Source organism: Saprospiraceae bacterium, assembly GCA_016715965.1.
In the GTDB taxonomy this organism is placed as follows: domain Bacteria; phylum Bacteroidota; class Bacteroidia; order Chitinophagales; family Saprospiraceae; genus Vicinibacter.
Map to the genome: position 1 here is coordinate 685514 of JADJXG010000001.1, position 115343 is coordinate 800856.

The 115343-nt window shown below is 40.7% G+C and carries 74 protein-coding genes and 3 CRISPR repeat arrays (1 of these 77 cut by a window edge); of the genes, 32 read left to right on the forward strand and 42 right to left on the reverse strand.

The features are described 5' to 3' along the window. Positions 1–161: 161 nt before the first annotated feature. The 7 genes from IPM48_02555 to IPM48_02585 form a co-directional block, all read right to left on the reverse strand. Positions 162–1418 (reverse strand): insulinase family protein, encoded by a 1257-nt coding sequence (locus IPM48_02555; GenBank protein ID MBK9270452.1) that lies wholly within the window; start codon positions 1416–1418, stop codon positions 162–164. Positions 1419–1422: 4 nt separating this feature from the next. Next, positions 1423–2829 (reverse strand): class II fumarate hydratase, encoded by a 1407-nt coding sequence (gene fumC, locus IPM48_02560; GenBank protein ID MBK9270453.1) that lies wholly within the window; start codon positions 2827–2829, stop codon positions 1423–1425. 294 nt (positions 2830–3123) lie between these two features. Then, positions 3124–3450, reverse strand: coding sequence for a hypothetical protein (locus tag IPM48_02565; protein MBK9270454.1), 327 nt, complete (start codon positions 3448–3450; stop codon positions 3124–3126). Positions 3451–3895: 445 nt separating this feature from the next. Further along, positions 3896–4522, reverse strand: coding sequence for a hypothetical protein (locus IPM48_02570; protein ID MBK9270455.1), 627 nt, complete (start codon positions 4520–4522; stop codon positions 3896–3898). A gap of 286 nt (positions 4523–4808) precedes the next feature. Beyond that, positions 4809–5699, reverse strand: coding sequence for an IS3 family transposase (locus IPM48_02575; GenBank protein ID MBK9270456.1), 891 nt, complete (start codon positions 5697–5699; stop codon positions 4809–4811). Beyond that, on the reverse strand, positions 5696–5995 hold the full coding sequence (locus IPM48_02580; GenBank protein ID MBK9270457.1) for a transposase: 300 nt from the start codon (positions 5993–5995) through the stop codon (positions 5696–5698). Before IPM48_02580 ends, IPM48_02575 begins: the two co-directional genes overlap by 4 nt. Positions 5996–6040: 45 nt before the next feature. Further along, complete coding sequence (locus tag IPM48_02585; protein MBK9270458.1) at positions 6041–7783, reverse strand: hypothetical protein; 1743 nt, start codon at positions 7781–7783, stop codon at positions 6041–6043. Between the two features lie 1144 nt (positions 7784–8927). On the opposite strand from IPM48_02585, the gene IPM48_02590 reads away from it, so the two are divergent. The 5 genes from IPM48_02590 to IPM48_02610 all read left to right on the forward strand — a co-directional run bounded on the left by IPM48_02590 (position 8928) and on the right by IPM48_02610 (position 15825). Then, positions 8928–11459, forward strand: a complete 2532-nt coding sequence (locus IPM48_02590; protein MBK9270459.1) for a hypothetical protein — start codon at positions 8928–8930, stop codon at positions 11457–11459. Positions 11460–11525: 66 nt separating this feature from the next. Next, the gene (locus tag IPM48_02595) at positions 11526–13280 is read left to right on the forward strand and encodes a PKD domain-containing protein (GenBank protein ID MBK9270460.1); all 1755 of its coding nucleotides are present in this window, start codon (positions 11526–11528) and stop codon (positions 13278–13280) included. A 133-nt stretch (positions 13281–13413) separates the two neighbouring features. After that, positions 13414–14655: a T9SS type A sorting domain-containing protein gene (locus IPM48_02600; GenBank protein MBK9270461.1), complete on the forward strand. Its 1242-nt coding sequence runs from the start codon at positions 13414–13416 to the stop codon at positions 14653–14655. A gap of 68 nt (positions 14656–14723) precedes the next feature. Then, positions 14724–15644 carry a T9SS type A sorting domain-containing protein gene (locus tag IPM48_02605; protein ID MBK9270462.1) on the forward strand — a complete coding sequence of 307 codons (921 nt, stop codon included), beginning with the start codon at positions 14724–14726 and terminating at the stop codon, positions 15642–15644. Positions 15645–15687: 43 nt separating this feature from the next. Then, entirely contained in the window at positions 15688–15825 is a 138-nt protein-coding gene (locus IPM48_02610) for a hypothetical protein (protein ID MBK9270463.1), read from the forward strand. Positions 15826–16072: 247 nt separating this feature from the next. Here the strand turns inward: IPM48_02610 and IPM48_02615 are convergent, their stop codons facing one another. Together IPM48_02615 and kynU are read right to left on the reverse strand one after the other, a co-directional pair. Next, positions 16073–17419, reverse strand: coding sequence for an FAD-dependent monooxygenase (locus IPM48_02615; protein ID MBK9270464.1), 1347 nt, complete (start codon positions 17417–17419; stop codon positions 16073–16075). 26 nt (positions 17420–17445) lie between these two features. Further along, positions 17446–18723, reverse strand: coding sequence for a kynureninase (kynU, locus tag IPM48_02620; protein ID MBK9270465.1), 1278 nt, complete (start codon positions 18721–18723; stop codon positions 17446–17448). 212 nt (positions 18724–18935) lie between these two features. On the opposite strand from kynU, the gene IPM48_02625 reads away from it, so the two are divergent. Beyond that, on the forward strand, positions 18936–19439 hold the full coding sequence (locus IPM48_02625) for a hypothetical protein (GenBank protein ID MBK9270466.1): 504 nt from the start codon (positions 18936–18938) through the stop codon (positions 19437–19439). Between the two features lie 77 nt (positions 19440–19516). On the opposite strand, the gene IPM48_02630 is transcribed toward IPM48_02625, so the two are convergent. Both IPM48_02630 and IPM48_02635 read right to left on the reverse strand, forming a co-directional pair. After that, positions 19517–20509: an ABC transporter permease gene (locus IPM48_02630; GenBank protein ID MBK9270467.1), complete on the reverse strand. Its 993-nt coding sequence runs from the start codon at positions 20507–20509 to the stop codon at positions 19517–19519. Between the two features lie 25 nt (positions 20510–20534). Then, positions 20535–22262 (reverse strand): hypothetical protein, encoded by a 1728-nt coding sequence (locus IPM48_02635; GenBank protein MBK9270468.1) that lies wholly within the window; start codon positions 22260–22262, stop codon positions 20535–20537. Between the two features lie 27 nt (positions 22263–22289). On the opposite strand from IPM48_02635, the gene IPM48_02640 reads away from it, so the two are divergent. The 8 genes from IPM48_02640 (at position 22290) to IPM48_02675 (ending at position 33256) form a co-directional block, all read left to right on the forward strand. Further along, positions 22290–23210: a TIGR01777 family protein gene (locus IPM48_02640; GenBank protein MBK9270469.1), complete on the forward strand. Its 921-nt coding sequence runs from the start codon at positions 22290–22292 to the stop codon at positions 23208–23210. Between the two features lie 213 nt (positions 23211–23423). Next, positions 23424–23741: a DUF3467 domain-containing protein gene (locus IPM48_02645; GenBank protein ID MBK9270470.1), complete on the forward strand. Its 318-nt coding sequence runs from the start codon at positions 23424–23426 to the stop codon at positions 23739–23741. Between the two features lie 34 nt (positions 23742–23775). After that, complete coding sequence (locus IPM48_02650; GenBank protein ID MBK9270471.1) at positions 23776–25785, forward strand: S9 family peptidase; 2010 nt, start codon at positions 23776–23778, stop codon at positions 25783–25785. A 46-nt stretch (positions 25786–25831) separates the two neighbouring features. Next, on the forward strand, positions 25832–26239 hold the full coding sequence (locus IPM48_02655) for a phosphoheptose isomerase (protein MBK9270472.1): 408 nt from the start codon (positions 25832–25834) through the stop codon (positions 26237–26239). Positions 26240–26253: 14 nt separating this feature from the next. Then, positions 26254–26886 carry a ribonuclease H family protein gene (locus tag IPM48_02660; protein ID MBK9270473.1) on the forward strand — a complete coding sequence of 211 codons (633 nt, stop codon included), beginning with the start codon at positions 26254–26256 and terminating at the stop codon, positions 26884–26886. Between the two features lie 14 nt (positions 26887–26900). Then, entirely contained in the window at positions 26901–29588 is a 2688-nt protein-coding gene (locus IPM48_02665; GenBank protein MBK9270474.1) for a HAMP domain-containing protein, read from the forward strand. Positions 29589–29768: 180 nt separating this feature from the next. Then, the gene (locus IPM48_02670; protein ID MBK9270475.1) at positions 29769–31994 is read left to right on the forward strand and encodes a TonB-dependent receptor; all 2226 of its coding nucleotides are present in this window, start codon (positions 29769–29771) and stop codon (positions 31992–31994) included. A 194-nt stretch (positions 31995–32188) separates the two neighbouring features. Further along, entirely contained in the window at positions 32189–33256 is a 1068-nt protein-coding gene (locus tag IPM48_02675) for a hypothetical protein (GenBank protein MBK9270476.1), read from the forward strand. A gap of 25 nt (positions 33257–33281) precedes the next feature. On the opposite strand, the gene IPM48_02680 is transcribed toward IPM48_02675, so the two are convergent. The 3 genes from IPM48_02680 to IPM48_02690 form a co-directional block, all read right to left on the reverse strand. Beyond that, positions 33282–34049 carry a TerC family protein gene (locus IPM48_02680; protein MBK9270477.1) on the reverse strand — a complete coding sequence of 256 codons (768 nt, stop codon included), beginning with the start codon at positions 34047–34049 and terminating at the stop codon, positions 33282–33284. Positions 34050–34105: 56 nt separating this feature from the next. After that, complete coding sequence (locus IPM48_02685) at positions 34106–34783, reverse strand: DUF1684 domain-containing protein (GenBank protein MBK9270478.1); 678 nt, start codon at positions 34781–34783, stop codon at positions 34106–34108. Positions 34784–34849: 66 nt separating this feature from the next. Beyond that, entirely contained in the window at positions 34850–35008 is a 159-nt protein-coding gene (locus IPM48_02690; GenBank protein MBK9270479.1) for a hypothetical protein, read from the reverse strand. A gap of 272 nt (positions 35009–35280) precedes the next feature. Here IPM48_02690 and hemW point away from each other — a divergent pair, with 272 nt between their 5' ends. Next, positions 35281–36411 carry a radical SAM family heme chaperone HemW gene (hemW, locus tag IPM48_02695; protein MBK9270480.1) on the forward strand — a complete coding sequence of 377 codons (1131 nt, stop codon included), beginning with the start codon at positions 35281–35283 and terminating at the stop codon, positions 36409–36411. Between the two features lie 146 nt (positions 36412–36557). Here hemW and IPM48_02700 read toward each other — a convergent pair whose 3' ends face one another. The 3 genes from IPM48_02700 to IPM48_02710 form a co-directional block, all read right to left on the reverse strand. Then, positions 36558–37010: a methylated DNA-protein cysteine methyltransferase gene (locus IPM48_02700; GenBank protein MBK9270481.1), complete on the reverse strand. Its 453-nt coding sequence runs from the start codon at positions 37008–37010 to the stop codon at positions 36558–36560. Positions 37011–37243: 233 nt separating this feature from the next. Further along, the gene (locus IPM48_02705) at positions 37244–38359 is read right to left on the reverse strand and encodes a glycosyltransferase family 4 protein (protein ID MBK9270482.1); all 1116 of its coding nucleotides are present in this window, start codon (positions 38357–38359) and stop codon (positions 37244–37246) included. A gap of 27 nt (positions 38360–38386) precedes the next feature. After that, positions 38387–40516, reverse strand: a complete 2130-nt coding sequence (locus IPM48_02710; GenBank protein ID MBK9270483.1) for an elongation factor G — start codon at positions 40514–40516, stop codon at positions 38387–38389. Positions 40517–40775: 259 nt separating this feature from the next. On the opposite strand from IPM48_02710, the gene IPM48_02715 reads away from it, so the two are divergent. From IPM48_02715 to IPM48_02725, 3 genes are all read left to right on the forward strand, one after another. Further along, positions 40776–42035 carry an O-antigen ligase family protein gene (locus tag IPM48_02715; protein ID MBK9270484.1) on the forward strand — a complete coding sequence of 420 codons (1260 nt, stop codon included), beginning with the start codon at positions 40776–40778 and terminating at the stop codon, positions 42033–42035. 2 nt (positions 42036–42037) lie between these two features. Then, positions 42038–42940 (forward strand): DMT family transporter, encoded by a 903-nt coding sequence (locus IPM48_02720; protein ID MBK9270485.1) that lies wholly within the window; start codon positions 42038–42040, stop codon positions 42938–42940. Positions 42941–43166: 226 nt separating this feature from the next. After that, complete coding sequence (locus tag IPM48_02725) at positions 43167–44576, forward strand: tetratricopeptide repeat protein (GenBank protein MBK9270486.1); 1410 nt, start codon at positions 43167–43169, stop codon at positions 44574–44576. Positions 44577–44905: 329 nt separating this feature from the next. Here the strand turns inward: IPM48_02725 and IPM48_02730 are convergent, their stop codons facing one another. From IPM48_02730 to IPM48_02780, 11 genes are all read right to left on the reverse strand, one after another. Next, positions 44906–45793 carry a peptidylprolyl isomerase gene (locus IPM48_02730; protein MBK9270487.1) on the reverse strand — a complete coding sequence of 296 codons (888 nt, stop codon included), beginning with the start codon at positions 45791–45793 and terminating at the stop codon, positions 44906–44908. Between the two features lie 37 nt (positions 45794–45830). Continuing rightward, positions 45831–46475 carry a peptidylprolyl isomerase gene (locus tag IPM48_02735; protein ID MBK9270488.1) on the reverse strand — a complete coding sequence of 215 codons (645 nt, stop codon included), beginning with the start codon at positions 46473–46475 and terminating at the stop codon, positions 45831–45833. Between the two features lie 17 nt (positions 46476–46492). Continuing rightward, positions 46493–46852: a hypothetical protein gene (locus IPM48_02740; protein ID MBK9270489.1), complete on the reverse strand. Its 360-nt coding sequence runs from the start codon at positions 46850–46852 to the stop codon at positions 46493–46495. Positions 46853–46908: 56 nt separating this feature from the next. Continuing rightward, on the reverse strand, positions 46909–48135 hold the full coding sequence (locus IPM48_02745; protein MBK9270490.1) for an ABC transporter permease: 1227 nt from the start codon (positions 48133–48135) through the stop codon (positions 46909–46911). Next, positions 48132–51065: a serine hydrolase gene (locus tag IPM48_02750; GenBank protein MBK9270491.1), complete on the reverse strand. Its 2934-nt coding sequence runs from the start codon at positions 51063–51065 to the stop codon at positions 48132–48134. The genes IPM48_02745 and IPM48_02750 overlap by 4 nt, the downstream gene beginning before the upstream one ends. Then, entirely contained in the window at positions 51052–52998 is a 1947-nt protein-coding gene (locus tag IPM48_02755; protein ID MBK9270492.1) for a tetratricopeptide repeat protein, read from the reverse strand. Before IPM48_02755 ends, IPM48_02750 begins: the two co-directional genes overlap by 14 nt. A 31-nt stretch (positions 52999–53029) precedes the next feature. Beyond that, on the reverse strand, positions 53030–53740 hold the full coding sequence (locus IPM48_02760; protein MBK9270493.1) for a YebC/PmpR family DNA-binding transcriptional regulator: 711 nt from the start codon (positions 53738–53740) through the stop codon (positions 53030–53032). A 104-nt stretch (positions 53741–53844) separates the two neighbouring features. After that, the gene (locus IPM48_02765; protein MBK9270494.1) at positions 53845–55812 is read right to left on the reverse strand and encodes a KUP/HAK/KT family potassium transporter; all 1968 of its coding nucleotides are present in this window, start codon (positions 55810–55812) and stop codon (positions 53845–53847) included. Between the two features lie 134 nt (positions 55813–55946). Further along, positions 55947–56852 (reverse strand): tyrosine recombinase, encoded by a 906-nt coding sequence (locus IPM48_02770; protein ID MBK9270495.1) that lies wholly within the window; start codon positions 56850–56852, stop codon positions 55947–55949. A 269-nt stretch (positions 56853–57121) separates the two neighbouring features. Beyond that, positions 57122–58240 (reverse strand): hypothetical protein, encoded by a 1119-nt coding sequence (locus IPM48_02775; GenBank protein ID MBK9270496.1) that lies wholly within the window; start codon positions 58238–58240, stop codon positions 57122–57124. A 77-nt stretch (positions 58241–58317) separates the two neighbouring features. Further along, the gene (locus IPM48_02780) at positions 58318–60237 is read right to left on the reverse strand and encodes an amino acid permease (protein MBK9270497.1); all 1920 of its coding nucleotides are present in this window, start codon (positions 60235–60237) and stop codon (positions 58318–58320) included. Positions 60238–60343: 106 nt separating this feature from the next. Here IPM48_02780 and IPM48_02785 point away from each other — a divergent pair, with 106 nt between their 5' ends. The 4 genes from IPM48_02785 (at position 60344) to IPM48_02800 (ending at position 64133) form a co-directional block, all read left to right on the forward strand. Continuing rightward, the gene (locus IPM48_02785) at positions 60344–60712 is read left to right on the forward strand and encodes a hypothetical protein (GenBank protein ID MBK9270498.1); all 369 of its coding nucleotides are present in this window, start codon (positions 60344–60346) and stop codon (positions 60710–60712) included. Between the two features lie 132 nt (positions 60713–60844). Further along, positions 60845–62245 carry an arginine decarboxylase gene (locus IPM48_02790; protein ID MBK9270499.1) on the forward strand — a complete coding sequence of 467 codons (1401 nt, stop codon included), beginning with the start codon at positions 60845–60847 and terminating at the stop codon, positions 62243–62245. Between the two features lie 32 nt (positions 62246–62277). Further along, positions 62278–63162 carry an agmatinase gene (speB, locus tag IPM48_02795; GenBank protein ID MBK9270500.1) on the forward strand — a complete coding sequence of 295 codons (885 nt, stop codon included), beginning with the start codon at positions 62278–62280 and terminating at the stop codon, positions 63160–63162. Beyond that, positions 63159–64133 (forward strand): deoxyhypusine synthase family protein, encoded by a 975-nt coding sequence (locus IPM48_02800; GenBank protein ID MBK9270501.1) that lies wholly within the window; start codon positions 63159–63161, stop codon positions 64131–64133. Before speB ends, IPM48_02800 begins: the two co-directional genes overlap by 4 nt. Positions 64134–64189: 56 nt before the next feature. Here IPM48_02800 and IPM48_02805 read toward each other — a convergent pair whose 3' ends face one another. The 7 genes from IPM48_02805 to IPM48_02835 all read right to left on the reverse strand — a co-directional run bounded on the left by IPM48_02805 (position 64190) and on the right by IPM48_02835 (position 84905). Beyond that, positions 64190–65137: a hypothetical protein gene (locus tag IPM48_02805; GenBank protein MBK9270502.1), complete on the reverse strand. Its 948-nt coding sequence runs from the start codon at positions 65135–65137 to the stop codon at positions 64190–64192. A gap of 393 nt (positions 65138–65530) precedes the next feature. Further along, entirely contained in the window at positions 65531–71854 is a 6324-nt protein-coding gene (locus tag IPM48_02810) for a T9SS type A sorting domain-containing protein (protein ID MBK9270503.1), read from the reverse strand. Positions 71855–71896: 42 nt separating this feature from the next. Continuing rightward, positions 71897–72337 carry a hypothetical protein gene (locus IPM48_02815; GenBank protein ID MBK9270504.1) on the reverse strand — a complete coding sequence of 147 codons (441 nt, stop codon included), beginning with the start codon at positions 72335–72337 and terminating at the stop codon, positions 71897–71899. A gap of 406 nt (positions 72338–72743) precedes the next feature. Continuing rightward, on the reverse strand, positions 72744–74942 hold the full coding sequence (locus tag IPM48_02820; protein ID MBK9270505.1) for a CRTAC1 family protein: 2199 nt from the start codon (positions 74940–74942) through the stop codon (positions 72744–72746). A gap of 7 nt (positions 74943–74949) precedes the next feature. Then, positions 74950–78273, reverse strand: coding sequence for a VCBS repeat-containing protein (locus tag IPM48_02825; GenBank protein MBK9270506.1), 3324 nt, complete (start codon positions 78271–78273; stop codon positions 74950–74952). A gap of 38 nt (positions 78274–78311) precedes the next feature. Continuing rightward, on the reverse strand, positions 78312–81605 hold the full coding sequence (locus tag IPM48_02830; protein MBK9270507.1) for a VCBS repeat-containing protein: 3294 nt from the start codon (positions 81603–81605) through the stop codon (positions 78312–78314). Further along, positions 81606–84905: a VCBS repeat-containing protein gene (locus IPM48_02835; protein ID MBK9270508.1), complete on the reverse strand. Its 3300-nt coding sequence runs from the start codon at positions 84903–84905 to the stop codon at positions 81606–81608. A gap of 237 nt (positions 84906–85142) precedes the next feature. On the opposite strand from IPM48_02835, the gene IPM48_02840 reads away from it, so the two are divergent. Beyond that, positions 85143–90110, forward strand: coding sequence for a T9SS type A sorting domain-containing protein (locus tag IPM48_02840; protein ID MBK9270509.1), 4968 nt, complete (start codon positions 85143–85145; stop codon positions 90108–90110). 151 nt (positions 90111–90261) lie between these two features. Here IPM48_02840 and IPM48_02845 read toward each other — a convergent pair whose 3' ends face one another. The 3 genes from IPM48_02845 to IPM48_02855 form a co-directional block, all read right to left on the reverse strand. Continuing rightward, positions 90262–90867 carry a hypothetical protein gene (locus tag IPM48_02845; protein ID MBK9270510.1) on the reverse strand — a complete coding sequence of 202 codons (606 nt, stop codon included), beginning with the start codon at positions 90865–90867 and terminating at the stop codon, positions 90262–90264. Positions 90868–90940: 73 nt separating this feature from the next. Further along, a complete protein-coding gene (locus IPM48_02850) occupies positions 90941–92344 on the reverse strand; it encodes a hypothetical protein (GenBank protein ID MBK9270511.1) in 1404 nt (467 codons plus the stop codon). Positions 92345–92371: 27 nt separating this feature from the next. Further along, the gene (locus tag IPM48_02855; protein MBK9270512.1) at positions 92372–95164 is read right to left on the reverse strand and encodes a carboxypeptidase-like regulatory domain-containing protein; all 2793 of its coding nucleotides are present in this window, start codon (positions 95162–95164) and stop codon (positions 92372–92374) included. A gap of 1175 nt (positions 95165–96339) precedes the next feature. Between IPM48_02855 and IPM48_02860 the strand changes: the two genes are divergently transcribed. Then, a complete protein-coding gene (locus IPM48_02860; protein MBK9270513.1) occupies positions 96340–98847 on the forward strand; it encodes a T9SS type A sorting domain-containing protein in 2508 nt (835 codons plus the stop codon). Between the two features lie 10 nt (positions 98848–98857). After that, positions 98858–100639 carry a T9SS type A sorting domain-containing protein gene (locus IPM48_02865; protein MBK9270514.1) on the forward strand — a complete coding sequence of 594 codons (1782 nt, stop codon included), beginning with the start codon at positions 98858–98860 and terminating at the stop codon, positions 100637–100639. 339 nt (positions 100640–100978) lie between these two features. Here the strand turns inward: IPM48_02865 and IPM48_02870 are convergent, their stop codons facing one another. From IPM48_02870 to pyk, 4 genes are all read right to left on the reverse strand, one after another. After that, entirely contained in the window at positions 100979–102109 is a 1131-nt protein-coding gene (locus IPM48_02870; protein ID MBK9270515.1) for a M23 family metallopeptidase, read from the reverse strand. A 15-nt stretch (positions 102110–102124) separates the two neighbouring features. Continuing rightward, complete coding sequence (locus IPM48_02875) at positions 102125–102910, reverse strand: DUF4292 domain-containing protein (GenBank protein ID MBK9270516.1); 786 nt, start codon at positions 102908–102910, stop codon at positions 102125–102127. Then, positions 102889–104580 (reverse strand): tetratricopeptide repeat protein, encoded by a 1692-nt coding sequence (locus IPM48_02880; protein ID MBK9270517.1) that lies wholly within the window; start codon positions 104578–104580, stop codon positions 102889–102891. Before IPM48_02880 ends, IPM48_02875 begins: the two co-directional genes overlap by 22 nt. Positions 104581–104647: 67 nt before the next feature. After that, positions 104648–106072 (reverse strand): pyruvate kinase, encoded by a 1425-nt coding sequence (gene pyk, locus IPM48_02885; GenBank protein ID MBK9270518.1) that lies wholly within the window; start codon positions 106070–106072, stop codon positions 104648–104650. A gap of 153 nt (positions 106073–106225) precedes the next feature. On the opposite strand from pyk, the gene IPM48_02890 reads away from it, so the two are divergent. From IPM48_02890 to IPM48_02920, 7 genes are all read left to right on the forward strand, one after another. Further along, entirely contained in the window at positions 106226–106462 is a 237-nt protein-coding gene (locus tag IPM48_02890) for an acyl carrier protein (GenBank protein ID MBK9270519.1), read from the forward strand. 85 nt (positions 106463–106547) lie between these two features. Beyond that, on the forward strand, positions 106548–107795 hold the full coding sequence (fabF, locus tag IPM48_02895) for a beta-ketoacyl-ACP synthase II (GenBank protein ID MBK9270520.1): 1248 nt from the start codon (positions 106548–106550) through the stop codon (positions 107793–107795). Then, a complete protein-coding gene (rnc, locus tag IPM48_02900; GenBank protein MBK9270521.1) occupies positions 107789–108532 on the forward strand; it encodes a ribonuclease III in 744 nt (247 codons plus the stop codon). Before fabF ends, rnc begins: the two co-directional genes overlap by 7 nt. A 64-nt stretch (positions 108533–108596) precedes the next feature. Beyond that, positions 108597–109532, forward strand: a complete 936-nt coding sequence (locus tag IPM48_02905) for a hypothetical protein (protein MBK9270522.1) — start codon at positions 108597–108599, stop codon at positions 109530–109532. 3 nt (positions 109533–109535) lie between these two features. Then, positions 109536–110759: a metal-dependent hydrolase gene (locus tag IPM48_02910; GenBank protein ID MBK9270523.1), complete on the forward strand. Its 1224-nt coding sequence runs from the start codon at positions 109536–109538 to the stop codon at positions 110757–110759. Between the two features lie 177 nt (positions 110760–110936). Beyond that, positions 110937–111445: a CRISPR direct-repeat array (repeat unit 47 nt; unit sequence GTTTTGATTTGCTTTCACTTTTAAGAAATGTTTTACCTTTGGAAATC). A 107-nt stretch (positions 111446–111552) separates the two neighbouring features. Next, positions 111553–112675: a CRISPR direct-repeat array (repeat unit 47 nt; unit sequence GTTTTGATTTGCTTTCACTTTTAAGAAATGTTTTACCTTTGGAAATC). An 88-nt stretch (positions 112676–112763) separates the two neighbouring features. Continuing rightward, positions 112764–113063: a transposase gene (locus tag IPM48_02915; GenBank protein ID MBK9270524.1), complete on the forward strand. Its 300-nt coding sequence runs from the start codon at positions 112764–112766 to the stop codon at positions 113061–113063. Further along, complete coding sequence (locus IPM48_02920; GenBank protein MBK9270525.1) at positions 113060–113950, forward strand: IS3 family transposase; 891 nt, start codon at positions 113060–113062, stop codon at positions 113948–113950. Before IPM48_02915 ends, IPM48_02920 begins: the two co-directional genes overlap by 4 nt. A 1144-nt stretch (positions 113951–115094) precedes the next feature. Continuing rightward, a CRISPR array of direct repeats spans positions 115095–115343; the repeat unit is 47 nt; unit sequence GTTTTGATTTGCTTTCACTTTTAAGAAATGTTTTACCTTTGGAAATC; it runs 641 nt beyond the window's last position.

A 115343-nucleotide genomic window follows, 5' to 3' on the forward strand; every position in this document is an offset into this window, starting at 1 on the left:
TACGTCCGATCATGTTGCAAATATGAGCACAGTTGGCATGGCATAGAAAATCTGCTTAGTGGTTGACCGAAAATCTGAGCGGTTGGCTGGCTTACTGATTGAGGCATAGCAATGATGGAATATTGAGGTGCAAGGCAGTAAAGAGATCATAGACCATCTGTCTAGGCAAGCTTGTTTTCCAGAAAAAGGAAACTGGCTTTCTCATCAGAAAAATTCTCCCTGATCGCCTGAATGACCTGTGCTTTGTCCAATGCACGGTATCTTTCAAATTCATGCATGACCAAATCAGGATCTCCCAGCCATTCTGAATAGGAATAATTGAGTGCCTGGTTGATGACTCCCTGCTGGGAAAAGTAATAGGCGCTTTCGTTTTTGTTGAGGTATTTCTCCCAGGTGTGGTCGCTGATGCCTTCCTCGACCAACTGGTCCAACAAGATCCTTATTTCCTGAAGTGCTGTTGCTCTGCTCACTCCTTCTGTCCGCTTTCCCTCCAAAATAATAAGACCGGGATCTGTCGTCGCTGTCAAATAACAATCGATGTTGGAAAACAACATTTTTTCTTTTTTCAATCGACTGTACAGCAAGGACGACCTTCCATCGCTAAGGATATCTGTCGCCATGTCCAGTGCATAAAATTCATTGGACATCCTTCCTGGAGAAGGCCATGCGATGTAAAGAGCGTCTTCCGGAAAAATGCCCAGGACTGTTTTTTCTTTTTTGTGCATGGGCACGGGTTCCTGAGGATAAATTTTATTGTTCTTTTGACCTTCGTGGATATTCCCAAAATATTTTTCAGCAAATCGCAGTAAATTTTTCTCTTCGAAATGCCCACTAACCACCAGAATGGCATTGGATGGGTGATAGTACTGGTGGTAAAACTCAGAAGCATCCTCGAATCTTAATCCGGCGATCTGTTCGATGCTTTTTCCAATGACCGGCCATTTATAAGGATGCTGTGTGTATGCCAAATCCATCAACCAGTGCGAAAATAGTCCATAAGGATTGTTGAGGTAATTTTCAGAAAACTCTTCAATAACCACTTTCTGCTGGGTGAGAAAATCTTTCTTACTCACTTTAAAACCCTCCATACGGATGGCTTCCATTTGTATAAGCAGTTCGAGACAAGCATCGGGTGCAATGTTGTAGTATTGAGTCGTATCGGGTGTTGTGAACGCATTGCTCTCCGCACCTGCCATCTGCAGGATGTTGTCAAAATCAATCCCTTTGCCACTGTTGGAAAACATGAGATGTTCAAATAAGTGTGCAATGCCTGTTTTATTGGGGTCTTCATCCCTGCTACCGACTTTGTACAATACGCAGACACCGATCAGTCGGGTATTTTGGTCCGGTACACCAATGACTGTCAAGCCATTGTTTAGTACAAACCGATGGTATGGTTTAGTGTTTGCCTTCTCCAAAGGATTATTTTATATCGATTTTGCCGACCATTTCTTCCGGTTTGACCCATTGATCAAATTCTTCAGCCGTCAGGTAACCCAGATCGACGGCCGTCTGTTTGAGTGTTTTGCCCAGTTTGTGGGCGGTTTGAGCGATTTCGGCTGCTTTGTAATAACCGATGTGATTATTAAGTGCGGTGACCAGCATCAGAGAATTTTCCAGATTGGATTTAATATTTTCTTCGATGGGTTTAATTCCGACGGCACATTTTTCATTGAATGATTGACACACTTCTCCGATGAGTCTTGCGCTGTGCAAAAAATTGTAGATCATCATGGGTTTAAATACATTGAGCTCAAAATGTCCTGAAGCGCCTCCGACGTTGATGGCTACGTCATTGCCCAAAACCTGAGCAGCCACCATGGTCATGGCTTCGCACTGTGTGGGGTTGACCTTGCCCGGCATGATGGACGATCCGGGCTCGTTGTCTGGGATAAAAATCTCTCCGATTCCGCATCGTGGTCCTGATGCAAGCAAGCGAATGTCATTGGCGATTTTCATCATGCTGCATGCGACCGTCTTAAGTGCGCCATGGGATTCCACGATGGCATCGTGGGCAGCGAGGGCTTCAAATTTATTTGGAGCTGTTACAAAAGGTAGATCGGTTAGTTTGGCGATTTCTGCAGCCACTTTTTCAGAATACCCTTCCGGAGTATTGATTCCTGTCCCAACCGCTGTTCCTCCCAATGCCAGTTCAGACAAATGGGAAAGGCTGTTTTCAATGGTTCGGATGCCGTGGTTTAGCTGTGCCACATAACCGGACAACTCTTGTCCAAGGGTCAATGGCGTCGCATCCATGAGATGGGTTCTGCCAATTTTGACGATGTGGCTGAATTCTTTGGCTTTGGAATGTAAGGTGTCTCTCAATGCCTTCAATCCCGGCAAGGTGCAATCAGACAGGATCTGATAGGCTGCGATGTGCATGGCCGTTGGGAAAGTATCGTTGGAGGATTGGCTTTTGTTGACATCGTCGTTGGGATGGACCGCCTTTTTTTCATCCATCAGCGAACCACCTTGAATCACATGCGCTCTATAGGCGATGACCTCGTTGACATTCATATTGGATTGGGTACCGGATCCAGTCTGCCACACGACGAGTGGAAACTGATCGTCGAGCTTTCCTTCCAGTATTTCATCACAAACCCTGCTAATTAGATCTTTCTTTTCAGCGCTTATGATTCCTTCTTCGTGGTTGACGACCACAGCCGCTTTCTTCAATATTGCAAAAGCCCTGATGATTTCGATGGGCATCTTATTAATCTCAGTGGCTATCTTAAAATTACCGATGGAACGTTGGGTTTGTGCTCCCCAATACACCTCTGCGGGCACTTCCACGATCCCCATGGTGTCTTTTTCTTGTCTAAAACTCATATTTCTGCCTTCATTGACCCGCAAAGTTAAGAATTTGGAGGAGAAGTCAATGAGTCGATGAGTTAATTAGTCAATGAGTCAATTTGAAAATACAGAGGTACGCCATTGGCATGATAAACTCCGCGACGGTACGCAGAAAGCATACTAAATTCTGCTTCGGCGTTATTGGTCAATTTGGAAATTATATGGAAAAATGGAGTTTATCATATTCTATAAATGGTATAATTTATAACAAATCTGTCAATGGAATTCATGAAATCACAACTTAAAATTCAACACTTAAAACTATCACCTCTACTGATACTTCCCTTTAAAATATCCATTAAAAAATCGCATGTTATCCAGATTTTTTGAATCCCATTTTGGTCTGTCATTGGCAAAAACGAAAGAACAAGCGAATCTACCCTCCATGATCTTCTGAACAGTATCAATAAATACTATTTCAATTTTATTGTCAGTGCGGCTAGTGTCGATGAGGTAAGAATCGATGACTGTATCATAATTCCAATTGTCAAATATAACACAAACATTATTGAAGTTAATAATTCTTGAACATTGCTCGACTATATTATAACATCCTACTTTTAAGGGAATTCCAACAAATAAAACTACATCTGCCAAAATGCTATCTTTGTCGAATGAAAGTAATTGTAAAGAAAAATCATTTTAATTAGACCGTCTAAAACTTCTGGGTACAAAATAATTAACTGAATTTACTTTAGTACAAAAAGAAACGCCCCATTCGTTTTGCCAATTAGGGTATAAATTTACCAATGAACTGTCATCGAATATAGATTCAAAAACCACACAACTATCTTTGGGTATTGGTGGATTGGGATCATCGGGACCGGAGTCACGGCAAGAGAAATTAAAAAAGTACATCAAAATTGTTATTATGAATATTTTAGTTTTCATGGTAGTACTTTAAGGTGGTGAACAATCCATTGCGGTTAATCATTCGATTAAATTACTAGATGTCTATGTTGGTTTCAAAAAATGTTCTATTGACCACAAACCCTATTTTAGTATTTAAATTAACCCTTTGTCCACTCTCAAATTATCAATTTCACCTATCCTTATACTTCCCCTTAAAATATCCATTAAAAAACCGCATGGTATCCAAATTTAAAGGATCTCTTTTTGGCCGGTCATTGGCAAATACAAAAGAACAAGCAAAACGTCCTTCTATTGTCTTATTTAATGTGTCTATTGATAATATTTCAATTTTATTATTTATCACATTGCTATCGAGTAAATATGAATCTATTAAAACATCCCTTTCATTACTATCAAAGGATACACATACATTTTCAAATTGCCCTTCACCATTTGCATAACAATTATTTTTAATTTCAAAACATCCGTGTTTTGAATGAGGAATGTAAAATATTATAAGATCAGTTAAACCTCCATCTTGATCATGGGAGAATAAATGAATCCGAATTCTTTCCTCATTTAAACTTACACCCAAATTAAAAAAACTAATCGAATTAACTTTGTTAGCATATCCAAAATCTGCAATGGTGTCCTTAACAGTGTACACCCTTACTTTAGAAATTGAATCCAGAATAGGTTCATAAACTATGCAACTGTCTTTGGGTATTGGTGGATTAGGATCATCTGGACCAGAGTCCGTGCAAGAGAAATTGTAAAAGTAAAGTATGGCTGATATAATCAAGATATTAGTTTTCATGAAAGTACTTTAAGGTAGTGAACAATCCATTTCGGTTAAGCAATTGAATAAAATATGACATGGTACCAATAAATGGGACACTGATCTAATTTAGTTAAAAAATAAAATTAGTACACATTTTACCCCTGCGACAAAGATAAGCATTGCTCCCAAAATGTCAAGAGCAAGTCGAGTTCCGCCGGAAGAATACAGAATAAAGAGGTCGGCGGAACTCTTGACATTTTGTCCGCAATAAGCTTGGTCCTCGTCTAAGGGTAAAAATGCAAAGTCATGTTTTGTTTCCATATTAGTTGCAATGAGTGAATTGATTTTTCGAATAATAAATATTTTCAAATTCTAAGGGTGTATAGTATTGAATGGATGAATGCCTTCTGATTGTGTTGTAATAGCCATCTATGTATTCAAACAGAGTGAATCTTAATTGATCCAAATCATCAAATACAGTACCTCTAATGCATTCGCATTTGAGCCTTGAGAAAAATGATTCGGCAATTGCGTTGTCATAAACTTCGTTTTTGCGAGTCATACTTTGTCTATTTCCTTTAATGGCATTTTTGAAATCTTTACTAGAGTACTGCGTTCCTCGGTCAGAATGGACAATCACACTTAATTTATTTTGGATGCATTTCAGTTTTGCTTTATTGAAGGCTGAAATAACCAGTTCGCTTCTCATATGAGTCTGAACATCCCAGCCCACTACTTTATGCAAATAAGTATCAATCCAAGTTGAAAGATAGGCCCATTGGCCATTCTTTAAAGGAATGTAGGTAATGTCACCAACCCATACTTCATTTGGTTTTTGCGCCTTTCCAAAATCAAGAAGTAAATTGGGTGCAGGAAATTTGGTCCCGGTGGAATCAGTTGTTTTTGGAACAAAACTCTTTGGCTGGATTGCTTTCAAATTTTGTTCCTTCATACATTTGCGAATCAAATGGCGGCTAACATTTTTTGAATATTTTACGGCTAATTCCATTTTAATTCTACGACTTCCATACCTATTCATATGAGAGTCAAATACGGATTTTATTCGGTCTCTTAATCCCAAATGTTTAGTGGGAGAATCCCTCCTGTGGATAAAATGATACAAAGTATTCCTTGGAATATTCATCATCTTGCAAAGCTTGTTAGTAGGATACACACCGCTTAGACTCTGGATAAATTCAGCTTTTGGTTTCATGTCTGCCGGCTGAAAATGTTCAAGGCTTTTTTTAAAATATCCCTTTCCATTTCAACATCCCTTAATTTCTTACGGAGCTGTTCAAGTTCAGTATAAGGATTATTTGTTCCTGGCTGGACGGAAGCATTCCTGGTAATCCTGATTTGACTACGCCAATTGTAAAGCATTTGCTTACTAACGCCAAGAGAATCAGCTAATTCGCTAGCGTTCCTCCCGGATTCGAGCAAATGAATGGCATTAAGCTTAAACTCGGTATCGTACCTCCTCCTCCGATTGTTTGTCTTTGATTGATCCATAACACAAATTTAAGTTAGATTTGTGTACCATTTTCTTGGACCACTTCAATATAAACCGTTTATGTCCAGATTTAAATTTATTGTGTTATCAATTATATAGCCGGATGATACTGTCCTACCAGACAAATCAAATAGTATAAATTGATCAAAAGGAAAATTTTCAACCTGGCTTATTGGATAAAATTGAGAATCGTCCGTATTGGTTAAAATCTGGATTCCTCCCGCCGTCAAAATAGCCCTAGTCCTATGATTAGGATTAATTGGGCTCCCTTGCTGGCATTGGCATTTGACCTTTCGAGTAAGCATACTGACCTCATTATCGTCAGATGTGACCTTCACTTTCACAAAGAAGGGTCTTGTTGTACTAATACTGCAAGAATTAATATAAATTGAACTAGTATTTCCTAGGTAAACTTCATCTGAAAAATCGCCTTTAAAACTACGGTTCCATTCGTAGGTATAAGGAGGCTGACCGGGAAAGCCACTATCCGGTTCTCGGATAATGGCTTCAATAGTTAGGTAAGGTGGTGTGCATTTTAATTGGCCGGAACTTCTAAAAGTAAGCTGGAAGTTTTTCTCAGACCTATGATTGGCTACAACACAACCTTGCTTTCTTATTTTTCCAGCATTATTGTTTACTTCGTCTCCGGTAGCATTTGTCAGATATTTGGCTTGAGGATCTGAATAATGTAATACCACAGGTACTGATCCCATAATAGTAAATTCAGTTCCTGTTACCTTATATGCAAATGAACAGTCCGTTGGAAAATAGGTAGGAAATGGTCTTTGATTTCTCTGATGGTGGGCTGAAAAAAGATGACCCATTTCATGAGCCAATGTGAAAGTTGGAGCGTCAATATAAGGCACTTCAACGATTGCATGGGCTTTATCGGAATCTACAACTTCATCGTAAGCACTGCCAAGTGCAAAATCATCGTATTCTACATTCGTTATTAGGATTACCAAATCAGCTTTGTGATTATTTCTTAGGGTCAATACGTTATTATCTGACCTTAAATTAAGTACATCTTGTCTTATTTTTCCTCCCGGATCATAATTTGTAAAATTATGGTAAACAATTACTCCCTCTACTAAATGAGGAATATAACTATTTTGGAAAGCGCGATTGATGTTGGTGAGCCAAATCTTGGACATAGCATCGATGGTTCCTCTGGTCCCTAGATAATCTTCAGCCTGAGGAGTGATTAAGATAAGTATTTTGATCACAGTGGCACAAGTTTCATCTCTGCACAAGGATGTATCTATCGGATCACTGGATTCTATTAAACTGTCCGTTGAAACTTCGCACAAGGTGGAATCATACCGGATATTGTCATATCTTAAACAAAGGTTGGTGTTTCTTAAAAAAGGAATATACTCCATATACTCACTTTCGTAATAGATCAAAGCAGTTTTCAAGGAGTCCTTGGAAACAAAACTAACCCAGCCTTCTACCCCCACCATCTGCCCTGTATAGCTGTAAGTTGAGTCATTGGTGTATTGATAATCAGTGGGCTCAATTAAAATGGAATCTACAAATCCATCTATATAAAGGTAAAAATGAGCAGAATCATCAAGATAATCTGGCAGGTTTTCTATTTTGGAAATACACCAAGATTGAATTGTTGTATCTTCTGTCCTTAACTCAAGCCAATCATACATTGCCTCGGTCATTTTGTTTGAATCGAGGACTGTTTCTTCAAACAATGGATCTGTCTGTGATTTTACAATCAGAGGTCCAAGCAGGAGGGAGAGAAGGAGAAGGAAAGAAGGAGAGATGAATTTCATGATGGGTTCTATATAGACCAAAAATACATGAATTATAAATACAAATATCTTCCAATTTTATAATTAACAAAATGTTAACAAAAGTGTTTCATAAACTTGGATTATTTTTTTAACATTGATTTTCAATTTCAATCATATCTTGAAAATTGTTCATAAAATAGAGAATGTCTAGACTAGAGAATTGAACAGTTATTAAATGTAATTAGAAAATTAAAGAATTTGTAAATTGCGAAATTCAAAACGTTGCGGTAAGACGGTTAGTAAAATCACATAGGCTTCATAGAATTTAGAAAATGTTACAACAGTGTCATTAATTTATAATATAATGAATTATATCATCAAAAAATCTATCATATATCTATTAAATTAGAAAAGTCTTTAAAAATAATATAAGGGTTTTCACTGAATTAATTTTCTAGGGGTTTTCACTGAATTTTTAAATTTTTATAAAATTTTTCAAATTATTTGGAACTTATTTAAACTTATGATTGTATTTTTGTCATCTATTTATTCTCTGGTTCTTTAACTTTGGGACACAGAAGTATCAGGAGAATCTCGGAAATCACCATGGACAAATCAAAAGCTGAAGCAATCAGCAAGAAATGTTTTTGGATAGAAAATAGAGGGAGGGAAATTAAAAAAATTAAGAGATTGCATCAGCTGTTTTAGGTTGGTAATTTATTTTTTTAATTTTCAAAATCAATAAAAATGAAAACTTTAGATTTCTCCTCAAGTCTGGGTAGCTATACCCCGCCAAAAAAAATTCTTCAACCCTCAACACTTAGCGCGCAGCGCTTCAAGATTCTTCCTCATCTTAGCCCATGTTATGGCTAGCGGGGTGTTTAATCAAACTTTTGCCAAAATTACACTACCTTTTTCTCCCTTAATTGAATCGAAAACTAACCATTTACAATTGTTCAAAAGCTCATTTGAAAACCCAATTAAAGATGATTGCTTAGAAGAGAGTCACATGAATGGTCCAACTTGCAATTGTACAGCTGGTCCAAATGTTTGGATATTTGGTCAAGTAGTAACTTATATAAGTAGCACTACTATTAACTCGTACCAAAATGGCGGGACAATCTGTGTTGCGGGAACATTAATCATTGACCGTGTGCAAGTTTTTAGGGGCACTACTTTTAAAATGGGACCAGGAGCTATTATACAAGTATTAAGCAATGCTCATTTGGGTGCTTATCAGTTTACCAACTTTGATGCTTGTGGATCTGAAATGTGGCAAGGGATTTTGGTTGAAGGTTCTATCTTATTGCATAAGTCTTCAATTTCAAATGCCTTTTATGCTGTCGAAGCTACACCGAACGCATGGGTTCGCACTGTATTTGATTGCACATTTGATAGAAATTATTGCAGTATATATGCACCAAACGGGACTAACTTTTGGGGACAAATTTCGAGTTGTGAATTCACGTGTTCTTCAAACCTAAAACCAGCAGGTCCAAATGCGCCTGTGGTTGAGGGGTTTGGCTCAAAAAGTTGGGCAGGAATTTATATAAGTGAATGTGTGCTCCACATCTCAACAAGAAATGACTTTACTAGATTGCACAATGGAATTCTTGCCGACAATGGCTCTATTTTAAGCGTGAGCAATAACCATTTTTATAATCTGGATGGGGCTGATTACTATGGCGGCTTTAACGGAAATGAAAAATTTAGATTAATCAAAGGGAATGGAATTGTGATTAACACTTCTGTTGGGACATTTATTAAAAATTCCTTTGATTCTCCATTGAGCTCAGGAATTACAGTATCCAGATCTGATCTCACAGCTTTAGGAAATACCTTAAATATAAATTTCGGAATCTCTTTTGTTAATTCTTCTGCAAAAAGTACTTTAATCCAAAGCAATACAATTAATTATATAAATGGTGGAATTTTTGGTTATAAGGTTGAGTCTCCCAGACTCTTACAGATCAGTGCCAATCCTCTTTATGGAGAACAGACCGACAATCAATTTCCCGGTACATTGATTAATTCAAATTTTGGAATTGAGATTTTCAATATCAAGCCTTCTGGAGGAGGAATCATTACTGGACATACCAATTTTTCAATTGACAAAAACAGTTATGGTATTAAATTAACCAGATATGGAGATATGGAAATATCCAATAACAACATTAATGTCAGAAGCAATTTTTACAATTCCAATAGTATCAACAAGTCGGCCATCAACCTGATAGAAAGTCATGGCGATTTTGTAATCGGAAACAGCATATTTACCACTTCCGATCTAGGAGGTGTAATACATCATGGCATTATTAATTCTTGGTCAAAAAACAATGTCTTTTGCTGCAATTCCACACTTAGATCCTCTTACGGAGCTTACTTTACCGGGGATGCGGACGAAACTCACCTGTTAGGTACCGATTTTCATCAAAATCCCATCGCCTCTCTCTACATGGATGGCTATTGCTCCGAGCAGCCCCATTATGCCAACTTTTGGCCGGGACTTACAGCACCCATTGAAGCAACTCATGTTGGCACCGAATTCGATTTAAGAAGATCCAAATTTTATGTAAGGAATGACGATCCCAATTTTCTGCCCAATCCCATACTGACGCCCCAGACCAATGAACCCTGGTTTGAGCCAAGAGACGGAAACGAATCAAAGTGCATCGTGGTCTGTGACTCCTTTATCAGAGCAAGAAATATGCTGGTCCCTCCGGCTGGCCCTCGCATCACCGGTACCGACCTGGATATTGCCCATCCCGATGCCGACTTTGGTGATTATCAGGACGGAAGGTCATGGAACTCCCGGATCTGGCTTTTTCAAAAGCTCTCAAGTTGGCCTGAATTGCTGGGACAGGATCCTTTGATCGATTCTTTCTATTATGCAACTGTTGGCTCTCCAATGGAAACTTACTATCAAATGCGCAGATCCATGAGAACTTTGTCCGATCCCCCGGTTCAGCATAAATCATTATTAAACTCATACAATGATGATTTAGCCAATATCGTGTTACAACTTAATGAGCTTGATTCCTTACTACAGCTGGATGGTGCAGATACCCTGACTCTGGAGAACATGATTCTGGAAAGATTACAAGCTGCTGACTCCATTAGGCTCTTGTATGTGTCCGTCACAGCAGATCTGGATTCCATCTATAGGTCCGCGGCGCAAAGCTTAAAGGATGAATGGCTCATCATCTCAGCAAACATCTATGAACAGCAAATAGAAAAAAATATCTCCTTGCTTTATCTGAAGTACGTAATAGAGGGAATTGACAGCTTAAGCCAGTCAGACTGGCAGACCATAAATACCATCGCCAACCAATGCCCTAAGACACAAGATTATACGGTCTTTAACGCCCGGGGCTTGTACCAGCTCCATGATCCCCAGATGGAATATGAAGATGCCTTTTTATGCTCAAGTCCGCTGCCATTGATAAGCTCTTCCGCAACAGAACAACAAAAATTAATGGTAGTCCATCCCAATCCTGCAGATCAATCCATTGTTGCATCCACTTCTTATGATTTAATCGGTAAACGCTTGCGCTTAATATCTTTTGATGGCAAAGTGTTATATACTCAAATGATTCTGAAGCCTGCGTTCGCCCTAGAAATCAGTACTGGTCATCTTAATCCGGGTCTTTACTTGATCCAGATTCAGGACGATCGATCAATAATTTCCTCCGTTAAAACCATAATTGTTCATTAATTTATTCTCCAACAATCCACGGGATGGTAAATCATCCATCCCGTGGATTATTTTACCCTTAATACAATGAAATACTTGCTGAATTTAATGATCTGCCTTCTTAGTACGATATGCCTACAGGCTCAAAAACACGACTTTATATGGCTGTCGGGCTATGGGGGCGGAATGGGCAGTGGAAATTTTGGTTTAATTAAAATTGATTTTCACGAAGGTAATCCAATAATGAGTTATCGGACAGATAAAGCTATTGATCTCCAAACTACCAATACAGGAATATCTAACTTTGATGGCAAACTGCGCTATTACTCCAATGGAGATATCCTCATTGATTATAATCTTGAGTTGGTACCCAACGCACAAAATCTTTCCAGAGTAGATAAAGAGAGGGGAATCCCTATTGACCAGTGCGCTTTATTTTTGCCTTACCCTGACAAGCCGGAACATTACGTACTGCTCTACCCCAACGACACTGTTTACAGGATAGACACTTTTGGAGGTGCGGTAGCATTTAATGGAATGAAGGTTTTGACCATTAAGTTTGACTCCACCCATGAATCCCATCAAATCCTCAGCAGAGATTCTCTATTGACCAGAGAATATATACTAGAGGGGGGGTTTACAGCTGTACGGCATGCCAATGGCAGGGACTGGTGGATCATGGTCTTTGAGCGCAGCCCTTCTACCTTTGTGCAGCGTTATATTTTGGATCCTTCTGGATTCAAGTATGCAGGAACACAAAATTTGATAGATTACATCAGGAACGGAGTGTCAAATGCTGCCTTTTCTCCCAATGGCAGATATCTGTCAATCATTTCAGGCATAGGACAGAAGATTGGAACTTTTTTATACTTACTTACCTTTGACCGATGTAAAGGTGATCTAAACTTAATCTTAAAGGAAAATTTAATCACTCGCGGTCTTTTCTATGGAGTTGGATTTTCTCCCGACAGCAGGTATCTATACTGGGGCCACTCCTATAAGATATACCAGATGGATCTTGCTGATCCTGATATCCTGGGCTCAGCCATATTATTGGACACCATTGATCCCATCCCAAATTTTGGAATGAGTTGGGCATTTTTTAGGAATGGCCCTGATGGCAGACTATACTCAGGTACAGGCTATGGGCAGCCTTACCTGCACGTCGTGGAAAAGCCCAATCTCAGAGGTAAAGCAAGCATACCCAGAAGAATGGGGATCCCCCTGAAAGTTAAAAACAACTCCACCCCTAACTTCCCCAATTACCGCGTAGGGCCCATAGAAGGAAGTGTCTGCGATACTCTCGGCATAGACAATGTCCCTTGGGCTTGGTGGCGATACGATCAGGATACTGCTAAATATCGATGCTTTGAGTTTGTGGATCTAAGCGGATATTTAACGGAAGAATCAGAGCCAGAATGGTATTGGGATCTGGGTGATGGGACTCAAAGTCGGGATACTTCTCCAATCCACTGTTATGAGAAAGATGGAATCTATGAGGTCTGTCTGATTGTTAAAAACAAATATGGTGCGGATACCCTATGTAGGACCCTGCATGTCGGAACTTCTGGTACTAATGATGAAGGAAAAATTGGGATTAAAACAGATTTATTGCCTAATCCTGCATCTGACCATTTTGTGCTCAATGTCCACGACTACCTCCCCGAGCGCATGTACCTGCATCTGGTGAATGCACAGAGACAGACGGTTTATACTCAGCGCCTTTATCAAGGCAGCAATGTCATCGATACCCATGCTCTGCCCCCGGGCCTGTATTCGGCCCTGATTTATGAACGGGGCATCCTGGTCAAAGCAGAAAAGCTGGTGTTGATGGGGGAGTAATTATGGATTTAGTATATTTGAATTGGAAATCCAAATCGATTGATACAATCGTTTATGCAGGATAAAAACATAAGCGACATCCTAGGTGATGGCAAATAAAATAAATATCATTAGAATTCAATCGATGAGAGCAATGATTCTCATTGCTTTCCTTCTCTTCTTATTCCATATCAGTTCTGCTCAAAAACAAGACTACACCTGGATCCTGGGCTACAGCAGCTCAAGACTTTACTCAGATACTACCATTGGCACCACCATCGTACGCTTTGCTGATGAGCAACTGCGCATGACCCGCGATACCATCGAAGCCAATCATAATGCAACCAGTTCATTGATCTCCGACCCCAAGACCGGTGAGCTGATCCTGTACTCCGATGGTTGCAGGGTATGGGACCATCGCCATAATAGGGTCAAGGGCTTGGAGGAAATCAATCGCGACAGCTATTTTTGGGGATCCTATTATGGGACGAATATTTCTCAGAATATTCTCATTCTGCCTGATCCTTCTGCAGACCACACCTATCGCTTGATTTATTTGTGGTTTGATAAACCTAAGTACGACACCGTATTTAGAGCCAATAAATTGAGATCGACCTTGGTCAACGTGAAGGACCCTGATCAGTCTGTAGTCCTACACAAGGATTTGGATATTTATTTTGAATCCTTTTCAGTAATTGGCATTACTGCTTGCAGACATGCCAATGGCAGAGATTGGTGGATTGTCGTACCGACAAGACATTCTCATGATAAAGTGGTGTTCTTACTCGATCCAGAGGGATTAAAATTTTCAAATAAATATGTCTCCGGATTGAAAAGTCGGACCATGGGATATGGTAATGCCGCATTTAGCCCAGATGGAAAAACATATGGATGGTTGTCCGAGGATGATCGGGCACTGGATGGGGGCTTTATCGAGTTGTTTGATTTTGATCGCTGCGAAGGCAAGTTGAGTAATCATAGACTAAAACAACAAACGGGGTATCAGTTTCAATCGGGTGTGTATCGCATTGAGCTTACAGCCAAACATTCTGATTGTACAAACGAAAATGCTCTTGTTAAATGGGTTACAGTAGAATTATGCCCGGATGAAGGTATTCCAGCCAATTGTTGTGTTTCAGCTGCATTTATCTATCCAAATCCATCTGGCGATAATGCTATTCTGCATTATACACTTGAGGAAGAAACTAATTTGCAAATTGACATTACTGGAATAAATTTACCAACTCCCGTAACCTTGCAAAACACCAACTGGAGTGCAATTGGAAATTATGATTTACCTCTGGATTTAAGCCCATTTCCGGATGGTGCTTATCAAGTACGTCTCTTTCTAAATCAACAAGAAATAATCCCAATTAATCTTATCAAACAACAATAACAAAGTAATCCATTTACTGGAGGGGAACTATTGGAGTCCCTCTCCAGTATTTTAAAAAATATCCAAATATGAAAAATTCAATTTTCTTCTTGTTTTCTTTCTTAACAATGGCAATTTATGGCCAGATAGAGGTTCCGGATTTTGAATTTAAAATTTATATCACCAATCCTGACGGAGACAAAGATTCACTTTGTTTAGGAGATGTGTTAAGGGATAAACATGAATATGCAGACACAGCGTATGGAGAATACGATGTCTCACATATCCCCTACCGATCTAGTCTTGACATACGAATGACGTTTTTACCAAATTCAAATCCTGAACAAAAAAAATTTATTACCAGATATAATTGCGACACTATGGGACCATTTTTACCACCAAGAGGTGATCCCTCACAAATTCCAATAGGCTTTTACAGTCGCAGTTATCCGGTTACTTTGAGCTGGGACAAAGAAAAATTCCACCGAGACACCTGCCGCGACAGCAGTTTTATAACAAGGATAGATTATAGTACATTTGATTTCTTTGATGAACGCAACCTACCCAAAGTAGAGGCGCGACTTAGCACGATGAATCAACTTATATTAGATAAAGACTATTTGGAACAAACCAATTATGCTGCTTGGGCCAGGAGAAATTATTATGAAACCAAATTAAACAACGGTGACTCTGGTGTCATCTATATGATCCACATAGGCATTACCAATCAACCACTCAGGATTCTAATCGATACTAAAAATCCTCAGAAGCAATCATCCATCAGTCTGTATCCCAACCCTGCACTTGATAATATCCATATTCTCAATTCTGACGGATTTTTTAATTCCCGGCAGTTTGATGTTTTTGATTTCAGCGGAAAGAAGGTGCGTACAGTAGTTTCAAATACAAGTATTGACAATCTCAACATTTCAGTCCATGACCTCCCTCCGGGCATCTATTTGATAATGCCTTTAGACCGGACATGGCTGAAGACATTTGTAAAAGAATAAGGAAATCTTGTATAAGATAAAACGCGCTAAATAATTTGGTTTGATGTGGTTGGTGAACTCGTATCGAAGCAGTAATTTGATCGACACCGAAAAGCTGCCTGCAGGCTTGTACCATGCCGTGATTTACGAGTGCGGAGTAGTGGTGAGGTCGGAGAAAATCGTCATCCTGAAGGAGTTTTGAGTTTTGAATTCTTAGTTTTGAGTTTTGAATTCTTAGTTTTGAGTTTTGAATTCTTAGTTTTGAATTCTTAGTTTTGAGTGCTTAGTTTTGAGTGCTTAGTTTTGAATTCTTAGTTTTGAATTTTGAGTTTTGAATTCTTAGTTTTGAATTTTGAGTTTTGAGTTTTGAGTTTTGAATTTTGAGTTTTGAATTTTGAATTCTTAGTTTTGAGTTCTTACACTCCTCATTTAAAACTTAAAACTATATCTTAAAGCTTCATTAATCGATCTAAAATACGAGGAAGATCTAAATCATCTATTATTTCCTTTTGGGTACAAATATCCATTAAAAGTTCGTCCTGCTTTCTGCCCAAGCACATCGCCTGATGGTAGCTGATGTCCGGTCGAAAGGTAACCAAAGCGTATTTGGAATAATAGGATGGATCGAATTTTTCAAGTCGATTTTCCAGCGCGCGTTTTCTTTGGAAAACAGGATCTCCGACTTTGTCTCTCATTTCGATAAAATTATCTTCCGCCAAATCAGCGATCGCATCTGCATTGATTTTTCTGCTGTCCGTAAATTTTTGAAACAATTCCTCAGCCTTTAAATTTTGATCCATCAGTTGATCCAAGACAAAAACATCTTCAAATCCACAATTCATACCCTGACCATAAAATGGAATAATGGCGTGAGCTGCATCTCCCAACAATTGCAACTGATCCTGATAATACCAGGGATGACATTTGACGGTGTATAAATGTCCTGTAGGGTGTTCGAAAAATTCTTTGGTGAGTGCCGGAATATGCGGAATGGAATCAGCAAAATATTTGGCATAAAATTCAAATACATCTTCTTCCGTTTGCAATGCCGCAAAACTTTCTTTTCCTTCATAAGGCAAAAACAAGGTCGCCGTAAATGTAGCGTCGGGATTTGGCAATGCAATCATCATAAAATGTCCGCGGGGCCAAATGTGCAAAGAATGATCGTGAATTCTAAACGAACCATCTTCCGCAGGTGGAATGGTCAACTCTTTGTAACCGTAATTTTGAAAATTTTGAGCGTAGTTAAAACGGATCAAAGGACTAATTCTCATCAATTCTTTTCTGGCCACAGAGTTTGCACCGTCGGTGGCCAAAAGTGGTATATTCTGATGCATAAAACGCTCTCCATTTCTGCTTTGAAACACGGACTGAAAATTCTGAAAATCCAGACTGCTCAATTCGGTGTTGAAAATGATGGCATCTGGCTGAATTTTTTCAAGCGCATCCATTAAGATGACATTCAAAGTGCGGCGACTAATGGAGTTGATGTGTTCACCGGGACGCTCACTATAAGGTTGAAATTGGAGATTTCCTGCCAGATCGTGTACCATTCGACCTTGCATGGGCACAACATGTTGGAGCATCTCTTGTTTTAAACCAAGCAACTCCAGGGTTTGGATTCCACGATCGGATAAAGCCAGATTGATTGATCTTCCTGCAGAAATACCGGACAGGCGCATATCCGAACGAGATTCATAAAGTTTAACTCTAAAGCCTCTTTGGGCCAATCGGAGACCTAACAAACTGCCTACCAGTCCTGCTCCTGCGATGATGTAATCCGGCTTTTGCTGCATGTTGATCTTGATGTGTTATAGAATGTTTATTGGATTTTTAGCACTTTCTTACATGCGGAATAAAGTTGATGCACATCTTCAAAACTATTGTACAGTGGGACCGGCGCTACCCTGATCACATCGGGTTCACGCCAATCAGCGATGATGTGCAATGCTGACAATTGATGGTATATTTCTTTGTTTGCATTTTTGATTTGAATCGAAACTTGAGATCCGTGTTCTTCTTCCACTTCGGGTGTCAGTAAGCGAATTTCCGGATGGTCCAGACTGTTCATTAAATCTCTAAGGTATTTGTGAAGTTTGAGAGACTTGGTCCTGAGTGCCGGCATTCCTGCTTCTTTAAAAAGGTCCAGTGATGCCCTGATGCAGGCCATTGGGAGAATGGGAGGATTGGACAATTGCCAGCCTTCTGCCCCGGGAAGAAGATCGAGCTTAGGCTCCATTAGAAATCTTCTCTGCTTATTGTGTCCCCACCAGCCCGCAAACCTCGGTAAATCATAGGCTTTGGAATGTCTTTCGTGAACAAAACAGCCCGCCAGACTTCCAGGTCCGCTGTTGAGGTATTTATAGCTGCACCATACTGCAAAGTCAGGACCATCTTCGTGGAGATTGAGCAATAAATTGCCTGCACCATGCGCCAAATCAAAACCAACCACACAACCTTGCGCATGTCCCCATTCTGTAATCTTTCGGATGGGATAGGCCTGACCGGTGTAATAATTCACCGAACCGATCAAAATCAAAGCAATGCTTTCACCATGTTGCTTGATGACTTGTTGAATGTAAGCTGGATTGACATATTCGTCTTCGTTTTCCGGTTGGAGGATGATTAAATCGATTTCCGGATCATATCCATGAAATCGGATTTGAGATTCCACTGCATATCGGTCAGAGGGAAAGGCGCTGTATTCTATCAGTATTTTGCTTCTGCCGGGTTTGGGCCGGTAAAAAGATACCATCATCAGATGCAGATTGACAGATAGCGTATTCATCACTACGACTTCAGAAGGTTTTGCTCCAACCACTGCTGCCATGTCTTCGGTCAATATCTCGTGGTAGCTTACCCAGGGCCTCATCGCCTGGAGATGTCCTTCTACTCCGAAACGGGCCCAATCATCCAGCTCCTGGCGGATATAATCTCGGGTTGATACCGGTTGCAAGCCAAGCGAATTACCACAGAAATATAGCATTTTATGGGTTCCACCGATGGTGGAATTCGAAACAGGAATCAAGAATTTTTCACGGAATCCAGCCAGTGGATCCTGGGCGTCAAGTTCTGCAAATTGCGGAATGGAATCATTCATCCTACAAAAATAGCAATTCGACCAGCCTCGGGACTTCAAATTAAAATCAACCGGGAAATCTACAATAGATGGCATTTATGCACAGCAAGGCCAAACATCAATATAATATATTCATTTGCAGTATTTTACGATTTAAGAAAAAAAATATTTAACTATTAAAAGGATGTTCTTACCTTTGCCAAAACAAAATTATTCAACTTAAAAATACGTTTATGAAAATCAAATTTAGTTTTCTCCTCGGACTTTTCCTACTCATTTGCGCAAGCAACTTGAAAGCACAAGACTATAAATCTGCGATTGGTCTAAGATTAGGATTTCCTCTCAGCCTTTCCTACAAAACCTTTATCAGTGAAAAAGGCGCCATCGAAGGGGTATTGGGTTACAGAGGATATTCTTTCTATAGCTGGTTAAATCTTTCTGCTTTTTATCAGCATCACATGGCCATTCCTTCTGTAGAAAGATTAAAATGGTATGTTGGTGGTGGAGCATCTGTATACTATTGGAACTATGACGACGCACATTGGGGACCTGCGGCTGATGATTATTCTTCTTTATCTTTTGGACTTCATGGAATAATTGGTTTGGACTATAGTTTTGACAATATTCCATTAAATCTAAGTGTAGATTGGATTCCTACCGTAGTGATTGGTGGAGAATTTTTAAGCGGATTTGGAGGAAGTTATGGTGCATTGAGCGTCAGATATATTTTGAAATAAATCCATTCTAATTTAAAACATAAGTGCCGGTTCATTTTTTGACCGGCTTTTTTTTTGGGTAATGATTGAAGTCTGCATTATCCTTTTCTCGTCCTTGGATCCAAATACCATTGAATGAGATCAGCGATCAGCATACCCGCTAATGTAAAAATGGCCGATACCATAAATATCCAATAGGCTACGGTCCAATCTCTCCCAGCCACCGATTGGTACATTAACCTACCCACACCCGGAATGCTGAAAATGGACTCTACCACCAAAGATCCTGCCATTAAAAAAGGAATCGCTGCAGCGATCCAGCCAAGAATTGGTATGAGCGCATGTGGGTAAATTTCATGTTTTAAACCTTCTTTAAATGGAATGCCAAACGAGTAGGCCCTCATCCAAAATCTTTGCTGCAATGCAGCATTTAATCCTCCGTGACTCAATAAAAATAAAATGGCCAATGAAGGCAATACCAAAGTGATTAAAGGTAAAATAAAACAAGATGGCTGCTGCATCCACGCAGAAAATCCTCCCATACTGGCGTCACCCAAATACATCGATGGAAACCAATTTAGAAAATCTGGATTTGCAAAAAACAAAATCAACAAACTTCCAAACCAAAAAACAGGCACCGCATGCAGTAAAGTGAGTATTCCTATTACTGACTTCGTCCATTTTTCTGAATGGCGTTGGATCACCCACACTGCCAAAAACCAGGACAATAAAAAAATCAAAATGACCGCCGGCACCTGCAATGCAAAAGTCCAGGACAGGGCTTGCATCATTTTTTTAGAAACAGGAATCCCATCTTTTTGTGAATAAGATGGTTTGGTTAAGATCTGGTGGTATTGATTGTTGCCGGCATTCCATGAAAATTGTGGAACAAAATCGATCCAATCCAAGCTTTTTCCCACTTCTCTTTCTTTTAAAACACTAAAATAAAAAAGCGGGAATTGATTTTCTTTTTTGACCATGAGTTCCGGATTTTCTTCTATTCCCAAATCTTCAGCAGTCCCGGGAATTTGATCAATGACCCACAATCCCAAAAAAGATAAAACCACCAAGGTCATGATAGATTTTGTCAAACTTTGTAAAAAAACTTTTAACATTCTACTCTTTATTCCTGATCATGTTTTCCACATAGCCCGGTCGCCGCATGGTTGGAATCAGTTCTAAGCCTTTCCTGTATACTATTTTCTCCAGGGGCGAAAATAAAAAGATATGTGCCTGGTCATCGTATAGAATTTGCTGAAAATCCATATACGCTTTTTTCCTTTGGATATCATCCTTTGCATTTCGGATGGCCATAATTAAACTATCGGTCACCGTGTTACCATAACCGGAGACATTAAATCCTCCCGGATTGGATTGTTGTGTATGCCAGGATTGAAATGGATCCCACAATGAAGGGGATTGTCTGGATGCCATGGTGGCCAGCTCAAATTGGAAATTTTTTCGATCCTTCATAAAAACAGCAGATTCCTTGCTGATGACTTCAATCTTAATTCCAATTTTTTTTGCTTCTTCCTGAAGAAGAATGCCCAGATTTTTTCCAATCTCATTGCCTGTGACAGAAAGTTGCAGGATTAATTCCTTCCTCTGCCCATTGATCTCCAGATCCAGCGTGCCGTCTTGATTGCTATCGCTCCAGCCTGCTTCTGTCAGGATATTTTTCGCTTCCTGAGGGCTATACGCTACCGGGCTCAATTCTTTGTGATAATAACTTTTTCCGGGCAATACCGGACCAATAATTCTGCTGGCAAGGCCATTCATCTGGGTGGAAATAAACTGATCCAAATCGAGCAATCTGGCCAGGGCCTTCCTTACCTCCAATCTGCTGAGAAAAATATTCCGGTGATTGATCTCAAGATAATAGTACTGCATCACGGCCGGAGTAGCCACTTCAAATGCAGGATTGGATTTGAGTTCATCAAATTGTCTTGCGCTGACATCGGATACAAGATCAATCTGTCCATTTTTCAACGCAATGACAGCACTTGCCTCTTCCGGGATGACAATGTATTCTATTTGATGTGCTTCGGCACTCAACAATGGAAAATCCTTGACCAATGATTCTCCCCACCAATTGGATTTTTTCTCCAACACAATTCTCTTACCAGTTTCCCAGCTCTTTAGACGATAGGGTCCGCAGCCTGTTATGATTTTCTTACAGTAAGCCTCACTTTCAAAATCTCTGGCATAATTTTGAAGCAATACCCAACGATCCTTTCCCATTGAGCTGGAGTCTCCAATGACCAATTCAGGGATGGAAAATGCTTCCAACACCTTCCCAGTATCATACACATGCGCCGGATATATACAAAAATTGCCGGTCATTTCCCGACTGAGCATATAGGAGCTTTTAACCATTGCTCTGAATTTCTTCGGATTTTGCAAATCAATGTCAACGTCGTAGATATTTTGGAAAAAACCACGCCAACTGCCATTTCTCAAATGAGGGTTTAATGCTGATTTGATGGTAAACGCCACATCCTTGGCAATAACGGGTTGCCCATCGTCCCATGTTGCGTTCTCAAATATTTCATAATCATACGCGAGCACCGAGTCATTGATTTGGACGGGAGCTTTGAGTTCTTTGACCAACATGGGAGAGAGTTCAAGCTGGTCGGGACTGTATTCAAAAAGCGGGGGCATGATCAGAATCTCGATTTGAGTGGCCAACGAAGATTGTGAAACAATCGGCTGCAGACAATCGGGTTCTTCTTTTACCCTAATTTTAAGATGGAAGAATTGATTGCTACTCTCAGGTTTGCAAGCCAGGTGGAGGAAATACAAAAACACGAGAATGTAATGGCTCAGACTAATCTTTAAGTTCATTTTGTTGTTTTAACTCACATTCTGAAAATGATGGAAGTACAAAGATCTAAAATTCTGATCACAGGAGGCACTGGTCTTATTGGCCAATCCTTAAAAAACAGCTTGATTGAACAAAAAAATGAAGTGAACATCCTCAGCCGCCAATCTGCTGATGCTCTTAAATCAAGATATGCATGGGATCCAAAAAACCACCGCATGGATGCTGCTGCCTTACTTGATACGGATGTCATTGTCAATTTGGCTGGATCATCGATTGCAGGTGGCTTGTGGACCCGTCCTAAGAAAAAACAAATCTTGCAATCAAGATTAGATGCGATCAGAACCTTATCCGAAGGGCTCAGACAATCCAACCACCGCCCGCGTCTGATCATCCAGGCAAGTGCCATTGGTATTTATGGACACCGACCCGGTGAATACTTGGATGAAAATTCAAGCCTTGGCATTCATGGATTTCTCACAGAGACTGTAAAAATCTGGGAAAAAGAATCTGAAGTACTTAGCTCACTGACTGAGCATTTGGTTCATATCCGCATTGGTCTGGTCTTTGGTAAATCCGGAGGAATCTGGCCTTTGATGACCATGAGTTCCAAAATGGGTTTTCTATCCTGGTTTGGCAGCGGCGAACAGTTTTATTCCTGGATTCACTTGGATGATGTGGTCAAATCGATCAGTTTCATCATTCAGCAAAAAACACCAGCGGTTGTGTACAACTTGACTGCTCCCAATGCAGTCTCTCAAAAAACAATTCTACAAATAGCCGCTAAAAAATTTCCGAACGTATTTTTATCCTTCGGAATACCGGATTTTTTAATGCGGCTTGTGCCCTTTGGTATGTCAGAACTTGTAATGACTGATGCCAAAATTTATCCAGGCAATCTGCTACTTCAAAATTATCCATTTGTACATTCGGAGATCAATGATTGTATTCAATGTCTTCTTCAAAAATAAATAAATTTTGGTAAAAAAAATAACTTCAGAATTGCCATCATTTAAAATTTTATAAAGATCAAAAATAGATTTAATGAATCGACGGTCGATTGAACCACAAACATTGATCTCAATTTCCAAATATATATAAAAATAGTATGTACCATTGTTTAAGGAATATTTAAACCTAATCTATCCGAAATTGGTTAATTTTGTTCACTAAAAGTAAAAATCATGGCAGAACCAGCTAAGAATCCCAATGAAATCAACATCGAATTAAATGAAGAAACCGCCGAAGGGGTGTATTCCAATCTGGCTATCATATCTCACTCTCATTCAGAATTTGTTTTGGATTTTATCAGACTCATGCCCAACGTGCCAAAGGCCAAAGTCAAGTCAAGAATTATTCTCACTCCTCAACACGCCAGAAGGTTGATGAAAGCATTGGGAGATAATGTCCACAAATACGAACAACAATTTGGTCCAATCCAAGATCCGGAGCCGCCACAAATGCCTCCAATGTCTTTTAATACTCCTACCGCTCAGGCTTGATTATTTAAATGCATTTTTATCCCACTTTTTTATTATGAAATCCATATTACATTTTATTTTATTGCTCAGCCTTGGCTTTCAAATTTCCGCACAGCCATCTATGCTCACCGCTGAAACTCTTTGGAAACTCGGAAGAGTAAATTTGGAAGATGTCTCAGAAGATGGGTCGATGACTGTTTTTTCGATAACAAATTTTGATCTTCAATCCAACAAATCCAATACGAACCTTTATACCATGAGGACGGATGGAAGTGCTCCACCGGTTAAAATCACCAATCTGGAAGGTCATGAAAATAACGCCAGATTTTTTGATGGAGGTAAAAAAATCATGTTCTTATACAATGGAGTACCTTATACCTGCAATGCGGATGGATCGGATCAAAACAAATGGGCCGATTTTGAAATGAATGGTTTTCTGATATCACCCAAAAGTGATGTCTTGGTCTTTATTCAGGACGTCAAATACAGAACATCTACGAAAGAAATCCATCCTGATCTTCCTTTGGCCAATGCAAGAATATATGATGACCTTATGTACCGGCATTGGAAATCATGGGATGATCTGCACGACAACAATGTATTTTACGTAAAAATGCAGGATGGAAAAATGGATGGCAAGCCCCTCAACATTGTCAATGAAGCTTTTCAGGCACCAGTAGATCCAATGGATGGAATTGAACAAGTAAGCATTAGTCCTGATAGCAGATACATTGCCTACAGTTGTAAGAAACTGAAAGGTGTTGAATACGCCGTTAGCACAAATACGGATATTTTTGTGTACGATGTCCAAACACGTTCCACCAAAAATGTAAGTCTGAACAACAAGGGATATGACAAAACTCCTGTCTTCTCTCCTGATGGTAAATATCTGATGTGGAACTCAATGTTGACTCCTGGATACGAAGCAGACAAAAACCAGCTCGTGTTGTACGATTTATCCAATTCGACTGCAAAAATGCTGGGAACCCAATATGACAATGATGCGGAACACGCTTCATTTGCCCCGGATGGTAAAAGTGTATTTTTCATATCTGCCAAAGATGGCTGTCAGCAAATTTTTATTCAGGATCTTTCGACCTTACAAATACGACAAATTACAACAGGTATTCACGATTATACTTCTTTGGTTCCCACATCCAAAGGAATTGTAAGCACAAGAGTCTCTATGACACAGCCTGCTGAATTGTATTTTGTGAATGTCAACGGCGCAACGCGTCAAATGACCCATGTGAATTCCGAACTGTGGTCGTCTGTTAAAAAACCAGAAGTTCGACAAAAATGGGTGAATACCACCGATGGTAAAAAAATGCTGGTATGGACCATTTTGCCACCTGATTTTGACCCCTCCAAAAAATACCCCACCTTGCTTTATTGTCAGGGCGGCCCCCAATCAACCGTCAGTCAGTTTTTCAGTTATCGCTGGAATTTTTCGCTGATGGCCAACCAGGGATACATCATTGTTGCACCCTGCAGAAGAGGAATGCCTGGTTTTGGACAAGAATGGAATCTTGCCATTTCCAAAGACTGGGGAGGACAATGCATGAAAGATTATCTGAGTGCCATCGATGATGCATCAAAAGAGCGTTTTGTGGACAAAGAAAAGCTAGGTGCCATTGGTGCAAGTTTTGGGGGATATTCGGTATTCTATCTGGCGGGTATTCACCAAAAAAGATTCAAATGCTTTTTGTCACATTGCGGCGTGTTTAATCTTGAATCCATGTATGGTACCACGGAAGAAATGTGGTTTGTCAATTTCGATTTAGGTGGACCTTATTGGGATAAGACCCATAAAAAGCAATACGAAAAATTTTCACCCCACAAATTTGTGGAAAACTGGGATACACCCATGATGGTGATCCACGGAGAAAAAGATTTCAGGGTGCCGATGAGCGAAGGCATGCAGGCATTTCAAGTGGCCAGGTTGAAGGGCCTACCTGCCAGATTGCTTTTGTTTCCTGAAGAGGGTCATTGGATTCAGTCACCGCAAAACGGGGTGCTTTGGCAGAGGGAATTTTTTAGCTGGTTGGACAAATGGCTTAAGTAAACATACCTGAACCAATTGATTTTGATTGGAAAAACAAACAAAGACAATGGCAGATGATTTCGTTTATACTTTAGATGCACAGGGTCATCCGCGAAGTCCGGAACTGGCTAAAGGAAAAAGAAATTATCTGATCGACATCGATGGCACCATTTGCGAGGACATTCCGAATGAAGAACCTGAAAGAATGAAAGACGCAAAGATTTATAAAGGTGCACTGGAATTTGTCAACCGATTGTACGAGGAGGGCCATCAGGTTTATTTTTTCACCAGTCGAACGGAAGACCTGCGAAAAATTACCGAGGAGTGGTTGAATCAGCACGGCTTCTTATACCATGGTATGGTCATGGGAAAGCCAAGGGGTGGAAATTATCACTGGTTGGACAATCACATGGTTACCTTTCATCATTACAACGGTTCTTTTCCAGAGATCGAATCGCATGACAAGAAAATCTGAATTGGTGATCTGTAATGAAAAAGGACAAAGCCAAATTTTATGTGGTGTGGGAAGGTGAACAACCGGGTATATATACAAGTTGGTCTGAATGTCAGCGGCAAATCAAAGGATATCCCGGAGCGAAATACAAATCATTTGAATCGTTGAAAGATGCTCAGGAAGCCTATCTAAATGGGCCTTCCACATCCAATGTTTCTTCCAAAAAAACCAAAACAGTATCAGAAAAATGGCAAGATCACGTACCCGTTGGCAGCATCGCAGTAGATGCAGCCTGCGAAGGCAATCCCGGTCCGGTGGAATATCGGGGTGTGGATCCCTATTCTGGTAAAGTACTCTTCCATCAGGGGCCATTTAACAATGGTACCAACAACATTGGCGAATTTTTAGCGCTGGTGCATGCCCTGGCATTGCTACATCAAAAAAAAGACAATACCACAAAAATATACAGCGACAGTGCAACTGCCATCAGTTGGCTAAAACAAAAAAAAGCAAAGACCCAGCTAGATTTTAATTCTTCCAATCAAGTCTTGTATGAACTGGTAAAAAGAGCGACCCTGTGGCTTCATCAAAACAGTTATCAGAATCAGGTCATCAAATGGGAAACACAAAAATGGGGAGAAATTCCTGCTGACTTTGGCAGAAAATAACTTTTGATGCGATCATGACAAATAAAGTAAAACATGGGTTCGTTTCTCTGGCAGTAAAAAACGCCACGTTTTACATTTTTCTGATCCTGATCAGCTCGACGCTGATTGGCTATTTATTGTATCGCATTACTTCAGACATCGTACTTTCGAGTTCACAGCAACAGCTGAAGCACAATATAGAAATCCTTGATCTGAAAATTAGTTCGTATATAGACCATATCAGAAAAGACATTTTGTATTTATCCAGGAGTCCTTACTTAAAAGATTACATTAGGGATCAATCGAAAAATGCCGAGGAAAAACAGAACAAACTGGCGAAGGATTATATTTCATTTATGTCCACCAAACCAGACTATGCCCAACTGAGGGTTATCGGCAAAACAAACAATGGTCAGGAGATTCTGCGCACAGACAGAAAAGGAGATACGCTTCACCTCATTCAAAAAAATCAATTGCAAAGCAAAGGAGAATACTCCTATTTTAAAGAACCACTGGAATATCCGGAAGATTCGGTTTACTTTTCAGTGATCGATTTAAACAAAGAATTTGGAAAGATCTCAAAACCAGAAATGAGCACCTTAAGAGCTGCTTGTCCCATTTATTTGGAGGATACGGTATTTGGAATCATCATCATCAACGCCAATCTAAATGCATTTATTCGCGAGCTAAAAACCTTCGTCCCAAAAGAATTCAAACTGTATCTGATCAATCAAGATGGCTACTACCTTTTGCATCCAGATCCTGAAAAAGAATTTGGATTCGAAAAATCACAAAAAGCCACGGCATTGGATGATCTGGGTATTGAAATTAAGAACAACAAACCGACTTCCGAAATTTATACGAGCGAACTCGATGACAAACATCTTTTCATCTATAAAAAAATCTCCTACCCTCGAAAATCATATTCACTCATTCTCGGCCTTCAATCTGACCGCGAAACCATTCTTAGTTATTTTTACCGGTGGCAGGGATTGATCATTCTGGTGACCCTTGGAATTATCCTGATGACCATTCTTGCAGCACTTTGGTGGATGAGAAAACAAACCCAAAGTCTGAAATCGATTACTAGTGCAGTGACAAGTTTTAAACAAGATTTGCGCACAGAGAATTTGCCATTGCAACTCAATGATGAAATCGGATTACTCGCCAATAGTTTTAAGGAAATGGCTGATACCATCAAACAAAATATCACCAATCTAGCAATCGCCAAAGAGGATGCCGAAAATGCCAATCAGCTGAAGGAAGAATTCCTGCAAAACATGAGTCATGAAATTCGAAATCCACTGCAAACCATCATTGGAATGTGCAGGATTCTAAATGACAATACACCCAGACCTGACCAGATTCCTTTGATTGAAAGTTTGCAGTACAGCTCAGATCACCTTTTGACCCTGGTCAACGATGTTTTGGATTTTTCCAAACTAAGAGAAGGGAGAATTCACTTGATACAGGATCGATTGTATCTTTCGGATTTTCTCAAACAAATTCAAAAATCCTATATCTACGAATCCAGATCCAAAAAAATTGAATTTGAGCTGCAGGTGGAAAATCATCTGAAAGAACTAACACTAATCACAGATCCTGTCAGATTGAAGCAAATTTTACACAACCTGATTTCAAATGCATTTAAATTTACAAGGGAAAATGGAAAAATTGAATTATCGGTAAAACATCTCTACTCGGATTCAGAAATGGTAAAGCTGCAATTTGAAATAAAGGACAATGGGATTGGAATCAAACCCTCTCAACTCGAACGCATCAGACAAAGATTTATCCAAATCAAAGACCAGAGGGATCCAACCATCAATCTGGATGGAGCAGGACTGGGCTTACCCATTGTGATTCAGCTTCTAAAATTATTTGACACCGAACTAGAAATTGAGTCAACTCCAGAAGTGGGTTCTGTTTTTTCATTCCAATTGAAAATGAAAAAGGCTGAAACCCTAGATAAAAGTGCTTCCTTCTCAATCACCACCCAAGCAGAATTTCATTTTGGCAATGTCTTGCTGATGGATGACGATCCTTTGGTTTTGCATTTATATGAACACGTCCTGGGATCTTATTCTGAATCCCTCCGTGCTTTGACCCAACCAGAGCAATTGTCCGATTTAGATCAAATGGACAAATTTGATTTGATCATCACCGATTTTCATTTTGAAAGTACATCTGCAGAGAAAATTGCGGCATTGATCAGGCAGAAATTGAATAAGGCTGGAAAACTTGTTTGCATCTCTGGTGCCCAGTTTGATTATCCATTTGCACAATCGCAAAAATGGTTTGATGCCATCTGGTTAAAGCCCATCAAACCAGAAAAATTGCTTGAAAATCTAAATTCTCTATACAGGAAAAGACCACACGCTTCATTTCAACAAATCCATTCTGATTATGATGATGATTCACTGAAAGTAAGCAAGGTGCTGGAAATAATGAAAAATGAATGGACAAAAGCCATCGAACATCTGGAAAATGCCATTGTGGCAAATAATCGGGATGAAATTCAACGCGTCATTCACAAAATGGCCAATGTATTCAGGACACTCAATCTTCCTGATCTTGAACGAGAAATTAAAGATCAATTAATTCCCTCGGATTCCGATGCCCCATCAATAAATCCACAACAAAACTGGGTGGAATTGAAAAAAATTCTTTTGGGTTACAGAAACCAGATCCACCTTCACTTGGCAGAAATTCAAAAGGTATAATCTGGAATAAATAGGTAATAAAATGGCATGATTGAAGAAAATAAGGCTTATTAAAAAAATTAAATTTGCCATTTCGAATCAACTTTTTTTACACAAACTTATTTTAGGTTTGAACATTATACCGATCAAAAAATAAAAAAAAAATCAGGAAAACAGGTGCTTGAGCATAATAAAAATACAATGGTTTGCAGATTCAATTTTTCAAAATACATCCTTTGCATTTTTGCTTGTTTTGCAGTATTTCCTTTGATTCACCAACGGATATATGCTCAGCAATCAAATCCTTCAGATACCATTGGTCATCAAATTTTGGATGAAGTCATCATTCGCTCTTACAGGCAGCAACTTAAAGTATTGGAGCTACCAGATGTGCACAACCAGTATTTGGTGGCCGGCAAAAAGAATGAGGTCATTCAGGTCAAAGACCTCCCTTTTAATCAGGCAGAAAAAACGGGCAGGCAACTTTTTGCGAAAATACCAGGTGCTTTTATATACGACATGGACGGAAGTGGCAACCAGGTCAATGTAGCGACCAGGGGATTGGATCCACATCGGGGATGGGAGTTTAACATTCGCCAGAATGGCATCATCACCAATTCTGATATGTATGGTTATCCAGCAAGTCATTACAACGTACCCATGGAGGCCATTGACAAAATCGAAATTATCAGAGGCACTGGCGCACTCCAATACGGAGCACAGTTTGGAGGAATGATTAATTACATCACCAAAAAGCCAGATCCTTCTAAAAAATTGTCTTTTGAATCAATCAACACGGTCGGATCTTTTGGTTTATTCAGTTCCTACAATGCGGTGGGCGGAAAAATCAGAAAATTGAATTATTACGGCTATTACCATACCCGGAATTCTGACGGATACCGACAATATGCAGAATCCAAATCCGATGCGCAACATTTGCATCTCAGCTACCAATTTTCAGAACAATTTTCTGCCATCGCAGAAATATCCCGCAGTTATTATCGATTTCGATTGCCGGGGCCTCTTACCGATGCCATGTTTGAAGCAGACCCAAAGCAATTCACCCGTCACCGCAGCTACTATGCACCGGAAATTTATGTCCCCTCTTTATCCTTTCAGTGGAAACCAAATCCAAATTCACAGATCAACGCAGTTGTTTCCGGGATTTTTGGAAACAGGAGCAGTGTGTTGTTTGAAGGACTAGCTACCATCAGAGATACCATCCTCGAATCCACCAGACAATATGCACCCAGGTTTGTAGATGTTGACCAATTTAATTCTAAAACATACGAACTGAGTTTTCTTCATACGCAATTCATACGGGGTCATAAAAATACATTTGTGGTAGGAATACGTGGATTTCACAATGACATGAACAGAAAGCAGCAAGCACCCGGAACGACGGGCACAGATTATGATCTTAGTACCACAGGACCCTTTAGAAGAGATCTCCATTACCGAAGCAATACTGCTGCGTTTTTTATGGAGAACACATTTTACATTACTGACCATTTAACCATTTCTCCCGGATTCCGATATGAAACAGGTCGGTCAGACCTTTCCGGCAAAATTCAATATTTGCAAGACACAAATATCCCCAATCGGATTATTCACAACATTCCTTCCTTGGGCATGGGTTTGAAATATGAGATGACCCCTCAATTAAAACTGTACGGTGGTATTTCACAAGCCCACAGACCGGTCATTCTGAAAGACATTATTCCCGCCTCTGTTCTGGAAAGAGCCGATCAAAATTTACAGAATGCCAGAGGCTTTGTTTCTGAATTGGGCTTAAAGTCCAATATAGAAGACTGGTTCAGATTGGATGTTTCTGCTTTTGCCATCCAATACAACAATCGTCTTGGTAATCTTTTTATCCGGGAAAACGATTCCGTCGCCTATACTCTTAAAACCAATATTGGTGACAGCAGAATCATCGGTCTTGAATGCTATTTGGAAATTACACCCCTTCACAATGGAAAAAGTCTTTTATCCCTGTTTACAGCAAGTTCTTATATGCATTCCCAATACATCAATGCTATCATCCGTACAGGACCGGATGCCAATACTTCCATCCATGGAAATGCATTGGAGTCTGTACCCCGTTGGATCAGCAGAAACGGCATCCAATATGCTTACAAGTCTCTGAATCTTACCCTGCAATACAGTTATACCTCTGAGACGTATGCAGATGCCCTGAATACCATCACTCCAAGCGCAGATGGTGCCATTGGACTTGTACCAGCTTATGGCATTTTGGATTTGTATGGTTCTTATAAATTTGGCCAGCAATTTATTATTAGAGCAGGGCTCAACAACATTGCAGACAAACAGTATTTTACCAAAAGACCTCTGTTTTATCCCGGACCCGGAATCTGGCCATCGGATGGCAGAGGATTTTATGTTTCATTTGGCATTAAACTTTGACATTGATCGGAACTCAATGGTTTTTTATGATTTCAAAGGAGAAAATAGGTTTATGTTTTCCTGAACCTAGACCTGTCTTTCATGTTAGAATAGGATGAAGATGATCTAGTTTTAAGATTATCAGTTTCAAGACAATTTTTATTATTGGGTTTATCGAATTCCCAAAAAACAGTATTTTAAAAAACTATGCAATCATGAAAGAATTTATCGCCAATCTCAAAAAAAAAGAAACCAAAGTAAATATTAGTATTGTTCTCAATACGCACAGGACCAAACCAGATAATCTTCAGGACCGGATATTGTTAAAAAATTTGATAAAAGAAGCTGAAGAAAGATTGCACCGGGATTATGACAAAGCACTTGCATCGCGTTTGTCAGATCAGCTACACAAATGTGCTGAAAGCATAGACCACGACTACAATAAAGAAGGCCTTATATTGCATGTCAATGAAAATATTGCCGAGTACCATAGAATAGGAATCCCGGTACAGAATAGAGTCATCATCGATCCTAGTTTTTCTTCAAGAGATTTAATTCGCGCCAAACAACTGGCACTCGATTACTTCGTTCTGGTACTCAGCAAACAAACTGCAAAATTGTATTTCGTACATTCTGAAGATGGGATACAGGAATTAACCGGAGATTTTCCAATTGTCAACCATCATGTACCTGCAGATCCACTGATTCAATCCACCAACAAAGGTCAGGACAATCTTGTCGAAGAGTTTTTTAACCAGGTGGATAAGAAACTGCACAAATACTTCACAGAAAGTAAACATTCTGTTTTGTTGTTGACCGAATCGAGAAATTATGATCATTATCTTAAAATAGCGGATCATAAGAACCGACTGGCTGGATATGTGCACGGCAATTTTGAAAATACCAGCGCACATCAGATTCTGAACGCTTCTCAAGAATATATGACACAAAAAACCCTGGATGCCTTTGAAGAAAAAATGAATGATCTCGCTAAAGCCCAGAAAGCTGGCAAAGTTGTTAGCGATACAGCAGAGATCTGGCGAGCCATCAAGGAAGGCAAAGGACAAACTTTGTTTGTCCAATCAGATTTAATCCTACCTGCTGTGGTGATGGATCATCAGATCGTTTTGGTGCAAAAGGCCCATTCCACGGAAAAGTTTTCAACGGATGACCTGATCGACGAGATGATTGAGCACAATATATTGCAAGGTGGGGAGGTGGTTTTTGCAAACAATGGAAGCCTTGATGCTTATCAAGGTTTGGCGCTTAGCGTAAGATATTGATTGAATCCTGATCCTTCTGTCCTGACTAAAGTCCCATGTCAAGGTCGTCGGGCAATTTTTCAGTGTCCTTTTTGTAATGCTCATGCAAGACAACAGGTTTTGTCTTTTTAGCCAGTCGCATTTGTAAAATATTCACTGCAAAAGAGAAGGCCATCGAGAAGTAAATATAACCTTTTGGAATTTCAACATCAAAGCCTTCTGCCACCAATGTAAATCCAATGAGCAAAAGAAAACTCAGTGCGAGAATTTTAAAGGCAGGATGCTTGTCCACAAATTCTGCAACAGGCTCTGCAGCCACCAACATAATAATGACAGACAGGATGACTGCTACATACATGACCCAAAGTTCGCGGGCCAGTCCAACTGCGGTAATAATGCTGTCCAAAGAAAATACAAGATCCATGATCACAATTTGTGCAAGCACTGCTGTAAAACTCAGCTTGACAAGTTCCAAAGTTTTATCAGCTTCCTCCCCTTCTGTCTTATGGTATATTTCTGTGGAAGATTTGTACAATAAAAAGATTCCTCCCAGAATCAGAATCAAATCCTTTCCAGAAAATCCTTCTCCCCAAATATGAAATAAATCAGCTTTTAATCCAATGACCCAACTGATGGCTGCCAGCAGCGCCAACCTCATAAACATGGCTAAAAAAATACCCAGCCTTCTCGCTTTGCGCTGTTGTTCTTTGGGCAACTTAGACGATAAAATAGAAAGGAAAATGATATTGTCAATACCCAAAACGATTTCGAGCAAAATCAGGGTAATGAGCGAAATAATAATTTCAGTTGGCATAATTTAATTTTTTGTTGATTGAAGTTGAGTGTATCATTACAAGGTCCCTATCGGGGTTATTTTTTCCTGGCATTTGAAGACTTTGGTCCTAAGCGATGTTTGCCTTTGTACAATTTTTCTCCCGCATACAATGGAAAAGACAATCTGTTTTCTTCTGGTGGAATCGGACAGTTAAAACCATCACTGTACGCACACCATGGATTGTAAGCTTTGTTAAAATCCACCAATAGTCCATTGTCATTTGTCAATGGCGCTTCAAGGTCCAAATAACGTCCTCCTGCATAAGTTTCCTCCCCATTGCTCTGATCGTAAAACAGCAAAAACAAATGTTGGAAACTGTCCGGAGCAGATGCGGGTCTGTACAAAAAAAGTGTATGGATGCTTTCATTCCATTGAAAACTGATTTTTGCACTCCTAACAAAATATTTAAGCCTGCCGCTGGTGGTTGGCATGATGACACTATCGGCATCTGTTATCTTTTGATAGTTGCAAAACAAGCTGAACTGTTCATCTGCCGGAAAGTATCTCAATTTTTTGAGGTCCCCTTTTCTTAATGGAGAACGTTGATCTTTTAAATGTTCCTCTGCGATCTTAGTTCTGTGTTGTTGAATGGAAAGGGCATAATCATTTTGAGCAGATAAGATACTGGATACCAAACAAAGCAACCAAATTCTGATAAACTTGTAGATAAGCGGATGAAGGAATTGTTCTGTTGTACAGTTGGTCCAATTCATCCTGCAAATCTAATACAGCCTATTGTACCCATCAAAAAAGATTCATATTTAAAATGCAAATAGGCTTCAGCCCAAACCGGCCCTGAAGGAAGTCCTCATTTCTGTATCCAATGCCGGGGTAATACGACCAGCCATTCCGCACAAGCACATTCCGGTTGATCCCAGGGTGACTTTACCCACTCGGCGGTACAGTCCGGCAAGGTCAGGGCTAGCCCGGTCGCCCATTTGACAAAGAAATGCCCCGGTAGAATGCTATGCTGTCCAGATCAGTTGAATTCTGACAGGAAAGTTCCCTTTATTTCCATTATGACCCATGTCTATCTGCAAACCTTAGAATGAACCGCCGGTCTTAGCACCCTAGCTTGTACTTGTACAGAATGATTTTAGAAACTGACAAAAACCCAATCTTCCGGACACTTTAAAGAGAAAATGGAAAAAGGTACCATAAAAAAGCCTCTAAGAGATAAACCAAAGATGAATTTTGAGGTCTTCTGTACATGCTTGTTGCAGGAATATACTTACACATACCTTTTTGTAAACGAAAATGCAGCTATTGTAATTTTCATTTCTCCACCCGAATGGAAACGAAAGATGCCGTTCTAAAGGCCATCCAAAAAGAGATCATTCAAAGAAAAGAAGAAGCTTTGGCTCATCGCATAGATTCCATCTATTTGGGTGGAGGTACCCCAAGTATTCTGAATGCGTCTGAACTGGATGCCATCCTCGGTCTGATGCACAAGAATTATTGCTTGTCTGATGATGCAGAAATCACCCTGGAAGCCAATCCGGACGATGTAAGCCGTATCCGGCTCGATGAGTGGCAAAAACTTGGCATCAACCGTCTTAGCCTTGGCATTCAATCCCTGGATGATGGTCTGCTCAAATGGATGAACAGGCCTCACAATGCAAAAGATGCCCATCAATCCCTCGAATTAATCGCAGCTTCCAATATTCGCAATTTTTCCTGCGATCTCATCTATGGCTTACCTCAAAGAAGCGATGAAGAATGGATTCACGATCTGGATACACTCATTGGTTATCACGTACCTCATTTGTCCTGCTATGCGTTGACGGTTGAGCCAAAAACCATTTTACACCATCAGGTTCACCATACAAAATCAGTGGTCGTTTCAGAAGAAGACAGCTCACGACAGATGTTGCTTATGTTGGAGCATCTGGCAGTTCATCACTATGAGGATTATGAAATTTCCAATTTTGCTTTGCCAGGTCATCGCTCCCGACACAACAGCAGCTATTGGAAGGGGCAAAGTTATTTTGGATTCGGACCTGCCGCACATTCATTTGATGGTCAAAAGAGAAGATGGAATGTTGCCAACAATACCCTGTATGCAAAATCCGTACAAGAGAATCTACCCTGCTACGAAGAAGAGAGCCTTAGCCCAAAGGACCATTACAACGAATACATCATGCTCCAACTGCGCAGGAAAGAAGGAATTTCTACCAGGGAATTGCAAACAAGATTTCCTGAATACTTTCCTATTGCCGAAAAAATAATGGAAGAATATTTTACCTCGGGCCATGTATTAAAAAATCAGGATGGCTATTTTCTCAGTCCTTCTGGAAAGTTGCTCTGTGACCGGATTAGCATGGAAGCATTTGCAGAATAGGTCCAATAATTTATAATCCAAGATTTTGCATCCACTGGTTTAGAGCTTATATGATAGCTGGCATTTGGTGTGGATCTCTTCGTTTGACATTGGAACCTTTAAGATCGCTTGGCGCTATTGGCAGTATATTTATGATAAAGACCTCATTAAAGTTCCAATGCCCAACGCTTTCTAATTTTACCTATCCTTGCGATTCTGTGTCCTTCTGATTGAAGTTTTTTCATTTGTTGCTCTTCCCCTCCGGGGAATTTTTCAAAAAAGCTTCCATCATCTCTCACCACTCTCCAGTAAGGAGGAATTTTCTTTTGGCCTCCTGTGATCAACTCCTCCGCGTATTCTGCACAAATTCTTAGAAATATTCCAGTCGTGAGTGGACAGGCATAATCCGCGCCGCATTCTTCCGCCAATTCTTCCCGCAAAGCGCTGAGCGTTTTAATTTTTCCTTTTGGGATTTGGTATAATAAGGATTCAATCAATCTGGGTGTTGGGATGAGCATCTTTGTGCCGCCGTATTTATGATTCCAGGCTTCAGGTCCTTCTTTGATTTCAGGAGCCAAGGGTTTATCCATTTTTATTTTCCAACTGGTTTTACTTTTCATGCCGGGATGAATTAAGAATGGCAGGTGTGAATTTTTACTTAGAATGCTTATAAAATAAAAACGGCGTTAAATACTTTCATTTAACGCCGGAGAATGAATGAGAATGAAACCTAAAATTAAGGTTGTAATACGCTTAGGTATATGTAAAAACCATACCAATTCGAAAAAAATTGTATTTTTTTTATTTGTATACAAATTTTTCATTGTATATTAAATTGTAAATCAATTCAAACTTAAGAGTTTTGTTCAATTATTTTGTAAACATTTTTTTGCAAAATCATATTTTTTTTCTCATCCAATGTCTTAATATGATCCCATCCTTTTGCAATCAGAGCATCGCGCAAGTTATTTGATTCCTGAATCCTCATCATGGCATCTGCCAACTGCAGGTCTATCAGGGTATTCACATACAAACCTCCATCTCCGGCAGCCTCTGCCACCGCTGTGCCCTCATGGGCAATCACCGGAATTCCGGAAGCAATCGCCTCCACTGCCGGAATACCAAAACCTTCATACAAGGAGGGATAAATAAGACCCATGGATTTCCTGTAGAGAAATGCCAATTGTATATTGGATATTTCATCCGGAAAAAAAAACCACTTACTTAATCTACTTTGTTGTACTTTTTTTCTAAATGCACTTCTGGCCCTGCCTCCTCCAATCATCCATATCGGAATTCTAAGATCCTCAGGTATGCATCTATAAGCAGCCAAAATACTGTCCTGATTCTTTCTGGGATTAAAACTGCCCACACAAATCCAAAACACAGACGGCAAATGATCCAACAATGGAAATGATGCTACCTCCATGGTTTCCGCACTTTGGTAAAATAAAGAATCACAGTTTTGATAAATGACATTGATCTTTTCCTCCGGCACTTGATAATACTCGATCAGATCTTGTCTGGTTTTTTGACTTATCGCCACCACTTGCGAAATTCTCTCCAAAGCAAACTTTAATTTTAGATCATACATCGTCCGATCGTGCCAGCGATAATCTTGCGGCCGGACTTTGAAAATAACATCGTGGACGGTGATCAGTGCATTTCTGGATTTGCGTCCAATGTTCAAAGGAATCTCCGCACTGAGACCATGAAAAATGGCTTTATCTGGAATCCATTTTGCCGAAGTCAAAGATCGCGCCAATCCAGCCATCGACGGATAGCTCAATGTTCCAATGGATGTTTCTTTCAAGAAGGCATCATATTCGCTCTGTTTCTTTCCCGGTTTTAGAATCACCAGTCGATCTTCCGGAAATTGTTGATGATAGGATTGCACCAACCAGCGGCTGTAGTTACCGAGTCCGGTGTGGTTGTAAAAAAATCGCTTACCGTCTAAAAAAATCTCCAAAGTTTCGATTACTCAATCAACTGCTCATTATTCTTCAGATTCTTTGTGCTGAGCCTGATATTCCTGAATCAATTTGGACTGTATATCAGGAGTCACGGGTGCATACTCCGCCATCTTCATGGAAAATTTTGCCTTGCCCTGGGACAAGGATCTCAAAGATGAAGAATAATTGTGCATCTCAGCCAATGGAACCCGGGCTTTTATTTTTTGATAATGTCCGTCTGAATCCATTCCCATGATTATGGCTCTTCTTGTTTGCAAATCTCCCATGATGTCTCCCATGAATTCATCCGAGCACAATATTTCAAGATCATAGACAGGCTCCATCAATTGCGAGGCAGCATTTTGGAATGCTTCTTTGAAAGCCATGGTGCCAGCGATCTGAAACGCCATATCGTTGCTGTCCACCGGATGCATTTTGCCGTCATACACGGAAACCCTGATATTGGTACAATACGAACCCGTAAGAGGACCTTCGATCATTTTGTTCATCACTCCTTTTTTGATGGCGCTCGAAAATTTTGAATCGATGGACCCTCCGACAATGCACCAATAAAAGGCAAGTTTGCCTCCCCATTCCAATTCTTCGCTGTCCCTGTTTCTCACTGTGAGACCGGCAGGGTCTGGCATTTCATCATAGAAGGGTTCGATCCGCATGTGCACTTCAGCAAATTGACCAGAACCACCCGTCTGTTTTTTGTGGCGGTAAGAGGTGTCGGATGCTTTGGTAATGGTCTCCAGATAAGGAATTCTGGGTTTGATATAATCCAAATGAAGTCCGTGCAATTTTTCAATCCTGTATTTCACCAGATCCAGATGCAACTGTCCTTGACCGTGAAGGATATTTTGTTTGAGCCTTTGTGATTGTTCCAGGATTAATGTAGGATCTTCCTCTTGCAGATCGTGGATGCTTTTGATCAGTTTCTCCAGATCGTTTTTGTTTTCTGTATGAATGGCAGCACGGATGCGAGGTTCCGGAAATGGAATTTTCTCAATTTCAATATCGTTGCCTTTGACCGCAAGTGTATTGTTGGTATGGCTGTCTCGCAATTTAACGACCACACCCAAATCTCCTGCACACAATTCATCGACGGCTTCGCGACTCTTGCCATTGGAAACAAAGATCTGATTAAAGCGCTCATGGCCGCGATTGGCATTGTTGATAAATTCATCGCCCGCTTTGACTTTGCCGGAGTACACCTTGAAATAGGAGACCCTGCCCACTTTGGGTTCGCTGAATGTTTTGTAAATAAATAAAATGGCAGGTCCTGCAGCAGAAATTTTCAAATCGCCCTTGTTGGTTTTGGCGGCTGGTCGGTCAGCCGGGGATGGACAAACGTCATTGATGAATCCCATGATACGACCGGTACCTTTATTGGTGGTGGCAGATGCGCAAAAAACAGGAAACAATTGTTGATTGGCGATTCCCTTTCGCAGTCCATCGGCCAATTCGGATTCGTCCAGCGTACCTGTCTCAAAAAAGCGCTCCATCAGGCTGTCGTCATTTTCCGCTGCAGCTTCTACAATGGCGTTGTGCATTTTTTTAGCGCGATCCATTTCAGATGCTGGAATCTCTTTCTTCACTGGCTTGCCTCCTTCCGCAGGAAATTCGTACATGACCATTCTCAAAGCATCGATGATGGCATTAAAACCCTTGCCTTGATTGACTGGGAACTGAAAAGGTATCAATCGCGGTCCAAATCTAGAAATGGCCTGATCCAGTGTGGAATCAAAATCAGATTTTTCATGGTCCATCTGATTGATAACAAACATACCGGGCAACTGAAATTTTTCCTTATACTCCCAAATAAGCTCTGTTCCAACTTCAACACCGTGTGCAGCATTCAAAACCATGATTCCCAAATCTGCCACTTTCATGGAGGCTAGTATTTCCCCCACAAAATCATCAGATCCCGGAGTGTCGATGAGGTTTATTTTGGAATCTTTCCAACTAACATGCATCAGTTTACTGAACAAACTGCCTTTGCGCTCTTGTTCCAACTCGGTAAAATCGGATACGGTATTACCTGCTTCTATGCTTCCTCTGCGTGAAATCGCTTTGGCCTCATATAGCATGGCTTCAATCAAGCAAGTTTTACCGGAATGCGAATGTCCTAACAGGACGACATTCCTGATGTGTTTGGGATCTACGCTCATTTCTGATGGTTTTTAAATGAAAGATGATTTATCGCTCGGTAAGGTATGAACAAATGTGAAATTTCGTCACAAGCATTCTCTACTTTTTTTATCATTAAATTTTATTATAATGTGTAATTATACTTTTTTCAATCACATGAATTGATTTATGCACTTGGCAACGCAGAATATGTGACCTCCAGGCTCATGTGGAATATTCCTTCTTTGTACCATCAAAAATCCTGTCATTGATCTCAAAGAGCTACTTTTGGGCCATCGTATGGATTATTTAAAATTCACAGAGCTTTCCTGGTCCCGTCGGATTTTCCTTCTGGGCTGTTTTCTCTTTGCTGCAGGTTTGTGCTGGTCAAATTTCTTATTGAGCATTGGCAGTATGTGTTTCTTTCTTTCCTTGTTTTTTCCAAATGGTCAAACAAGAGACCAGCAGTCCACCCTGCAGAATTTCAATCATTTTCTGGGTGCTTTGCGAACACAGCCATACACTTTATTCATCATACTGTATTTTATTACGGTTCTGATTTCCGGATTGTGGTCTTCACATTTGGATGATTATTGGTTTCAGTTGAAAATGCTCCTTCCCATGTTAATCATGCCACTGGCCTGGGCCCGTCATCAACAGATCAGGTCAATGGAATTGCAATGGATCATTCGGATTTTTATCCTGAGTTGTTTGGTGGTTTCCATGTTTGTTCTTGGTAGATATTTCAGCAATTTTGAAGAGTACAACTTGTCGTTGCTCAAGGGTAAGGCCATTCCAACCCCAATTTCCCACATTCGATTTAGTCTGATGATGGCCTTGTGTGCCCTATTGCTTTTTAAATCATTTTTTGACCAAAGCAGTTTTTTTCATCCATGGCTGGATCGGATGGGATTCCTTTATTTCTTTTATCTCATTCACGCCCTGAGTGTCAAATCAGGGATGGTAGCCTTGTATTTGGCATTGTTAAGTTTTGTGGCCATCTGGTGTTTTCGAAGAAAACTTTGGAAGAAGGGTTTACTATTTCTGATTGCCTTGTTCCTGATTGGTTTGCTTGCCTTTTACATAAGTCCCAGCCTTCAAAACAAATATTACTACACCATCTGGCAAATTGGTGAAATGTACCGGGGTAAATGGTTGTTTTATTCAGACCTCGAGCGATTGAAGTCCATACAAGCTGGTTGGGAAATGATCAAAGAAAATCCCGTTCTGGGATCCGGTGCCGGAGATCGAATGCAAGCCACCAGGGAGACTTATATGCGCATCTATAACCACCAGGACATCAAGCTGCCTCATAATCAGTTTTTGTTTTCCTGGGCGTTTTACGGTGTGTTCAATTTTGTGGTATTGCTTTTGCTGATGTATTTTAGTTTGTTAAGAACCAATTCCTGGAAGACAGAATACATTCCTTCCATGCAAATCATTGTGTGGAGCTCTATGTTGTATGAGCACAGCTTGAATACACAAGTTGGAATTGCTTTATTTATGTTTTCTTATCTGCTTGCCCATCTTGCCTTACATCCAAAACCAGATGGATTCTGACAATGGCTCATAAAACAGTCTGGAAGGCCCATTTGATGTTGACATTGGTCGCCCTGATCTACGGCGCCAATTACAGCATTGCCAAGATCGTCATGGATCCGGGACTATTGGGCGCCAACGGATTTATCTTGCTGAGGATTTGTGCAGGTTCTATTTTGTTTTTGCTTTTCTTTGGCAAACCCATAAAGCCTGATAAAAAAGACATTCCACTTTTTCTGATCTGCGCAGTAACAGGTGTGCTTGCCAATCAGCTTTTATTTTTCAACGGATTGGAAAGGACCAGCCCCATTCACGCTGCATTAATGATGATTTGCACCCCTTTGATTGTCATGTTGTTGCTTGGATTGCAGGGAAAAGGAGTAAATTGGAAGCAATGGCTGGGCTGCATGATTGGATTTTTGGCGGCATCCTATATCATTGTTTACTCCACTTCCGGACAATCCGGATCCGGTAATTTGATTGGAGATCTGATGGTTTTGGTAAATGCTTTATTCTTTGGAATTTTTCTAACAAAAACCCCACCGCTGATTGCCAGGTATGGCGCATTTGAAATGATGAAATGGTTGTTTATAATCTCACTATTGTTTTGTCTTCCCATTGGGCTGTATGATTTGATTACTGCAGAATGGGAACAGTTTAACAGGTCCCATTGGAGCAGCCTGTTGTTCGTATTGGTTTGCACCACATTTATGGCCTATGCACTCAATGCAAAAGCACTTGAAATTGCCTCCTCTTCATTGGTCGGAAATTATATTTATCTGCAACCGTTTATTGCAGTTGTGTTTGCTTATCTCACTGGCAAAGACCGCTTGAACATATCCACTTGTTTTGCAGGAATGGTTATTCTATGGGCGGTTTGGTGGGTAGAAAAAAGCGCAAAACCCGCACACAAAGACTATAATTGAAATATTTTTCATGAAAATTCTTTGTGTGTGATTGACAAGCGTTTAGAGTAAATGTGGATTTATATTCAAATTTCTTTTAATCTGTAATGTTGTGAAACGATCGTCATTAGATAATTGCAAATTTTGTGGTTTGTCATTTAATTTTTTGCGGTAAAAAAAAATTTGGACTTGTTGTGTTTGGAAATATCTACTTTTACGCTGTCATTATTTAATCCCTGAGAAGGTAGTGTCAAACGAAGCCAAACCAAATTCAAAACTCAATCAACTCATTTCTGAGTTCGAAGGGTCGATCAGAACTTTTAGTCCTGAATTATGGCCTGAAAAATCATTTCACAAGTTAATTCACCATTATGAGAACCAGGGCCACTTCAACAGTGCGTTGGAGGTGGTTGATTTGGCACTTTCTCAATACAAAACAAAAGCAGAGTTTTATCTGATCCGCTCCCGTCTGTTGATGAGGCAATCGCGGTTGGAAGAAGCTTTGGAATCCATTGGACACGCAGAGCGTTTTGCTCCTTATCACGATATAGATTTGATTTTTACAAAAGTAAAAATATTCTGTCTCCAAAGAAAGGAAGTTGAGGCTTTGCAATTTATCTCAGGGTTTAGATGCGGATACCATAAGACCGATTTGCAAGAAATTATTTTGGCAGAAGCATTTATCTACGAATCCATGAAAGACTTTGAAAAAATGTTTTATTCGCTCAAAGAAGCGTTGACTTTAAATCCCAATAATTCAAAAGCTCTCCAGCAAATTTGGGTGAGTGTTGAATTTTCTAAAAAATACGAGGAAAGTATTATACTGCACCAGCAAATCATCGACCAAAATCCATATTCTCACCTGGCTTGGTACAATCTGGGGCACGCGTGGTCTTGCATGGGTGAATACGAAAAGGCACTTGAAGCCTTAGAATATTCGTATCTGATCAATCCCCAATTTGAACAGGCCTATTTGGATTGCGCAGAGCTATCTCTTCAACTGGGTCAATTTGAAAAAGCATACAATTGTTATCGCGAAGCAAATGAAATGTTTGGTCCGGATACTGAAATGATTGTATTTATGGCGGAATGTCTCACCAAATTGAGCCGGTATCAGGAAGCCAAAGATCTGCTCAAGCAATCGATCGCCCAGGATCCTTACAACGACGAAGTATTTTATTATCTAGGCGAGTGCTACAAACACGAATCCAATTGGGAAAAAGCACTGGAGTGTTATTTAGAAGCTCTGGAACTGGATGAATACAGAGAAGAGTTTCACCTTGGTGCAGCCATTGCTTATGAACAAATCGGACTTCTTAAAAAAGCAGAATTCCACTACAACAAATCTGCCAATCTCGGACAAGAGCAAAGTATGTATTGGGCTAGCTACGTCCAGTTTCTAATGAAAAACAATCATTTTGTAAAGGCCTCCAAGGTATTGGATCGTGCAGATAAATATTCAGTTGGCGCCGACCTAAGCTGCTGCCGTGCCGCGCTATTCATGAAAAATGGTTCCGAAACAGAAGCCTATTCCCTGATTGAAGAAATCCTTCAGGAATCTCCCGATGGTTTGAGCATGTTGTTTGAACTTATGCCAGAACTGGAGCAGAATCCCAAACTCAAAGGGATGCTGCGGTATTTCAGTTATGTCAACTAAAGCTTTGGTATTTTAGTTTCACATTTACCTTAGATCAAAATGCATTTTCCTTGCCGGAAAGACCAATGCGGATAATATTTAATTCCTGATGAACGGGTAAGTTTGAAATTGCACACCTGTCCATTCAAATCTGGATAAGACCCTCTTTTCTTTATTATAACTGATCCTCTAACGCTTTCCTAGACGGAAAATACTTCCCATTGCTTTTATATTGAAATTTTGACTTAGCATGCAAAGATTTGCTATACAAAGAAGGGATCAAATCCTATCTCACTTTAATCCTTTTCCTGAATTAATAAAATAGATGCGTAGACAATCACTTGAAAATACTAATGCAAAAAAGTAATTTTCATTTTGATGTCTTCAACAGGTCTGTCCGCTCGACCAGTTTGCACCGAGGCGATTCGATCGATTACCTCGATTCCATCCAATACTTCACCGAACACGGTATAATCATTGTCCAAAAAAGGCGTTCCTCCGATCGATGCATAGATTCTTTTTTGTTCGTCGGTGTATTTAATCCCTTTTTGATCCTCCACCCGTGTCAACATGGCTTCGGTTTGGAGACTTCCCTGCACGATATAAAACTGCGATCCCGATGATTTCTTCTGAGGATTAACCGCATCTCCCGTCCTTGCCGCTGCGAGCGCGCCTTTTTTATGGATGAATCTTGAGTCGATCTCTGCCGGGATGGTATAACCTGGCCCTCCACTTCCGAGAGGAGTATTGGCGCTCGCATGGCGGGAATCCGGATCCCCACCCTGAATCATAAATCCAGAGATAACCCTGTGAAAAATCAAATCCTGATAATAAGCTTCCGATACCAGTTTTGTGAAATTATCCCGGTGTTGAGGAGTTTCATCATACAGATGGATCAGCATGTTCCCAAATGAGGTTTCCAATCGAACCAGACAGCGGTCCGGAGGCAGTACTTCGATTTTGGATTTATATTCTTTTGTCTTCTTGCCAAATATCGCCTTCAGGCTGACTTGATAAATTCCCGATTTGGTATAAAAGTGGGTCGGGTTTTTTTCATTGGAAACACTTCCGTCACCAAAATCCCAATGATAGCTTTTGGCTTCTAAGGATTCATTGGTAAACCGGATTCCATGTGGAATTTGTACATGCTGGCTGTCCACTGAAAAACGGACAGTGGATTTTTGAGCAAGGCTTATAAATCCCATGCAGAACATGGCAAATGATATAATGTACTTCATATCCTAATAGCTAAAAGATGTGGGAGAAATTAAGGAATTAGTGCGCCAGTCTGATTTTCATCTTTACATCAGTGACTGGTCTATCACCCGGCATGGTCTGGGTGGCTGCGATTTTATCAATGACTTCGAGTCCTTCTACCACCTCGCCAAATACGGTATAGTCTCCATCCAAAAAAGGAGCCCCACCGATCTGAGCGTATTTGTTAAAATCCTCCTGTGTATATTTAATGCCTTTGCTCGCATTCATCATTTGGATCTGGCCAGGATCCGTTGGTTGACCATGGACAATATAAAATTGGGATCCGGAAGATTTTTTCTGTGGGTTGACAGCATCTCCTTGTCGTGCAGCACATAATGCTCCTTTAAAATGCAATTGTCCGATTTCCGCATCGATGGTATAACCTGGCCCACCTGAACCAAGCATTGCCTCTCTTGGCGCATTCCTGGATTCCGGATCGCCTCCCTGGATCATAAATCCCGGTATGACCCTGTGAAACAAGAGGTCATCATAGTAATTCTCTTTAATTAACTTAATAAAATTTGCCTTGTGTTTCGGAGTGCTGTCATAGAGTCGGGCTTTCATCGTACCCATGGTGGTCTCAATGATCACCAGATCTTCTGCTTTCTTTCCGGTGCATGCCTGTAACATTGCAATCAGCAGAATTCCTGTTATGAATCTCATCATCATCTCTTGTTATTTTAAATTAAACTGGAATATTCCGTTTGAAAATATCTGATCACCATTTCCTTGAGAAAATTTTCCTGTTCTTTAACGCCTTTGAGGGTAAAAGGTTTGAGCTGAATATAATGAGGCCATCCATCCTGGTCCAGCCCCTCAAATTCATAATAACCTTCCTGACTTAGCAACCTACAACTGGCAATGTGCAGCAAATCGGTTTTTTCTTCTTTGGTGAATTTAGAAGTACTGGTTCGCCCAAGTTCCTGGATACCGATGAGCAAGAGAATGGCATTTAGATCGGGCAATTCTTTTTTACCAAATTTATCCTTGATAAAATGGCGAATTCTCAAATACTCAAAGTCCAATTGCCAAGCTTCCATTGTTGCACAAATTTAGATCAATTTTAATTTGTTTCGGTTGATAAAAGACATCCATTTTATTCTTCTCTGAATATCGCTTTTACTTCGCTGATCTTTGCCACCGGCAATAAACTTGCCATGAGACAAATGGCCATAACCGTACAACTGACCGTGACAAAATCCGCTGACTTTAATGCGATGGGATATGAGTCAATGATAAATTCTTCGGGTACCCTGATCAGGGCATAATGGTTCTGCAATAAATAAAAACCGATGGCCAAGGCAAAACCAGAAACCAATCCAATGGCTCCGATTCCCAAACCCAACAAAAGAAAAACCTTTTGAAGGGATCGGTTGGACATACCGATGGATTTTAAAATAGAAATATCGAGCCTTTTTTCCAATACAATCATCCACAATGCTCCCATAATGGTAAATGATACCAGCACCAGGGTAAGACTAAATAAAAGAAAGAACAACCATTTTTCAAGATTCATAATTTTCAGAAACGCTTCATCCTGACGGTATCTGTCCTTGACGATGAATTGAGGTCCTAAAAATTTTTGAAGCTTTTCCATCAAATTAAGTGAAGAAATACCGGACTTCACTTTAATCTCAATGGATGACAATTTGTTTTCTGCCCCACTCCATTCCTGGAGATCTGACAATGGAACCATGACCATTTCATTGTCCAGTTCCTGATGCAAACTGAAGATTCCAACCGGGCTTACTGCATTTTTGCCGTATTGATCTGCTCTGATTTCCTTTGATTCTTCTGCATAACTGGTGGGAATGTAAAGATAAACCCTGGTGGAAATATTGTTGAGTGAAACACCGAGCTTGTTTGCCAACCCAAGTCCAATTAAGGTCTGATGATAATCCAATGAAGGATCGAGTAAACTACCTTCCATCAAAGCAGAATCCAATGGGACCACTTCTTTGAAATTAGACTCTATCCCTCTAATCGTTCCAAAGTCTTGCACATCATCGTACTGGATCATTCCGGTAATATCCAGACAAGCTGCCACTGCCTGAATTTCTGACCAGGTTTTCAACTCAGCCACGATCGCAGAATCCTTCTCAAAAAATCCCGAATCAACCGACACTATTTTTATATCTGGATTGTACTTGCTAAACATCCCATTGAGCAATTCTTCAAATCCATTAAACACAGATAGCACAATGATCAATGCCGCAGTACCGATGGTAATACCCACAATGGAGATGGCTGTGATGAGATGAATCGCCTGGCTGGATTTTTTTTTAATCAGATACTTCCAGCTGAGAAAGGCAACCACTCTCATGATGCAATCATTGATTGATAAATGATATCCTGAATTTTGGTTCTGTATCTTTTGCGGTGAAGCAGATTGATGCTGCTATTGGGATAAGTCCGGTTGGATAAAAAAATATAAATTAGATCGTGCTTTGGATCGGCCCAGGCACAGGTCCCTGTAAACCCCTGATGGCCAAAGGTATTTTCGGATGCAAAATTGGAAACATAGGGTGGATCCGTGCCGCCTATTGTTTTCAAATCAAAACACAAAGATCTTCTATTCCATTGAGGATCTCTCCAGGTAAACATTCGGATGGTATTGGATTGAAAATATTCCTCTCCTCCATATTGACCCAAATTCAAATAACACTGCATCATGACTGCAAGATCTCTACTGTGTGAAAACAATCCTGCGTGACCACTAACACCTCCCAACATGGCTGCACCCATGTCATGTACATAACCGAGCAAAACCTGTTGTCTAAAATAATGATCATCTTCGGATGGAGCGATTTGCGTTTCCCGAATTCCTTTTTTCAATGGATTGTACATCGTGGATGTCAAACCGAGGGATGCAAAAAATCCGTTTTCAAGCCAATCCTCATACGATTCACCGGTCCACTTTTCGAACAGATCCGGCAAGGTGTAAAACCAAAGGTCTGAGTATTGGTATTTTTTGGTTTCTGAAAGTTTGCTGCTCAGAATTCGGGCGAAAATAGTATCCAGGATGCCTCTGTGTAGAAATGTATTTTTGGCCACTTCAATGGAAAATACGTCATCTGCATTTCTCCGATAATACAGTGGATCCAACAAATTGAGCGTATCAGGAGCTATCAATGTATGTTTGTAAAATGGGATCCAACTTTGAAGACCGGACTGATGAAGAAGAATATCCTTTAATGGAATCATTTCTTTGTCCGTACCTCTGGCGGGTGAATAGATCTCAGCCAACATTTTTGTCACATCGAGTTGGTATCGATCTATCAAATGCATCAAAGCCGGCGCTGCACCAAAAATCTTGGTGAGGCTGGCAATGTCGTACAATTGGTTGTTGTCCACGCCGTGATCCATGAGAAAATCTGTTGTACCAAAAGACTTTTGGTAAATGATTTTATGATCTTTTGCAATTAAAATCTGAGCACCTGGTGTTGCTCTGTCTTCAATCATTTTATAACAAATCGAATCGATCTGCGCCAAAGCAACTGAATTCATCCCAACCGATTCCGGTAAGCTGTATCCCAATCTCAAGAGGGAAGGTCTTAAGATCCCAGTGCCATTGGGAAATTCATTGGATATGGCGACGGGCAAAATACCGGAAATCGGATCTGTGCCCATTAGGATCTGCGCAGCGATATCCTGGACTTGTGGGTTGTCTTCATAAGTCAAAAGGATGGAAGGCAAATCCTTTAAGAATTGAATCGCATAGGGCGTACCAAAAACAATTGCAATGATCTGTTTCTTTTTGGCAATCTCACCAATCTGCTGAATGGCCAAATCACTCAACCCATATTTCTGTCCTGCTTTATAATTCAGCCGATGAAGGGTTAATATCACCAGATTGGATTGTTCAACAGATTCGCGCAGTTTTGAATCGAAGCTGTCACGATAATCGAGAAAATATTCATCCGCTGTAAAATAATTTCGGAGTCTGTTGTGAAAAGCATTTCCGGATTTTGTACCAAAGCTGATCACAGTCGATTTTTTCGGGAGCTTTCGGATGGGCACTTTTTTATACTCATCTTTTACAAGTGTAATGGCTTCTCTATAAATCTGATCCCTGATATGATGAGCCTGGGGAGTATTTAGTTCCCTGACGATTTCGTCTAGTTTTATTTCTCCCGGATGATGCAGACCTGCTTTGGTTTTTGCCATCAGTATCCGGTACACTGTGCCGTTGAGATCGGATAATTTTAATTCATCTTCTTCGATGGCTTTTTTAATGACATCAACTGCAGCTTCGATGTTTTCACTAAGGAGTAGTATATCGTTTCCTGCTTTCAGTGCTTCCAATTCAAGTTGTCCTGCCGGATATTTTTTGGAAACTGCTTTCATCTCCAGAGCATCTGTAATCACCAAGCCGTCATAGGCCATTTCTCTCCGCAGCAATTTTTGAATCACGGATCTGGAAAGTGAGGCGGGTTTATCCTGAGAAGGGTCGAGGGCAGGAATAGCCAGATGGGCAATCATCACAGAAGCCAATTCTGTTTGACCCAATACTTTGAATGGAAACAACTCAAAACTATCCAGTCGCTCCTTATCGTGTTTTAGAATGGGAAGATCAAAATGAGAATCGATATCTGTGTCACCATGTCCCGGAAAGTGTTTGGCGCATGCCAACACCCCGCCATCTTGCAATCCCTTCATAAATGAGTAAGACTTTTGACTTACTTTTAATTTATCGTCCCCAAAAGATCGCTCGTTGATCACTGGATTGTTGGGATTGTTGTTGATATCAAGGACCGGAGCAAAATTCAAATGGACTCCCAGTCTGCTCAGGTGTATGGCTTGCTCCCGCCCCATTTTGTAGATCAGTTGATTGTTGCTGAGCGCCCCCATGGTCATTTGTTTGGGAAAATGAAAACCATCCTGTTTTAGTCTCATACCCAATCCCCATTCTGCATCCATGCTGATCAACAGCGGAATCTTGGCGGTGCTTTGGTATAAATTGGTCAATTGCGCCTGTGTCACAGGATCCCCCTGAAAAAAACAAAGTCCTCCAACATGATAATTTGAAATCAAGTGGATCACTCGCTGGATATGCGCTGAATCATTTTTTCCATAGGCCCTGATCATAAAAAGTTGTCCTATTTTTTCCTCAAGGCTCATCAGCGCCAGTTTTTCTTGCACCCAATCGTGGTTTACTTCTTTTAACTGAGCTTTGAGATCAAGCCCGGTGAAAAACCAAACCAATAAAAGCGATAAAAAAATCCGGGCGATATGTCGATTAGCGATTTGCATTGAATTTTTTAGTGATGTCTGGATCTCTTTTTTGGGCCTCCGCAAGCGCAGCTTCCGCTTTTTGAGTATTACCCATGTTCATGTAAGTGAGATATAAATTAAAATGCGCTTCCGCAGATTCAGGTTGCATGGATAGTACCTGGTTAAAATACTCAATGGCCTTGGTGTAGTCTCCCATCACACCATGACCCACACCGAGCAAACTAATGGTCTCCGGATCATCCGGTTTAAGTTGCAATGCGCGATTCAACAATAAAATGGCGGCCTGGGGATTGTTTTCCACCATTCCCTTGTTGCGCCCGTTTTCTCTTAAAGTTAAATGCAGGTTATTGAGGGCTTCACTGTCTTCCGGCAAATATTTTAATACAAATTCGTATTTCTGTGCTGCAATATCATACTCCTTTGACATAAAATGCGCATTACCCAACAGGTTGTATGCATCAAAATAAAATGGATGCAAGTCGATGGCTTTCAATAAATGGGTTTTGGCCTTTACAATGTTTTTCCGGATGGCAGAACTGTCTTTCAAATCTTTCACCTGATCCAACAATATCCCACCCACTGCATTGTTTATTTTTGCACTGTTGGAAGAAATTTGTGCATCGTGAAGTATCAGTGTAAAATCGTTCTTCCAATCCATGTTGCGGCTGATCGTTTTTAGAGAATACAATAGGATTAAAAGAATAAAACTCCATTGGATTATTCTAGCTGATGCTATTTTCCATTGATAAAACAAGGATCCCAGAATCATTGCAAAACCAAGAGAAGACATAAATAGAAATCGCTCACCCATGAAAGTTCCAATTGGGAATACTAAATTGCTTACCAATGAAAGCGGTACCAAGTAGCAGAGCAGAGACCATGACCACAATGGCCTTGTCTTTTTCCATTTGAATATAAACCATAACATTGCAAGATGTAATGTCAGTGAAATCCATGGAACGAGATTTGAAAAATTTTGAATTGGAATTTGTTTTGGATAATAGTCATACGTCAAGGGGTGTGGAAACGACAGCAATCCCAAATACTTGAACAAAGTAAAGAGAATGGTGGCATATCTTTCTGCGGCACTAAAAAAAACATATTTCCCATTTGCAAATTTGAGAAATGGATTGTTCATCAGTTCACCGGATTGACCGGCGATGGGATTCCAACCGAGAATTTGAGCGCGAATGATTAAAAACAAAAAAGTGGGAACAAGCAGTAAAAAAAATACCTTGATGCTTTGGGAAAAACTTTGTCTGTACAATGTCCACAATCCAACTGGAATAAGCAACACAAAACCAATTGCATTTTCCTTGGACATCAATCCTAAGAATAACCAGATCATGCCCGCCATATTCCAAACCGGCATCTTCGTGTCCGCTGCTTTGAGAAATGCATGAAAAGACAAAACCGAAAATAGCAATGCTGCTACCTCATCCATTCCTTTGATGTTGGCAACAACTTCGGTGTGAATGGGGTGAGCTGCAAACAGCAGCGCGCCAAGAAAAGAGATCACCGATGCTGAATCGCCAAAATGGGGATTGAGCAGAACACAGAACAACTTATAAATCAAAAAACACAAAAATGCGTACGCAAGAATTTGTAAAATATGATACACAGGAGCCATAGGCCCAACTATCTCATAGATGATTGAAAATACCACCAGGGTAAGTGGTCTGTACCTTCCACCTGAAACCAGCTTATCTTTTCCTTCTTTTTTAAAAAATCCCCTGAAGGTGTCCTTTGACAGGATATCCGGAATCCCAGAAATTCCTTTGGCAACAAATTCATTTTTATGGATGACAATGCCATCGTCTACTGCAAAATCGTGGAAAGCGGTATTGAGATACAACAAACCAGCCAGCACAACCACAATATAACTTTGCCAGATCTTATCTGAAAAAATTCGATCCAGAATGGATGGCTTATGGATGAGCTGATTTTTCATTTTTGCATACGGATTGGATTAACTGGATAAATTATTCCATGTTACTGTACACATTCTGAACATCTTCATCATCTTCTATTTTATCCAGGAGTTTTTGGACCTCCGCTTCTTCTTCAGCAGACAATTTTTTAGTTGTTGTAGGGACCCTGTCAAAACCGGATTCGATGATTTCAAAATTATTTTGTTCGAAGTAAGATTGCAATTTTCCAAAACAATCAAAAGGACCATAGACAATCACCTCATTTTCTTCCACCACCAATTCTTCACAACCACAATCAATTAATTCCAATTCCAACATCTCTGCATCCAGATCTGCAGGTTTTTTGATTCTAAAATTGCATTTGTGCTCAAACATAAATACTACAGATCCGGTGACACCCAGACTTCCTCCGTATTTGTTGAAATAAGACCGAATATTGGCCACCGTTCTGGTAGAATTGTCAGTAGCTGTTTCTACAAGCACAGCAATTCCATGGGGTGCATATCCCTCATAAGTGATGATTTCAAGATCTTTCTCGTCCTTGGAAGTCGCTTTCTTGATGGCAGTCTCCAATCTGTCCTTCGGCATATTTAAAGCCTTGGCATTTTGCATTGCAGCCCTCAAGCGCGGATTGTTGTCCGGATTGGGGCCAGATGCTTTTACTGCCATAAACACATCTTTGCTGATCCGAGCAAATTGTTTGCTCATTTTGGAATATCTGGCAAACATCTTATGTTTGCGAACCTCAAAAATTCTTCCCATATCTTTGTATTAATAAAAGCGACGCAAAGTTAGAATATTCTAACTTAAAAAGCAGAATATAAGCCACTAAGATCAAAAATATGTCCGGACGCCGGACAGGAAAATTAAGTTTCTCTTCTGAGCTTCATTTCTGCTTTTGGGCCCACGAGAATCGGGACCACTTCTTCTTCCACATTGGACAATTCCAGACCGAAATCTTCATACGCCGGTAAACTGATCTTTTTAATCATTCGGTATGTTCTGACCACCCATCTTTCAAAAGTACTCAACTCTGTGTCGGCAGAAACTCTGGTGTGAAGAAGAATAAATTTAAAATCAGCCGGCAATTGATGTTTGGCCAAAGATGGGTAAGGGCTTGCGATCGATACCTCTCCTGCTTCCACCATTTGCTCGACTATCTCCTTAAACATGACATTGACCCTGTGCGCTACCTTAAAGCCAAATTTCAGATGAACAAAGAAAATTTTTCCGGGAACGATGGTATCCACATTGTAAGTTTTGTTGTAGGGTTCATCACCAATGGTCACATGCACAAACCAATACACATCCGCTTTTTTGGGCCTCTTGCGCAAAATGGAATACATGATGTTGGAATCAATGAGCCTTTTGTCATTGGCCATCGCAAGGTAAACGAGATGGGTCGCTTCCTTTGGAATGGTTTGGTCATTTTGCAAATCCTGAAGCACCGGAATGTAATCGTTTAACTCCACAAACATGGTGTGTTTTTGCCTGATCTTGGAGGCGTTGTACAATACAAACACCATGATGGCTATGGGAATTGCGATCAGCAATGAAAACCAACCACCATGCATAAATTTATCCAGATTGGCAATCAAAAAAGTAAATTCAACGACCATCAGCAGAATGGTTCCAATCAGCGAAATGATGAAATTGTGGTATCGGATTCTGTAGAAAAATCCAAGCAGCAAAGTGGTCATGATCATGTCTATCGTAATGGCAAGACCATAAGCAGCTTCCATGTTTTCAGATCTTTGGAAAATCATCACCACAATAATGCAACCCACCATCAAAAACCAATTGATGCTGGGTATATATACCTGACCTTTTAAATTAGAAGGGTAGTTTACGCGCATCCTTGGCCACAGATGTAGTTTCATGGCTTCATTGGTCAGTGTAAAAACCCCTGAAATCAAGGCCTGACTTGCAATAATCGTCGCTGCGGTGGCAATCGTCACTCCTATGGGCAAAAACCATTCCGGCATAATCTTATAGAAAATTCTGAATTCCGGATGGCCGTTGACATCTACAATGGATTGACCTGAAAATTCTGAAACGATGAATGCACTTTGTCCAAAATAACTCAACAACAAAGCGATCAAAACAAAAGACCAGCTTACCCTGATGTTGGCTTTTCCACAATGGCCTAGATCTGAATAGAGCGCTTCACCTCCGGTCGTACACAAAAAAACCGCCCCTAGAATCCAAAATCCACTGGGATATTTAATGAGAAGTTGGATGGCGTATTCAGGATTCAGAGCACGAAGGATTTCAGGGTGTTGCATCACCTGCATCAATCCCAGTGTCCCAATCATGGTAAACCAAATCAACATGATGGGTCCAAAATATCTACCCACCGTCTGAGTGCCAACTTGTTGAAATGTAAAAAGCGCGATAATAATTCCGATGACGATCGGTACAGTATTAATGGATGCAGAAGGAAACAGCATATTCAGTCCTTCGATGGCAGACGAAATCGAGATTGGAGGAGTAATAAATCCATCTGCAATCAGGGTGGCACAGCCTATGATGGCTGGATAAATCACATATTTGGATTTGTATCTTCTCACCAGGGCATACAGGGCAAAAATTCCACCTTCTCCTTTATTGTCCGCCTTAAGCGCGAGGAGGACGTATTTTCCGGTGGTGATGATAAGCAGTGTCCAAAAAACACAGGACATACCACCAAAAATCAATTCTTCAGAAACGACCCTGCTTCCCAATATCGCCTGAATCACATAAAGTGGAGAGGTTCCAATGTCCCCGAAAATAATTCCCAGGGTAATGAGGAGTCCCCCCAGACTTAGTTTTTGGCCATGACCGTTATCTCCCATGCTGTTTCATCAATGTCTTTGTGCATTCAAGCTTGCAAAGATAGTTAGCACTCCATTTCAGACCTTGTAATCCTTTGGTTTTGGGTTCTCATTAGGGTATTTTAAAAAGAATTAACGATTTGTGTGAGACGGATTTACAATTTCCATTGCTGCGCCGGGTGAAACTGCAAGATGGTCTCCCGCAGATAGTTTAAGTCAAGGTGGGTGTATATCTCGGTCGTCGTTATCGACTCATGACCCAACAATGCCTGCACAATCCGGAGATTTGCACCTGCCTCCACCAGATGCGTGGCAAAAGAGTGTCTAAAAGTATGCGGGCTCATGGATTTAGTGATTCCAGCCAGTGATGCGTATTTTTTCACCAATTTAAACACGCCTATTCTGGACAATTTTTTTCCAAAACAATTGATAAATATAAAATCTTCCTGCCCCCTTTGCAAGGTATGGGGAGGATTGGATTTGAGTTCTTCCAAAGCTTTCAATGCTTTTGATCCAATGGGTACGATTCTCTCTTTATTTCCTTTGCCGTGGACTTTGACCAGGCCCGGATCCCAATGGATCTGACTCCATTTCAATTCTACCAATTCGCTTACGCGCAGTCCACAGGCATAAAGCAGTTCCAGTATCGTACGATCCCTGTGGTAGAATTCAGATTCATACTGTACTGCATAAATGCAAGATTCTATTTCATCGATACTCAAAACATCCGGCAAATACTGTCCCAACCGGGGAGATATTAAATGTTCTGTAGGATTTTCCTGGATGAGATTCTCTGTAAGTAAATACCCGAAAAAGGAGCGCAAGCCACTGATCAATCTGGCCTGGGACCTTTCATCCATAGATCTTGTGTTGAGCTCTGCCACAAAAGCCAAAAGATCATTCATGTCAATTTGAAGGGGACTCTTGTTATCCAAATGGCTCAGGGCGAAATCCCTCAGTTTGCCGACATCTGTCAGATAGGCTTTGACAGAATTGGAGGAAAGCCCTTGCTCCAAGGCCAAAGAAGACTTGTATCCTGCCATTGCACTTTTCCAATCCATGGGACAAAGGTGCATTATTTTTTACATATTATATATATTTATAATATGTTTTAATAAATAACGGGACTGTCTTATTCCCAAATTATGCATTAGAGATTCTATTTCTGATACAATAATTTTGGATAATTTAAATTTTTATAATCTGTGTATTTGAACCCTTAATACCTTTTAGAATAATTACATCTCAAATTTTATAAACTACAAATCCACAAAAGGGATTTACAGTATTTTTTGAATGATTAAATTGAATTGAGTAAATAAAGGGTACTTTATTCTGAAATAACAATTTTCTGGCGATATGCTTTTCTGACTGCCGACATTCCCAAAGCTAAATAAACTCCCGCACTCAGTGCGGACAAATCAAGGGTCTGATTTCTTCTGACATCCCTGGTTAATATGGTTTTTCCTTCTGCATCCAACAATTGAACAGTTGTAATTTCTTTTGTAAATTCTACATCCACGATTTGGAATTGATGTCTTCCCGTTTCCTGCAAAAAATCGGCTTTAACGATTTTATTTTCATCCCTGGTAGCCGTTACGTCTTTTCTAAATACAACTGCATTGGGGTTCTTTAATTGCAATGTGCCCGGAGTAAAAAGATGACCGACAAATCTACCCTCTACATCATACTTTCTTACCGATGCGTTCTGCCCTACACCAATCAGAAAACTACCATCAGAGTGGATGTGCAGGCCCTCACAATTCAAGACTCCGCTCACCAGATTTTTAATAAACTTTCCTGCGCCGTCATACAGTTTTATTGTTGCTCCATTGTAGTCAAGCACCATCCAGTTTCCGTTTTCCAAAAACTGAATATTGGTAGGACCGGCCAAACCATTGGCAATAAATCTTCCCAGTGATTTACCATCAGGCCCAAATTTCTGAACGTACTTACCGTCGTAACTCGACACGTACAAATTGTCCTGAAGGTCCCAATCCATTCCAATGCTGTTGCTCACTCCCAGCTCTGTAAAATTATCTACAAAATTTCCTTCCAGATCATACCGCTTTACCTTACCGTCTCCCAACCACTGAAGGACATAAAGCAGGCTGTCTTTTCCAATCTTCATCCGCGTGGGTCCCTGTATGCCTGTGGTAAATTTTGAGACATAGGTTCCGGTGTTTGCGTTGTAACGATCAATGGAATTGGATGTGAAATTGCTGATCAACACAATGCCCTTGTCTTCTAAAAATAAGATGTCCTGAGGCCAGGCAAGCAGCTGTTTGGTAAAGACTTGAACATTCGAACCATCCGCATTGCACTTCAAAATCTGATAAGGACCATTGTTAAAATTACCTGCATCACTGATGTAATAGCTCCCCTGAGAGCTGGCTGTAATTGATAAAAAGTAAATAACAAAGAAGCCAATAATGGTATTTATTTTCACTTGTATTAATTTTATTGCGACTAAACTCAGACAAGCTTCCTAGCTACCATTTTCTGGTGAAAGGGAAAACAGATTCTCTATTGCGAACGTTTGTTTTCTCGAAAGGCTAAAACACTATGTCTGATGCTATACCCAAAATAAATCAGCAAACCTGTCAACAACCACAATCCAAAGCCCAGCCAATTGTGCACCGGAATTTGGGCCATCATGTATAGGCAGCACAACAGGCCCAGGACAGGAATCAATGAAAGATTTTTCAGAAATGACAGAATGCACATGGTCACAAATACCAAAACAAAAATCCAATTGGGAATCCTTTGTACAAAACTTTCCCAGCTGCTTTCATATTCCAACTCAACCGGAAGTGCCAGTCTCTTAAACAGAGCAACTGCATTTTCCTGGCCCAGTTGATCCAAATAATTTTTAAGCTCTGATCCAGCCTTCGTAAATTCCTTTGGATGGTAGTACATGACGTGATTCGACAACATACTCAATTGTTCATTATCAATGCCGGCCAACAGGTCTCCTGTTCCGATGACTTTAGGTTCATTGTATAGAAACGATTTCAAATCATCTTTGTGCCATCTGTTTAAACTAAAAATAGAAAATACCAAGGCCAGGGGCATGATCCATTTTGAATTGATGTAGGGTGTTTTGAATTTTGGAGGAGGCAAATCCTTTCTCCCCTGAATCATCAGTACCCCACCACATACCAAGACAAATGCAAATAAAGTCCCTATTGAGCATAGATCGGTCACCGTGGTCAGATTTAAAAACAATGCGGGAATGGCGGTCAATAAGGCAGCCACGATGGTTGAAAATGTAGGAGTTTTAAATTTGGGGTGAATTTTTTTGAAAACAGGAGGCAACAAACCATCCCGACTCATGGACATCCAAATCCTTGGTTGTCCCAATTGAAAAACCAGGAATACAGAAGCCATTGCCACAATGGCACTTAATGCAATGATACCACTCATCCAGGGCATATCCAACTTGCTAAATACAAAAGCCAATGGATCGCCAACTGCTAATTCAGTATAGTTAACCATTCCTGTTAAAACCAAAGCGATCAGGATATACAAAGTCGTACAAATTAAAATGGAGTACAACATGCTTCGCGGGAGATCGCGTTGCGGATTCTTGCATTCCTCTGCGGTGGTCGAAATCGCATCAAAACCGATGTAAGCAAAAAAAACGGCAGAGACCCCTCTCAAAATTCCTCCAATACCATTGGGGGCAAAGGGAGACCAATTTTCCGGATTGACATAAAACGCGCCGACCAAAATAACGAGAATGACCACTGCAATTTTGATGACCACCATAATATTGCTGGCGGTTCTGGATTCTTTAATTCCCCGATAGACCAACCACGAAATAGATCCAATGATAAGCAATGCAGGAATATCCAACACCAGATGAAAACCCAACAGATTGGGTGCTGTGGTGTAAGCTTCATGTGCTTCCCGAATTCTGGCATCCAGCAAGCTCCATTCTGTACCATTTTTCAACAATCCTTCAGCCTCTTGGTACAATTGGTGTGCCGTGAAATAATCCATTTGCATCCACATTGGAAGATGGATTCCAAAACCTTCCAGGAATCCGCAGAAATAATCACTCCAACTTATCGCCACAGTAATATTTCCCACCGCATATTCCATAATCAAAGCCCAACCGATAATCCATGCGATTAACTCTCCAAATGCGACATAGGAATAGGTATAAGCACTGCCCGCCACGGGAAGCATGCTGGCGAATTCTGCGTAACAAAAAGCCGCCATGCCACAAGCCAAAGCAGTAAAAATAAATAAAAACAATACTCCGGGCCCGCCTTCGGAAGCAGCAGTGCCTATGGTGCTAAAAATACCCGCCCCAATAATAGCAGCGATTCCAAATGATGTTAAATCTCTGACACTAAGTGTTTTGTGCAATATTTCATGAGACTCGCGACCCTTCAGGATGTCTTGCGTGCTTTTCCTTCTAAACCAGGTTTTCCACATTTCAATTTATTGTGTGGTAAACATAGATAATTTTTACACAGTTGATTATATTTTCCACTTCTGACATGTGCAGATCACTTATATTTGCCCTTCAAATCAAGTGAAAATGCACTATTTTAAACTCTCATTTTTATATACTTTTTTGCTTCTGGGGTTTTTGTTGGCTTGTGGGGAAGACGACGGCTCAACAAATGATTGTTCAGGTATTGTGGCAACCTATGACACGACTGTAAAATCTCACCTCGATCAGAATTGTGCATTGTCCGGTTGTCATGCTGGCACTGTACCTGCAAATGGGATAGACTTGTCCAATTATGCATCAGCAAAGGCAACTGCAACCGCTGTTGGAAACAAAATGATCTGTGCCATAGAACATGGGGCCGGTTGTTTTCCAATGCCTCCAACTGGTGTTAAGTTGGATGCCTCCGTCATAAATGTGATCAAATGTTGGGTGCAAAATGGTGCACCCCAATAATGCAATGACACAGTTTTTTCCAATTAAAATAACATGGACAGCTACCGTTTTATATGACTGCCCCATGATTATAAATATTTCTTTTTCCACCTCAGCTTTTACCTAATCCTTTAGATCCTTTTATTCAAAATGATTCACAACAAGTATTTTGACCTCATCGACCAATCTTATTATTTTCCGCAAGAAGGTTTCGATTTGGAAAAAGACCAGCTCATTTTTAACGGCATCCCTTTAATGATGCTGATTGAAAAATATGGCACCCCATTTAAAATGACCTACCTTCCCAAAATTGGTGATCAGATTAAAAAAGCCAAAAACTTTTTTAACCGGTCCATCAAATCCACCAACTACGGAGGCCGCTATTTTTATTGTTACTGTACCAAATGCTGTCACTTCTCTTATGTACTTGAAGAGGTGCTACAGCACGATGTTCAAATTGAAACCTCCTCTGCCTTTGACATTGAGTTGATTTTAAATCTTTACAAACAAGGAAAAATTGACCATAGCAAAATTATTGTCAACAATGGATTTAAGACCAAACAATACCTTGAAAATATTTCTCAACTGGTCAACGACGGCTTTGAAAATGTGATTCCCGTTTTAGACAATAAGTATGAACTGAATGCCTACGATCAATTGATGAAAAATCCTTGCAAGATGGGCGTCAGGATGGCAACAGAAGAAGAGCCCATGTTTGAATTCTATACCTCAAGATTGGGCATTCGTTCATCAGAGTTGGTCCAGTTTTGCAAAGAGAATTTTACCAACCATTCAAAATTCTCGCTTCACATGCTTCATTTTTTTGTAGATACCGGAATCAAGGATACGACCTATTACTGGGGTGAATTAAAAAAAGGAATCAAAACATACATCGAATTAAAAAAACTATTTCCTACCCTTCAAGCCATCAACATTGGAGGTGGGCTTCCCATTAGAAATTCTCTGGGCTCTGATTACGATTACAAATACATGATCCATCAAATTGTGTCGATGCTCAAGGAAGCTTGCGAAGAAGAGGAAATTGACGAACCAGATATTTATACCGAATTTGGAAAATATACCGTTGGAGAAAGCGGCGCCACCATTTTTTCCGTTCTCGAACAAAAACAACAAAACGATTCTGAAATTTGGTACATGGTTGACAATTCCCTGATGAATACCTTACCGGATAGCTGGGGTATTTCAGAGCGCTTTATTTTACTTCCCATCAACAAATGGCACAACGAATATCGGCGGGTGAATATAGGTGGTTTAAGTTGCGACAACTCCGATTATTACAATACTGAAGCGCAGAATCAACAATTGTTTATGCCTGCCTTTGACCGAGATGACAAGGAACCCCTTTACCTGGGTTTCTTCCATACCGGAGCTTATCAGGATGCCCTATCGGGCTATGGTGGAATCAAACATTGCCTGATCCCTTCCCCAAAACACATTCTGGTCGATCGCGACGTGAATGGCAATATTGTTGATACAGTGTATAGTGAAGAACAAACCGCAAAACAAATGCTTAAAATTCTCGGTTATAAATAAAGTACTCCCTTGATCAACGAATATTTTACACGATGGCTAAATATAAACTGAGCACAAAAACCTACGCCGGAATTCCGGAGGAACTTGGCAAAAAAAACAAAGCGGAAGTCATTCTGACCTCTATACCTTACGATGGGACCAGCACTTGGGGAAAAGGGGCGGATGAAGGGTACAAAGCTTTTTTGTACGCCTCAGAAAACATGGAATTGTATGATATTGAAACCAATTCTGAACCCTATCGCCATGGTGTTTATTTGGAAAAAGAAATGGAGGTCAAAAAAGACAGTCCTGAGGATATGTGCAAAAAAGTGTACAAAAAAACCAAAGAACTTTTAAAGACCGAAAAATTGCTCACTTTTTTTGGCGGTGAACATTCCATCAGCATTGGCATCATGCGCGCTTTCAAAGAAAAATATCCGGATCTTACCGTATTACAAATTGATGCACACGCCGATCTTAGGCAGGAATACCACGGAAGCAAATACAACCATGCTTGCGCAGTAGCAGAGGCACAGAGGGATTGTAATCTCTTGCAAGTTGGGATCCGAAGCATGGATATCGTAGAAAAAAAATACATGGAAGCGTCGAAAGTCTATTTTGCACACAACATCATGGACAACGATTATTGGATGGAAGAATCCATTCAAAAAATGACAGATCATGTTTATGTCACGTTTGACCTGGATGCATTTGATTCTTCCCTAATGCCAAGCACAGGAACTCCCGAGCCAGGCGGTATGCAATGGTATCAAACGCTGCAATATCTTCGCATGGTTTTTTCCAGAAAAAAAATTGTTGGATTTGACATCGTCGAACTTGCCCCTAATCCGCACAATCCGGCACCTGATTTTCTGACAGCCAAGTTGTATTATAAAATGCTGGCTTATTATTTTGACAAAAAGAAAAAAAATAAATGAACAGAGGACCCATATCACAATTCATCGCGCATCATTACAGACATTTTAACGCAGCAGCGCTGGTTGATGCGGCCAAAGGATATGAAACGCATCTTGCAGAAGGTGGAAAAATGATGGTTACGCTCGCAGGAGCCATGAGTACTGCAGAATTGGGGGTTTCTCTGGCAGAAATGATCAGAAATGACAAAGTGGACATTATCTCCTGTACCGGTGCCAATCTGGAAGAAGATCTGATGAATTTGGTCGCTCACAGCCATTACAAAAGAATCCCCAATTACCGCGATCTCACTCCACAGGATGAATGGAATTTGCTGGAGAAAGGATTGAACCGCGTTACTGATACCTGCATTCCTGAAGAAGAAGCATTCAGAAGATTGCAAAAACACATTTACGAACTCTGGAAAAAGGCAGATCAGACTGGTCAGCGATTTTTTCCGCACGAATACATGTATCAAATGTTGCTGAGCGGTGTGCTGGAACAGTATTATGAAATCGATCCGAAAAATTCATGGATGCTGGCAGCCGCACAAAAAAATATTCCCATCGTTTGTCCGGGTTGGGAAGATTCTACCATGGGAAATATTTTTGCATCTTATGTGATCAAATCGGATATCAAGGCTTCCACCATGAAATCAGGAATCGAATACATGGTTTGGTTGGCAGATTGGTACCGCAAAAATTCATCCGGTAAAGGGGTTGGATTTTTTCAAATCGGAGGTGGAATTGCGGGTGATTTTCCCATCTGTGTGGTACCCATGATGTACCAGGATTTGGAGTGGCACGACGTTCCATTTTGGTCGTACTTCTGTCAGATCTCTGATTCTACAACATCCTACGGCTCATATTCCGGTGCAGTTCCCAACGAAAAGATTACCTGGGGAAAACTAGACATTCACACTCCAAAATACGTCATAGAAAGTGATGCAACGATTGTTGCTCCACTTATTTTCGCCTGGATTTTGGGTTGGTAACAAGCAGTCTGGCCATTTTTTTATCACATTCCCGCAATAATCAGATTGGAAAAATCTTAACGGTTTAACAAAGGATACCAATGTTTTGGAATTTCCGGATCAACCGGTTCGGGAGCTGGTTCCATTGCAATTTCCGGAAATAATTTGGTTTTGAATCCTTCAAAATCCCTTGCCCACTCCTTGTGATGATACACACAAACCGGCAAACAAATGGAGCAGTATTTGTGCTTGGCAAAATAGGGAAAGCAGCGTCCCGTATCCACCATGTAACGATCATTTCCAAGATGATCCTTTCCGGCTTCAGGCGATCTGTGATCGGGTATGGCTTTGGCAGGGCAATAAATCCTGCAGGCTTTGCAGACATCGCAAAATGCAGCTATTCCTGCATCGATGGGATGATCTTTAACAAGCGGCATATCAGTGATTACACTGCCCAATCGAAATAATGGACCCATCTTGGGATGAATGATGGAGCCGTGTCGGCCCAATTCACCAAAACCGGCTTTGAGCGCAAGTGGAATGTGCAATACATCACTGTCACCTATCGGATGCTCTACGGCAGCCGGATATCCCAAACTGCGGATAAAATCAGCAAGTTGGATGACCACTTCGCCCAATGTAAAATAAACCCGAAGACATTCTATCGCAGATTCAGTCGAAGGGCTTTGTTGAAATGCTCTCCACAACATTCTTTGTCCTACCACCACAGCAAATTTTTCTGAAATGGTTCGTCCCTGATAAATGTCTGAAGGCTCTATCTCTGCAATTCCCACTTCATCTGCTCCCAGCGCAAATGCTTTGGATTTGACCAATTCAGAAAGTTCAATGGGATCGTTCACTGTTAGATTGGGAGTTTGCACCGGACCTGTAAATCTGGGATATTGTAATTCCCGGATTTCTTTCAAAATTTGATCCACTTCATCGATGTGAATTTGTCTGCCACCAATGGAAGAATACCATGCATCCCAGGCAAAGGGAGGAGGAGGATTGTTGGATTTCATCATATTGGCATCTTAGGGAGTATCATTCATTGAATTATTTTCAAACTGACCTTCTTCGATTTAAGCTCTTAAAGATAATTGAAATACAGGTTTTGAAATGAACTGATGATGGGATTTTATTTTTAAAAATTAAAATGACATTTTTGGATTAAAATCATGACAATGATTTCCAAAAAAGCCAACTGATCACCAGATCCAAGTACTACAGAAAATTCTCATTTGGAGGTTAAGACCAAAAGGCATAAAAAAAGCCCCTCCTGATCTGCATTGCTGCTTTTTCAAGAGAGGCCATCCCAAAAACCGATTTATCTCATCCGCAAGAATGCTCCTCCCATTTCTGAGAGGAGCGCCTTGCTTACTGATCGTTTCTTGTTTTAATTCCCGGTGTCCTTTCGATTACTCGATGATCACCATTCTTTTCGTTGCTGTGTGGTTGGCTGCATCCAACTGGTAGTACAATACGCCTGTTGCATTCAGATCGCCTTTGCTGATCTGGTAGCTGTTCAGACCTTTCTGGCCTTTCAGGTTGTACACTCTGACTACCTTACCGGTTACATCATATACGCTCAGAGTCACTGCGCCTGCTTCCGGTAAGCGGTAGCTTACGACAGTCTCTTTTGAGAATGGGTTTGGCTCGTTCTGATACAATTCGAAGATGCCGCTTTCAACAACTCCCTTCGTTGTACGTACGCCCATTCTCACTTCCTTGCTCTGATCCATTGCATCGTAGGCTGCTGCTTTGGTCACATCGCTGGTGATCGCAAACAAGCTGCTCACCTGTGCACTTCTCACTGCTTTGAATACAAGGGTAAACAATTCTCCATCTTTTCCAACGGTCTCTCCTTTGTTGGAGTTCCAGCTGGTGGTGATGATGCCTTCATTTACTCTCATCGTTCCAAAGTTTGCCTCTGTTACATTCAATGCTCCAGCCTCGATTCCTTCGAATACAAGTGCATTTCTGTCATACTTCAAGGTGAACTGGTATCCTGCGATCTGATTGAAGTCGCTTGATTTGAAGCCTATTCTGTAGCTTTCTCCTGCTACAAGACTCTTTTCGTCCACTTCGATGTTCAACACTCCGTTGGTACGGCTGCTCACTGCGCTCGCATTGCTTGCTCTGGCATCTCCTGTCACATCTCCCATCTTAATGGCTACAAATGGTGCTGCCACTTCTTCTGGTGATGTTGTCTGTGTGAAGCTCACATTTGCTACCCTTGGCGCATCGTATGGTGTCAGCGGGTTGTTGAATACATGCGTGCCAGGTACAAATGTCCAGGACTGTACTTTGCTGAACTCATTGATATTGCCAAGGATCAATTTGCGCAATTCAGAGATATCCGCTGTTGTGATGCTCTTGCTTGCATTTACGTCCGCTGCGATCAATTTGTATGGGCTGTTTATCGTCTGCTGACCCAAGATATGTTTCTGAATCGCTATGATATCCTGTGTAGTGATTCCATTGGCATGGTCGTCATTTCTTACAGGGCTTACCATATACGTTTTGCTCAGATCCAATTCTCTGAATGCGTATGGGCTTCCTACGGTCTGCTTCATCATGTTGCCGTTGTTGTACAAGCTCATGTCCACTGGGTTGGCTTCCTCACCGCCTGCTGTCTTAAGCTCTCCGGTAATTCTTCCTACTGATCCGGTGTTTGGACATATGTCCTGATTGTCTTGTACGATTACTACCGTCTTGCAGTAGTCACGGTTACCTTCCTCGTCTTCTACCCACATCTCAACTTCGATTCTCAATTCATCATTCGCTCCTGCATTCACAAAGTCATCGCAGCATACGGTGATGGATGTCGCGTTTACATCTCCATTGAAGTAGAACAACAGGTCTTCCTGTGCTGTACAGTTGTCAAAGCTTCCGTGATCAAGGTCTTTCGCCCAGATATCGATGCAGCCGCTGGCCGGCATCGGTACGGTGATGATTCCTGTCAAACAGTATGGTGTCGGTGCTTTGCAATCTTTGATTTCAAACAATGTCTCGCAGGTTCCTACATTGCCGCAGCCATCTTCTACAAACCAGTTGATTCTGTGGATACCGATTGGATAGGTGCCACTCGCATCAAACGGATTGCGTGGATTGTCTGCAAATGGGTTGTGGCTATACTCCACGGTATCTCCTGCATTGAACTGTCTTTCTGTAAGTGTTCCTACGCGGAAATCCCATCCTGCATGTACTCCTACTCTGTCATTGTATGCATCGATTTTGTATTCCCAGAACAACCAGTCTTCTGGTGTACAGTTGTCGGTGGCATCTGCGGTAAGGCTGATGTGACCCACACATACGCCTAAGGTCGGGTGGATGCTCGCTGGCTCACATGGGCCTACATTGCAGGTTACCACTGGCTTGTCCTGATCTCTTACTTTGATCACTTGCAATCTCTCCCATCTTCCGAATTCTGTGCTGATGAATGGATCGTACTGACACCAGTCGATGATGGTCCAGGTACGCAATACTTTCATACATGCATCCGGCTCTATGGTAAATACATCGTCATCGTACTCGATGGAGATCAATGCGCAATTGTCATCGGCATTGTTGATCACTTGTGGACGGCCCAATTGTGGATTGTCCGGACTCAGGTCTGCTCCACATCCGTTGATGGTCACTGGTGTCTGCGTACATACGCCGTTTGGCCAGATCACATCGCTAAAGCGTGGATCGTTGCAAGTCAGATCATCAATGTAGAATGGATCGCAGTCTACTACCCAGATCGTCTGGATGGCTGTTACGTTGATGTTGTTTGGTCCGGTTGCACTCACGATTCTCTGAATGATTCCCTGACCGCATTCTCTCAAGTCATTGACTGTGATGTTTGGATTCGCTCCACAGGAACTCAATACGTATCCGTCAAAGCCCCAGGTCAATTCATACTTGTTGTCCCAATGTGCTGTATCGAAATACTGCCAGTAGTACTCGCATGCCTGATTTGGTGCTGGTTTTGGTACCTGATTGCTCGGTACAAAACCTGGATATCCGGTATAGTCATTTCTTTCGCAGTATTTGTAGCACACCAAATCCTGGGTCACTACTTTCTTGCGATCGGTCAGATCAGTCACTACTCTACCAAAGGTAGCATCATTTGGATCTGTCAATTTTGCAATATCAAACCAGAACCAGCAGCTTACCACGATGTTTGGTGGTGCTACTACCGTCGGTACTGCTTTGTTCTGTACTTCTACCTCTACCATACAGTCGCTGAAGCGGCCGTGCAATGGTTGGGCAGTACTTGTCATTCTCACTGGAGTTACTGGACCTGGACCCGGGTCAACGTCAAATACCCTCAACACTACCATCACACGGGTACCTACATCCGCACAGCAGAAATAGCTGCAGTCGTCAAAGTACACCTGGTTTCCGGTCAATGTCAGGTTGTCGTCTCCGTTGATTCCGTTGCAGGCAACTGTGTTGTTAGAGTTCGAACCGTTGTTCGTGCCCAACAACTCTGCCATTCTGATCATCTTGAAGAATACATGTGGCTGACAGTTGTCATAGGATCCTTCATCCAGATCCTGTGCGCATATTCTGATCACGTTTTCGCCAGGGCTCTGATTGCCATTCAAGCTCACTGTAGTGGCTGTGCGGCATATCGGCTGTGGTGGTACGCGGTCTACTACGTTGATGACTACATGCTTTCTGGTGATGTTGCCACAGCAGTCTTCTGCCACGATCCATGCACTCTGAATTCCTTCCGGCATGCCAATAACTACGTATCCGCTTGTCTCGTTGCCAAGGATGGTTCCTCTTTCAACTTCAACGGTGTAGTGTATTTCATTTGAACAGTTGTCGATCAACCAGGCTGGTGGAACTTCCCAACGGCCGAAGCAGCTGTAGCTCTCCATATTTACTCTGGCTGAATCAGGATACAGTACCTGCGGACCTTCTGCATCCGCTACTTTGATCACCTGGCTGTGTCCGCCAACTAAGCTCGTACACCAGTCCATCACGGTCCATTTTCTCAACAATTTGTAACATCCTACAGGACCTGCATCACAAGTTGGACTTGTTCTCAGATCAAATACGATGTCTTCATACGTCACTGACAGGTTATGGCAGTTCGTGCCGCCCGGACGGCCTGTTCCTATCCACATAATATGTGTATCAGGACCCCAGCACAATGGGTTGTTTGGCTGCCACAAACGGTGTTGTGGATAATACACCGGATCCGGATTTGGATGGCCGAAGTATTTGCTGTTTACATCATCGATACAGTTCCATCCCAATACTCTTGGAATTCTTCTGTTTGGATAGATATCGAGTTGTTGCGGTCTGGCCAACCAGTATGCGCTGTCCAATATGTAACCATCCAAACATACCGGATTGTCCAGCATGTGAGGTACGATGTTCTTGTTTCTGTCTATTTTCTCATCGCAATTCAGCATTGGCTGATCGATGTTGTCCCAATTCGGAGGTGTTGTCACTGCCAACAAATCTCCAAGGGATACCAAAATATTTTGTACGCATACAGATCTGTTGCCATAAGAATCTTCTGCGGTCCAGGTACGTCTGATTGAATAAGCATATCCTACTGCGCAACTTCCTTTGGTGGTTACGTCTCTGTAGCTCAAGCTTACTCCACCGCAATTCTCATACACGGAAGGTATGCCCGTATTGGCTGGTGTTGGTTCGACATCACATGGTATCGTATCGTTTGGCGGACAGGTCAGTATCGGTGGAAGTTTATCTTCTACTGTCAACATTCCCCAACAGGTATTTCCGGTACGCGGATCGGTCACAGTCACCTGAAGTTGTCTTCCAATGTCCTGACGACCTACCTGAGATCCTGCAATGGTTGGTCTTCTGTCCACAATGGCTTTGGTAATCCAGTCTCTGACGACCACGTTGTAATTGTCATAACATCCATAAGGACCTCCTTCCAAGACCATGTCCGGATTGATGGTGGCCCAGCAGCTGTCGTCCAGACTGATCTGTACCAAATCATTGCATGCCAAGGCACGGGTTGGGTTAGAATATTCATTGACGCATACATCAAATATACATTCAATTCTGTTTCCTCCATCGTCTTCTGCACTATAACAAAGCTGAGTACATCCGATCGGGAAGAAACAACCCGGTCCGTAAGGAGCTCCACAATCCTGTGAAACTGGAACCATGTTGGATCCACCACCGAATGCATAACCGATTACACCAATCCAGTTAGAACCTCCAAATCCAAAAGAGCTGTTGATAAATGGAGCAGCAAACTCACCCCCTGTATAAGTGGCCCCATTCAAAGGAGTGGTGATCTGGGCATTACCCATTTGAGCGGGTTGGCAGCCGTTAAACAAAGAAGCGTTGGTTCCCGGAGTACCGGGCGCGTGAATATAGATACCGCGGGTCTCACCAGGCATTAATGTAACACAACCGGCTTTGAAAGAATCCACTCTAAAGAATGGAGCCACGCACAAATTGGTGGTGTCATAAACAACTCCAGTGATCAGATCAAAACTATCGATAATCGTGGTAAACTGAGCACCAAACTGTGGTGTGCGGGTAGCGCACAAAGTCCATGCAGCAGGTGTACCTTGAACCGGTGCGTGAGGGCCGGGAGCAGTACGATACCAAATTCTGTGAGGAACATTGGCAAATGCACGCTCTCCCAACAATTGAAGATTCAAAGGCATACCAGAAGTGTTGACCAGGTCAAACATCACACCCCAGCTGTTGGCACCACCTGTGATGGACCAATAGGAAGCCGGAGGCAAACATACGGTCGTGATGCTACGTGGTCCAAACATACCACCCATCACAGGACAATTGTCAATGGCCATAAATGGAGGGGCATCCCAGGAAACTTCACAAATTCCGGGACCTGCATTGAGGGTTACCAATCCTCCTTTTGGACAGGCTGGTACAAAAGTGGGTGGTTCTATATCTAATACAGTAACATTAAAAGAAGCGGACACGAATCCATTTACACCAGTAACTCTGGTAACACCAACCGGGAATAATGAACCCGATGGTGGAGTCACAGTAATTGGATTACAAGTACCTGTAAATGCAAAATTGTGAATCGCACCACAAAGACCAGGAGTGTTGTTTAAGGTAACATTTGCAGGGGGAATAATCGTGCAAGCAACTGGTAATTCAAAGCGAATGCATTGTCCGGCAGATACAACTCCTGCCATGTTAAAGCCCAACTGCAATAATGAAGTACCGGTAGGGCCAGCAATACCTATGGTGGCGCCGTTGCCCGTCAATCCATTAAGGTCCGCGTATCTGAATTCGATCGCGTTATTGGTTTCAAACAATACCACCTCAAAGACAATTGGATCACTGCCCCCAAAGAAAGGCTTGTTCCAATAAATGATGAAACGCCTGTTTGGCGCAACACCTCTCATTTCAGTAAATATTCCCGGAGCACCGTTCAGGTCATCCCAATAAGGGAAAATTCCGTTCATACCCACTGCCAGAGCAGTATTGGTAAAAGCAGCACCCGGACCGGTGGTAGGATTGAAAGTCATATTACCATTGGTAGAAATATTTGCGCTGGTCTGAGGGACACCGTAAAAAGAAAAATTAAAACCAGCGGGAAGAGCAATGGTGGTTACATTATCATCAAAAGTTGAATTGGGAACAAAAGTTCCGGAGGTTTGAATATCTTCAAATGCATTGGCACAGGGCAAACTGATGTATTGACTGTAAGATGCATTTGAAACCAGAATTGCCAGCATAAAGCCCAGCAACCTGAAAGTAAATTTTTGATTCATAAGAATTTGGATTAAATTAATTAAGATTAATGTCAGTTCGTGTTAGAGTTTGACCACATTGACCAGTGATTGGTATTCAGGAGTCCTGAGCACGTTATGGATGGTAGCATCCAGATTCACTGCATTGCCATTGCGCACCACCATCGATCCATAGTGATTTACATCAATGTTGCTGATCAAAACAGAATACGTGTCCATGTTCGGATCAGGACGGTTGGTCAATGCGTCCAGCAGTCGCTTGTAAAGTTGGGCAGTAATAAACTCCTGAGAGTTTTGACCATTTTGCTTGGCTTGCGGATAAAGCACATCAAAAGCAAGCTGAAGGTCCTGCGTGGCTTGGGCAACGGATTTCAAATTGGGTAATCCGTAAGTCGTTTGCGCATTCAAATCGGTAGTCGAGATAGAAACTACAGCAAACATGAAAACACAAAATCCCAGTCCTTTCTTAAATAGACTGGAAAGTGTCAAGTTTACATTTTTCATGAGATAAAGTTTTGGTATTTAATGATTTAATATATACAAAAGAATACAATAAAACAGCATTTGCACGTTTGCAAAAACTTTTCATAAACCAAAACTCTTTCTGGAATTCAATGCCCAAAATAGGTCAATATAACATTTAATATAAATGCGTATTGACCTAACTAACAACTATTTAAGTTGATAAATTGGGTAAAAATAAAGATAAACTAAATTGACCTGGTTGCTTCGTCAGGAGAAATTCAGTTTTGAGTTTGGTTTATTTCAATATAGATGTACTTATCCACCTATACATTTGGCAAAGGTAAAGCTTCTTCCCAATGTGGTTATAATATTAAATGAGTAATTTTCACATTACAATAAAATTATATCTAATGGAGACTTATAAAATCCGGTCAGATTTCGGCAATCAGTGCGTATGAACCATTTTTGATTTGTCCCAGGCAAAACTCTTTGGGCTTATTTGGCTGGCTTGAGAATTGTTTTCATGTATCAAATAAGTACCATTTAAATCCAATCCGGAAATGGAACTTTTCTTACCAGAGGCTGGCCAATAAACGACCAATGAGTCAATCTTCTGCGCGTCGGAAAGCCCAAAATGAACCAGATAAGGACTGGTTCCAAAGCTAGCTCCCGTATCCATTTGTCGATGTATTTTCCAGGAGCGTGTCTCATTGGAAACATAAGCAGTCAACCTGGCGTGGGCTCCATAAAAATTGGTTTTATCTCCCCTCAGACGGATGCTGAGAAACTTTCTGCTAAACCCAGGATTCTCAAAAAAGGAACTAAAAAAACAATCCCCGGTAAACGCGCCTCCCATCTCTGCAAAAATATCCAAATCACCATCATGGTCAAAATCTGCAAAAGAAATGGCATGCCCTTTTTGTAAATGGGCAAATCCTCCTGAATAAGAAATCTCTTCCCATTTCTCACCATTTACATTCCGAAACATTTTATTGGGAATTAAGCTCTCGAGACTTGGCTCACCGGTACCAAGGTACATGTCTTCAAAGCCATCATTGTCCAGATCTCCCTTGTTGGATCCCATGACGAAAAGAGGTTGATTCAATCCCGATGATTCGGAAACATCCAAAAATTGAAGATTACCCTGATTGAGATACAATCTGGATATTTCTGTCATGAATTTTTGACCTCTTGCATACAATACGATATCTTCTGTATATTTATTTGCCCTTGAAAAAGCGAAGGTGCCGCAAAAAATATCCAATTGTCCATCGTTGTTAAAATCAAACATCCAGGTGGGAAAACTTTCTTTTGGTAAGGCGATTCGCTCATCGCGAATCGTTTGGAAGCGGATCTTTGTCGGAAAAGAGGCATTCAAGAACAAGAGATTATTTCCTCCCATGACCGACAAATACAAGTCTGTTAATCCATCGTTGTTGACGTCTCCACAGGAGACTCCTTTTACAAAAAGTGCCATTTTCTCTAAGCCTGAACCTTCAGTGACATCCTGAAAATGACCCTTTCCATCATTTTTAAACAATTCCAATGGAAGATCTCCATTGACTGCTTCGTTGCCGATGAATAAATCCAAAAATCCATCATTGTTGAAATCTGAAAAAACTGCAGCCTGTGTGGACCGCAATTTATAGAGACCCGTCTTGCGGGTCACGTCTTCAAACACACCATCTTCTCTATTGCGCAACAGCGAAAGTGGAAATCGATAATTCTTCACCCAGGCACCTCTGAGAACAAGAAGGTCCATTCTACCATCGTTGTCATAATCGGCCTGGATAATATTCAACCCACCCATCAATCCCTTAAGTCCTGATTTTTCTGTCCAGTCTGAAAATTGTCCATTACCATCGTTGTGCAAATACCGCAATGATTCCCGAATGCTATAGCCACTGGTCACAATATCCAATAAGCCGTCACCATCAAAATCTTCGACCGCTGATCCGCCGGAGGTTTGGTTGACTCCGGTACCATTGTACATGGATATGTTTTCAAATTTTGGAAAATTGGTGCGATCTTTAAAATGTTCAGGATCGATTCTGAATTTTGAAGGTACCGCTTCAGGAAAACTATCCAGAGTCATCGCAGCAATATTCAATAACCACACAGAGACCAAATCTTCAGGATGTTTTTTCAATATTTGAAGCAACAATTGCATTCCCTTGGATGAACCCGTCCTGTTCTGGTGGATACCACTTCCTGTGATGGGCACAATGCATGATTCAGGACCATGATTGTCCTGACAGTTTTTCTGTTCTCCCAAACGGATGTATGATATGGCCAATAATTTGAATAGAAAGTTTTCTGTATCATCATCCAACTTGACTTTGTTGATGATATTTTCCAATATCTGAATGGCCAATTCGGTTTGTCCACTGTATAAAAGTTCGCGAACCAAAACGGCCTCCATGTTGGGATTATTGGGATTGGTTTTTATATATTCAAGCATATACTCTGCATTTGCCTTGTTGTCAAATGCAAAGCTCATTGGCTGAATGGATCGCACCAAACTATCCAGGGTTTTAATCATTGGAGAATTGACAGCCTTTCCTGACTTCACCACATCCGCAGTATTCTTACAAGAATTAAACCCTAAAATTGTAATCCATAACAGATACAAAATTTGTTTCATCGGTCTTTTATATTTTTTGGACAAATAACTGAACCTTGGCATTGTTGGAGGAAACCAAAAATCCAATGTTCTGCTTTAATCTGATTAGTTTGATGTCTCTGATATTTCCTCTCAATCCCTTTTCGGTCAGTGGAAAATTATAATAATGACATTGATGTGCCGGATCTAATTTTACCATACCGCCAATTCCCGCATCCGCTCGTGTGGTTTCAATTTCGCTATCCATAAAATTACCAGCAAATAAAATTTCTTCCAATCCGTCCTGATCCCAATCCATTGCCAATAGGGAGGTCGTTGCAGACATTTGAGCTTGTGGTGGCAAATGAACCATTTTGAAGTCTCTTCCGGTATTAAAAAAAATAACCGACCCAAATATTTTTGCATTCAAGTGAAGTCCGGATGATTTTCCCTCTGACAATATATCATCCAGAGATGCTTCAGAGAACAACCGGTAGGTAGGGAATTTTTCTTTAATGAAGGGCAGCTGTTCCGATGCACACTGTCTTCCGCGGACGGGCACCAATTTGTTTTCATTGTGCTTGGCCAACAAAATGTCATAAGTTCCGTTCTGATCAAAATCGTCGCAGAAAACTTCCAATGGATGATCTTTGTCCGGTTGAAACTTATAGTTTTGGCCCATATTCCCGGCAACCAAATCGATGTTTCCGTCCCGATCCAAATCAGAGGCAGAAAGCGATTGCCACCAACCTTCTGTATTCTGCAATCCCGGGAATTGGGAAGAAATGTCTTCCATCTTATCATTCTTCCATTTATAAATGGTGACAGGCATCCATTCGCCCACCAGAATCAGTTCTTGTTTTTGATCTTTATCGATATCTGCACAAACAGCCGCTGTGATCATTCCGGGATTTAAATTTGGCAATGCTTTACTGAGGTCGGTAAATTGAGCCTTGCCATCATTTCTCAACAAATAAGACCTTGGTGCAAATGGATATTGATTTGGCTTGCTTCGTCCTCCCCTGAAAATATCCAAATCTCCATCTCCGTCAAAATCGAAAATGGCAATATCTGATCCGGATGAAGCAATGGCTGGTAAATGCTTGTTTGCTTTTACAAAATTGCCTCTGCCATCATTCAGATACAATCTGTCCTGATAGCTTGCACCTTCTTCCAGATCATTTCCACCGGACACCACATATAAGTCGAGATCTCCATCACCATCAGCATCAAAAAAAGCAGAACCTACATCTTCAAATTTTGCGTCCTGCCAAATAAATTTTTGTTGGCTTACGAAGAATTTACCCTCCCCGTTTTGAAAATAAACCTGGGCCTTCTGGTTGCGTGCGGCACCTACAAAGAAATCTTCCAATCCGTCCTTGTTGATATCTGCTATGGCAAGACATGGACCCAATCTACTCAATCTATGGGGTAGCAGAATTTGCTTCTGATAATCATTGAATAAATTTTCTTGATGGATAAAAGGAGGGCTGATCAATTGATCGGTTTGATCCGTGAAAAGACTTTTGGTGGTTACCCTACTTTGGCTTGAGATTGCATCTGAATATTTTGCAATAAACAATTGACCGATCGCTGGCTTGTGATAAACTGCTTTTTTGCCATCCTGCCATATCACTTCGACGGAATCCACAGAGTTTCTTTTTCCCAATCCAAAGAATAAATCAGACTGTGAGCTAGACAAGTATCCTCTAGATACGCGAAGCCTTGCGGTCTGTTTTGTTGTATCTGTATAAACATGACAAGTCGTACCAATCCCCATGAGGTTTGATGCGCTTCCGATCAATCGGACCTGGAAACTCCGATTGGTGTTTTGGTTGTTCCGATAGATGAAGGCCTCCTCATCTATATTACTGATCACCAAATCGAGATCACCATCTCCATCCAAATCCGCAACAGCAGCACCATTGGAATAACTGGGTTCAGAGATTCCCCATTCAGTCATTTTTTTATCAAAATTAAAATGGCCCTTATTTTGAAAAACAAAATTGGCCAATTTTACAGCTGGATAAAATTCATAAAGATTTTGGGGCCCGTCGAGACGAATCGCATCACCACCAGATCTTTTAGTTAAGTTCTTTACTTTTTCTTCTCCATCCCGATCGTAAACATCCATTCTGAAACCATTGCTTACGAATATATCTTTAAGGCCATCCAAATCGAAATCAGAAATGAGGGCGGCCCAGGACCAATCGGTTTTGTCCACACCAATCATTTGTGATATGTCACCAAACGCTCCATTGCCATAATTATACTGCAAGGTGTTGTGCATGTATTGTCGATGAAATCCAAAATAATCCAAACTATCCATAAATGGAATATCCATAACAGGCATCGAAGTTTTGCTTCTTTTATAATCGGCAGGACGCATTTCAGCAACAAACAGCTCTTCATGTCCATCGTTGTCAATATCACCCCAATCCGCACCCATGCTGTAAAAAGAAACATGTGGAAAATACTCTTTAACGGACTCCTTGAATGTACCATCTTTTTGATTGATGTACAAGTAATCGTTTTCAATAAAATCATTGCTGACAAAAATATCATCGTATCCATCCCCGTTGACATCTGCATTCATCACAGCAAGACCGTATGAATAACAGGGAAATATTCCTGAAAATGCAGTCACGTTGGTAAATTTCTGATTGCCATCATTGCGATACAACTGGTGGGTCACCAATCGCAAATCGTCCGAATAGGTCTGATTCTTAAATTTAACGATATCCTGAATCCCGATCAACCATCTGTCTGGTCTGTTGGCAACAAATAAATCCAGATCGTTGTCATTGTCCATATCAAAAAAAAGAGCTGTCATCGAATATCCTGGATCCGCTATCCCATACTTTTCTGCTTCTTCCTTGAAGCTGAGATTCTTTTGGTTGATAAATAACAAATTCTTGTTGTTACCCCCTTTTTCGGTATAGGCAGCCTGGCAAACATAAATATCCGGATAACCATCATTGTTGATGTCAACAATGCTCACTCCTGTATGCCAACCTTTATAGGGCAATATTCCAGCAGAACTGGTGATGTCCTCAAACTGAAAATTACCTTTGTTAATATAAATTCTATCGTGAACCTGATTGCCGGTAAAATATAAATCCTGTAATCCATCCTGATTAAAATCAGCAACGGCAACACCTCCTCCGTTGAAAATATAATTAAAGTTGAGAATGTATTCCTGATTCGTTTGGGTAATTTTGTTGTTAAAAATCACACCTGTTTCAGAAGGCTTTAATAGCGAAAATAGTTTTGCAGATTTCTCATTCTGATTAGGCAAATCCTTCTGATCGGAACATTGAATAAACAAGCTACTTCCAATTAATACAAAATAATAAGCTATATCAAGTCTCATGTTTAAATAGTATGATTTAATGGACGGATCTTTCTGCTCTAATTTTTAATATCATACACCCTGAGTTGATCATCGTTGGAGGAAACCAATAATTTTTTACCGGATGCAGTTTGAATCAGCTTTATATCCTTGACATCGTAGGGTAGAAACAATCCAGACTGCAGCACACTTAATGCAGAATATCCCTGCGTTTTGTTTAAAATCAGGTTGCCCACGCCTGCATCTGCTCTGGTCGTTTCTATTTCCGGATGAAAATAATTACCCGCCAGTAAAATGTCCTTTTTACCATCCTTGTCAAAATCATTTACCAGGATAGATTGTGTGGTGCTGATCTGCGCCTGGATGGGAAGAGCATGGATTTTAAATCCCTTACCTTCATTGATAAATACGCAGGTTCTGAATTCTTTGGCCTCCAATTTTATTCCACTTTGAAGACCTTCCCCATAAATTTTTTCGAGATCGGCCTCTGCAAAATCATTGTAATTTGGAAATTTGTTGTTAATAAACGGCATCTGTTCCTGACTGCATTGCTTTCCCCTTACAGGAACTTTGATGTCTCCATTGTATTTTGCCAAAACGATGTCGTAAGTACCCGTACTGTCAAAATCATTGCAATATACCTGGAATGGCTTTTCAGGGGTCGCGTGAAACTTATAATTCAATCCAAGATTAGCACCAATCAGATCCATATCTCCATCGCCATCCAGGTCTTCGGCCACGAGACCATTCCACCAACCCTCTGTATTGTTAAAACCAAGGCTTGTCTGATCCATTTTGGAGAATTTTCCATTTTCAAATCGATAAGCCTGAATAGGCATCCATTCTCCGGCGATGATCAATTCTGAGCTTTTGTCTCCATCAATGTCCGCCCATGTTGCTGCTGTCACCATACCAGGCTTCAGTAATTCGGTTGCCATTTGTTCTGTAACATCGCTAAAAACAGCTTTGCCCTGATTTTGCATCAGATAGGATCTTGGTGGGAATGGATACTGATCAGGAACCAATCTACCTCCCCTGAAGATATCCAAATCACCGTCACCATCAAAATCGTGGACAGCGACAACAAATCCCGATGAACTAATTTTTGGTAGTGTGGAAGATTTGGTGAAGTTTCCTTTTCCATCATTCAAATACAATCGATCCTGGTATCCTGGACCTTCTTCAACTTCAGATCCACCGGACACCACGTACAAATCCTGATCTCCATCAGCATCTGCATCAAAAAAAAGTGCACCCAGGTCTTCGAATATTCTATCATTTTCAAGGCTTTTCTGTGCAAGCTGAGTAAAACTTGCATTCTGTGACTGGATATAGATCGCACCGCTTTGCTGACGAGCTCCTCCGATAAAAAAATCTTCCAATCCATCACCGTTGATATCGGCAACTGCGATTTTTGGTCCAATCCTGCTCAAGCGATGGGGCAAGAGGATTTGTTTGCGGTAATCATCGAAAACATTTTCCTGATGTTTGAAAGAGGGTTTGAGTGGATCCGATGAAAACGAAAAAAATACTTCCTTTTTTTCTTCCAATTCGTTGGTTGGATCTTTGGCATTGTTGTAATCAATGGTAATCAGTTTTCCCGTCTTTTGATCTTTAATTTCCTCCACTTTACCATCAGGCCATGTAATTTTAATCAGGTCTATTTTCTTGTGATCAGCTGTGCCAAAATGGATCACAGGTTCACAGGCTGAAAGATATCCTCTGGAGGTACGCATCTCTGCATATTGCATTTGATCGCCTACCATGATCTTTACCTTGACGCCTATCCCTTGTGGGTTCTTTTCTGGTCCCTTGCATTGAATTCTCAAATAACCCATTCCTGAACCGCTGTTTTTAAAAACAAAAGCCGGCTCATCCATATTGTTGACCACCAGATCAAGATTGCCATCATTGTCAAGATCTCCAATTGCAGCACCATGGGATTGACTCGGGTGGTTGAGCCCCCATTCCTTCATCGCTTTTGTAAAAGTCAGATCTCCATTGTTTTTAAAAGCGTAATTGACCGCTTTAAACGAAGGTAGATTGCGCATAATTTCCTCCGTGGATTTATTCTGGTTGTTGTACTTTAGATCATTCATTAATCCTGCATATGCATCTCTGTTATACAGGTCTCTTTTGATGCCATTCGCGACATACAAATCCCGAAAGCCATCGTTGTCCAGGTCACAAATCAAAGACGCCCACGACCAATCGGTGCGATCCACCCCTGCCAATTGGGAAATGTCAGAAAAGTGTCCGTTGCCATGGTTGAGCTGAAGACTATTGTGCATGTATTGTCGATGCATACCAACTGCATCCATCGTATCAAACAGCAAAGGGCTCATCACCGGCATGGAAGTTTTTGATCGCTTGTAATCTTCTGGTCGCATTTCTACGGTGAAAATATCCTCCCAACCATCGTTGTTGATGTCTCCAAAATCTGTTCCCATGGAGTAATAGGGCACATGACCCGTTACTTCCTTGATCATTTCTTTGAATGTACCGTTACCCTGATTTTGATAATAGTAATCGTTCTCCACAAAGTCATTGGCCACATAAATGTCCTGATCGCCATCCTGATCGAGATCTCCTGTTGTCACACTGAGTCCATAGGCAAAGTTTCTGGTGATACCGGCTTCTTCTGTCACCATGGTGAAGGTATTGTCTCCATTGTTTCGGTAAAGATTATCCCTGCTTAAAATGCTGTTGACCTCTTTGCCTTCCATCACATCTTGAACATTGAGGTAATATTTCTCAGGGCGGTTGGTCACATACAAATCCAGATCGTTGTCATTGTCATAATCAAAAAAACAAGCAGCAATTGAAAATCCAATGTCTGCAATGCCGTATCTGGAAGCCAGCTCTGTAAATGTATTGTCACCGTTGTTGATATACAATAGATTGGCATTGTTTTCCGGATCATTCTTGAATCCGCCGCGGCAAACATAGATGTCGAGGAATCCATCGGCATTGACATCAGCCATGGCCACCCCGCTGCGCCAACCGCTCAAGTTGGCAATTCCGGAAGACTCAGAGATGTCTTCGAATTTAAAATTTCCTTTGTTGAGGTACAATTTGTCTTTGGCCCGATTGGCTGTAAAATAAATGTCCTGTAATCCGTCGTTATTAATATCACCAATGGCTACGCCTGCTCCATTGTACAAGTAGTTAAAATTAAAAATGTGTTCATCCGGTTTTTCAATAATCTTGTTTGAAAATTTGATACCGGACTTTTCAGGATCGATCAGTTGAAAAAGCGGATCCTGGTTTTTTCCTCCTTTCTCAGTGCATTGAAACAATATTAAGCTGGAAGCAATAAGTAAAAAATTATAACGAATGGTCTGCATGTTCATTTATTTTTCTTTGAGGAGAATTTTTAAGGGGCCATTGTTGGATGTTGCAATTAATCCCAGTTTCTGACCTATTTTAATTTCTTTCATATCTTTAACATCCGTCTTGAGGAAAACACCGCTCTGCTGAATGGACAAGGGTGCAAATTGATGGTCCCTTGACAACAAAACCAAACCTGCAGAAGCATCCGCAGGAGTAGTCTCCACTTCAGTCTTAAAAAGATTTCCACACAAGACCAGATCTTTCGAACTGTCGCCGTCAAGATCACCGGAGAAAATGCCGTGTACGGCTGAAAATTGCGTCTCAACGGGAAGGATTGTTTTCTCAAATGTTCCACCCCGATTCCATAAAACAAGGCTTCTAAATTCCTTTGCTTGCAAATGCAGGGCTTTTTCCAATCCTTCTCCATAAATATCTTTCAAATTTGCATTAGCAAACTGGCTGTAGCTTGGAAATTTTGTTTTAATGAATGGCATTTGCTCCTGACTGCATTGCTTACCCCTGACAGGCATCTCAAAATCACCCACATATTTTGCAAGTACAATATCGTAGGTTTTATTCTGGTCAAAATCATTTGCATAAATTGAAAAAGGTTTTTCAGGAGAGGCATGAAACTTAAAATTTTCTCCGATGTTGCCACACACCAAATCTGATTTTCCATCCTTGTTAAGGTCGGTCAAATGCAAGCTCCACCACCAGCCTTCTGTATCTTGTAAACCGTACTTGGCTTGATCTGCTTTTGTCAAAGTCTGACCATTGTTTTCCCATACCTGGATGCTCATCCACTCTCCTGCTACCACAAGATCTGTTTTCTGGTCAGAGTTGACATCCAATGCCACTGCAGAGGTAATCATTCCACTGTATCTGAGGTCACCAAGTATGGATTTGGACTGATCTGAAAATATTCCATTTCCTTCATTTCGAAAAAAATAAGACTCAGGAGCGGAAGGATATTTCAAATGCACCAATCTGCCGGGCCTGAACAGATCCATATCTCCATCATTTTCGTAATCCATCAAAACCACAGCTGATCCACTGGATCTCGTGGCGGGAATATTTTTCAGCGCTTTTTTAAATTGTCCCTTGCCATCATTCAGATAAAGTCTATCCTGATAGAAAATGCCTTCTGCTGCTTCGCTGCCACCGGAAACCACGTACAAATCCAAATCATTGTCACCATCTGCATCGAATAAAACGGAGCCCATATCTTCAAAAGCTTTATCCGTGTCAAATGCTTTTTGGTGGGATTTTTGAAAGCGGTTTGAATTGTTTTGCAGATACAAAGCCCCCGCTTGATTTTTTGCACCCCCTACATAAAAATCTTCCAATCCATCTCCATTTACATCTCCTACGGAGACAAACGGACCCAGTTGACTCGTTCTATACGGTAATAAAATCTGCACATCAAAATCTCCGTAAGAATTCTCCTTGTGTTGAAACAAAGGATCCAGAATGTTTTCTGTTACATCAGAAAACATGGGTTTATCGGAATTAAATCTGTCAGAAAAAGGCTTGCTTGAATGGCTATAATCAAAAACTATTTTAGATCCTTTTTTGATCTGTGTGATGGTTTCAGTATTTCCATCTGCCCAGGTAATGGTCACACTATCTGCCAACTTATTGTCCCCCATTCCAAAATGAACCACGGGTTCGCTGCATGACAAATACCCTCTTTGAATTCTCATTTCAGCGGCAGTGGAAATGGATTTTGAAATCATCGAAATGCGGGCACCTATTCCAAGCGGATTTCCGGGAGGTCCTTTGCAGCTGATTCTTATTTGTTGGTCTGGTTGAGGATTTTCATTTCTGTAAATAAAAGCCAGCTGCTCCAGATTGTTGACGACCAAATCCAAATCACCGTCGTTGTCAAGATCAGCAGTTGCAGCGCCATTGGAAAAAGAGGCTTTGTCAAATCCCCATTCATTCATTGCTTTTTGAAAGCGGAGATTTCCTTCATTCCGAAACATATAATTGACAATATTCACCGAAGGAAAAAGAGCAAACAATTCATCCACTGAATTAAATCTGTGGTTGTTTTTAACCAGCGAATCGATCATTGCATCTCCATCGCGATCATTCATATCGCGCTTGTATCCATTGGTCACATAAATATCCCTCAAACCATCGTGGTCAAAATCGGCCATGATGGGTGCCCAGGACCAATCTGTTTTGTCGAGTCCGGAGAGCTGAGAGATTTCTGAAAAATAGCCAGAACCCCGATTCAAAAACATGGCATTGTGCATAAACTGAACATGAATATCCATCATGGCCATGGTGTCGTATACGGGAGGATTCATCGCCGGCATGGAAGTCTTGCTTCTTATATAATCTTCCGGTCTCATTTCCAAAACAAAGAGATCTTCCAATCCATCATTGTTGATGTCGGCCATATCAGCACCCATGGACAGCAGGGTCGTATGATTGGCAAACTCTTTTATTTTTTCTTTGAAAGTGCCGTTTTTTTGATTCTCATAATAAAAATCCGGCCATCTGAAATCATTGCAAACATAGAGATCCTGCCAACCATCCTGATTAAAATCACCGGCAATTACACTAAGTCCATATCCATAGGTTGAACTTATACCGGCCGCAGCAGTCACTTCTGAAAATTTACCATTTCCATCGTTGCGATACAATCTGTGATGGCAGGCATGAATGTTTAGTTTCTTTTCATCTTCAAGCTGCTTGAAAGAATTGTAAAATCTCTCTGGACGATTCGTCACATACAAATCCAGATCATGGTCATTGTCCATGTCAAAGAAAACGGAAGAGATCGAATATCCGGGATCATCGATTCCGTATTCGGCCGCGCTCTCCAGAAAACTCAGATCTCCCTGATTGATAAAAAGTAAATTGGTATTTTCCGATGCAGCCCGGTTGTGATCGCCCCTGCAAATATAGATATCCAAGAGACCATCACCATTGATATCCACGATGCTGATCCCATTTTTCCAACCTTTGAATTTTGCAATACCTGCGTTGACTGAAATGTCTTCAAACTTCATGGCCCCTTTGTTCAGGTATAGTTTATCCGGCACTTGATTGCCTGTAAAATAGAGATCGACCAGACCGTCGTTGTTAAAATCCGCGGTGGCAACTCCTCCTCCATTAAACATATAAGCAGAATAGTATATATTTTCCTCCAGTGTTTCAGTGATCGGGTTGGTAAACCTGACTCCGGTGTGGGCAGGATCCATCAGAGTAAATCCCATACTTTTGGAGGATTTTTTATCATTTTGTCCACAGGAAAAAAAGACTGCAATCAAAAGAAAAAAAGTCCAATTGGATATTGAAAAAGGCATAGCTTTCTTATTGGGCTGCAAAGATATGGAATTAATTCAATCAGCCCGGCAATTGGCTGGTAGCAGAACGCAGAGCAATCTGAAAAAAAAATAGAATAAAAATAAATCGGGGAGCTTGTTTAAAATACTTTTACATTTACAGGGCGAATTTCAGATAAACCACTCATCTCAAGCCGGGACCTTATATCCTGAAATCTGAGTAAGATATTTTATTTTTTAATATAAATACTACTTAGTATGAAACGTTTATCAAATTCCGTGGCAGCAATGCTGATTTTTTGCTGCTTGCTCCTCCCCTCCCAATCGACTTTTGGCCAATGTATCAGCGCACCGACCCAGGTGTGTTTGGAGGATTGTGCAGATGTCTTATACATTGGGCCCAATTCTCCAACTGCGAGTTATGATTGGTCTATCAGCTGTGGGACCATCAGCAATCCGCACGATCAAAATCCCCACATCGCCTGCTTTAATGCTCCGGGTATTTGCACCATCCAGTTGATTACCATTGAAAGAGGCTTTCCTCCCGATACCTGTATTCACCTGGTGGATGTTCTGGCCAAACCTACCGTCAAATTTTATCCGGATGATAGCATATGTGAAGGGGATTGTGCCGACCTGACGCTCGAATTTACCGGCACAGCTCCATTCACTTTCTCGATCAGAGACAACTTAGGTTTAAATACCTACATGACCAACAACCACATCTTTCCTCTGAGGGTATGTCCCGGCAGATCCAACCTATATGAGGTGGTGCGGATAGCGGATCGATACTGTGTAGAAGCGAATCCAAAATCTGCTGTCAATGTCACTGTATTTCCGCCTTTTCAGGCAGCAATCTTGAGACATGGGGATACCCTTTGTGCTTTTCCCGCGGGATTGGATTATACCTGGTTGGGTTGCGGTACTCCCACCCTGTACTCCAAGCAGCAATGTTTTGTTCCTCCGGCTCCTGGTTGTTATATGTTGATTGTTGACAATGGCATCTGTAAGGACACTGTCTTTTACAACTTTGTTTGCACTTTAAGCTGTTCATTTTCTGGTCCAGACACCATTACGGTGGGAGATACAGCCATGTTTCACTATACGGGGAATGGTTCCATACGATCGATATTTACCTGGATTATTGAGCGGGGAGCCGGGCCCAACCTGAGAGATACTTTAAGAGGAGACAGCATCAAAGTCAAATACGATCGACCGGGTTGTTACACGGTCAGACTCATCGTCAGAGATGGTCCCTGTGAAGAAAGCTGTACCAGAACCATCTGTATTGTATCAAGACCTTGCGCATGCACAAATTACAATACCAACTCCGTTAGACCTTCTTCAAAAAATGGAAACAATTGTTGTTTTGAGGTCCATGGAAAAATCCAATCTTATGAATGCTACCAATCCATGCAGCTGATCCTAAACGCTGGAAGTTTTTACAACATCCAATCAAATACCGGGCAGGGTTGGTCTCACCGAACAGCCGGAAACAATAGTTTTTATTTTACACACAGCAGTGGTTATCTACCCACGGGTGATTTCAATTCAGGAAGTTTTTGTGTGCAAGGAGCGGACGAATATACCATCACCGTTTATTATTTCTCGACCAAAAATGGCCGCACCGATACTTGCGCTTATTACTATGCATTTGATTGCAGGGTCAAACCACCACAACCCAACTGCGATGGATTGGTCACTTTTATTGAAAAGCAGCATACGCTGCCTCAATTCTGTTGTTACAACATCCAAACCAACAATCCATTTCCAAATACTTATACCAGAATAGAAGCATTTCTAAGCAATGGTCAGTTTACTTCCGTAACTGCAAACACAGGAAATGGCTTTAATCTGGTCAATCAAACTCTAAACCATTTTACCATTTCTCACAATTCCGGTTTTATTCCAACTGGGGCGATCACTCCTGCATCCTTTTGTGTGAATGCATTGGCCAATCCGATGCAACTCATCGTGAGATATTATTACACCATTCCTCCATCCACAAGAGATTCCTGCAATTTTCAGTTTACTTTTGACTGTCCCTTTGGCCCGGCTCCACCAGATGATTGCTGTGACTCATTAAAATCGGTCAGTCTTGTGAGCATTGGTAATCCGTCTGCTTGTTGTTTTGATTTATTTGCCAATAGTACCAAAGCCAAGTGTTTTTCAAAAATATGTTTAAATACCAACAGCGGCAATTTTTCCAATATACAGGCCAACTCTGGCTGGATCGCACAGTCTTCGGGACCAAATGGAATTTGTTTTGTTCCAACCGGTCAGTTTGTTCCATCCGGCAACATCAATCCCGGTAACTTTTGTGTGACAGGTGCAAACAATCCATTTACAGTTACTGTGGATTTTTATGACAATGCAAATGCTGTATTGCCCAAATGCAAAAAAAGCTTTATCAGGGACTGTCCAAGTCCACCTCCACCATGCAATTGTGATTCGCTTCAGGTAGCCATCAATTCAATTTCTCAAACTGGCGGCATGTGCTGTTACAATGTCAATTATTTTTTGGCGTCCAACCAAAACAAATGTTTTACAGGTATCAAAGTAAGTACCAGCAGCGGTACATTCAGCAACATAACATGTCCTCCGGGATTCCAAAATAGCCTGGTCAACAGCCAAACTTTCAATGTAGTGCACAGTTCCGGACATTTGCCGACCGGATCCAATACTCCCGCTTCATTTTGTGTGAATGGCTCGACATCATACACCATTAAAACAGTCTTCTTTTTTGGATCCGGACCTACCAGAGACAGCTGTGTGATCAGTCAGGCATTTACATGTCCACCTCCGCAGAATAGCTGCAACTGTGATTCTTTGAACAACAATATTGTCTCCACTTCACAATCATCAGGACAATGTTGCTATGACATTGTTTCGACCATTCCTCAAGGAAATTGTTTCACATCCATGCAAGTCAGTACCAGTGCCGGCACTTTTAACGGCATCATGACCGCTGCCGGATTTAATCATTCAGGAGGAAATCAACAATTTACAGTGAGTCACAGCTCTGGAAATCTTCCAATGGGTATTTACACCCCGGTTTCATTTTGTGTCAGTGGGGCAAGTCTTTATACGATTACAGTGAAATATTTTTACAGCCATGCCGGTAAAATAGACAGCTGTTTGTTCACAAAAACTTTTGATTGTCCACCGGCTCCAACTTGTAGTTGTGATTCTTTGCAACACGATTTGCTTCCGATCAGTCAGAATCCAGGATACTGTTGTTATGTATTGAGTTCTACCATTCCTCAATCTGGTTGTTTTAGTGCCATCGGTGTGTCCGTCAACTCCGGAACTTTTATTCAAATATCTCCGGTAGCAGGATGGATGGTATCCGGAGGTAATCAGCATTTTGAACTGACGCATCAATCTGGTCTCATTCCGGCGGGCGTTTATCTTCCGGCCTCCTTTTGTGTAAGCGGAGCGGTTGCTTATACAATAACCGTCAAATATTATTATCAGAACGGAACTCAAACAGACAGCTGTGAATACAGCCACAGCTTTGATTGTCCACCTTCACCCAAGCCTTGTTCCTGCGATTCATTGCTATGTAGTGTAATGCCGGTATCTGCTGCAACCGGAATTTGTTGTTATGATTTGCTGCATGATTTGCCACAGACCCAGTGTTTCACATCTGCATTGATCAGTACCAGCCAAGGTAGTTTCACGAATGTAATGGCGGCCGCGGGATACCAAACAAACACCGGCAATCAAACCATCGCTCTGACCCATCAATCCGGATTTCTTCCTTCTGGCCCTACTGCACCCTTGTCCTATTGCGTGGTTGGTGCCAGCAATTACACCATTTCGGTCATGTATTTTTATTCACAAGGAGGAGTCACAGATACTTGTTTCTTTGATTTTCAATTTGATTGTCCGCAAGCACCACAAGATAGTTCTTGTTTGAGTTCTCCATGCGATACTTCTTTGCGCAGCTGGCAAACAGCCGGGACGGTCAATCTGGTTTATGATCTGGTCGTTTTTGAATGTCAGTTGATAGCTGCTGGAGATTTCAACCAAATCAACAACGTACCGGCCAACAACATCGCCGCCTGGAACGGAAATCAATGGACAGCTCTTGGATCAGGAACTTCCGGACCGATTCGTGCTCTTGCAGTTCATAATGGAAAATTGTATGCCGGAGGAAGTTTTCTTTCTGCGGGTGGCAATCCAAATTCCAACCATATCGCAGAATGGGATGGAAGCAATTGGAGCAATCTCGATGATGGGCTTACTTCCAGTACTGTTCCTGCCACTGTTGGCGCATTGCTAAGCACCCCGGCTGGTTTGGTGGTAGCGGGTGTTTTTGATATGGCCGGAGCAACATCCAATCTCTCTACTCAGCATATTGCCTTGTGGGATGGTTCTGCATGGACTCAGAATTTCAATTCCAATTTTAATGGCCACATTAATTCATTGTATCAAAGTGGCAATGAGCTGTACGCGGGAGGATTTTTCAGTGTTCCTCACAACAGTATCTCAAGATGGGATGGTACCAGTTGGAATGCATTGGCAGGTGGTGTTAATACAAACATATTATTTCCCACAGTTGGGGTGAAAACCATTTTGAATTACAATGGAGCAATGAGAGTAGGAGGATCATTCTCGGATGCGGACAACATACCCAATACCCAAAATGTCGCATCATGGAATGGCAGTGCATGGACTTCGCTAACTGGAGGAGACATTGCTCAGGTATTTGGATTGTTTGATTTCAAAATTTATGAAAACAAATTATTTGCTGGAGGAAGATTCAATGCAGCAGGTGGTAATCCGATGAATTCAGTGGCTGCATGGGACGGAACAAACTGGATCAGCACAGGACATCCATACCAGTTGATTCACGCCATAGAGTCTTACGATTCCTGTGGTCTTCAGCCTTGTCAGCTTTATTCTGCCGGAGAAGGATTTGTCAACCGATGGACCTGTCAACCCAACATCATCATAGATTATGAAAGCAACGGGCCATTGGTTTCAATAATTCCCAATCCTGCGAGGGAAAGAATACAGATTGAAATAAATTCCACTCGGAGGGATGCAAACTGGAGCGGTTCCATTTATCAGATGGATGGTAAAAAATGCCTTCAAATTAAAAAAGAAGCTGGTTTAAAACAGGATGTGGATATCAGCGGATTGGCTCCGGGAATTTATGTACTCGAAATTAGATGGAAGGATGATCGGGCTCACATGATCCGATTTGTCAAATTGTAATTCTACCTCACCAAAATCCCTTGTTATTATATCAGACGTCGCACGATAAAATTCGTGCGGCGTTTTTTTTTCGCATTTGGGTAAATTTTGAAATTTTTTCTATCATCAAAGCCAGTACCTTGTCGTACATCAATATTTTTCCAATCAATGATTAATTATCCTGCAAATACATTTCGTATGCAGAATTTCTCTTGCTGATCCAGCGCCGCTGCAAAACATCAAAATTTGTTTCATCGTCTGGAAACTCAATGTATTCTGTTCCTTTGCTGTTTTTGGTATAATAAGGTGTGAGGTCTTTCCCACGAACCATTAAGTCAAAAAGAAACATTCCCTTTTTTTGAAAACTGGCTTCATCCATTTTCCAGGTTCTAAATTTTTCTTCATAAACATGTAATTGACTTTGGTCATCAAGTCCCAACATGATTCCTATCCCCACATATTTTTCATAAATACTGGATGCTGGTCTTTTGATTAATAAATAATATTGGCTTGGTAATTTGGGTGAATGGTAAATAGCAATGAGCCGATGAAGCTTTTGCTGCATTTGATAATGTTTGTCATACACAGAGTCGAATTTGGTGAGATGGTCTGCTTTTTTAGGCATTGGAGCCACATAACGGATGATCTCAGCAAGTATAGAATCCTGGGCTTGCAAATTAAAATACAGATTTGGCTGATAGTCCAATTTTGTGGTCTGATCACAGCTTACTACCACAAACAAAAGGAATCCAAAAGAAAAAATTAAACCATGTTTCATCACTCAAAATTAAATAAAAAAAAATGCTTGCATTTATGCGAAATGCAAGCATTAAAAAAAATTCTAAAATCGATTAATATGCTTTTGCGATAGGATTGAATTCAGCCCAACCATCGGTCCAGTCAACACTGTTGCTAAACGCACCGAGGTAAGGTACATTTTCGAAATATCCATTTCTGTTGGTTTCAGCAAATTTTGCATTGGTAAATTTGGCACCGGTGTTCAAACTTCCAGCCAGCAATTTAAAATCAGGATTAGAAGCATAAGCGGAGCTCACTGTCTTGTTGTAGAAGTTGGCGGGATTGATTCCAAAAGAAGTGTATTGATCTGCAGAAGCAGCACCACTCACTGTGGTGTTTCGAGCTTCCCAATAATTTTTCACGCTATCTAAAACTACACCAGTTCCAGCTGCATAAATTGGATTCCTGGGGGCCAAAAGTACATTGTTCTCGATCACACCTCGTCCAGTCTGATAGTTGGAATAAACGGAGGGTTGATTCATTCTCACACCAATTGGAAATCCGGTAAAAACACTGTTGAAAATAGATAAAGATGTTCTTCTTCTTAAGTCAATGGCGTGACCATAATTGGCTTGGGAAACTGTAGATCCTTCAGCAATGGGTCCCATCACCGTGATATTTGAAAATACACCATTGGTATATGGAGTGACATCATTGTCGTTTGGACCATTGTCCGTCTCAAATGCATTGGACTGTGACTGGTCTGCGAAAGAAGGGTACCTCAAGGCAAGACCAAACTGCACATTACCAGTAAATCCATAGTCCACATCAAAATCATCGTCCCAGGTAGCCTGAGAAATAAGGTATTTTCCATTGACCGCACCGCCAAACCATTCAAATCCATCGTCACCGCCAAAAGCGACCTGAACATACTCCATGGTAGTTCCGCGACCTACTCCTCCCAAAGTGATTGAATTGGTTTCATTGTTTGGAGTCAGTTCAATACCAGCAAATTCAACCCTGACATATTTCAGACAACCTGAGCTTTCACCATCTCTGCTGGCATCATTGGTTGTACCAAAGTTAACTTCCGGAGTGATCCCTTCGATGGCCGGGTTGTTTTGATTGACATTTGCCCTGCCCAGAATCACCAAGCCTCCCCAGTCTCCGCGGTCTCTTGCCATGGCGGGAAGATTGGATGTAAATACAATAGGTTTTTCGCGGGTACCACACGCATTCAGTACTCCCCCTTTGGTCACGACCAAAGTACCTCTGGTGGCTTTGTCACCAAACAATACAGTACCGGGTTCGATGGTCAATACCACACCATCGTTGACAAATACCTGACCCTTGATCAAGTATTTTTTATCTGCACTCAGGGTGCTGGTGGTCAGGTTTCCGGTGAGTTCTACCAGATTCGTATTGGTATCGCCACCATCATCATCGGTCTTTTCACAGGATAACACTACGACTGCCATTGCAGACAGCAAAAAGAAATTATTCAAAAATTTTTTCATGATTAAAGTTTTATAAAATTTTTATAGTTACAAACGGTAGGAAAGATTCAAACTAAAAAGTTGCCCTCTTCTGAATGAGAAAATGACATGGTCCTTTTCATTTATTTTGTTGTTTCTGTCAGAATCCTGAAAGAAACGATATCTGGCGTTGACCAAGTCGTTTACTCCCATTTTGTAAGTCATTCGACCTACTTTCTTGGTCAGAATTAAATCGATGCTATGTCGTGGCAGCTCATATATCGTGGGAAATAAATCATCCCCTACGGAGTAAATCCGCTCACCGAAAATATTGTACACCAAATTAACTCCAAGGTCTCTTTTGTCCATATAATAGAGACCTGCATTGACGATATAAGGTGATTGTCCCTGTAATGCCCTGGTCCTGTCCTGGGCTACCGCAGAAACACCCAAATCCACCTTCGAATAAATCACCGAAGCATTTAGATTTACTGAGAAATTATCCAAAAAATGACTGTTGGTGATTCCACGGAATGATTTCCTAAACTCCATTTCCAATCCGTAATTCCGGGCCCAATCTGCATTGATATAAGTAAATGATGGTTGCTCCGTGGTAATAATTGTTCTGTTTTCAATTGGATCATTGAAGTGTTTGTAAAATGCGCCAATGCTTAGAATTTCTCCATTGCGCGGATAAAACTCAAACCTTAGATCTAGATTTTGAATATGGGCAGACCGGAGATTGGGATTTCCTACACGGGCCGCCTCTAATTTATAATCATAAAACAGAAATGGAGCCAGTTCTCTGAATTCCGGTCTGTTGATCGTCTTGCTGTATGCCAATCGGATTACAGAACGGGAGGACAGATTCAGCCCAACATTGACAAAAGGTAAAAATGCAGTCACCGGATTGTTGACATGAATTTTACTCACATCATCGGCAGTATTCAAGATTTGAATATTGTGTTCAACCCGCAGTCCTGCATTGGTGGTAGTGAGACTGAAAGGAATCTCTACGGTGGCATAAGCAGCTCCCAAAATACTGGAAGCACTGTAGGTGTCAATGGGCCTGGTACCTTCCTCGATGGTCAGGCCATTGTCTGTTTTCACATTTTCACTGGAGAAAATCTGATCCAATGGAAGTTTGCTAATTCTAACTCCTTCATCAGAAACATAAAAGCCGGGATACAAATATGAAAAATACCTGGAAGAGAAATCTCTTTTGCGGTAATCTCCATAATAACCCATTTTAAAAATGGTAGGGCTTGTCCCATTGTTAAAAAATTTCTCCAAGGTATAATCCATCCCTTGATTCAGGGAAAATTCTTGGAGACTTCCAAAATATCGACCTGTTTCAAAAAGGTTGGAAGACGGAGGCAATTGCATGGTATATCCTTCTCCTTCCGCATGGCTCAAGGGTCTGAAAGTCCTGAATCTTCTGAGATCTGGCTCTGATTCTCTCAGATAACTTCCTCCGGCTACCCAATGAAGTTTGGCCGTTTCACTGACACGGTGTTCACCTTCCAATTGACCGGTGTAGATGCTTCTACTCCGGTATCCGAGCAGGTAATTTCTCAAATCATCATTGGGTCTTTGCAGATAGTCTTTTCCATTTCTGATGATGGTTTCATTTTCGCCAATCTGGTTAAACAAATTTTTAAACCGAATTCGGTGGTTGTCGCTGATTTTTAAATTCCAATTGGACAGCAAACTGATTCTATTGTCTTTTTGAAAATTATCGTCCATGAATTGGAATCTTTTAAGGATGGGTTGATCCCTTTCCTCCCATTCAAAATAGCGGTGGAAATCTCTTTGAAAAACCTGATAGCTTGTTGAATAAGATAAGGTGTTTATACTGGATAGCTTTGCTCCACTTCCAAGTACAGCATTTCTTCCCATGGAAAAACCCACACTGTAATCCGGAGTGGCCATTTGCTCATTTGCTACAAAATTATTCTTCAATGAATGTGCGGCATCAATTCTCAACTGTGCATCTCTTCCGGAATTCTGTAATTTTCGCGAGGACGGAAATGAAGCCGGTAAGGATCTAAATCCACTGTCGAAACCCAAAAAATCAGTTGGAGAACCATTGCTTTGAAAATAGGGAGAAAGGCTTGTATTGGATCGATACCCCAATCCAAAATTGACCTGTGTAAAGTTGTCATCGACATGATCAATCGTGTACAGCTTAATGACGCCACCTGCAAAATCTCCGGGCAAATCGGCAGATCCTGATTTGTAAATTAACATGCGGTCGAGTGCACTGCTTGCGATCAGATCAAAGGAAAAAGTCCTTTTGTCCACTTCGGTACTTGGTGCGACTACATTGTTGATCATGACATTGTTGTACCTTTCACTAAGACCTCTGATCATGACAAAACGATTGTCCACAATGGTCACACCAGGTATTCGCTGCATGACTTGAGCTGCATTGGCATCCAAAGATTTTTGTATTTGCTGATTGGAAATCCCACTGACAACTTGTTTGGATTGCTTTAGTTCGATCAGAACCGAGGCTTCAGTGTTGGTGCGCTTGTATTCTGTCACAACCACTTCATCCAACACCATACTACTGGTGGCGAGTGCTACATTGAGGCTGGTCTTTTTACCGGCTTCAACGAGTACTTCAGTAACGGTTTTCTTCTCAAATCCAAGACTGGAAATACTGACATTGTATTTTCCCGGAGCAAGTCTCAATACAAACATTCCATCGAAATCGGTGGTGGTACCCAGCTGTGCATTGTCGAGCATTACAACCGCACCAATAATAGTCTCTTTGGTGTCTGCATCCAGGACGACTCCTTCAATGGAGCCTGTCTGAGCCCCCAGCATCCATGGTACAAGAATCAGAAAAAAGTGCATCAATAATCGCATATTTAGAATTTTGACGCAAAGGTCTTAAGCCAGTGTTAAGCGATCATGAAGTCCAGTTTAAGGAATGATTATATTATGGGAGGAATGGGGGAATTTGAAAATGTGAAAATCGAAGAGAACTCCGTTGGCGTCCTAAATTCTGCCTGCCCCAAGTAACTTGGTGGGCCAAAGGCGTTATTTAGAAATTTGAAAATGAGAGATAAAAGAATGAGAAGGAGAATGACTATAAGAACGGAAATGAGAGAATGTAGAAATCAAATAGGACGACTACGGCGTTACTTGAAAATTGAATAATTCAAATGTTTCATTGGGGTGGATAAGAAATAGTATTAGAAAATTTGTCATTTAGAAAGCTAAAATAAATTCAATTAGTTATATTATAATGAATTATATCATCAATAAATCTACCATATATTCATTTAAATAGAAAATTCCACTGAATTGATATCAAAGTAAAGCCTGAATGAGTTTCCAAAGGGTTTTCATTGAATTTCCTGTTTCCCTCATTTTTTTCAAATTATTTGGAACTTATTTAAGTTTTCTTTTGTATACCTAATCAAGGATTCGTTGATAATCTAATTGAAGACGATCAAGAGAAACTCGGAAAATCACCATGGACTTCATATTTTTTATAGGCTGAGGCAATCAGTGGAAGTATATTTGGGAAAGGAGATGAATCATTCGCTACAGTTCAAGATGAGATTGCATAGGCCAATTGGACTGTAATTATTATTTTTTAACTTAAATCAATTTCAAATGAAAAAGATGTTATTCTCCCCGGCAAACAGTAACTTTGACAGCTCGAATTTGGACTCATCAGCTCATCAGCTCATCAGCTCATCAGCTCATCAGCTCATCAGCTTATCAAATATTTCCTCCTATTAGCTTATGTCATGGCCGGAGGGGTGATAATGTCCCAAGCAATTCCTGATCAGGCCCCACCTGAACCCCCACCCGGATGCAACTGTCCCTCTGGATATGATCAGATAGTAATTCCTTACAACAGTGTCTTTATAAGTCACCTTTTTCCCAACGATAATTCTGCAACCAAAAAGTGTTTCGTTATCCATGGAACATTAATTATAAATAAAGATTTCGATTTTGACGATTGCAGATTTATTCAAAAAAGTAGTTCTACCTTTTTTGTTAGAAATTCATCTAAAATGGGTTTATTTTCCAGTATTGTTTGGTCTTGTGATACTCTTTGGCAAGGCATCGGCTTAGAAGATAATTCATCTATTTCTTCAATTCAATCACAAATATATTATGCAAGATTTGGTATTTATAATGTCGAAGGGTCAAATAAGAATCTTGTCTTGGTTAAAAATACCCAATTTGTAAAAAATGTAATTGGAATTTATAATCCTGCCAATGCAGGTAAGATGGAAATTGGTCCCGACTTTACGGGAAATAAATTCATTGGAGGTGTATTGCCCACTGCATCTAATTCTGAGAATCCAGAATGGCCTGCTTTGGACCAAATCAGTCATGCTGGAATGGTTATACACAACAGCCATTTTACAATTGGAAAATCCAACCCCCATCAAACTGAGCTTAATAGATTTACAAACATGATGTGTGGAATAGCTGTTTATAATAATCATGTTTCAGTAAAAGGTTCAATTTTTTCTAATATTTTCAATCCATCGTCGATAGCATTACGTCCATTTTTTTCCAATATAGGAGTAAGAACTGGAGTTGCGGTACACAGCGGGGCAACCAATGGATTTGGGCTATTGGACTTTGAAGGATTGGGTAAAAATGGGACCTCAGCCATTACCTCATCCGGTACAGGTGTAAATGTAATTGGTGGGGCTTGTTATGTTTATAACTGCAGGATGACGGATGTTTCAACTGGTGTGATTCTTTCTTCTCTTAAAACCAATATGGTCGGGTCTAACCCTTATGGATCAGAAATTTCTAATAATTACATTCTTTGTAATGGAAGAGGGATATTTATTTTAGAATGTGAAAACAATCTAATCAATGTGGAGACAAACGACATTATCCATCAAGCATTTGCACCAGATGGAATTGCTTGCATAAACAATACAAATGGCAGAATTCAACTTATTGACAATGTGATTTACACAAGTAATAATGGGATTTATTTAAACAGATCTCCCAATTCCATTCTAACGGATAATATCGTATCACTTGAAAAATTTGGAAACTGTAATGGATTTTTAACTACAAGATCTGAAGGGTCTATTTTAAATTGCAATGGGGTAAATTATCTACACCAAATCAATTACCCTGTAACCAGAGTAGGATATTCGACCAGTTTTAGTAATGACCTACGGATGGAATGCAATTCAGTTATCAATTGTGGGAGAGGTTTTTATTTTCCGGGTGTTTCTATGAATGCGGATTATTTGACCAATTGGAAAATTAACTGTGGCATAGGACTCCACTTAAATCAATTTGCAGTTATCGGGCCGCAGGAAAACAAAGGAAACATTTATTCTTTTGATTTTGACATTGGTGCAAGGCACGATGGTGCCTCACAGGTGCTGATTGATATGAGCCAATTTATTGTGGAATCTAATACTACTCAAGATTATCCTTATGGTACAAATCACGATATTTTCCTTCCTAATGCTCCACCTAATTCAGAATGGTACTATACTGATGGAGAGTTACCGGTTTGTGCCTCCAATCCTGAAGGATGCCTTCCTTTTCCCTCTCGCATTATAGATGACATCGATGTATTAGTCGCTCAATGGCCCACAGAATCTAATCCAGGATTAATCGCTTCCAGATATTATGCACAAAGGTATCTTTACCATAAACTGGACGGTGATGCGGATTACAGAAATTCTGATCAGACCTTACTGGCATTTTATAACAGTCATCGGGATTCAGAAATCGGAAGATTTGACTCCGTTGATCATCAGCTTCAGAAATTACATTACACGTCAGGTACTGATTCTTCTATCTTGCATCAGATCCAAATATTGATCGATACTACCTTTAACCAAATCGAGTTTTTTGACTTTACGTTTGGCGAACTGACAGAATTGACTTCTGCGTCCGATCTGCACGATCGAAGTATTCTTTTCCACCAATTAGACAGCCTTTATTTCATCAGCCAGACAATGAGATCCCAAATTTATCAGCAGGCTGTATCAAAGGCTCAGGATTTATTTACTGTGGTTCAATCACTCAATACTTCCCATATTTTCACTGAGTTAGAAAAATCTGTTCATTTCATAAGTCTTGAAATGGTGATCGAAGGAAGATTAACCCCAGACTCAACTGAGATTGCGAGTTTAAAAACCATCGCCGAATTATGTCCTTTTACACACGGGGTAGGAGTCCAAGCTGCCAGAGCTTTCTTGGCACCATTTGTTGAAATACAATTTAATGATGACTCCCCTTGTTTGAATGAACCTCAACAATTGATATCAGGAACGACAAACCATGCAAATGAAAAATTGAATGTGGCCATCTATCCGAATCCCGCTTCAGAGACATTACAATTGAAAATTCCTGATTATCAATTAGGAACTATTATCAAAATTATTTCATCTGAAGGTAAAACGGTTATGGAAAAAAAATTGATTTTAGGAACGGATCAAATTCAAGTCTCTCATCTTTCACGCGGCATATATTTCATCAATGTGAAACAAGGTAACAAATCCCTTTATCTAAAATTTATCAAACAATAATCCCACCCTCATGTTTAGCTGTCGCATTGCATTTCACATCCTTGTTCTTATAGTTGTATCAAACGTATTAGTCTGTCAAAAACAAGACTACACATGGATTTTGGGATACAGCAGCTCCAGGCAGAATACAGAACCTACTGTGGGCACCACGATCGTGCGTTTTGCCAACGAACAACTTCACATGACCCGCGATACCATAGAAGCCAATCTTAACGCAACCAGTTCTTTGATTTCCGACCCAAAGACCGGTGAGCTGATCCTTTACTCCGATGGTTGTAGGGTGTGGGACCACCGCCATAAAAGGGTGAAGGGGCTGGAGGAAATCAATCGCGACAGCTATTTTTGGGGTTCGTATTATGGAACAAATCTTGCTCAGAATATTATCATCCTGCCGGATCCAACTTCTGAGCATATCTATCGTTTGATTTATTTGTGGTTTGATCAAATTAAAGGGGACACTGTGTTTAGGGCCAATAAACTCAGATCGTCTCTTGTCAATATGAAGGACCCTGTTAATCCTATTGTCCTGCACAAGGATTTGGATATACATTACGAATCATATTCCGCTATTGGTATTACAGCTTGCAGGCATGCCAATGGGAGAGATTGGTGGATCGTGGTTCCTACTAGACATTCTCATGACAAAGTGGTGTTCTTACTCGATCCAGAGGGATTAAAATTTTCAAATAAATACATCTCAGGATTGAAAAGCCGAACCATGGGTTATGGGAATGCTGCATTTAGTCCTGATGGTAATACTTATGGGTGGTTGTCCGAGGATGATCGGGCACTGGATGGGGGCTTTATCGAGTTGTTTGATTTTGATCGCTGCGAAGGCAAGTTGAGTAATCATAGACTCAAACAACTGAATGATAATAATGGTCTTTGGGGAATTGCTTTCTCATCAAATCTGAAATTTTTATATTATTCAGGTGGAAATTATTTATTTAGAGAAATTGTAACTGAATTTTCAGACCCCGATAAAAGGATATTAATTGATTCACCAGATGCAATTCCTGGAAAACAATTTCAATGTACTTTCGGCAGACTAATCCAGGCACCTGATGGTAGGTTTTATTTGTTTGTGATTTCTACCACTCGATGTGTCAGTGTGATTGATTATCCCGATGCCCAAAATATTGAAGACATAGGTTGGCGGAGAGATGGTTTAACTTTATTAACCATCAACGGAAAGACCTTTCCCAATTTTCCGAACTATAGATTGGGGCCCTTGGATGGAAGTATATGTGATACACTAGGATTTAATAATATTCCCTTCGCCAGATTTCGACAGGATCAGGATACCTCGCGTCACCGATGTATAAAGTTTTTAGACCTCAGCGCTTTTATACCACCAGAATCAGAGCCAGAATGGTATTGGGATCTGGGTGATGGGACTCAAAGTAGGGATACCTCTCCAATACATTGCTTTGAGAAGGATGGTGTATATGAGGTTTGTATGATTATTAAAAATAAATATGGCGCAGATACTCTTTGCCGCACATTAAATGTAGGAACCTCTGTTACTAACGACGAAGGAAAAATTAAGCTTGAAATTGATATTTTTCCTAATCCTGCTTCTGATCATTTTATCCTAAATGTCCACGACTATCTACCCGAAAGTATGTACATGGACTTAATCAATGCACAAGGACATACCGTCTTACATGAGCGCATATATCAAGGTAGTAATGTAATAGATACGGAGAAATTGCTTACGGGTATTTATCTTGTAAATATATTTGAACGAGGGCTGTTGGTAAAGTCAGAAAAGATTGTTGTAAGAGATTAGTCAATTAGAAATTAGGATGCACAAGTTTCAAACTTGCGCCAACAAATTTGGAAATGTGAAAATTTGAAAATCACACCTACGCTTGAAGCGTAATAAACTCCGCGAAGATGATGCTTACAGCAGAACCTGTGACGCCGTTGGCGTCCTAAATTCTGCCTGCCCCAAGTAACTTGGTGGGCCAAAGGCGTTATATGGAAATGCATGGAAACCAATCTAAAAATAATTCCATTGACTGATTCTCTCATTAACTCTTTGACTAATTCTCTCATTCGCTCCATGCGCGACAATTGTCCATTATCAATTGTCCATTATCAATTGTCAATTATCAATTATCAATTGTCAATTCCCAATATATTTCAAAGGATCTTCCGGTGTTTTTCCTTTCCAGACTTCAAAATGGAGTTCAAACTGCCCGCCATTGGTAGAACGACATTGTCCAATGTGGTTGCCGCTTTGGATGTTTTCTCCCTGACGAACCAATACCTGATCCAGATTGGAATAAACCATGTACAAATTGCCTTTGCGGGCCATCACCATGTAGCTGCCATTGGGCATTTCTTTGATTTGTACTATTTCCGCATCCTGTGAAGAAGAAACAAATGAATGGTTTGAGCGAATGTCAATCCCGTTGTTGTTGATTTTGACATGCTTGTTTCTTGGGTCGGTGTGCTTTCCAAAACGGGTGATGATGGTTCCATCTTTTAAAGGAAAATGCCAGTTGCCACTCGATGTTGTTGTAACCGGTTCAGAACTTTGCAATTCATAGATCTTCTGACTGATGGTCTTTTCCAATCGAAGCATTTCCTGTTGGTATTTCTTCATCTGACTTTCGTACTCTCTCTGCTGTGTAGTAGATAACTTGGCCATCCGTAGCTCTTCTTCCAAATCGCGTTCCAATCTCAAGGTCTGGGTGTCCCTCGATTGGATAAGCATCTTCTGATCCTTCAACTTTTGTGCGATCTCCTGATGTCTCTTCAATACGATTTCCTGCGCGGACTTGTATTCCTTGTATTTTTTCTCTTTGTTCCGATTGAGTTGATCGGTCCAAACGATTCTCATCACCATTGGCTTCAGTTCTTCATTGCTCCACCATCCGGCCGGAGTCCTTTGGTATTGCTGCAAAACCCATTTTTTTCGGAGACTTTGATAATAGTTTTTCTTCAGAAGTTCTAGTTTTTCCAATTGCAATCGATGCGCCTTATTGGATTCATCCAATTCCTTTTGGAGCAATTCACTTTCTAATGCCAATGTACTCAATAATTTTTTCCTGTCCGCGATTTGCTTTTGTAAAATCTGGGCATTTTTTACAATCTGTGCCTGGTCCTTTTTTGTCTTTCGAAGTATATTCTCTGTTTCCTGAATTTGGGTTTTTAATTTCTCGCGATCCAGGATAAGTTGATCGTGTTGTGAAACAATCTTAGATGAGAAAATAAAATGGAAGATTAGAAAGTATGTAAATCGGTTCGTCATGGTTTATCCTTGGTATCAAAGTAGTTTATCTCTGGTATAATGAGAGGGAATTTGGAATCGGATGGCTTGGGAAACAGAAGGTTGTATCTCATACCATTTCATTTGAAGATCCAGGTAATCGAGTGTGTCGCGATAATTCAATTGCCAACTGGACGGCAGTGCATGCTGATTGAGGTTCTGATAACTCAATATACGAATGTCCACATTCAAGTCCTGATATTGCAAAGCAGTATTGATTGGCTCAAGGGTCTCTTTATGAAAACCGATGGTCCATAAAATCTTTGATTTTGCACCTTGAAGATCAAAACGGTTGCTGTCTGTGTTGACTTGTTCAAAATCTATTTCTGCAGGACAATAGGCACCTCGGAGCAATACAGATTGCAAACAATGAAATCCACCGGAAATTCCATAATTCCCGGCCCACTCATTCGTGCTTCCCTTGTCCCAAATGTGGTTGATTCTGTCCAACATCGAAACACTGTCCCTTTGAATCCAGATTCTGAACACTTCAAATCCAAATTTTTTAATGGTGATCAGCATTTGGCTGTCAATCTGCCAGATCAGTTGGACGGAAGCAGAGCCTTCGTAATCCGGATGACGGATGTCCGCAGTTCCTTTGAAATTCAGATGGGTAAACGGAAGTTCAGTTTGGAGAGAAGCCAGTAAAATTTCTTTGTTGACAACGCGCAAACTGACCGGACCACCGGTTGCCTTTTTGGAGGTTTTACAGGATAGAAATCCCAATAAAAGACAGACCGCCATCATTCTAAAAACTGCAATCATCCATTGATTTCCTTCCATATTTTTTCGAATGGGGATTTGTCCTCTGCAAGGGGTAGTCCGTTTTGGATCATTTCTTTTGCTTTCTGCTGATCCTTCAATTTTATAAATATCTGCGCCGCCAACAAGTAATGATTTGGTGTTTGCGCGAGTCGCGCTTCCAGGGCTCGCATGATGTATTTTTTTGCTTCTTCGGGATTGTTTTCATGATACTTAATTTCTGCCAACCTCGCATGTTTGTAATAAGCCGGAATCTGATCGGAGCTGAAAGCTTTTTCAATTTCTGCATCGGTGGATTTAACACCTGACTTTGCCAGCATCAGCAATTGTTCGATTTGCACCGGATTGGCCTTTGTCTGGATATTTTGTGCATTCTCCCAAGCCTCCTTTTCCAACTCCCTGTTTTTAGCATCGTGGTATATTTTTGCCTGCAAAATAAAAGAAGCTGCTCTGGCGGTCTCGGATTTTTTCTGCATCAGCAGATATTGTCGAAGATTGGAAAGTGCTTCCTCCGATTGACCGCTGTGGTAAAGGGCATCTGCAAGCACAAAATAGGGATAGGACTGGTTGGGAAATAGATCCAGCACTTTTCTTGCATAGATTTCCAAACTGCGGTAATGATTCAAATGACTCAGGCTGTACAGCAGATGATCCCAAACCGGATAAGGCAATGATCCCAATGATTCGGCTTTCAGATAATGCGATTTTGCGGCAAATAATTGATCTGTATTAAAAAAAATATCGCCCAACAAAACATGGGGTTTTGGATTGGATCCATATTTTTGAACGAGCAGCTCTGTCTTGCGAACCAATTCTTTTACTTCTTCATCTGTGCTCAGTAAGTTCAGCTTTTCTACATCGGGTATTAAAAACTGAATGGCTTGGTCCAGATTCCATTCTCCCGATTGCACTTTGCGATCGAAATCCTTGCTTGGATTTTCATCTGCATTTTCATTTTTCATTTTTTGCAAAACAGGGTGATCCGGATCCTGCATTTTCAATCTGTCCAAAGTCTTCTCAAATTCTTTTACATTGTTCTGTCTGGCATAAATATCTGCCAATGCCAGATACAATTCTGCGTGTTTCGGATAATCCTTGATGGATTGATTCAATGATTCTATGGCCTGTTTGGATTTTTCCTGGATTAACAGCAAATCTACTTTTCGAAGGACAAGGGAGGGCAGCGGCCCAAATTTTTGCTGTGCTTGTTGCAAGATAACAAGAGCCTTGTCAGGCTGATTGCTTTTCATCCAATAGAGTGCTGCGTTTTCATAAAATGTATAATTGTCGGGCTCTAATTTGACCAGATCCAGGTAAGTTTGAGCCACCTGCTGGTTTCTTCCTGTTTTTTCCAAAAGATTTGCCTTGAAGACCAAAAACCATTTGTTGCCAGGATCCGCTTTTACACTTTCTTCGGCACAGATCAAAGCTTCATCAAGCCTTCCCGAAGCATGGTACAATTTTGCCAGCTGATAATGGACCACTCCTTTCACCTCGGGCTCCATTTGGATTTTCTTCAGAATCTCAATGGCCTTTTCAGGAAATCCGGTTTGTTCTTCGCGCACTGCATCAATCAATGCCGACTCCAATTCAATGCTTTTATCTGATTTTTGAGCATGCAGGTTCATTCGAGGGAAGAAGCTCAAAAACAAAAGCGTTGCGATTAAAAAAATTTTCTCTACAATGATCACGGTTTTGGTCTTTCAAAAATGATACAAAAACAACTATCAGGTCAAACGCAGGGATTCAAAATTCATTTTATTCCACCAAAGTTACTTTCAGCATATTGGTTCTGGATTTTTTCTGAATGGGCATACTGCCGGTGTTGACCACATAATCCCCTTTCTTGATTTTTCCGCTTTCCAACAATATATTTACAGTATCCTCGATGGTCTCATCGGTGGATCCCATTTTGTCATAATAAAAACAATTGACGCCCCAGACCAGACTGAGGGTACCCAACATGTGTCTCGCACTTGAAAAAATAAAAATGGGACAAGGAGTTCGATAAGACGAAATTCGGAAGGCTGTAAATCCAGAAACCGTTAGACCAACGATGGCGGCTGCTTTTATTTCTTCTGCGGTTTTGGCGGCATTAAAGCAGACCACATCTGATGCAAACGTGCTTGACTTGTCAGATGGTTTAGGCTTTTTACGGATCAGAGAAAAATGTTTTTCCGCCTCGGATATAATTTTCTGCATCGCTTGTACAACGAGCACAGGATGGTCTCCAATCGAGGTTTCCGCACTCAGCATCAGTGCGTCTGTGCCATCCAAAACGGCATTGGCTACGTCGGTGACCTCAGCTCTGGTGGGAGAAGGGTTTTTAATCATGCTGTCCATTAATTGAGTGGCCACGACCACAGGCCTGGAGCGTTGGATGCATTTGTTGATGATCATTTTTTGGGTGGCGGGCAATTTTTCGATGGGCAATTCTACACCTAGATCTCCTCTGGCCACCATAATGGCATTGCTCACTTTGATGATTGCGTCAATGTTGCGAATGGCTTCCGGTTTTTCAATTTTGGAAATCACTTTCGCGGTGTGCCTGGCCTCCGAAATTCTGAAAATCAGGTCTTCGACTTCTTCCGGTTTACGCACAAAGGAAAGAGCAATCCAATTGACCGGTTGGGTCAGAATAAATTCAAGGTCTTTAAGATCCTTGGTGGTCAGTGAAGGAAGACTGATCTGGGTATCCGGCAGGTTGACCCCTTTGTTGGAAGAGAGAACTCCACCGTAGAGGGTTTTCAACCGGACGGTGTCTTTCTGATTGGTTTCAATTACCTCAAAGACCAGTTTTCCGTCGTCCACCAGAATTTTTTCTCCGGGTCGGACATCCCTTGCAAAATGATCATAACTCATGTACACTTGTTCCATGGTTCCAAGGCATTCCTCGTCCTTAAAAGTGACGACATCACCGGGTTTCAATTCCAAAGCATTGTCCTTGATCAAGCCAATTCTTAGCTTAGGACCTTGTAAATCCGCCATAATGCCCGCATGGGTACCCAATTCTTCATTGATGGAGCATATATGCTGGATGACTTGAGCGTGCTGCTGGTGGGTTCCATGGCTAAAATTGAGCCTAAACAGATCTACACCATTCATTATCAAATCTTTAAGAACTTGATAAGACTCCGATGCCGGACCAACTGTAGCTATAATTTTCGTGTTTTGGAAAGGCATTTTTTAAGTATTTTCAGGAAATAAACGGTCTGATACGCCCTGGTCCAGAGCCCGTTCAGCTTAATAAACAAAAAAATGTCTCAAAGTTGTAAGAAAGCAATGACGGAATCATTAATTTTGCGCTCTTATTTTGAAAATTAACCATTGAATAAAATGTCAACAATAGCTGAAAGAGTAAAAAAAATCATTGTGGATAAGCTTGGAGTTTCTGAATCCGAAGTGACGCATGAAGCCAGCTTTATCAATGATCTGGGAGCTGATTCCCTGGACACTGTCGAGCTTATTATGGAGTTTGAGAAAGAATTTGACACTTCCATCCCTGACGACCAGGCTGAGAAGATCCAGACCGTTGGCCATGCCATCGAATACCTGGAGGCGAACTGCAAATAAGCATTCGGATATTCGGGCCCTGCTGTATCTTTACCTGTCAAAACCGGTCTTTTGACCGGAGTTGGTATCATTATTCAACCATCATGTGTATATGAGACGAGTAGTTGTCACTGGTATTGGAGTTTTGACACCCATTGGAAACAATCAGGCGGCTTATTTGCAAGGTTTGCAAAAAGGGACTTCCGGAGCAGGTCCCATCACTAGATTTGATGCGTCTCTCTTTAAAACCAGATTTGCCTGCGAATTAAAAGGTTTCAACCCTGAAGATTTCCTGGACAAAAAGGAAGCCCGAAAACTGGATCCGTTTTCACAATATGCTTTGGTGGTATCCGAAGAATGCATGAATGATTCAGGACTGGATCTGGAGAAAGTCAACAAACTCCGATTCGGAGTTATTTGGGGGAGCGGCATCGGTGGTTTTTACACTTTGGAAACAGATATTTCGGAAGCAGCTTTGCACACCGGAGCTCCGCGGTATAGTCCTTTTCTTATTCCCAAATTGATCTCTGACATAGCTCCCGGACATATTTCTATCAAATATGGTCTGATGGGTATCAATTATGGCACCGTATCAGCTTGTGCCTCATCGAGTCACGCCATTTCCAACGCCTTCGATTATATCCGGCACGGCAAAGCAGATCTGATGCTGAGTGGAGGATCGGAAGCGGCGGTCACCAAAGCTGGGGTCGGCGGGTTTAGCAGCATGAAAGCCCTGAGTGAGCGCAATGACGCAGCTGAAACTGCCTCCAGACCTTACGACAAGGACCGCGATGGCTTTGTTTTAGGAGAAGGTGCTGGTGCCATTCTTCTGGAAGAATATGAACATGCAAAAGCGAGAGGTGCCAAGATCTATGCTGAAATCGTCGGAACGGGTCTCACCGCAGACGCTTATCACATCACTGCACCTCATCCGGAAGGTCTTGGTGCCAAAGGTGCCATGGAATTGGCCTTACAGGAAGCAGGATTGAATCCGGGCGATATAGACTATGTCAATACGCATGGGACCTCGACACCCCTCGGAGATATTGCAGAGGTCAAAGCCATTCAAAAAGTTTTTGGTGATCATGCCTATTCGCTCAACATCAGCTCTACCAAATCCATGACCGGACATTTGTTGGGAGCAGCGGGCGTCATAGAATGCATCGCCGGAATTTTGGGTCTAAACCACGACTTTATACCTCCAACCATCAATCATTATACAGACGACCCTGAGCTTGATTCCAGATTAAATTTTACCTTCAACGAAGCGCAGCAGAGAAAAATAAACGCTTTCCTCAGCAATACCTTTGGATTTGGAGGACATAACAGCTCAGTGATTTTTAAAAGATGCTGAATTTCTTTTTTAGGATAGCGAGGAAAACCAATCACAAGTTTTTTTCTAAGGATAAATTTTTCACCGAAAGACTTAGAGAAATAATCGGATTTACTCCATCCAATCTTTATCTTTTTAAGCTTGCCTTTTTTCACAAATCCACCCTCAACAATTTAAACGGTTCAAAAGCCATCGTCTATCAGTCCAATGAGAGATTGGAATACCTCGGCGACGCTTTGCTCAGCTTTGTGGTAGGAGAATATTTGTTCAACACCTATCCCAAAGCAGACGAAGGTTTTCTCACCAAAATGAGATCAAAGATTGTCAAACGCAAAACACTCAACGAACTGGCCGTCAAAATGGGTCTGGATGGGATGATGAGCGAATTCAACAATACAGCGATTTCTTCTTCCATGCTTGGCAATGCATTGGAAGCTCTCATCGGTGCCATATATCTTGAAAAAGGATTTGAGTTTGTGCGTCATTTCGTATTGAGAAAGATCTTAAAAAAATACATTGACATTGCCCAACTCGAAGCATTTGATGACAACTTCAAAAGTCAGTTGCTCGAATTTTGTCAAAAACACAACAAAGAAATTGACTTCCGCATTCTTTCCAAGTCCAAAAACGACAAACGCGATCGATTTAAGGTAGGAGTATTTATTGATGGTGTAGAAGTGGCTTCAGCAGAGGATTACAACAAAAAAAGCGCCGAACAAATCGCCTCAGAAATTGCACTGAGCTCCCTGAATTCCTGATTTTTTTACCCCCTACTCCTTAATATTTACTATTTAATCTTTAATCTTTATTCATTATTCCTCCATGATCCTCGAACAATGCAAACGACTCTCCAAAGATCGTGTCCAGAGGCTTGAAAAAGGCATTGATCTGCTCGAGGATTGGATTCTGAAACTTTTGGAACAGGGTTTTGAGGTACTTCGCAAAGATGCCCACCGCATGGAAGACATGGCGACGAGGGCGGTGGATTATGGAATGCCCGCCATTGCGCGAAGATTGAGGTTATTACCTGAAAAAATAACGGAAGAAAAAGATTGGGTCAGTTATTTGAATACCGAACTTGGACAAATGTTATTCTTAATCCGATCGATTAAAAAACCAAATACCCATTTGCATCCTGAAGACATTTTATCTTTTCTTGGAGTTCCGATCAAAAAACAAGAAATTGTGGATCACACCGAAGGCATCGAGGACGAATGGCTCTACTTTGGCACCGTCTTCGACCGCGAAGAAAAAATTCGCATTTACAGGCATTGGTTTTATGGCATTCATCACCATAAATTTGCATTGTGCATCGATTTTGAAGTCAACCGATTTGTCAAAATCAGGGAATACAAACGTGGATGGATGTATTGCGGACCCGTCCACTTTTATCCTTCCGCTTTGCCACTTCGGGTGGTCCAAATACCACAGACCGTTCAGGCAATACCTACCGTAATCAATTTTAACAAACAAAGCATTCAGGCCTACCAGGATTCTTACGCGAAGGCTTTTGCGGCAAATCCATTTTTGAGACAGACTCCTGCCTGTTTGTCCGGTATTCATTTGATCGAAATCGATGACCATTGTTTTTTGTCGGATCCTGATGGCACTGCAATGGTCTGCAGGACCAATGAAGATCTGAACCGCAAAATGAGGGCGTATTGTTTGGATCCTGAGACTTTGTTGCTTGGAGAATTCAGCGAAAAACAATTTAATCCACTTTCTGTTTTCTCGCAGGGTTACATCGAAAAAATATAAACCTTGGATTCACTGACACAAATTGTATTGGGCGCAGCCTGCGGCGAAGCGGTGCTTGGAAAAAAAATTGGAAACAAAGCACTGATATGGGGTGCGGTCGCGGGGACGATTCCTGATCTGGATGTACTTTCCAATTACTTTATGGGCGAATTGGATGCCCTCGTGTTTCACAGAGGACCCATGCATTCGCTTTTGTTTGCGACACTGGCCCCCTTTCCACTGGCCTGGCTGGTCATGCAATTCTACAATAAAGGATGGTTTAATAAAACAGCCTATCGAAGGACCGGATTTGTGACAGGCAGTTTGTTTTTTGTTCTGGTGTTTGCAATTTTGCAACTCGCATTTTACTTGTTTTTTGGCAATTGGGCCTTTAGTCTATCACTGCTCTTGCTGCCATCCCTCGTTTTCATTGTTCGCAAGATGTACCTCGACTATTGGAGCAAGACACAGGAGTATCCCAATGTAAGCTACAGAGACTGGGTCCTTTTGTTTTTTGTATCGATCATTACCCATCCACTGCTGGATGCACTGACTACTTTTGGAACCAGACTTTATTGGCCATTTTCAAATGAGAGGGTGTCTATTTCTACCATTTCCATTGCAGATCCGATATACACCCTGCCGTTTTTATTTAGTGTGGTGCTTTGTGGATTTTATGGAAGAACGGATCGACGAAGGAGAACTTCACTCTGGGTCGGAATCGCGGTAAGCAGCATTTATTTGTCAGCTACTTATTTTACCAAATCACATGTTGAAAAAGTCATGCACGCCAATTTAATAGAAGAGGGTGTTCAAGCGGAAAAAATGATCTCTGTTCCCACCATCTTCAACAATCTGTTGTGGTATGGTATCGCCAGACATGACCATCACTATTATTGTCAGTATTATTCAATCCTCGATGAGAATCCTGCTGAAAATCCCATTGTAAAAATTGCAGATGGAAAAGAATGGTTGGGGGCGGACAGTGCCCATCATATTGTTAAAACGCTGGATTGGTTTGGGGATGGATATACCAGTGTGATTCGCAAGAATGGAGACACGCTTCAGTGGAATGATTTAAGATTTGGCAGTTTAAATTTCAAATTCGAAAAACCGGAGGATTTTGTATTCCACTTTGACCTCATTCAATCATCAAAAGGATTGAAGTACTACCCCAACAGAGAAAGACCTTCACCACAAAAAGATCAGATGGTAAAATTTTGGAGGAGGGCGTTCGGCGAAAAATAGAGCTGACTCTCTTAAGGAGCAAGCATGTTGTCATACTAGTGGTCATCAAAAAATGAGATCCAACGTTTGACCGATCATTTTACCCAAAGTTTTAACAAAAGTAAAGGCTTGACACCCAAAATGCAATATAACTTTTGTTATACTTCAGGTATTTTTCCAGCGCTGTATTTCAAGCTGGTTTTGATTTGCTTTCACTTTTAAGAAATGTTTTACCTTTGGAAATCTTATTGAAGGAGCAAAATGAGCTATTGAAAGTTTTGATTTGCTTTCACTTTTAAGAAATGTTTTACCTTTGGAAATCTTATTGAAGGAGCAAAATGAGCTATTGAAAGTTTTGATTTGCTTTCACTTTTAAGAAATGTTTTACCTTTGGAAATCACAATGTACCTGATTAGCGGTAGTTGTATTGTTTTGATTTGCTTTCACTTTTAAGAAATGTTTTACCTTTGGAAATCGGGCTTCTCCGCTTTTAGAAGTCTAAAGCAGTTTTGATTTGCTTTCACTTTTAAGAAATGTTTTACCTTTGGAAATCCCCGAAACCCTTCACAACAAACAGGCAAAAGTTTTGATTTGCTTTCACTTTTAAGAAATGTTTTACCTTTGGAAATCACAATGTACCTGATTAGCGGTAGTTGTATTGTTTTGATTTGCTTTCACTTTTAAGAAATGTTTTACCTTTGGAAATCGGGCTTCTCCGCTTTTAGAAGTCTAAAGCAGTTTTGATTTGCTTTCACTTTTAAGAAATGTTTTACCTTTGGAAATCCCCGAAACCCTTCACAACAAACAGGCAAAAGTTTTGATTTGCTTTCACTTTTAAGAAATGTTTTACCTTTGGAAATCACAATGTACCTGATTAGCGGTAGTTGTATTGTTTTGATTTGCTTTCACTTTTAAGAAATGTTTTACCTTTGGAAATCTTGTACCCAGAAAAGAGTAGATTTGAAAAGTGTTTTGATTTGCTTTCACTTTTAAGAAATGTTTTACCTTTGGAAATCTTCAATTCAAAGATTTCCTTTTGCATAACCGTTTTGATTTGCTTTCACTTTTAAGAAATGTTTTACCTTTGGAAATCACATCTATCCAAAAAACATAAGGGTTCCAGTTTTGATTTGCTTTCACTTTTAAGAAATGTTTTACCTTTGGAAATCGAAGTTTATCAGGTGCCAAAGGGCAATACGTTTTGATTTGCTTTCACTTTTAAGAAATGTTTTACCTTTGGAAATCGCTTAAACGGTTGTTAATACTATTCGCTAGTTTTGATTTGCTTTCACTTTTAAGAAATGTTTTACCTTTGGAAATCTTATTGAAGGAGCAAAATGAGCTATTGAAAGTTTTGATTTGCTTTCACTTTTAAGAAATGTTTTACCTTTGGAAATCTTATTGAAGGAGCAAAATGAGCTATTGAAAGTTTTGATTTGCTTTCACTTTTAAGAAATGTTTTACCTTTGGAAATCCATCCACAAATGTCTATACTTCCCCTCCTGTTTTGATTTGCTTTCACTTTTAAGAAATGTTTTACCTTTGGAAATCCAGGGCAAGGACTTACAGGTGCCAAGCGGTGTTTTGATTTGCTTTCACTTTTAAGAAATGTTTTACCTTTGGAAATCCCCGAAACCCTTCACAACAAACAGGCAAAAGTTTTGATTTGCTTTCACTTTTAAGAAATGTTTTACCTTTGGAAATCACAATGTACCTGATTAGCGGTAGTTGTATTGTTTTGATTTGCTTTCACTTTTAAGAAATGTTTTACCTTTGGAAATCAAAAAACCCTGCGCTGATCTAAGTCCTACTGTTTTGATTTGCTTTCACTTTTAAGAAATGTTTTACCTTTGGAAATCTATAATCTTCTGTTTCAAAATCTGAATGATGTTTTGATTTGCTTTCACTTTTAAGAAATGTTTTACCTTTGGAAATCAAGAATTAAGAAATATTCATCAGATCACAAGTTTTGATTTGTGAAGTGGTCCAAGAAAATGGTACACAAATCTAACTTAAATTTGTGTTATGGATCAATCAAAGACAAACAATCGGAGGAGGAGGTACGATACCGAGTTTAAGCTTAATGCCATTCATTTGCTCGAATCCGGGAAGAACGCTAGCGAATTAGCTGATTCTCTTGGCGTTAGTAAGCAAATGCTTTACAATTGGCGTAGTCAAATCAGGATTACCAGGAATGCTTCCGTCCAGCCAGGAACAAATAATCCTTATACTGAACTTGAACAGCTCCGTAAGAAATTAAGGGATGTTGAAATGGAAAGGGATATTTTAAAAAAAGCCTTGAACATTTTCAGCCGGCAGACATGAAACCAAAAGCTGAATTTATCCAGAGTCTAAGCGGTGTGTATCCTACTAACAAGCTTTGCAAGATGATGAATATTCCAAGGAATACTTTGTATCATTTTATCCACAGGAGGGATTCTCCCACTAAACATTTGGGATTAAGAGACCGAATAAAATCCGTATTTGACTCTCATATGAATAGGTATGGAAGTCGTAGAATTAAAATGGAATTAGCCGTAAAATATTCAAAAAATGTTAGCCGCCATTTGATTCGCAAATGTATGAAGGAACAAAATTTGAAAGCAATCCAGCCAAAGAGTTTTGTTCCAAAAACAACTGATTCCACCGGGACCAAATTTCCTGCACCCAATTTACTTCTTGATTTTGGAAAGGCGCAAAAACCAAATGAAGTATGGGTTGGTGACATTACCTACATTCCTTTAAAGAATGGCCAATGGGCCTATCTTTCAACTTGGATTGATACTTATTTGCATAAAGTAGTGGGCTGGGATGTTCAGACTCATATGAGAAGCGAACTGGTTATTTCAGCCTTCAATAAAGCAAAACTGAAATGCATCCAAAATAAATTAAGTGTGATTGTCCATTCTGACCGAGGAACGCAGTACTCTAGTAAAGATTTCAAAAATGCCATTAAAGGAAATAGACAAAGTATGACTCGCAAAAACGAAGTTTATGACAACGCAATTGCCGAATCATTTTTCTCAAGGCTCAAATGCGAATGCATTAGAGGTACTGTATTTGATGATTTGGATCAATTAAGATTCACTCTGTTTGAATACATAGATGGCTATTACAACACAATCAGAAGGCATTCATCCATTCAATACTATACACCCTTAGAATTTGAAAATATTTATTATTCGAAAAATCAATTCACTCATTGCAACTAATATGGAAACAAAACATGACTTTGCATTTTTACCCTTAGACGAGGACCAAGCTTATTGCGGACAAAATGTCAAGAGTTCCGCCGACCTCTTTATTCTGTATTCTTCCGGCGGAACTCGACTTGCTCTTGACATTTTGGGAGCAATGCTTATCTTTGTCGCAGGGGTAAAATGTGTACTAATTTTATTTTTTAACTAAATTAGATCAGTGTCCCATTTATTGGTACCATGTCATTGCTTTCACTTTTAAGAAATGTTTTACCTTTGGAAATCACAATGATCATACTAAAATCCTAATTTTTAGTTTTGATTTGCTTTCACTTTTAAGAAATGTTTTACCTTTGGAAATCGGTTTTAACGATTTAGGGCAATACTTCCCGTTTTGATTTGCTTTCACTTTTAAGAAATGTTTTACCTTTGGAAATCCGTATTCCATCAGAACGAATACACTTACTAGTTTTGATTTGCTTTCACTTTTAAGAAATGTTTTACCTTTGGAAATCTTTCCAAAATGGAAATACAGCCAGTATTTTGTTTTGATTTGCTTTCACTTTTAAGAAATGTTTTACCTTTGGAAATCGGTACAAAGAAAAAGAATGCAAAAAAGTAGTTTTGATTTGCTTTCACTTTTAAGAAATGTTTTACCTTTGGAAATCTTCGGAGGCGCAAGATCGGTCCTAATTGACGTTTTGATTTGCTTTCACTTTTAAGAAATGTTTTACCTTTGGAAATCCATTTCGATGGCCATATTTTCAAATCTTTCGTTTTGATTTGCTTTCACTTTTAAGAAATGTTTTACCTTTGGAAATCTTAGATTTAGCGAATAAAAATAATATAAAAGTTTTGATTTGCTTTCACTTTTAAGAAATGTTTTACCTTTGGAAATCACATATTCGGTTCCTTCAAGTACGCCATCTGTTTTGATTTGCTTTCACTTTTAAGAAATGTTTTACCTTTGGAAATCGCTTTCAGTTTCGTGTTTATGCCATTGTTTGTTTTGATTTGCTTTCACTTTTAAGAAATGTTTTACCTTTGGAAATCATATAGGCTCGTGACATTCTCAATTTTAGTGTTTTGATTTGCTTTCACTTTTAAGAAATGTTTTACCTTTGGAAATCTGTTTTTGAAGTAATGATAACAAAAGATAGTTTTGATTTGCTTTCACTTTTAAGAAATGTTTTACCTTTGGAAATCGTTAGATTTATGGATATAGTTTACCCTTTAGTTTTGATTTGCTTTCACTTTTAAGAAATGTTTTACCTTTGGAAATCGAAGTAGCCGAAATAGAATTACAAAAGTTGTTTTGATTTGCTTTCACTTTTAAGAAATGTTTTACCTTTGGAAATCTATCATATTGCTGAAGTAAGCCCATATATCGTTTTGATTTGCTTTCACT

Bases quoted from the DNA above. Each gene is read 5' to 3' on its own strand.
- fumC (MBK9270453.1), bottom strand. From the start codon at position 2,829: ATGAGTTTTAGACAAGAAAAAGACACCATGGGGATCGTGGAAGTGCCC.
- IPM48_02570 (MBK9270455.1), bottom strand. From the start codon at position 4,522: ATGAAAACTAATATCTTGATTATATCAGCCATACTTTACTTTTACAAT.
- IPM48_02575 (MBK9270456.1), bottom strand. From the start codon at position 5,699: ATGAAACCAAAAGCTGAATTTATCCAGAGTCTAAGCGGTGTGTATCCT.
- IPM48_02580 (MBK9270457.1), bottom strand. From the start codon at position 5,995: ATGGATCAATCAAAGACAAACAATCGGAGGAGGAGGTACGATACCGAG.
- IPM48_02585 (MBK9270458.1), bottom strand. From the start codon at position 7,783: ATGAAATTCATCTCTCCTTCTTTCCTTCTCCTTCTCTCCCTCCTGCTT.
- IPM48_02590 (MBK9270459.1), top strand. From the start codon at position 8,928: ATGGGACCAGGAGCTATTATACAAGTATTAAGCAATGCTCATTTGGGT.
- IPM48_02595 (MBK9270460.1), top strand. From the start codon at position 11,526: ATGAAATACTTGCTGAATTTAATGATCTGCCTTCTTAGTACGATATGC.
- IPM48_02600 (MBK9270461.1), top strand. From the start codon at position 13,414: ATGATTCTCATTGCTTTCCTTCTCTTCTTATTCCATATCAGTTCTGCT.
- IPM48_02605 (MBK9270462.1), top strand. From the start codon at position 14,724: ATGAAAAATTCAATTTTCTTCTTGTTTTCTTTCTTAACAATGGCAATT.
- IPM48_02610 (MBK9270463.1), top strand. From the start codon at position 15,688: ATGTGGTTGGTGAACTCGTATCGAAGCAGTAATTTGATCGACACCGAA.
- IPM48_02615 (MBK9270464.1), bottom strand. From the start codon at position 17,419: ATGCAGCAAAAGCCGGATTACATCATCGCAGGAGCAGGACTGGTAGGC.
- kynU (MBK9270465.1), bottom strand. From the start codon at position 18,723: ATGAATGATTCCATTCCGCAATTTGCAGAACTTGACGCCCAGGATCCA.
- IPM48_02625 (MBK9270466.1), top strand. From the start codon at position 18,936: ATGAAAATCAAATTTAGTTTTCTCCTCGGACTTTTCCTACTCATTTGC.
- IPM48_02635 (MBK9270468.1), bottom strand. From the start codon at position 22,262: ATGAACTTAAAGATTAGTCTGAGCCATTACATTCTCGTGTTTTTGTAT.
- IPM48_02640 (MBK9270469.1), top strand. From the start codon at position 22,290: ATGATGGAAGTACAAAGATCTAAAATTCTGATCACAGGAGGCACTGGT.
- IPM48_02645 (MBK9270470.1), top strand. From the start codon at position 23,424: ATGGCAGAACCAGCTAAGAATCCCAATGAAATCAACATCGAATTAAAT.
- IPM48_02650 (MBK9270471.1), top strand. From the start codon at position 23,776: ATGAAATCCATATTACATTTTATTTTATTGCTCAGCCTTGGCTTTCAA.
- IPM48_02655 (MBK9270472.1), top strand. From the start codon at position 25,832: ATGGCAGATGATTTCGTTTATACTTTAGATGCACAGGGTCATCCGCGA.
- IPM48_02660 (MBK9270473.1), top strand. From the start codon at position 26,254: ATGAAAAAGGACAAAGCCAAATTTTATGTGGTGTGGGAAGGTGAACAA.
- IPM48_02665 (MBK9270474.1), top strand. From the start codon at position 26,901: ATGACAAATAAAGTAAAACATGGGTTCGTTTCTCTGGCAGTAAAAAAC.
- IPM48_02670 (MBK9270475.1), top strand. From the start codon at position 29,769: ATGGTTTGCAGATTCAATTTTTCAAAATACATCCTTTGCATTTTTGCT.
- IPM48_02675 (MBK9270476.1), top strand. From the start codon at position 32,189: ATGAAAGAATTTATCGCCAATCTCAAAAAAAAAGAAACCAAAGTAAAT.
- IPM48_02680 (MBK9270477.1), bottom strand. From the start codon at position 34,049: ATGCCAACTGAAATTATTATTTCGCTCATTACCCTGATTTTGCTCGAA.
- IPM48_02685 (MBK9270478.1), bottom strand. From the start codon at position 34,783: ATGAATTGGACCAACTGTACAACAGAACAATTCCTTCATCCGCTTATC.
- IPM48_02690 (MBK9270479.1), bottom strand. From the start codon at position 35,008: ATGGGCGACCGGGCTAGCCCTGACCTTGCCGGACTGTACCGCCGAGTG.
- hemW (MBK9270480.1), top strand. From the start codon at position 35,281: ATGCTTGTTGCAGGAATATACTTACACATACCTTTTTGTAAACGAAAA.
- IPM48_02700 (MBK9270481.1), bottom strand. From the start codon at position 37,010: ATGAAAAGTAAAACCAGTTGGAAAATAAAAATGGATAAACCCTTGGCT.
- IPM48_02710 (MBK9270483.1), bottom strand. From the start codon at position 40,516: ATGAGCGTAGATCCCAAACACATCAGGAATGTCGTCCTGTTAGGACAT.
- IPM48_02715 (MBK9270484.1), top strand. From the start codon at position 40,776: ATGGATTATTTAAAATTCACAGAGCTTTCCTGGTCCCGTCGGATTTTC.
- IPM48_02720 (MBK9270485.1), top strand. From the start codon at position 42,038: ATGGCTCATAAAACAGTCTGGAAGGCCCATTTGATGTTGACATTGGTC.
- IPM48_02730 (MBK9270487.1), bottom strand. From the start codon at position 45,793: ATGAAGTACATTATATCATTTGCCATGTTCTGCATGGGATTTATAAGC.
- IPM48_02735 (MBK9270488.1), bottom strand. From the start codon at position 46,475: ATGAGATTCATAACAGGAATTCTGCTGATTGCAATGTTACAGGCATGC.
- IPM48_02740 (MBK9270489.1), bottom strand. From the start codon at position 46,852: ATGGAAGCTTGGCAATTGGACTTTGAGTATTTGAGAATTCGCCATTTT.
- IPM48_02745 (MBK9270490.1), bottom strand. From the start codon at position 48,135: ATGAGAGTGGTTGCCTTTCTCAGCTGGAAGTATCTGATTAAAAAAAAA.
- IPM48_02750 (MBK9270491.1), bottom strand. From the start codon at position 51,065: ATGCAAATCGCTAATCGACATATCGCCCGGATTTTTTTATCGCTTTTA.
- IPM48_02755 (MBK9270492.1), bottom strand. From the start codon at position 52,998: ATGAAAAATCAGCTCATCCATAAGCCATCCATTCTGGATCGAATTTTT.
- IPM48_02760 (MBK9270493.1), bottom strand. From the start codon at position 53,740: ATGGGAAGAATTTTTGAGGTTCGCAAACATAAGATGTTTGCCAGATAT.
- IPM48_02765 (MBK9270494.1), bottom strand. From the start codon at position 55,812: ATGGGAGATAACGGTCATGGCCAAAAACTAAGTCTGGGGGGACTCCTC.
- IPM48_02770 (MBK9270495.1), bottom strand. From the start codon at position 56,852: ATGGATTGGAAAAGTGCAATGGCAGGATACAAGTCTTCTTTGGCCTTG.
- IPM48_02780 (MBK9270497.1), bottom strand. From the start codon at position 60,237: ATGTGGAAAACCTGGTTTAGAAGGAAAAGCACGCAAGACATCCTGAAG.
- IPM48_02785 (MBK9270498.1), top strand. From the start codon at position 60,344: ATGCACTATTTTAAACTCTCATTTTTATATACTTTTTTGCTTCTGGGG.
- speB (MBK9270500.1), top strand. From the start codon at position 62,278: ATGGCTAAATATAAACTGAGCACAAAAACCTACGCCGGAATTCCGGAG.
- IPM48_02800 (MBK9270501.1), top strand. From the start codon at position 63,159: ATGAACAGAGGACCCATATCACAATTCATCGCGCATCATTACAGACAT.
- IPM48_02805 (MBK9270502.1), bottom strand. From the start codon at position 65,137: ATGATGAAATCCAACAATCCTCCTCCTCCCTTTGCCTGGGATGCATGG.
- IPM48_02810 (MBK9270503.1), bottom strand. From the start codon at position 71,854: ATGAATCAAAAATTTACTTTCAGGTTGCTGGGCTTTATGCTGGCAATT.
- IPM48_02815 (MBK9270504.1), bottom strand. From the start codon at position 72,337: ATGAAAAATGTAAACTTGACACTTTCCAGTCTATTTAAGAAAGGACTG.
- IPM48_02820 (MBK9270505.1), bottom strand. From the start codon at position 74,942: ATGAAACAAATTTTGTATCTGTTATGGATTACAATTTTAGGGTTTAAT.
- IPM48_02825 (MBK9270506.1), bottom strand. From the start codon at position 78,273: ATGAGACTTGATATAGCTTATTATTTTGTATTAATTGGAAGTAGCTTG.
- IPM48_02830 (MBK9270507.1), bottom strand. From the start codon at position 81,605: ATGAACATGCAGACCATTCGTTATAATTTTTTACTTATTGCTTCCAGC.
- IPM48_02835 (MBK9270508.1), bottom strand. From the start codon at position 84,905: ATGCCTTTTTCAATATCCAATTGGACTTTTTTTCTTTTGATTGCAGTC.
- IPM48_02840 (MBK9270509.1), top strand. From the start codon at position 85,143: ATGAAACGTTTATCAAATTCCGTGGCAGCAATGCTGATTTTTTGCTGC.
- IPM48_02845 (MBK9270510.1), bottom strand. From the start codon at position 90,867: ATGAAACATGGTTTAATTTTTTCTTTTGGATTCCTTTTGTTTGTGGTA.
- IPM48_02850 (MBK9270511.1), bottom strand. From the start codon at position 92,344: ATGAAAAAATTTTTGAATAATTTCTTTTTGCTGTCTGCAATGGCAGTC.
- IPM48_02855 (MBK9270512.1), bottom strand. From the start codon at position 95,164: ATGCACTTTTTTCTGATTCTTGTACCATGGATGCTGGGGGCTCAGACA.
- IPM48_02860 (MBK9270513.1), top strand. From the start codon at position 96,340: ATGGGTTTATTTTCCAGTATTGTTTGGTCTTGTGATACTCTTTGGCAA.
- IPM48_02865 (MBK9270514.1), top strand. From the start codon at position 98,858: ATGTTTAGCTGTCGCATTGCATTTCACATCCTTGTTCTTATAGTTGTA.
- IPM48_02870 (MBK9270515.1), bottom strand. From the start codon at position 102,109: ATGACGAACCGATTTACATACTTTCTAATCTTCCATTTTATTTTCTCA.
- IPM48_02875 (MBK9270516.1), bottom strand. From the start codon at position 102,910: ATGGAAGGAAATCAATGGATGATTGCAGTTTTTAGAATGATGGCGGTC.
- pyk (MBK9270518.1), bottom strand. From the start codon at position 106,072: ATGCCTTTCCAAAACACGAAAATTATAGCTACAGTTGGTCCGGCATCG.
- IPM48_02890 (MBK9270519.1), top strand. From the start codon at position 106,226: ATGTCAACAATAGCTGAAAGAGTAAAAAAAATCATTGTGGATAAGCTT.
- rnc (MBK9270521.1), top strand. From the start codon at position 107,789: ATGCTGAATTTCTTTTTTAGGATAGCGAGGAAAACCAATCACAAGTTT.
- IPM48_02905 (MBK9270522.1), top strand. From the start codon at position 108,597: ATGATCCTCGAACAATGCAAACGACTCTCCAAAGATCGTGTCCAGAGG.
- IPM48_02915 (MBK9270524.1), top strand. From the start codon at position 112,764: ATGGATCAATCAAAGACAAACAATCGGAGGAGGAGGTACGATACCGAG.
- IPM48_02920 (MBK9270525.1), top strand. From the start codon at position 113,060: ATGAAACCAAAAGCTGAATTTATCCAGAGTCTAAGCGGTGTGTATCCT.